Source organism: Cupriavidus phytohabitans, assembly GCF_000426345.1.
In the GTDB taxonomy this organism is placed as follows: domain Bacteria; phylum Pseudomonadota; class Gammaproteobacteria; order Burkholderiales; family Burkholderiaceae; genus Cupriavidus.
Genome location: NZ_AUFE01000002.1, coordinates 1 through 115,343, shown reverse-complemented (window position 1 = coordinate 115,343; position 115,343 = coordinate 1). Strand labels below are relative to the sequence as shown.

Annotated in this window: 89 protein-coding genes and 4 pseudogenes (1 of these 93 running past the window's edge); 51 read left to right on the top strand and 42 right to left on the bottom strand. The window is 66.9% G+C overall.

The features are described from left to right. From K309_RS0102205 to K309_RS0102195, 3 genes are all read left to right on the top strand, one after another. A protein-coding gene (locus K309_RS0102205) for a 3,4-dehydroadipyl-CoA semialdehyde dehydrogenase (protein ID WP_029044887.1) crosses the window boundary here: on the top strand, nt 1-500 show its 3' end. It extends 1,048 nt beyond the left edge of the window; the window shows 500 of its 1,548 coding nt (coding positions 1,049-1,548); its start codon lies beyond the left edge, outside the window; it ends in the stop codon at nt 498-500. Nucleotides 501-625: 125 nt separating this feature from the next. Further along, a complete protein-coding gene (locus tag K309_RS0102200) occupies nt 626-2,230 on the top strand; it encodes a benzoate-CoA ligase family protein (RefSeq protein WP_029044886.1) in 1,605 nt (534 codons plus the stop codon). Nucleotides 2,231-2,262: 32 nt separating this feature from the next. Continuing rightward, nucleotides 2,263-3,633, top strand: a complete 1,371-nt coding sequence (locus K309_RS0102195) for an MFS transporter (protein WP_029044885.1) — start codon at nt 2,263-2,265, stop codon at nt 3,631-3,633. A gap of 121 nt (nt 3,634-3,754) precedes the next feature. Here K309_RS0102195 and ycaC read toward each other — a convergent pair whose 3' ends face one another. Together ycaC and K309_RS0102185 are read right to left on the bottom strand one after the other, a co-directional pair. After that, nucleotides 3,755-4,381 carry an isochorismate family cysteine hydrolase YcaC gene (gene ycaC, locus K309_RS0102190; protein ID WP_029044884.1) on the bottom strand — a complete coding sequence of 209 codons (627 nt, stop codon included), beginning with the start codon at nt 4,379-4,381 and terminating at the stop codon, nt 3,755-3,757. A gap of 85 nt (nt 4,382-4,466) precedes the next feature. Further along, nucleotides 4,467-5,144 carry an isochorismatase family protein gene (locus K309_RS0102185; protein ID WP_029044883.1) on the bottom strand — a complete coding sequence of 226 codons (678 nt, stop codon included), beginning with the start codon at nt 5,142-5,144 and terminating at the stop codon, nt 4,467-4,469. A gap of 157 nt (nt 5,145-5,301) precedes the next feature. Here K309_RS0102185 and K309_RS0102180 point away from each other — a divergent pair, with 157 nt between their 5' ends. From K309_RS0102180 to K309_RS0102165, 4 genes are all read left to right on the top strand, one after another. Beyond that, nucleotides 5,302-6,210, top strand: coding sequence for a LysR family transcriptional regulator (locus K309_RS0102180; protein WP_029044882.1), 909 nt, complete (start codon nt 5,302-5,304; stop codon nt 6,208-6,210). Between the two features lie 418 nt (nt 6,211-6,628). Then, nucleotides 6,629-6,889, top strand: coding sequence for an isochorismatase (locus K309_RS0102175; protein WP_232232299.1), 261 nt, complete (start codon nt 6,629-6,631; stop codon nt 6,887-6,889). A 72-nt stretch (nt 6,890-6,961) separates the two neighbouring features. Then, complete coding sequence (gene infA, locus K309_RS0102170) at nt 6,962-7,183, top strand: translation initiation factor IF-1 (protein WP_008646230.1); 222 nt, start codon at nt 6,962-6,964, stop codon at nt 7,181-7,183. 82 nt (nt 7,184-7,265) lie between these two features. Then, nucleotides 7,266-7,520: a hypothetical protein gene (locus K309_RS0102165; RefSeq protein ID WP_029044880.1), complete on the top strand. Its 255-nt coding sequence runs from the start codon at nt 7,266-7,268 to the stop codon at nt 7,518-7,520. A 47-nt stretch (nt 7,521-7,567) separates the two neighbouring features. Here the strand turns inward: K309_RS0102165 and K309_RS0102160 are convergent, their stop codons facing one another. The 3 genes from K309_RS0102160 to K309_RS0102150 form a co-directional block, all read right to left on the bottom strand. Next, nucleotides 7,568-7,942 (bottom strand): hypothetical protein, encoded by a 375-nt coding sequence (locus K309_RS0102160; RefSeq protein ID WP_029044879.1) that lies wholly within the window; start codon nt 7,940-7,942, stop codon nt 7,568-7,570. An 85-nt stretch (nt 7,943-8,027) separates the two neighbouring features. Next, nucleotides 8,028-8,315 (bottom strand): hypothetical protein, encoded by a 288-nt coding sequence (locus tag K309_RS0102155; protein ID WP_029044878.1) that lies wholly within the window; start codon nt 8,313-8,315, stop codon nt 8,028-8,030. 371 nt (nt 8,316-8,686) lie between these two features. Further along, on the bottom strand, nt 8,687-9,682 hold the full coding sequence (locus K309_RS0102150; RefSeq protein ID WP_029044877.1) for a tripartite tricarboxylate transporter substrate binding protein: 996 nt from the start codon (nt 9,680-9,682) through the stop codon (nt 8,687-8,689). A 245-nt stretch (nt 9,683-9,927) separates the two neighbouring features. Here K309_RS0102150 and K309_RS35790 point away from each other — a divergent pair, with 245 nt between their 5' ends. After that, complete coding sequence (locus K309_RS35790) at nt 9,928-10,890, top strand: LysR family transcriptional regulator (RefSeq protein ID WP_084402333.1); 963 nt, start codon at nt 9,928-9,930, stop codon at nt 10,888-10,890. Between the two features lie 80 nt (nt 10,891-10,970). On the opposite strand, the gene K309_RS0102140 is transcribed toward K309_RS35790, so the two are convergent. The 10 genes from K309_RS0102140 to K309_RS0102095 form a co-directional block, all read right to left on the bottom strand. Next, nucleotides 10,971-11,834, bottom strand: a complete 864-nt coding sequence (locus K309_RS0102140; RefSeq protein ID WP_029044876.1) for an alpha/beta fold hydrolase — start codon at nt 11,832-11,834, stop codon at nt 10,971-10,973. Between the two features lie 180 nt (nt 11,835-12,014). After that, nucleotides 12,015-12,947 carry a malonate decarboxylase subunit epsilon gene (mdcH, locus tag K309_RS0102135; RefSeq protein ID WP_029044875.1) on the bottom strand — a complete coding sequence of 311 codons (933 nt, stop codon included), beginning with the start codon at nt 12,945-12,947 and terminating at the stop codon, nt 12,015-12,017. After that, the gene (locus tag K309_RS0102130; protein ID WP_035876581.1) at nt 12,935-13,591 is read right to left on the bottom strand and encodes a malonate decarboxylase holo-ACP synthase; all 657 of its coding nucleotides are present in this window, start codon (nt 13,589-13,591) and stop codon (nt 12,935-12,937) included. The genes mdcH and K309_RS0102130 overlap by 13 nt, the downstream gene beginning before the upstream one ends. Next, on the bottom strand, nt 13,579-14,415 hold the full coding sequence (gene mdcE, locus K309_RS0102125; RefSeq protein WP_029044873.1) for a biotin-independent malonate decarboxylase subunit gamma: 837 nt from the start codon (nt 14,413-14,415) through the stop codon (nt 13,579-13,581). Before mdcE ends, K309_RS0102130 begins: the two co-directional genes overlap by 13 nt. Beyond that, nucleotides 14,412-15,263, bottom strand: coding sequence for a biotin-independent malonate decarboxylase subunit beta (locus K309_RS0102120; RefSeq protein WP_029044872.1), 852 nt, complete (start codon nt 15,261-15,263; stop codon nt 14,412-14,414). The genes mdcE and K309_RS0102120 overlap by 4 nt, the downstream gene beginning before the upstream one ends. Then, on the bottom strand, nt 15,260-15,577 hold the full coding sequence (locus tag K309_RS0102115) for a malonate decarboxylase subunit delta (protein WP_029044871.1): 318 nt from the start codon (nt 15,575-15,577) through the stop codon (nt 15,260-15,262). The genes K309_RS0102120 and K309_RS0102115 overlap by 4 nt, the downstream gene beginning before the upstream one ends. Beyond that, nucleotides 15,577-16,515 (bottom strand): triphosphoribosyl-dephospho-CoA synthase, encoded by a 939-nt coding sequence (locus tag K309_RS35785; protein WP_084402332.1) that lies wholly within the window; start codon nt 16,513-16,515, stop codon nt 15,577-15,579. The genes K309_RS0102115 and K309_RS35785 overlap by 1 nt, the downstream gene beginning before the upstream one ends. Next, nucleotides 16,515-18,173 carry a malonate decarboxylase subunit alpha gene (gene mdcA, locus K309_RS0102105; protein ID WP_029044870.1) on the bottom strand — a complete coding sequence of 553 codons (1,659 nt, stop codon included), beginning with the start codon at nt 18,171-18,173 and terminating at the stop codon, nt 16,515-16,517. Before mdcA ends, K309_RS35785 begins: the two co-directional genes overlap by 1 nt. Before the next feature lie 136 nt (nt 18,174-18,309). Continuing rightward, nucleotides 18,310-19,227: a LysR family transcriptional regulator gene (locus tag K309_RS0102100; protein ID WP_029044869.1), complete on the bottom strand. Its 918-nt coding sequence runs from the start codon at nt 19,225-19,227 to the stop codon at nt 18,310-18,312. Nucleotides 19,228-19,407: 180 nt separating this feature from the next. After that, complete coding sequence (locus K309_RS0102095) at nt 19,408-20,838, bottom strand: SLC13 family permease (protein ID WP_029044868.1); 1,431 nt, start codon at nt 20,836-20,838, stop codon at nt 19,408-19,410. A gap of 519 nt (nt 20,839-21,357) precedes the next feature. Between K309_RS0102095 and K309_RS0102090 the strand changes: the two genes are divergently transcribed. Continuing rightward, nucleotides 21,358-21,576, top strand: coding sequence for a hypothetical protein (locus K309_RS0102090; RefSeq protein ID WP_029044867.1), 219 nt, complete (start codon nt 21,358-21,360; stop codon nt 21,574-21,576). Nucleotides 21,577-21,653: 77 nt separating this feature from the next. Here the strand turns inward: K309_RS0102090 and K309_RS0102085 are convergent, their stop codons facing one another. Then, nucleotides 21,654-23,891, bottom strand: a complete 2,238-nt coding sequence (locus K309_RS0102085; protein WP_029044866.1) for an NADP-dependent isocitrate dehydrogenase — start codon at nt 23,889-23,891, stop codon at nt 21,654-21,656. 347 nt (nt 23,892-24,238) lie between these two features. On the opposite strand from K309_RS0102085, the gene K309_RS0102080 reads away from it, so the two are divergent. After that, nucleotides 24,239-25,609 (top strand): esterase-like activity of phytase family protein, encoded by a 1,371-nt coding sequence (locus tag K309_RS0102080; RefSeq protein WP_029044865.1) that lies wholly within the window; start codon nt 24,239-24,241, stop codon nt 25,607-25,609. Nucleotides 25,610-25,674: 65 nt separating this feature from the next. Here the strand turns inward: K309_RS0102080 and K309_RS0102075 are convergent, their stop codons facing one another. Then, a complete protein-coding gene (locus K309_RS0102075; protein WP_029044864.1) occupies nt 25,675-27,216 on the bottom strand; it encodes a methyl-accepting chemotaxis protein in 1,542 nt (513 codons plus the stop codon). A gap of 271 nt (nt 27,217-27,487) precedes the next feature. On the opposite strand from K309_RS0102075, the gene K309_RS0102070 reads away from it, so the two are divergent. Continuing rightward, on the top strand, nt 27,488-27,919 hold the full coding sequence (locus K309_RS0102070; protein ID WP_029044863.1) for a phasin family protein: 432 nt from the start codon (nt 27,488-27,490) through the stop codon (nt 27,917-27,919). A gap of 9 nt (nt 27,920-27,928) precedes the next feature. Continuing rightward, nucleotides 27,929-28,426, top strand: a complete 498-nt coding sequence (locus tag K309_RS0102065) for a SulP family inorganic anion transporter (RefSeq protein ID WP_029044862.1) — start codon at nt 27,929-27,931, stop codon at nt 28,424-28,426. Here K309_RS0102065 and gdhA read toward each other — a convergent pair. The 3 genes and pseudogenes from gdhA to phnY all read right to left on the bottom strand — a co-directional run. Continuing rightward, nucleotides 28,354-29,697: an NADP-specific glutamate dehydrogenase gene (gene gdhA, locus K309_RS0102060; protein WP_029044861.1), complete on the bottom strand. Its 1,344-nt coding sequence runs from the start codon at nt 29,695-29,697 to the stop codon at nt 28,354-28,356. The genes K309_RS0102065 and gdhA overlap by 73 nt on opposite strands. Nucleotides 29,698-29,988: 291 nt before the next feature. Beyond that, nucleotides 29,989-30,744 carry a DeoR/GlpR family DNA-binding transcription regulator gene (locus tag K309_RS0102055; RefSeq protein WP_029044860.1) on the bottom strand — a complete coding sequence of 252 codons (756 nt, stop codon included), beginning with the start codon at nt 30,742-30,744 and terminating at the stop codon, nt 29,989-29,991. 223 nt (nt 30,745-30,967) lie between these two features. Further along, nucleotides 30,968-32,395 (bottom strand): annotated as a pseudogene (gene phnY, locus K309_RS35780) (phosphonoacetaldehyde dehydrogenase); the annotation flags it as partial. A 26-nt stretch (nt 32,396-32,421) separates the two neighbouring features. Between phnY and K309_RS35775 the strand changes: the two are divergent. The 25 genes and pseudogenes from K309_RS35775 to K309_RS0101925 all read left to right on the top strand — a co-directional run. Next, a pseudogene (locus K309_RS35775) lies at nt 32,422-32,934 on the top strand (EamA family transporter); the annotation flags it as partial. Nucleotides 32,935-33,162: 228 nt separating this feature from the next. Beyond that, entirely contained in the window at nt 33,163-33,444 is a 282-nt protein-coding gene (locus tag K309_RS39105; protein WP_051320295.1) for a hypothetical protein, read from the top strand. 3 nt (nt 33,445-33,447) lie between these two features. Continuing rightward, entirely contained in the window at nt 33,448-34,086 is a 639-nt protein-coding gene (locus K309_RS39100; protein ID WP_051320294.1) for a Pvc16 family protein, read from the top strand. After that, nucleotides 34,086-35,264, top strand: coding sequence for a hypothetical protein (locus tag K309_RS0102030; RefSeq protein WP_029044859.1), 1,179 nt, complete (start codon nt 34,086-34,088; stop codon nt 35,262-35,264). The genes K309_RS39100 and K309_RS0102030 overlap by 1 nt, the downstream gene beginning before the upstream one ends. A 54-nt stretch (nt 35,265-35,318) precedes the next feature. Continuing rightward, nucleotides 35,319-39,119: a phage tail sheath C-terminal domain-containing protein gene (locus K309_RS39095; RefSeq protein WP_051320293.1), complete on the top strand. Its 3,801-nt coding sequence runs from the start codon at nt 35,319-35,321 to the stop codon at nt 39,117-39,119. 22 nt (nt 39,120-39,141) lie between these two features. Continuing rightward, entirely contained in the window at nt 39,142-39,600 is a 459-nt protein-coding gene (locus tag K309_RS0102020; RefSeq protein WP_029044858.1) for a phage tail protein, read from the top strand. A 27-nt stretch (nt 39,601-39,627) separates the two neighbouring features. Next, the gene (locus K309_RS0102015) at nt 39,628-41,700 is read left to right on the top strand and encodes a phage tail sheath C-terminal domain-containing protein (protein WP_029044857.1); all 2,073 of its coding nucleotides are present in this window, start codon (nt 39,628-39,630) and stop codon (nt 41,698-41,700) included. Then, a complete protein-coding gene (locus K309_RS0102010) occupies nt 41,697-42,224 on the top strand; it encodes a phage tail protein (RefSeq protein WP_051320292.1) in 528 nt (175 codons plus the stop codon). Before K309_RS0102015 ends, K309_RS0102010 begins: the two co-directional genes overlap by 4 nt. Next, on the top strand, nt 42,221-42,454 hold the full coding sequence (locus K309_RS0102005) for a hypothetical protein (RefSeq protein ID WP_029044855.1): 234 nt from the start codon (nt 42,221-42,223) through the stop codon (nt 42,452-42,454). Before K309_RS0102010 ends, K309_RS0102005 begins: the two co-directional genes overlap by 4 nt. A 12-nt stretch (nt 42,455-42,466) precedes the next feature. Continuing rightward, entirely contained in the window at nt 42,467-43,171 is a 705-nt protein-coding gene (locus tag K309_RS0102000; RefSeq protein WP_029044854.1) for a CIS tube protein, read from the top strand. Between the two features lie 25 nt (nt 43,172-43,196). Further along, entirely contained in the window at nt 43,197-44,441 is a 1,245-nt protein-coding gene (locus tag K309_RS0101995) for a phage late control D family protein (RefSeq protein ID WP_029044853.1), read from the top strand. Further along, the gene (locus K309_RS35755) at nt 44,438-44,950 is read left to right on the top strand and encodes a phage baseplate assembly protein V (protein WP_051320291.1); all 513 of its coding nucleotides are present in this window, start codon (nt 44,438-44,440) and stop codon (nt 44,948-44,950) included. Before K309_RS0101995 ends, K309_RS35755 begins: the two co-directional genes overlap by 4 nt. Nucleotides 44,951-45,014: 64 nt before the next feature. After that, entirely contained in the window at nt 45,015-45,779 is a 765-nt protein-coding gene (locus tag K309_RS0101985) for a hypothetical protein (RefSeq protein WP_029044852.1), read from the top strand. Nucleotide 45,780: 1 nt separating this feature from the next. Then, nucleotides 45,781-46,179: a GPW/gp25 family protein gene (locus tag K309_RS0101980; RefSeq protein WP_029044851.1), complete on the top strand. Its 399-nt coding sequence runs from the start codon at nt 45,781-45,783 to the stop codon at nt 46,177-46,179. Between the two features lie 10 nt (nt 46,180-46,189). After that, complete coding sequence (locus tag K309_RS0101975; RefSeq protein WP_029044850.1) at nt 46,190-48,184, top strand: putative baseplate assembly protein; 1,995 nt, start codon at nt 46,190-46,192, stop codon at nt 48,182-48,184. Then, a complete protein-coding gene (locus K309_RS0101970; protein ID WP_029044849.1) occupies nt 48,181-50,589 on the top strand; it encodes a hypothetical protein in 2,409 nt (802 codons plus the stop codon). Before K309_RS0101975 ends, K309_RS0101970 begins: the two co-directional genes overlap by 4 nt. A gap of 62 nt (nt 50,590-50,651) precedes the next feature. Further along, nucleotides 50,652-53,174, top strand: coding sequence for a hypothetical protein (locus tag K309_RS39090; RefSeq protein WP_156914284.1), 2,523 nt, complete (start codon nt 50,652-50,654; stop codon nt 53,172-53,174). A gap of 13 nt (nt 53,175-53,187) precedes the next feature. Further along, nucleotides 53,188-55,188, top strand: a complete 2,001-nt coding sequence (locus K309_RS0101960; protein WP_029044848.1) for a hypothetical protein — start codon at nt 53,188-53,190, stop codon at nt 55,186-55,188. Nucleotides 55,189-55,200: 12 nt separating this feature from the next. Beyond that, nucleotides 55,201-57,465, top strand: coding sequence for a hypothetical protein (locus tag K309_RS0101955; RefSeq protein WP_029044847.1), 2,265 nt, complete (start codon nt 55,201-55,203; stop codon nt 57,463-57,465). 11 nt (nt 57,466-57,476) lie between these two features. After that, nucleotides 57,477-57,734: a hypothetical protein gene (locus K309_RS0101950; protein ID WP_051320289.1), complete on the top strand. Its 258-nt coding sequence runs from the start codon at nt 57,477-57,479 to the stop codon at nt 57,732-57,734. A gap of 2 nt (nt 57,735-57,736) precedes the next feature. After that, nucleotides 57,737-59,530, top strand: coding sequence for a hypothetical protein (locus K309_RS0101945; RefSeq protein ID WP_029044845.1), 1,794 nt, complete (start codon nt 57,737-57,739; stop codon nt 59,528-59,530). A gap of 4 nt (nt 59,531-59,534) precedes the next feature. After that, nucleotides 59,535-61,682, top strand: coding sequence for an ATP-binding protein (locus tag K309_RS35745; RefSeq protein ID WP_051320288.1), 2,148 nt, complete (start codon nt 59,535-59,537; stop codon nt 61,680-61,682). 15 nt (nt 61,683-61,697) lie between these two features. Further along, complete coding sequence (locus tag K309_RS0101935; protein WP_029044844.1) at nt 61,698-63,809, top strand: eCIS core domain-containing protein; 2,112 nt, start codon at nt 61,698-61,700, stop codon at nt 63,807-63,809. Nucleotides 63,810-63,825: 16 nt separating this feature from the next. After that, entirely contained in the window at nt 63,826-66,834 is a 3,009-nt protein-coding gene (locus K309_RS0101930) for an eCIS core domain-containing protein (protein ID WP_029044843.1), read from the top strand. A gap of 14 nt (nt 66,835-66,848) precedes the next feature. Continuing rightward, on the top strand, nt 66,849-67,334 hold the full coding sequence (locus tag K309_RS0101925; protein WP_156914283.1) for a hypothetical protein: 486 nt from the start codon (nt 66,849-66,851) through the stop codon (nt 67,332-67,334). Nucleotides 67,335-67,377: 43 nt separating this feature from the next. On the opposite strand, the gene K309_RS0101920 is transcribed toward K309_RS0101925, so the two are convergent. After that, nucleotides 67,378-68,421 (bottom strand): sigma-54 interaction domain-containing protein, encoded by a 1,044-nt coding sequence (locus K309_RS0101920; protein ID WP_232232297.1) that lies wholly within the window; start codon nt 68,419-68,421, stop codon nt 67,378-67,380. A 307-nt stretch (nt 68,422-68,728) separates the two neighbouring features. On the opposite strand from K309_RS0101920, the pseudogene K309_RS35740 reads away from it, so the two are divergent. From K309_RS35740 to K309_RS0101900, 4 genes and pseudogenes are all read left to right on the top strand, one after another. Then, a pseudogene (locus K309_RS35740) lies at nt 68,729-71,214 on the top strand (GcvT family protein). A gap of 229 nt (nt 71,215-71,443) precedes the next feature. Continuing rightward, nucleotides 71,444-72,964, top strand: coding sequence for an aldehyde dehydrogenase (gene adh, locus K309_RS0101910; RefSeq protein WP_029044840.1), 1,521 nt, complete (start codon nt 71,444-71,446; stop codon nt 72,962-72,964). Nucleotides 72,965-73,081: 117 nt separating this feature from the next. After that, nucleotides 73,082-74,110, top strand: a complete 1,029-nt coding sequence (gene adhP / locus K309_RS0101905; RefSeq protein ID WP_029044839.1) for an alcohol dehydrogenase AdhP — start codon at nt 73,082-73,084, stop codon at nt 74,108-74,110. Between the two features lie 14 nt (nt 74,111-74,124). Beyond that, on the top strand, nt 74,125-74,520 hold the full coding sequence (locus K309_RS0101900; RefSeq protein WP_029044838.1) for a DUF779 domain-containing protein: 396 nt from the start codon (nt 74,125-74,127) through the stop codon (nt 74,518-74,520). Nucleotides 74,521-74,603: 83 nt separating this feature from the next. Here K309_RS0101900 and K309_RS0101895 read toward each other — a convergent pair whose 3' ends face one another. Together K309_RS0101895 and K309_RS0101890 are read right to left on the bottom strand one after the other, a co-directional pair. Continuing rightward, a complete protein-coding gene (locus K309_RS0101895; protein WP_029044837.1) occupies nt 74,604-76,556 on the bottom strand; it encodes a sigma-54-dependent Fis family transcriptional regulator in 1,953 nt (650 codons plus the stop codon). 194 nt (nt 76,557-76,750) lie between these two features. Next, nucleotides 76,751-76,993, bottom strand: a complete 243-nt coding sequence (locus K309_RS0101890) for a hypothetical protein (protein WP_029044836.1) — start codon at nt 76,991-76,993, stop codon at nt 76,751-76,753. Between the two features lie 198 nt (nt 76,994-77,191). Here K309_RS0101890 and K309_RS0101885 point away from each other — a divergent pair, with 198 nt between their 5' ends. From K309_RS0101885 to K309_RS0101865, 5 genes are all read left to right on the top strand, one after another. Next, the gene (locus K309_RS0101885) at nt 77,192-78,154 is read left to right on the top strand and encodes an alpha/beta hydrolase (protein WP_029044835.1); all 963 of its coding nucleotides are present in this window, start codon (nt 77,192-77,194) and stop codon (nt 78,152-78,154) included. A gap of 43 nt (nt 78,155-78,197) precedes the next feature. Next, complete coding sequence (locus K309_RS0101880; RefSeq protein WP_029044834.1) at nt 78,198-80,348, top strand: penicillin-binding protein 1A; 2,151 nt, start codon at nt 78,198-78,200, stop codon at nt 80,346-80,348. A 46-nt stretch (nt 80,349-80,394) separates the two neighbouring features. Beyond that, nucleotides 80,395-81,648: an arsenic transporter gene (locus K309_RS0101875; protein ID WP_029044833.1), complete on the top strand. Its 1,254-nt coding sequence runs from the start codon at nt 80,395-80,397 to the stop codon at nt 81,646-81,648. Nucleotides 81,649-82,263: 615 nt separating this feature from the next. Further along, nucleotides 82,264-83,013, top strand: coding sequence for a GTP cyclohydrolase I (gene folE / locus K309_RS0101870; RefSeq protein WP_029044832.1), 750 nt, complete (start codon nt 82,264-82,266; stop codon nt 83,011-83,013). A 56-nt stretch (nt 83,014-83,069) separates the two neighbouring features. After that, nucleotides 83,070-83,513, top strand: a complete 444-nt coding sequence (locus tag K309_RS0101865) for a BLUF domain-containing protein (protein WP_029044831.1) — start codon at nt 83,070-83,072, stop codon at nt 83,511-83,513. A gap of 26 nt (nt 83,514-83,539) precedes the next feature. Here K309_RS0101865 and K309_RS0101860 read toward each other — a convergent pair whose 3' ends face one another. Together K309_RS0101860 and K309_RS39690 are read right to left on the bottom strand one after the other, a co-directional pair. Next, nucleotides 83,540-83,791, bottom strand: a complete 252-nt coding sequence (locus K309_RS0101860) for a hypothetical protein (RefSeq protein ID WP_029044830.1) — start codon at nt 83,789-83,791, stop codon at nt 83,540-83,542. Nucleotides 83,792-83,969: 178 nt separating this feature from the next. After that, nucleotides 83,970-84,134: an FmdB family zinc ribbon protein gene (locus tag K309_RS39690; RefSeq protein ID WP_029044829.1), complete on the bottom strand. Its 165-nt coding sequence runs from the start codon at nt 84,132-84,134 to the stop codon at nt 83,970-83,972. 490 nt (nt 84,135-84,624) lie between these two features. Here K309_RS39690 and K309_RS0101850 point away from each other — a divergent pair, with 490 nt between their 5' ends. From K309_RS0101850 to K309_RS35735, 3 genes are all read left to right on the top strand, one after another. Further along, nucleotides 84,625-85,272 (top strand): response regulator, encoded by a 648-nt coding sequence (locus K309_RS0101850; RefSeq protein WP_029044828.1) that lies wholly within the window; start codon nt 84,625-84,627, stop codon nt 85,270-85,272. 26 nt (nt 85,273-85,298) lie between these two features. Then, nucleotides 85,299-88,847 (top strand): ATP-binding protein, encoded by a 3,549-nt coding sequence (locus K309_RS0101845; RefSeq protein WP_029044827.1) that lies wholly within the window; start codon nt 85,299-85,301, stop codon nt 88,845-88,847. Between the two features lie 165 nt (nt 88,848-89,012). Then, entirely contained in the window at nt 89,013-90,404 is a 1,392-nt protein-coding gene (locus K309_RS35735; protein WP_051320307.1) for an MFS transporter, read from the top strand. Nucleotides 90,405-90,444: 40 nt separating this feature from the next. Here K309_RS35735 and K309_RS0101835 read toward each other — a convergent pair whose 3' ends face one another. Then, complete coding sequence (locus K309_RS0101835; RefSeq protein WP_029044826.1) at nt 90,445-91,257, bottom strand: SDR family oxidoreductase; 813 nt, start codon at nt 91,255-91,257, stop codon at nt 90,445-90,447. A 45-nt stretch (nt 91,258-91,302) separates the two neighbouring features. Further along, complete coding sequence (locus K309_RS0101830) at nt 91,303-92,238, bottom strand: IclR family transcriptional regulator (protein ID WP_029044825.1); 936 nt, start codon at nt 92,236-92,238, stop codon at nt 91,303-91,305. A 478-nt stretch (nt 92,239-92,716) separates the two neighbouring features. Here K309_RS0101830 and K309_RS0101820 point away from each other — a divergent pair, with 478 nt between their 5' ends. Then, entirely contained in the window at nt 92,717-93,142 is a 426-nt protein-coding gene (locus K309_RS0101820) for a PRC-barrel domain-containing protein (RefSeq protein ID WP_029044823.1), read from the top strand. A gap of 234 nt (nt 93,143-93,376) precedes the next feature. On the opposite strand, the gene K309_RS0101815 is transcribed toward K309_RS0101820, so the two are convergent. The 4 genes from K309_RS0101815 to K309_RS0101800 form a co-directional block, all read right to left on the bottom strand. Beyond that, a complete protein-coding gene (locus tag K309_RS0101815) occupies nt 93,377-94,321 on the bottom strand; it encodes a hypothetical protein (protein ID WP_029044822.1) in 945 nt (314 codons plus the stop codon). 702 nt (nt 94,322-95,023) lie between these two features. Beyond that, on the bottom strand, nt 95,024-96,145 hold the full coding sequence (locus tag K309_RS0101810) for a hypothetical protein (RefSeq protein WP_029044821.1): 1,122 nt from the start codon (nt 96,143-96,145) through the stop codon (nt 95,024-95,026). 167 nt (nt 96,146-96,312) lie between these two features. Next, nucleotides 96,313-98,016 (bottom strand): hypothetical protein, encoded by a 1,704-nt coding sequence (locus K309_RS0101805; RefSeq protein WP_029044820.1) that lies wholly within the window; start codon nt 98,014-98,016, stop codon nt 96,313-96,315. 280 nt (nt 98,017-98,296) lie between these two features. Then, on the bottom strand, nt 98,297-99,118 hold the full coding sequence (locus K309_RS0101800) for a hypothetical protein (protein ID WP_029044819.1): 822 nt from the start codon (nt 99,116-99,118) through the stop codon (nt 98,297-98,299). Between the two features lie 636 nt (nt 99,119-99,754). Here K309_RS0101800 and K309_RS0101795 point away from each other — a divergent pair. After that, entirely contained in the window at nt 99,755-101,134 is a 1,380-nt protein-coding gene (locus tag K309_RS0101795; RefSeq protein WP_029044818.1) for an undecaprenyl-phosphate glucose phosphotransferase, read from the top strand. A 659-nt stretch (nt 101,135-101,793) separates the two neighbouring features. On the opposite strand, the gene K309_RS35730 is transcribed toward K309_RS0101795, so the two are convergent. The 11 genes and pseudogenes from K309_RS35730 to K309_RS42785 form a co-directional block, all read right to left on the bottom strand. Next, nucleotides 101,794-103,215: an O-antigen polymerase gene (locus tag K309_RS35730; protein WP_232232295.1), complete on the bottom strand. Its 1,422-nt coding sequence runs from the start codon at nt 103,213-103,215 to the stop codon at nt 101,794-101,796. Nucleotides 103,216-103,259: 44 nt separating this feature from the next. Then, entirely contained in the window at nt 103,260-104,300 is a 1,041-nt protein-coding gene (locus tag K309_RS35725; protein WP_051320286.1) for an acyltransferase family protein, read from the bottom strand. 29 nt (nt 104,301-104,329) lie between these two features. Beyond that, entirely contained in the window at nt 104,330-105,583 is a 1,254-nt protein-coding gene (locus K309_RS0101780; protein WP_156914281.1) for a glycoside hydrolase family 71 protein, read from the bottom strand. A 169-nt stretch (nt 105,584-105,752) separates the two neighbouring features. Then, nucleotides 105,753-106,982, bottom strand: coding sequence for a hypothetical protein (locus K309_RS0101775; RefSeq protein WP_029044816.1), 1,230 nt, complete (start codon nt 106,980-106,982; stop codon nt 105,753-105,755). 1 nt (nt 106,983) lies between these two features. After that, nucleotides 106,984-108,183: a glycosyltransferase family 4 protein gene (locus K309_RS0101770; RefSeq protein WP_198030776.1), complete on the bottom strand. Its 1,200-nt coding sequence runs from the start codon at nt 108,181-108,183 to the stop codon at nt 106,984-106,986. 94 nt (nt 108,184-108,277) lie between these two features. Further along, on the bottom strand, nt 108,278-110,512 hold the full coding sequence (locus K309_RS0101765; RefSeq protein ID WP_029044814.1) for a polysaccharide biosynthesis tyrosine autokinase: 2,235 nt from the start codon (nt 110,510-110,512) through the stop codon (nt 108,278-108,280). Nucleotides 110,513-110,589: 77 nt separating this feature from the next. After that, nucleotides 110,590-111,765: a polysaccharide pyruvyl transferase family protein gene (locus K309_RS35720; RefSeq protein ID WP_035876573.1), complete on the bottom strand. Its 1,176-nt coding sequence runs from the start codon at nt 111,763-111,765 to the stop codon at nt 110,590-110,592. After that, nucleotides 111,762-112,961, bottom strand: coding sequence for a glycosyltransferase (locus tag K309_RS35715; RefSeq protein WP_084402330.1), 1,200 nt, complete (start codon nt 112,959-112,961; stop codon nt 111,762-111,764). The genes K309_RS35720 and K309_RS35715 overlap by 4 nt, the downstream gene beginning before the upstream one ends. A gap of 80 nt (nt 112,962-113,041) precedes the next feature. Then, entirely contained in the window at nt 113,042-113,479 is a 438-nt protein-coding gene (locus K309_RS0101750; RefSeq protein WP_029044813.1) for a low molecular weight protein-tyrosine-phosphatase, read from the bottom strand. Beyond that, entirely contained in the window at nt 113,476-114,615 is a 1,140-nt protein-coding gene (locus tag K309_RS0101745; protein ID WP_029044812.1) for a polysaccharide biosynthesis/export family protein, read from the bottom strand. Before K309_RS0101745 ends, K309_RS0101750 begins: the two co-directional genes overlap by 4 nt. Before the next feature lie 481 nt (nt 114,616-115,096). Next, nucleotides 115,097-115,343 (bottom strand): annotated as a pseudogene (locus K309_RS42785) (group II intron reverse transcriptase/maturase); the annotation flags it as partial.

Below are 115,343 nucleotides of genomic sequence, written 5' to 3'. Positions count from 1 at the left end.
GGCTTGCGACATTGCGCCAGCATGCGCAGGTGCTGCACGACGGCACGCGGCAGCCGCTGATCGACGCCGATCCGGCCGTGGCCTGCTGCATCGGGCCGACGCTGCTCGGCGCCAGCGATGCCGATGCGGCCGCGGCGGTGCACGACACCGAGGTGTTCGGCCCGGTCGCCACGCTGCTGCCCTATCGCGATACCACGCATGCACTCGCGCTGGTGCGCCGCGGCCAAGGTTCGCTGGTGGCCTCGCTCTATGGCAGCGATGCCGCGGCGCTCGCCGCCGCGGCGGTCGAACTGGCCGGCAGTCACGGCCGCGTGCATGTGATCTCGCCCGACGTCGCACAGCTGCACACCGGCCACGGCAACGTGATGCCGCAATCGCTGCATGGCGGCCCCGGCCGCGCCGGCGGCGGCGAGGAACTGGGCGGCCTGCGCGCGCTGCATTTCTACCATCGCCGCAGCGCGATCCAGGCCAGCACCGGGGTACTCGGCACGCTGGCCTGACCACCGGTTCACACGCCTTCACCGCGCCTTCACCGCTCCTTCACCGCTCCTTCACCGCTCCTTCACCGCGCCGCCCTCGCATGGCGGCGCGCAGCACACCGTACACCAGTAACGGGGAGACAAGCATGACCGCCACCACCGCAGACGTCCCGGTGCAGCCGCCGGGCGCGTCCTTCAACTTTGCCGCGCACCTGCTGGCGTGCAATGCCGGGCGCCCGGACAAGACCGCTTATATCGATGACGATGGCCGGCTCACCTACGGGGAGCTGGCGCAGCAGGTGCGGCGCATGGCCGCGGCACTGCTCGGCGCCGGCGTGCGCCGCGAGGAACGCGTGCTGCTGCTGATGCACGACTGCACCGACTGGCCGGTGAGCTTCCTGGGCGCGATGTACGCCGGCATCGTGCCGGTGGCGGTCAACACGCTGCTGACCGCCGATGACTACGTCTACATGCTGCAGCACAGCCGCGCGCAGGCGGTGCTGGTCTCGGCGGCGCTGCTGCCGGTGCTGCAGGATGCGCTCGCGCGGCCCGGGCACGAGGTGGACAAGGTATTTGTCTCGCGCGCGCAAGGCCCGTTGCCTGAAGGCATGGCGTCGCTCGACACCGTGCTCGCCGCGCAAACCCCGCTGGCGGTGCCGGCCGCGACCCGTTGCGACGATCCGGGCTTCTGGCTGTACTCCTCAGGCTCCACCGGACGGCCCAAGGGCGTGGTGCACAGCCACGGCAACCCATACTGGACCGCCGCGATCTACGCCGGTCCGGTGCTGGGCCTGCGCGAGAACGACACCTGCTTCTCCGCGGCCAAGCTGTATTTCGCCTACGGGCTCGGCAATGGCCTGAGCTTTCCGTTGAGCGTCGGCGCAACCGTGGTGCTGATGGCCGAGCGGCCCACGCCCGAGGCCACCTTCCGCCGCTGGCTGGAACACAAGCCCACGGTGTTCTTCGGCGCGCCCACGGGATACGCCGGCATGCTCGCCAATCCCGCACTGCCCGCGCGCGCGGACGTGGCGCTGCGGCTGTGCTCATCGGCAGGCGAAGCGCTGCCCGCCGACATCGGCCAGCGCTTCACCGCGCATTTCGGCTGCGAAATCATCGACGGCATCGGCTCCACCGAGATGTTGCATATCTTCCTGTCCAACCGCCCGGGGCAGGTGCGTTACGGCACCACCGGGTGGCCGGTGCCGGGCTACGCCATCGAGCTGCGCGACGAATCCGGCCAGCCGGTGCCAGACGGCGAGATCGGCGACCTCTATATCCAGGGCCCCAGCGCCGCGATGATGTACTGGGCCGACCGCGAGAAATCGCGCGAGACCTTCCGCGGCGGCTGGACCAAGAGCGGCGACAAGTACGTCCGCAACGCCGACGGCACCTACAGCTACGCCGGACGCAGCGACGACATGCTCAAGGTCAGCGGCATCTACGTCTCGCCATTCGAGGTCGAGGCCACGCTGGTGCAGCACCCCGCCGTGCTGGAGGCGGCAGTGGTCGGCGTGCCGGATCAGGACGGGCTGGTCAAGACCAAGGCCTTCGTGGTGCTGAAGTCCGGCGCGCAGCTGGGCGACGCCGAGCTGAAGGCCTTCGTCAAGGAGCGGCTGGCCGCATACAAGTATCCGCGTGCGATCGAATTCGTCGACACGCTGCCCAAGACCGCCACGGGCAAGATCCAGCGCTTCGTGCTGCGCGAGCGCGAACTGAAGGCCGCCGCAGAGCGCGCCGTAGCAATGGCGTAAGCACGCGCCATCCCACCATACCGGAGACAACCATGCGTCAGATCGATGTCCACCAGCTGGCCGACGAGGCCCGCTTCAACCGCTTCCATGCGCAGATCCTGTTCTGGTGCGCGCTGATCATCATCTTCGACGGCTATGACCTCGCGGTCGCCGGCATCGCACTGCCGTCGATCATGAAGCAGATGGGCGTTACCGCCACCAGCGCCGGCTTCATGGTCAGCTCGGCCCTGTTCGGCATGATGTTCGGCGCGATCTTCCTCGGCACCGTGGCCGACCGCATCGGTCGCCGGCGCGCCATCGCCATCTGCATCGGGCTGTTCAGCGTGTTCACCGCGGCCGCGGGCTTTGCCAGCGATCCGGTCACGTTCAGCGTCACGCGCTTCCTGGCAGGGCTGGGCATCGGCGGCGTGATGCCCAACGTGGTGGCGCAGATGACAGAGTACTCGCCGCGCAAGCTGCGCGGCACGCTGGTGACGCTGATGTTCAGCGGCTACTCGGTCGGCGGCATGCTGGCCGCGCTGCTGGGCAAGGGCCTGATCGAGAGCTACGGCTGGCAGTCGGTGTTCCTGGCCGCCGGGCTGCCGGTGCTGCTGGTCCCGCTGGTGCTGCGCGCGCTGCCGGAATCGATGCCCTACCTGATCCGCACCGGGCAGACCGCCACGCTGCAGGCCGTGGTATCGCGGCTGGTGCCGTCGCACCGACCGCAGCCGGGCGACGCCTTCGTCCTGCCCGCCGACGAGAGGGACGGCAAGACGGCCGGCGGCGCCCCGATCCGCCGCCTGTTCCAGGACGGCCGTGGCTTCAGCACGGCAATGTTCTGGGTCGCGTTCTTCATGTGCCTGTTCATGGTGTATGCGCTCAGCTCGTGGCTGACCAAGCTCATGGCCGCCGCCGGCTACAGCCTGGGTTCCGCGCTGACCTTCGTGCTGGTGCTGAACTTCGGCGCGATGATCGGCGCCGTCGGCGGCGGCTGGCTGGCCGACCGCCTGCCGATCAAGCATGTGCTGATCGGCATGTATGCGCTGGCCGCGATCTCGATCACGCTGCTGGGCTACCCGATGCCGACCGCCGCGCTGTTCGTGGTGGTGGGGCTGGCCGGTGCCTCGACCATCGGCACGCAGATCGTCACTTATGCCTACGCCGGCCAGTTCTACCCGATGGCGGTGCGCGGCACCGGCATCGGCTGGGCCTCGGGCGTAGGCCGCAGCGGCGCGATCCTGGCGCCAATCGTGATCGGCGTGCTGGTGGGGATGTCGCTGCCGCTGCAGCAGAACTTCATGGCGATGGCGATCCCGGCGGTGATCGCGGTGCTGGCGGTGTCGCTGATCAACCACCGCCGGTCGGCCTCGGCGCATGACGAGGTTGAGCGAGCGGCTGTGGGCGCCGCGGTGAAGCAGGCTTGAGCTTGACCTCGCTCGTCGGCATGGCCGCGGCCCGCCCTCTCCCCCTGCCCCTCTCCCGCAAGCGGGGGAGGGGCGCAACCCGAGGAGTGCAAACCGCCGGCACGCCTGCCGGCATTGCCGATTATTTCCCGCCCTTCACCGTCGTATATGCGGTGATCAGGTTGCGGTAATCCGGGATATGGTTCGAGAACAGCGTTCCCAGCCCTTCGATATCGTTGCGCCAGTCGCGGTGCAGCTCGCATGCCACGCCGAACCACGTCATCAGCTGCGCGCCGGCCTCTGACATGCGGCGCCACGCGGAATCGCGCGTGATCTCATTGAAGGTGCCGGAAGCATCGGTCACGACAAAGACCTCGAAGCCTTCCTCGATCGCCGACAGCGCAGGGAATGCCACGCAGACTTCGGTGACCACGCCCGCGATCAGCAACTGCTTCTTGCCGGTGGCGCGCACCGCCGCAACAAAGTCTTCGTTATCCCAGGCATTGATCTGGCCCGGCCGCGGGATAAACGGCGCGTCGGGGAACATCTGCTTCAGCTCGGGGACGAGCGGACCGTTGGGGCCGTCTTCGAAGCTGGTGGTCAGGATGGTCGGCAGCTTGAAATACTTGGCCAGGTCGGCCAATGCCAGCACGTTGTTCTTGAACTTGTCGGGTTCGATATCCCGGACCAGCGACAGCAGGCCGGCCTGGTGATCGACCATCAGGACGGCTGCCTGGCTCTTGTCCAGGCGCTTGTAGGCCTTGCTCATGGCGTGCTCCTGTGAAAACGGGCACGGCCGGAGGATTACTCACCGGTCGTTCCCGTGGATAAAAACCTTTCCTGTGCAGATAACGTCAGCGTTGGGAGTCCAGCACCTCGTGCTTCTTCTCGACGTCCTGCGCCTTCATGTAGCTCTCGATCAGCAACTGGTAGGCGGGGAAAATCCTGGTATAGACCTCGGCCCATTGCTGCGCGTCCGGGCGGTTCCAGCTCTGCTGCAGCTCGGAGGCGACCGCGGCCGTGTCCATCGGCACCACGCCGGCCTGGACGATGCGCGCGAGCGTGATTTCCTGCGCCATCTTTGAGTAGGTGCCGGAGGCATCGACCACCGCGAACACCTTGTAGCCATCGGCGACCGCGCTGATCGAAGGGAACGCCATGCAGACGCTGGTGATGGTGCCGGCGATGATCAGCGTCTTCTTGCCGGTTTCCTTCACCGCGGCAACGAAGTCGGGGTTGTCCCACGCGTTGATCTCACCCTTGCGCGCGACATATCTGGCATGCGGGGCGTTCTCGTGGATCTCGGGGATCAGCGGGCCGTTGGGACCCTGCGGCACCGAGGCCGTGGTGATCACGGGCAGCTTGCACAGCGTTGCCATCCTGGCCAGCGCGGCGGCGCGCAGGCGCAGTTCGGGCATCGGCATGTCGCCCACGGTCTGGAACAGGCCGCTCTGGTGGTCGATCAGCAGCATGGCCGTATCGGCGGGATCGATTGCGGGGCGCTTGCCGTTGAAATTGGCGGGGGTGGTCATCTCCCTTTCTCCTTGCACAGTGGACTGGAATACGGTGGCCGTAGCGCCGACGCCGTGGAACCAACCGTGTGGCAAAAGCATAGGTCTTGGCAGATGGCCCCGGTAGGCTCGAAAATCTGCCCTCAGCGTCCTACTGGCAGGACGACAGGAGCCGCCGTTGCATCCAGACCTCAACGACCTGTATTACTTCGCGCAGGTAGTCGACCACCAGGGCTTCGCGCCGGCGGGGCGCGTGCTCGGCATCCCCAAGTCCAAGCTGAGCCGGCGCGTGGCCATGCTGGAAGAACGGCTGGGCGTGCGCCTTATCCAGCGCTCGACGCGGCGCTTTTCCGTCACTGAACTCGGCCAGACCTACTACGCGCACTGCAAGGCGATGCTGGTCGAAGCGGAGGCCGCCGAGAGCGTGATCGAGCGCACCCGCGCCGAACCCAGCGGCCTGGTGCGCATGACTTGCCCCGTGGCGCTGCTGCATACCCGCGTGGGCGAAATGATTTCGGATTTCATGGCCGCCAACCCGAAGGTCACGGTGCACCTGGAAGCCACCAACCGCCGCGTGGACGTGGTCGCCGAAGGCATGGACCTGGCTATCCGCGTGCGCGTGCCGCCGCTGGAAGACAGCGACCTGGTGATGCGCGTGCTGGCCGAGCGTGCGTGGTGCATCGTGGCCAGCCCCAGGCTGGTGGAGGGCCTGCCCCGGCTGTCGACGCCGGCCGACCTGAACCCGCTGCCGACGCTGGACCTGGGCCCGCCGCGTCCCACGCATGTGTGGGCGCTGCACGGCCCCGAAGGCGCCAGCGCCGAACTGCACCACAAGCCCCGGCTGGTCACCGACGACATGATCATGCTGCGCGCCGCCGCGGTGGCCGGCGCCGGCCTGGTGCAACTGCCGGTGATGATGGTCAGCGACGAACTGCGCGACGGCCGCCTGGTGAGGGTGCTGGCCGGCTGGTCGATCAAGGGCGGCGTGATCCACGCGGTGTTCCCGTCGCGGCGGGGACTGCTTCCGTCAGTGCGGGAGCTGATCAATTTCCTGTCGCAGCGCTTCGCGCAGATCAGCGAAACCTGAGCGCCTGATGCGGCCTCCACGGGGTGGCCTTGCCCGCACGCAGGCAGGCCCGGCGCAGAAGTGGTATCATTCGCTTTCTTACGCATGGATCGGGCCACGCCCGACGCCAGTGCGCCCGCCGCAAGACAATCCCACAAGAAGCATATCGGCGGCGGCCCGGGCTTGATCCCGGAGTTCCCTGGGCGGCATCGCCCATCACCCTACCCGACCGGCGGCACGTCCGCTCCGCAACCACTGCGCCCCTTGTAGCGCACCGGTTTGCGCAGGCATGGTCCACTTCCCGCCAGATTCCCCGCTTGCGCCGAACGCGAGCCCCGACGCTGGCCTACAGCAACGGCGAACGGTCGCCATCCCGCGCTACCTGCATCGCACCGATGCATCGCGCCGCCCGCGGCCGCGCCTCATGAACAGGCACACATTGAAGCAAAGCAACCACAACCATCATCAACGCCAGGGCAGCAGCCACATCCACAACCCTTATACCGTTTCGGTCTACCCGATCCAGCAGGAACCCGGCCTCTGGTTCGCGACCTACATGATCGCCGAATACCGCAACGGGGCGGAGCGCATCGTCGCCAACGTGGCCATGCGCCACGACACGCACCATTCGGAAGCCAGCGCGCGCCGGTCAGCCCGCTGTGCCGGCGAGCGCGCCGCGGCGCGGCTGTGCCTGCAGTAACGCCTATTCCCCGGCCGCAGGGCCGTCACAACAGCGTGCGCCGTGCCGGCGCCGCTTACGCAAGGAGCCTCCTTGGCTAAAGAAGAACTGGTGGAATTTGGCGGCAAGGTATCGGAAGTGCTGCCGGACAACCGTTTCCGCGTGATTTTGGAAAACGGGTTCGAGGTCTGGGCTTATTCGTCCGGCCGCCTGAAGAAAAACCGCATCCGCGTGCTGGCGGGCGACCGCGTCACGCTGGAAATGTCGCCATACGACCTGACCAAGGGACGTATCAACTATCGACACAAGTCGTAGCCGGGATGCTTCGCCACGACATGCGCCACAGCGGCCCATGTCGTTCCCCAATGATCCATCTCACCGCAAAGGAGAACCGACCATGTCGACCATCGAAGAATGGGAATCGCTGCACCTGACGCCGGACGGCTGGCAGGCAGGCACCTACCGGCATACCCCGTGGCAGGAGGTACGGATCGAGCCGCCGGCAGCCGGCGTGCTGACCGTAAGGCGCCACGTCACGGCCACCTATTGCGGCCCGTCGCGCGCCGTTGAAGACCGTACCCCGGAAATCACCGATATGGCACTGATCGAAGCACTGCTGGAGCGCCACGGCGCCCCGGTGTTCAAGATCTGACCGAAACAGTCCTGCCGCGTGCCGGCACCAGCGGCCTGGGCGCCGCCTCAGCCCACCACGCGCACATGCGGCCGTCCCGTCCGGACGCCGCTGCCGACCGGCCTCAGTTCGCCGTCCCACGGCGCTGCGCCGAGGTCCAGCACATAGTCGCCCTCGCGCGCCTTGTCATGCAGATGATCGCGCACCACCTGGCCGATGGCCAGGCGGCACAGCGCTTCGCCGCTGGCGGCAAGCTGGCCCTCCAACGTATCGGCTTCGGCCAGCACGGCGAATGCGCGCCGCCCGGCCCCGACAAAGCTGGTGAAGAGCACGCCGGTGGGCCGCTGCGCATCGACGAAGCAGACCGCGACGTGGTAGGTGATGCCCTTGCCCTCGCCGGGCAACGTGCACAGAAAACCGGATGATCCCGAACGCATGTCCATGAACGAGTTTCCTGGCGGCTGACGGATGCTGCAGCGCCCGCTGGCGCCAGGCGGCATCGTGCCGCGTTGATGGGGAGGAGTATTCCTATTGCGCCATGACCAGCGACACCCCCGGCACCGTGCCGTTGATGATGTCCTCGGCATAGCGCAGTGCGCCGCGGCGCGCGCCGCCAACGTTGTCCCAGGGCGTGGCATCCAGGCGGAACGTGCGTGCCTGCGCGCTTTCAGGCGATTCCCCGGCCAGGCAGATCACCACGGCGGCATCGAACGAGCGGTCGGGCCGGGGCTCCGGCCACACCCGCGCAACCGCATGCTTGTACACCAGGGGATAGAGGTCATATCCCTTGTAGGTTGCAGCTGGATAAACATCCATGACGGCCTCCGCGGTTGGTGGTGTTGCCCTCACTCTACGCCAGTTGCGGCGCCAGCAGTGGCTTTATTTCTGTCCTGTCGGACTTCTCCACCGACGACACTCCGGGCGAAAGGCCAGTCGTAGCGCGACCCAGCGCTGGCGCGGCGCGGCGCGGCGCGGCCTGAGCCTGCCGGAAGGCGCTACGGTCGACCATGTCGGGCAGATCCGGCGAGGGACGCCGTAAAGGTCGACTGCCACGCGCTGCTCGACCCGCTGCAAGAATGCAGCGGCGGGTTGGAAGGACTGGAACGGGCGCTGCCGCACGAAGCGGTCGAGCGCTCGAATGGCAACCTCTGCGCTGCCGCCCGGCTGCTGGGCCTGACGCGCGCAGATCAGTCGGCGCGGATCCCGCGCTGGCGGATCAGCGCACCCCACTTCTCCGTTTCCTTGGCCAGATGGTCGCGCAATACAGCCGGCGAGCTTCCGATCGGCTCGGCGCCAATCTGCGTCAGGCGCTTTTGCACCGCAGGCTTTCGCAGGGCCTCGAGCATTGCTCCGTTCAGCTTGTCAATCACTGGCTGCGGCGTCTTCGCCGGCACGAAGGCGGCGAACCAGGGCGACAGTTCGTAGCCCGGCAGCCCGGCCTCGGCCACAGTGGGAACATTGGGGAGCGCGCTGGAGCGCCTGGCAGTGGTGACGGCTATCGGTGTCAGCTTGCCGGATTCAATCTGGGGCTTGGCCGACGTGATGCTGTCGAACATATAGTCCACCTGTCCGCCCAGAAGGTCGGACATGGCCGGTCCGCTGCCCTTGTAGGGAATGTGCAGCATGTCGACGTGGGCCATCGACGTGAACAGCTCGGCCGCGAGGTGAATCGAGGTGCCGTTGCCGGCGGACGCGTAGGTATACTTTCCCGGTGCCGCCCTGGCATGGGCAATCACGTCCTTGACCGTGGCCTCCTGCCGGCGCGACTTGTTGGCGACCAGCACATTGGGCACCACGGCCAGCAGCGACACCGGCGCGAAATCCTTGACCGGGTCATACGACAGCTTGCCGTACAGCGCCGGGTTCACCGCCATGCCGTTGGCTACGATGATCAGCGTATAGCCGTCGGCCGGCGCGCGCGCCACCAGCTCGGTGCCGATATTGCCGCCCGCCCCGGGGCGGTTCTCGACTACGATCGACTGGCCGAGCGTGCGCGACATGTCTTCTCCGAGCGTGCGCGCGATATTGTCCATTGCCCCGCCCGCGGGGAACGGCACGATCCAGCGGATCGGGTGGTCGGGGTATGCTGCCTGCGCGGCGGGCGCCGCAATCGAAAGGCTTGCCGCCAGGGCAAGCGTGCCTGCGCGGCCGGTACGGGCCAGCCGCTGAAACAACTTATTCATGGTCTCCTCACTGGGTTCCCGCGCCTGGTCGGCTTGTACTTGCCGCGCGCTCCGCGGATCGATGACGGAGCTTCGCAAGGCGCGGTCTCGGCGGTAGTCGGCCGGCTTGTCCTCCTCCGGCGACAGCCCTTGGGGCCCGGGCCTTGCGGCAGGTGCAGGCTGAAGATGGCCAGGCAAGTATGGCGCTTGACTAAGTCCGCGTCCAAGACCGATGATGTCGCAATTGATACCTTAAAGGTATTGGAATGGAACTTCGACACCTACGCTACTTCCAGGTCGTGGCCGAGGAACTCAACGTCACGCGCGCGGCTGAGCGGCTGCATATGGCGCAGCCACCGCTTTCCCGTCAGATCCGCCAGCTCGAAGACGAAGTCGGCGTGGCATTGTTCGACCGCGTAGGCCGCGGCATTCGCCTGACCGAGGCCGGGCGTTTCCTGCTGGAACAGAGCAAACAGCTGACGCTGAGACTGGAAGAGGTCATTGGGACGACGCGGCGCATCGGACAGCAGGACAAGCGCTGGTTCGGCATCGGCTTTGTACCTTCGGTGCTGTACGGCGTTCTACCCGAACTGATCCGCGAGCTGCGTGAGTCCGAGCAGCAGGTGGAAGTCGGTCTGGCCGAGATGATTACCATCGAGCAGGTCGAGGCGCTCAAGTCAGGCCGTATCGACCTGGGCTTCGGCCGCATCGCGCTCAACGATCCGGCCATCCGGCAGCAGCAGGTCATGTCGGAGCCGCTGGTGGCGGCGGTGCCCGCGTGTGACCCGATACCCGATATCGCCCAGCTGACGCCCCAAGAGTTGGCCACGCGATCCTTCATCCTCTATCCGGCTCGGCCGCGGCCGAGCTACGCTGACCACCTGCTGTCGCTATTCAGTGCGCACGGGATACAGTTGCGCGTGGCCCAGGAGGCCAACGAACTGCAGACCGCGCTGGGCCTGGTGGCCGCCGGGGTGGGCATCACCCTGGTGCCCGCCTCAATCCAGCGGCTGCATCGCGATGATGTTCGCTATTGCCCGATCGATGCACCCGGTTTCGTCTCACCAGTCATCATGAGCTACCGAGTCGGTGACCAGTCCCCGTTCTTGGCCTGGGCTGTGGAACAAGTGATGAGGCGCGCAGCGGAAGCGCGCGAAAGCAGGAATTCAGGTCACCCCGGGCACTCGCTGCGTCAGGAAGCGCGAAGGCGAAGCAAACGCGGTACCTGATTGAGCAAGCCGGACGGTTTGCCCCGCAAGAGGCCCCCGTGGGCGAAAGAAACCCACGCGCGCCGTGGGCACAAGGCCCCTCAGCCAGCCAACTCGGCAACCGCCCGATTGAACGCGCCTGGATTGGCAATATTCATGCCGTGAGAGGCTCCGGCAATTGTCTGACGCTCAGCGCGCCCGATCCATTCCTGAAGCTTCTCGACCGTGCTACGGAACATGCGCGGGCTCTTTTGCCCATCGATCAGCAACGTTCGACACTGGATTTCACGGGCGGCTTCGCGTGTGTAGGCGGGCAGCGGGTCACGCAGCTGCTTCGGCAGTGTGAGCGCATTATCGAGCGCCATCCTGCGGAAGCCCTGGGAACTCTTGCCCCAGAAACCAGGCATGGTTACCGAGTCTACAAACAGATTCAGCCCGGCATCGAATTCGCCTTGTTCAATCAGTTCTGCGGCCTTCGCTCTCAGCGCATGGACGGCCGGCGGCAATTTGCCGGCCTCTGCTTGCGGCGTTGCCTGCAGTGGGCCGCCTGGATCAGCGAGCGTGAGCGTCTTCACCAGATGAGGGTATTCACGCGCCAGATGAAACGCAATGCAACCGCCACGCGAGTGGCCGACCAGATGGACCGGCGCCAGGGCCAGCGCCTCGATGAACTCCGCAATCTCGGCGACGTGCGCCGCCCAGCTGAAGTCGCCGCGTCCGGACGCATTGGTTGCCGGCCAATAGTGGCCCAGGCTCGGAGCGAAGCAGTGGAAATCCTTCGATAGGGAAGCGAGCTGCGCGTCCCAATAGCGGTAGTCGCACAGCGACCCGTGCACGAATACCATTGGCTCCCCGCTCCCGGCTTCCACATATGGAACGGAGGTGCCGGAGGCAGTGGAAACAAAAGAGGGTTGTGGCCAGGCACCGGCAAGAGCCAGCGTAGTCAGGGGCGCTCGTGCATTCATGTTTAACTCCTTCCCCAGACTTTGCTGCACCGCAATCAAAAAGAAAATCGCATAATATTGATGGAATCGTTCAGATTTTCTGATAGCTCCACGCGTGAGAATGCGCGAGGGCACAGAGATGAAAGCCGTCGACGTCTAGCCATGATCTTTGCCGTGAGCCAGACGGCTGTTCGGCTTGTTTCAGCGGCACGCCTGTCTGCGCCGCAACGCCGCCACGATCGAGTCCAGCCGTGTCCGGTCACATGCCATCGGCATCCCGTCGACGAAGATTGGCTGGGCCAGGCGCGTCAGCACATCGCCAGGCGGCGCTTCCACCACCAGGCTGGCGCCATGGGCGTGAGCCAGCAGCATGGTTTCGTGCCAGCGCACCGGCGTGGCCATGTTCAGCGCCAGGTCGTCGGCGATCTGGCGGGGGTCGCGCAGCTCGCGCGCCTTGCTGGCGCTGAAATAGCGCTGGGAGGGTGCGGACAGCGTCACGCTCTGCATCGCTTCTTGCAGCGCATGCGCCGCCTCATCGAGCAGCGGGCAATGCGATGGCACATGGATGGCGACCGGCTTCGCCGCCTGCGCGCCGGCGGCCATTGCCAGCGCTGACACTTCCGCCATCGCGGCTTCGCTGCCGGCGATGACGATCTGTGTGGGGGCATTGAAGTTGGCCAGATATACCGGCCGTTGCGGCGAACAGACCTGCGCCACCAGCGGTGCGAGCCGGCCCCGGTCAAGCCCCAGGACGGCGGTCATGCCGTAGCCGCTGGGATAGGCCTGCGCCATCAGCTGCCCGCGCAAGCGCACCAGGCGCAAGGCATCGGCAAAGGTGAGCACGCCGGCGCTCACCGCAGCGGCATACGCGCCGATGGAGAGCCCGGCCACGGCGTCGGCGCGGGCGTCGTGCGCGGCCAGGCACCGCGCCATTGCCACGCCTGATGTCAGCAGGCACAGCTGCGTCCATACCGTGGATTGCAGGCGCCCGGGCGTATCCATCTCTGCCACCGGCAGCTGCAGGATCGCCTCCGCCTCGGCCAGCACCGCCGCCACTGCCGGGTCGGCTGGCAGGTCCTTCAGCATGCCGGGACGCTGCGTACCCTGGCCGGGAAACGTGATCAGGACCTGCATGGCGCCGCTTGCCAGGGATCGTCGCACAGGCGTGGGCCGTGGTCGGTCTTCAGCAGCACTCTGCCCCCGCCGCGCAGCCGCTCCAGCAGCGAGAAGCCGCCGTACGGGGTCGCAACCTGGATGTCGACGCGGGCCGGCGCGGTGCGCTGCAACTCGCCAAGCAGGTACAGATGGCCGGGCGGCAGCGGCCGGTCTGCCCTCACGATCAGGTCGAGGTCGCTGCCGGCGTGCAGCACGTTGCGCGCGCAGGCCAGCGTAAAGCCAGCGCTGCCGGTCACGCCCCAGCGGATGCCGCCGGCATCGAGCGGGTCGGCGATGGCCGCAAGCGCGCGGATGGCGGGCAATGCCGCCAGCTCCGGGCGCACGCGCCAGGCGCGTTGGGCGGCCAGGTCCATCGGCGTGACGAGCCTGCGGATCGCCGCCGGCGCGATCCACGTGCCGAAGCGCTCGGCGCGCGTGAGGCCCCGCAGGCCGACCGGGATCTCCCCCTGCCGGCGGCCGTCGCGCCGCACCACGAGCGGCGTGTCGCGCAAGGCCGGCAGCGAGACCCACGCCGGCAGTGCATCCCGCTCCAGGGCACTGGCCGGGTCGTCCAGCCAGACCAGGTCGTGCGGCGCGGGCGAGTAGAGGTTCAGGCTTGCCATTGCCGCGACAGGCACGCGCGAACCGCGGCCGACGCCTTCCGGTTGGTTCCGCCGCGGCGGCCTTGCAGGCCCTGCGTCGGGTCGCGCCGGATGTCGTCCAGCGCGGACAGGATGGTGTCGCGCGCCAGTTGCACATCGGCCGCCACCGGTGCGCTGGCCGAATTGACATCGATGAGCCGCCACAGGATACCCAGCGTGGCAAAGTTCCCGATGTCGTAGGCCATCGGCGGCACCGTCGACGCCAGCGCTTCCAGGTCCTCCACCGTGCGCATGGTGATGCGGGCGGCCGCTTCCTTGCCCATCGCATGCACCAGCACGCCCTGGTCATTGAGCGCGATGATGCGATTGGCCTGGTAGCCGTGCGCGAGGAAGGCGCCCGACATGGCGCGCCCGACGATCAGCGCGATCACCGGGTGCCCGGCCAGGCGTGCCTCGGCATACGCCGCCACCGCACCCGCCAGCGACTGGTGGATGCCCAATGCCTCTTCGCGCCGGCCATACGCCTGGCTGGGCGTGTCGACGATCGCCACGATGGCGCGCTTGACCGGTGCGGTGCGATCCGCCTCGATCGCCTCGCGCACCGCGCGTGCCAGCGACCAGCCCTCGAGCAGCCCGGCTTCGCCATGGCGCGCCCGCGGGAAGCGGCTGCCCGCATCGGGCACGAGCGCGATCCAGCGCACCGCGGTGCCGGCCAGTTCGCCGTCGGCCACCTGCACGGAATCCGGATAGCCCGGCTGGTGCGACGCCGTCGGCGCCAGCGCCTGCAGCCAGCGCGCGCCGCGGCTGGCTTCGCGCGCGGCGGCGGGATGAAGTGGTGCGTTCATGCGTCGGTCCCCCGTTGAAACAGCGCCTGCACCTGCGCGGGCGTGGGTTGGGCGCTGGCGTCGTACGCCTGCAGCGCGGCCAGGTATTGCGCATACTGCTCGCTGCGATGGCTGGCGGCCACCGGCTCGCGCAACAGCGCGGCGACCTGCGCGCGCATCGCGTCGCAGTCGTCATCGACGTACGCATCGGCGAACCCGGTGGCGACGCGCTGCGCGCCGCCGGTGAAGCTCCAGATCAAGGGCCGGTCGCGCGAGTCGTACTCGGCGATGCCCGCCTCCTGCTCGATCACGGCCGGGCCGTTCAGTCCCAACCGCGCTTCCTGCGTCATCACCAGCGCGCTGCACAGGCCGGCTGCGATCGACATGCCGCCAAAGCAGCCGACCTGCCCCGCGATCACGCCGACCACCGGCTGATACCGGCGCAAATCGACGATCGCGGCATGGATCTCGGCAATCGCGGCCAGGCCAAGGTTGGCCTCCTGCAGGCGCACGCCGCCGGTCTCCAGCAACAGCACCGCGCGCGTCGGTTCTCCCCGGCGGTTGTCTTCGGCGGCCAGTTCCAGCGCCCCCGCGATCTTGGCGCCGCCCACCTCGCCCATGCTGCCGCCCTGGAAGGCGCCTTCGATCGCCAGCACCACCACCGGCATCTGGCCGATGCGCCCCTTGGCCACCACCACGCCATCATCGCTCTGCGGCACCACGCCTTGCGGCGGCAGCCACGGCGACTGCAGGCCATCGAACGGGCCCGCCAGCTCGCGGAAGGTGCCCGGATCCAGCAATGCACGCGCGCGCTCGCGTGCGCCGAGTTCGATGAAGCTGTTGCGCGCCAGCAGTTCCGCCGTGTTCATGCGCCGTCTCCTTGTTGCGGATCTCCCAGCGCTTCAAAGGCTTCCGCCAGGCGCATGCCGACCACGCCCGGCGTCGCGCCGAAATCGTGGATGCGGATCTGCATCGATGCGCGCGGCTCGGCAGCGAAGACGCGCGAGAGCTGCGCATCCCAGACGCGGCCGTAGCCATTGACCGAGGTGGTGACCTCCACCGTGGTCTTGCCGCCCTGGCCCGGCTCGACCACTACCTCGAGGTCGCCCGACCCCACCACGCCGACCAGTACGCGTCCGGTGGCCGGCTGCCCCGCCGGGAATTCAAATCGCAGCTGTTCCATCAAAGTCCCCTGAAGTCGTTATCCGCGGCTGTCACGTCGGCCCGTGACAACCGGTCGAGGAAAATCGTCGCGGCCAGCAGGTCCGCCGCGCCGCCCGGCGAGGCCCGCCTGGCCAGCATGCCGGCGTCGAGGCTGCGCAGGTGGCGCCGCCCGGTCACCGTGCCCGCGCCGCCGGCCGACAGCACCGCCCTGGCGCCCGCCTGCATGTAGTCCAGTCCGTGCCGTCCCGCCCTGGCCAGCACGCAGGTATCGTCCAGCCCGCTCATCAGCGCGAGCAGCGCGTTCAGGCGGGCCGTCGATTCGGGTTCACCGCGCGCTCGGCTGCGCTGCAGCGCCGGCAGCGCCAGCCGCGTCACGTGCGGGAAGCCCGCTCGTGCCTGTGCCCGCGCGCCGCCGACACCGTAGGCGAGGCAGGCGAGTTCGCCCTTGTGGCCGGTAAGAACTGGCCGATGCCGGTCCGACAGTGAAGCGATGGCCCCGGCCATGGCGCTGATCGCCCCGGCACTGGCGCCCAGTCCCGCCGCGCTGGCGTGCGCGGCGGCTCCCACCAGCAGGCCGATGCACCAGATTGCACCGCGATGCGTGTTGACGCCGCCGGTGGCGGCCAGCATCACGGCCTCGGCCTCGCGGCCGAGCGCGCCCAGCCGTTCGCGCAGGCCATAGCCGAGGCGCGGCGCGTGCAGGCCGGCATCGGCCATGGCCGCGAACGACGGCCCCAGCGCATGCGCCGAGCGCAGCATCAGCGGCAAGGTCAGGTCGGCATGCGCCCCGCTGCCGCGGCTGTCGACCAGGCCGGGCTTGGGCGAGAGCCGCGCTTCTTCGGCGATGGCGCTGACGGCCAGTCCCGCCAGCGCCCGGGCATGGGCGGAGGCCGCAGGACGTTGCGGCAGCCCATACGGGGCCCGTGCTTGCAGGATCCTTGCGGTGGCGCCTGCCATTACCAGCTCCGGAAGCGCGCCGGCGGCTCGTACAGCCCGCCGGACCAGTCGACCAGGTCGGCCATGCTCTTGGCCGCCAGCAGGCTGCGCGTGGCCTGGCTGCGCTGCACGCCCAGGTCTTCCGGCAGCGCGATCAGGCCGTCGCTGCGCATCCGGCGCGTGGTGGCGGGATCGTGCTTCATGCCGATGGGCGTGACGCCAGCCACCGCGGCAATCATGCGGCGCCGCTCCTCCAGCGATTGCGCCTTGTACAGGTAGGCGATGCCCTCCTCGGTCAGCACGTGCGTGACGTCGTCGCCGTAGATCATCACCGGCGCCAGCGGCATGCCGCTTTCGCGCGCGACCTCGACCGCATCCATCGATTCGACGAAGGTCGGCTTGCCGCCGGCCTGGAAGGTCTCGACCATCTGCACCACCAGCTTGCGGCCACGCGCGAGCGGGTCGTCGGTCTCGATCAGGTCGAGCCAGGCCGGTGTCGGGTGGCGGCGCCCGCCCGGCTGGTGGCCCATATTGGGCGCGCCGCCAAACCCGGACAGCCGCCCGCGCGTCACCGTGGACGAATTGCCGTCGCCGTCGATCTGCAGCGTCGAGCCGATGAACAGATCCACCGCGTACTGGCCGGCAAGCTGGCAGAAGGCCCGGTTGGAACGCATCGAGCCGTCCGCGCCGGTAAAGAAGACGTCCGGCCGCGCGGCGACGTAGGCTTCCATGCCCAGTTCGCTGCCGAAGCTGTGCACGCTCTCGACCCAGCCGGTCTCGATCGCCGGGATCAGCGTCGGGTGCGGGTTGAGCGTCCAGTACTTGCAGATCTTGCCCTTCAGCCCGAGCGACTCGCCGTAGGTCGGCAGGATCAGCTCGATCGCCGCGGTGTTGAAGCCGATGCCATGGTTGAGCGACTGCACCTGGTGGCGCTCGTAGATGCCGCGGATCGCCATCATCGCCATCAGCACGTGGACCGGCTTGATCAGCCGCGGGTCGCGCGTGAACAGCGGTTCGCAGAAGAAGGGCTTGTCCGCCTGCACCACGTAGTCGATCCAGGAGCCCGGCACGTCGACGCGCGGCAGGCCCGCGGGATCGTCGACGATCTCGTTGACCTGTGCGATCACCAGCCCGTCGCGGAATGCCGCGGCCTCGACCAGCGCCGGGGTGTCTTCAGTGCTCGGGCCGGTGTAGAGGTTGCCCTGGCGATCGGCCTTGTAGCCGGCGATCAGCACCACATTGGGCACCAGGTCCACGTACAGCCGCGAATACAGCTCGATATAGGTATGGATCGCGCCCACTTCGAGCTGCCCGTCCTCCAGGAACTGCGAGATGCGGATGCTCTGCGCCCCCGCGTACGAAAAGTCCAGCTTGCGCGCGATGCCGCGCTCGAACAGGTCGAGGTGCTCGACCCGGCTGACGCTGGGAATGATCATGTGCAGCGCATTCACGCGCGCGGGATCGACCTGCGCCAGCGAGCGCGACAGGAAGTCAGCCTGCTTCTGGTTGTTGCCTTCCAGCACCACGCGGTCGCCGGACGCCAGCACGGCCTCCAGGAAGGCGACGATGTCGCTGGTCGGCACCACCTTGCCGTCGGCAATGGCTGCGGCGTTCTGCTTGCGGCGCGCCTTGGCTTCCCTGCGGGTGTCCCATTGGCGGCCCGTGCTGGTGTTGGTCATCGCGTCTCCGGCTGGCGTCTGTCTGATGGCTCCACCTTAAACAGGCGGCGTCCGGCAAACAATCACGCCGGGAAATGAACCGTTACGCTGGCCGGAAGCGTGACCAGGATGTGGGCAAAGGGGCGCGCGTAGCCCCTTACTGGTCAGCGTCGCGCATCGCCATGCGGCACGCCGCGGCCAGCGCCAGCAAGTTGGGATCGCGCTCGCGGCGGCGCAGGAAGTTCAGCGCGATGGTCTGCTTGATGTCGTATTCGCCGGCCAGCGGCACGAACGCCACATTGCGCGAATACACGCCTTTCACCCGGCCCGGCAGCAGCGTATAGCCGATGCCGCCGCCCACCAGGTTCATCAGCGAAAAGATATCGCCGACCTTCATCACCACATTCGGCGTGAATTCGGCAATGCGGAATGCCTCGACAAAGCCGCTGTAGGTGACGAAGCCCTCGCTCAGGCTGACGAACGGCTCGTCGCGGCAGGCGCGCAGGTCCACCGCGGGCATCGACGCATAGGGCGAATCGGCCGGCGCCGCAAAGAAGATATCGTCTTCAAACAGCGGGATCGACTCGATCTCCGGATCAGGCTCGGGCACCGCCATCAACGCGGCGTCGATCGAGCCCTGCTTGAGCTTGTGCAGCAGGTCCGCGTTCGATCCCAGCACCAGTTCGGTCTGCAGCTCGGGGCGCCGCAGCTTCAGGCCGATCACGATCCTGGGCACGGTCTGGACCGTCAGCGAGTAGAGCGACCCGATCTTGAGGTGGTCGGCCGAATAGCCGGCGGCCTCGCGCGTGGCGCGGATGCCGTCGGCCATGGCCTTTAGCACTTCCCTTGCCGTATCCGCCAGCACATGGGCGGCGTCGGTCGGGATCAGGTTGCGGCCCTCGTGGCGGAACAGCGCGCAACTGGTGCCCTCTTCCAGCGAATGCAGCGCACGGTGCACGCTGACCGTGCTGGTCTCCAGGATCTCGGCCGCCTTGGCCAGGTTGCCCGATTCCATGAACGCCAGCAGGGCTTCGAGCTTGCGGAAGGTGATCTCTTCGCCGATGCGGATTCTCATGGGCCGGGGGCAATGGTTGGGGACAGGCTCCTATCTTAGCCGCGGGACGGCCTGTGCGCACCGCTAACTGGACTGGCCAGGTTTTGCGGCGGCCCGCGCCGGCCGGGTGGCCTCCTGGGAGCGCATGACGGCTTCGAGCAGTTTCATGGCCAGGAGTCAGGTGACGGCAACAGGAAGCACTCAAAGCACGACGAAGACAAGCCAAACGACGACCGGTGCGATCACGGTGACCAGCGCGCCATAGATCATCAGCTTGCGGAAGAAGGCCTGCCGGTCCACGCCCTGCGCGTTCGCGAGCACCAGCGCGCCATTGGTCGAGAACGGACTGACGTCGACGATGGTCGAGGACACGGCCATCGCGGCGATAAAGCCGATTGCGCTGACATCCGGGCCTTGCTGCAGGAACGGCACGGCCAGCGGGATCAGTGAACCCAGCACGGCGGTCGACGAGGCGAACGCCGACACCACCGCGCCGACCAGGCACAGCAGCAGCGCGGCCATCAGTGGCGACGTCAGGCTGGCCACGCTGTGGCCGACAAAGTCAATGGTGCCCATCTTGTCCATCACGCCGACAAAGGTGCTGACGCCGACGATCAGCATGATTTCCGGCCACGACACCTGGCTCAGCGCACGTTTTTGCAGCTCCGGCGCCATCAGCGTGAGCAGCAGCGCGATGGTCAGCGAGACAAAGCCGATATCGAGCTTGAAATAGAGCGTCAGCACCGCCAGCGCGACCAGGCCCGCCACGGTCAGGTACTGGTAGAGGCCGGCCGGGGCCTCGCCGGCGCCCTCCGCTTCGCCGCCAAGCATCGAGGCGCGGTCGCGCGCCATCGTCTTCTGCTCCTCGATGCCGGCCTCGGCCTCCGCATCGCCATAGATCTGCGCCCCCTGTGCCGGCACCGACCGCGCACCGAACGGCGCACCGAACGGCGCGCCGAACGGCGCACCCATGGCCAGCACCTCACCGGCCACCGGTTGCGGCGCGGCCGCCGCCGGCGCCGATTGCCGCACCAGGCGCAGCCCGCCCAGTGCAACGAAGAGGCCGGCGGCCACGGCCAGGTTCACGCCCAGGCTCGCGAATGCCGTTGCCATCTCATTGAGCGGCAGCCCGGCCTTCTGCACGATCTTGTTGGTGATGCCGCCATAGATGCTGATCGGCGAAAAGCCGCCACCCTGCGCGCCGTGGATGACCATCAGGCCCATCAGCAACGGGTTGATGCCGTAGCGTGCGGCAAAACCCAGCGCGATCGGCGCGATGATGGCCACCGCCGCCGGACTGACCGCGCCAACTGACGTCAGCAGTGCCGCGATCATGAACATGATCCACGGAATGGCGGCGATCCTGCCGCCCACGGCACGCACTGCGAGCCGCACCAGCCAGTCGATGGTGCCGTTGTTCTGCGCCACGGCGAACAGGTAGGTAATGCCGACCAGCGTGAGGAACAGGTCGGCAGGAAAGCCGGCAAGAATCGCTTTGGCCGGCATGGCCGCAGCCAGGGTGCCGACCAGGAATGCACCGACAAAGGCGAGTGCGCCCATGTTGATCGGCAGGACCGTGGCGATGACAAACATCAGCCCGAGCGCTGAGATGGAAATGACGTGTGGCGACATAACGGCTCCGTCGCGGGTTGCGCGTCTGCGCACACCGCTTGGCAAGGAAGTCAGGGGAATCCGGCAGCGTGGTGCCCGGCCGGAGATTCGAATCTGCCGCTACGGCAACGTATGGAAGGGGTAGGCCATGAGTGTCTGTCTCCTTATTGGTGAGGCCGCGTGGGAGTCGGCACGGACCGGGTCCGAGGCGGCGCCTGTATCGACTTGTTGGTTTGGCTGAACGATATGGCGCCGAGGCGCAGCCATCAATTAAGCGGCCGAGCCGATCCTTACGGAAAGCGGAAGACAGGTAATCACGAAGCCACGAAGCGGTGGCGCCGGCAGAAGGGCGGGTGATCGGCCACGAACTGGCTTTTGACCTTACGGCAGGCGCAAGGCGAAGTGGTCCCCAGGCAACTTCCCGATCGCGGAAGCCTGCCAACCCGTTTCGCCACCAGGCGTCGTAGCGTACCCATAGCGCTGGTTGCGGTCCGCGTTGCCCACCCGTGCTACAGTGCCCCATCGAACGGACAAGACCGGATGACACTCTGCACTGCCTGCCAGGCCATCGAACGCCACCGGCGCGGCGCCCCCGGGCACGCCGCATTGCGCATTACCGATACGCGCCGCATCAAGCCGCCCGGTTCGGCGGCGGTGACCATCAGCACCTTTGTGTGCCAGGACTGCGGTGCGCAATGGACCTATCGCGACCAGAAAAGCGGCCCCGAGCAGGGTTGGGAAGTGCAGCAAGGCACTTAGCCGGACGCCAAAAATAAAAAACCCCGGGGACTCCCCGGGGTCTTGACAGCACCAGCCCGCATGCGGGCCGGCCCCTGTCAGGCTGCGACCGACGCCAGCGCGGCGTTCAGCGTCTGGCTCGGGCGCATTGCTGCGCTGAGCTTGGCCGCGTCCGGCTGGTAGTAGCCGCCGATGTCGACCGGCTTGCCTTGCACCGCAGCCAGCTCGGCCACGATGTTGTGCTCGTTGTCGGTCAGCGTCTTGGCCAGCGGCGCGAACTTGACGGCCAGTTCCGCGTCGTCCGACTGCGCGGCCAGTTCCTGGGCCCAGTACATCGCCAGGTAGAACTGGCTGCCACGGTTGTCCAGCTGGCCGGTCTTGGGCGACGGGCTCTTGTTGTTGTCGAGCAGCTTGCCGGTGGCGGCATCCAGCGTCTTCGCCAGGATCTTGGCGCGGGCATTGCCGGTCTTGATGCCGACGTCTTCCAGCGACACCGCCAGCGCCAGGAACTCGCCCAGCGAATCCCAGCGCAGGTGGTTCTCTTCCACCAGTTGCTTGACGTGCTTCGGAGCCGAACCGCCGGCGCCGGTTTCATACATGCCGCCGCCGGCCATCAGCGGAACGATCGACAGCATCTTGGCGCTGGTGCCCAGCTCCATGATCGGGAACAGGTCGGTCAGGTAGTCGCGCAGGATGTTGCCGGTCACCGAGATGGTGTCCAGGCCGCGGATCACGCGTTCCAGCGTGTAGCGCATGGCGCGCACCTGCGACATGATCTGGATGTCCAGGCCGGTGGTGTCGTAGTCCTTCAGGTACGTTTCCACCTTCTTGATCAGCTCGGCCTCGTGCGGACGGTACGGGTCCAGCCAGAACACGGCCGGCATGCCCGAGTTGCGGGCGCGCGTGACGGCCAGCTTGACCCAGTCACGGATCGGGGCGTCCTTGACCTGGCACATGCGCCAGATGTCGCCCTGCTCGACATTCTGCGTCAGCAGCACTTCATTGGTGGCCAGGTCGACGATGTTGGCCACGCCGTCTTCGGAGATCTCGAAGGTCTTGTCGTGCGAGCCGTATTCCTCGGCCTTCTGTGCCATCAGGCCGACGTTCGGCACCGTGCCCATGGTGGTCGGGTCGAAGTTGCCGTTGGTCTTGCAGAAGTTGATGATTTCCTGGTAGATCCGGGCAAAGGTGCTTTCCGGGATCACGGCCTTGGTGTCCTTCGGACGGCCGTCTGCGCCCCACATCTTGCCGCCGATGCGGATCATGGCCGGCATCGAGGCATCGACGATCACGTCGTTGGGAGCGTGCAGGTTCGAGATGCCCTTGGCCGAATCGACCATCGCCAGTTCCGGGCGGTGCTCGTGGCAGGCGTGCAGGTCGCGGATGATCTCTTCGCGCTTGGAGCTGGGCAGCGACTCGATCTTCTCGTACAGGTTGACCAGGCCGTTGTTGACGTTGACGCCCAGTTCGTCGAACAGTGCGCCGTGCTTGGCAAAGGCTTCCTTGTAGAAGATCTTGACGGCGTGGCCGAACACGATCGGGTGCGACACCTTCATCATGGTCGCCTTGACGTGCAGCGACAGCATCACGCCGGTCTTGCGCGCGTCCTCGAACTGCTCTTCATAGAAGTCGCACAGCGCCTTCTTGCTCATGAACATGCTGTCGATGATCTCGCCGTCCAGCAGCGAAACCTTGGGCTTGAGCACGATGGTCTTGCCGCTCTTGGTGACCAGCTCCATCTTGACGTCGCGGGCCTTGTCCAGCGTCAGCGACTTTTCACCGTGGTAGAAGTCGCCGTGCTTCATGTGGGCCACGTGCGTGCGCGAGGCCATGCTCCACTCGCCCATGCTGTGCGGGTGCTTGCGCGCGAAGTTCTTGACCGCGGCCGGGGCGCGGCGGTCGGAGTTGCCTTCGCGCAGGACCGGGTTCACGGCCGAGCCCAGGCACTTGGAATAGCGCTTCTGGATGGCCTTCTCTTCGTCGGTTTTGGGGTCTTCCGGATAGTCCGGCACCTTGTAGCCCTTGCCCTGCAGCTCGCGGATGGCGCTGACCAGCTGGTGCACCGAGGCGCTGATGTTGGGCAGCTTGATGATGTTGGTGTCCGGCAGTTGCGTCAGCTTGCCCAGCTCGGCCAGGTTGTCCGGCACGCGCTGCTCTTCGGTCAGGAATTCGGGGAACTCGCCCAGGATACGGCCGGCGACGGAGATGTCGCTGGTGGTGACGTTGATGCCGGCCGGCTTGGTGAAGGTCTGGATAATCGGGAGGAACGCACTGGTCGCCAGCAGCGGAGCTTCGTCGGTCAGCGTGTAGATGATGGTGGGTTGCTGGGTACTCATTGCTTCTCTCAGATCCTCTATCGGTGGGTGGGACTTCTGCCTGCCGGGTCACGGTCAGGGCAACAAACTAGGCGAAAGTTAGAATTTTGCCTCAGTTTGCTTTCAGTAGTCTGAAAACCAGCGCATTTTGCGCGGCAATCGGGCAGAAAATCTGGCCGGCGCCGGACCTGTGGCGCCTGCTTTCGCCCGTTGCACCCGAACGGTGCCGGACTGGCGCCTGATTTGGCATTTCGGGACAAGCCGCTGACCGCCAACGGGGCCTTTTGGTGCGGCAGACGGATCACAGAGTTGTCAAACTTGGCGCCGACAATGTCGGCTTTTGTCCTCACGACGCCAAGGAACCGACCATGTCCCGACCTTTTCCTGCCCTGCCGCTGGCCCGGCTCGCCGTGGCCACAGCGCTGCTGGGCGCCCTGCCAGCGTGGGCCGATGCGCCCGAAGCCTTCCCCGCCACGCTCGCCGGCCATGCGGTGCTGCCCGCGCAAACCCTGCTGGCCGCGCCCAAGGATGCTCCGGCGGATTTGCAGGTCAGCGGCAAGTTCACCAGCGCGCAGCGCACCGAGACGCCGGGCACGATCGAAGGCAAGTCCAACGGCCGGCCGACCGGCGTCTCGCTGCCGTTCCGCGGCCAGCCGGCCCAGGGGCACTCCGGCATCAAGCGCATGGCCGACGGCAGCTTCTGGCTGCTGACCGACAACGGCGCGGGCGCCAAGGCCAACTCGCCCGATTTCATGCTGTACCTGAACCAGTACAAGGTGGATTTCAGCACCGGCCAGTTCCGTCGGCTGAAGACGATCTTCCTGCACGATCCGGACAAGAAGGTGCCATTCCGCATCGTCCATGAGGGCACCAGGCAGCGCTACCTGACCGGCTCGGACTTCGACACCGAAAGCTTCCAGTTCGCGGGCGGCGCGATCTGGATCGGCGACGAGTTCGGTCCGTTCCTGATCAAGGCCGACATGAACGGCAAGGTGCTGGCGGTGTTCGAAACCATGGTCGACGGCAAGGTGGTGCGCTCGCCCGACCATCCGGGGGTGACCACCCCAGGCGCGCCGGACGCCGGCATCAAGTTCCAGGTAAAGCGCTCGAAGGGCTTCGAGGGCATGGCCGCGTCGCCCGACGGCAACAAGCTCTATGCCTTGCTGGAAGGTGCGCTGTGGAACGAGGCCACCAGGGGCTATGAGAGCGAAGGCGGCAAGCCCTACCTGCGCGTGCTGGAATTCGACGTGAAGCAGCAGGCCTGGACCGGCCGCCACTGGAAGTACGTGCTGGAAGGCGCGAGCCACGCCATCGGCGACTTCAACATGATCGATGCCAGCCATGGCCTGATCATCGAGCGCGACAACGGCGAGGGCACGCCGGACCAGGCCTGCCCGGCCGGGCAGAAGCGGCCGGACTGCTTCGATGATGTGGCGAAGTTCAAGCGTGTCTATAAGGTCGAACTGACCGACGCCAATGCCGGCGGGCCGGTGCGCAAGATCGGCTATGTCGACCTGCTGCGCATTGCCGACCCGCGCAAGCTGGCGCGCAAGCCGCTGACCGATGGGGCGCTGGCGTTCCCGTTCTTTACCATCGAGAACGTCGAAGTGGTCGACGCCACGCATATCGTGGTCGGCAACGACAACAACCTGCCATTCAGCAGCAGCCGCGAACCGAATCGCGCGGATGACAATGAGCTGGTGTTGCTGGAGGTGGGGGAGTTTTTGCGGGCGCGGTAGCTTCCGCGCAGGTTGGTGTGCGCCCCTCTCCCGGAGGGAGAGGGGAGAAAACCAGCGGCTCGCGATCAGGCCGCCAGCCTGAACGTCGCCACCGCCTCCTTCAACCGCTGCGCCTGCTCCTCCAGCGAACCCGCCGCCGCGGCCGCCTCTTCCACCAGCGCGGCGTTCTGCTGTGTGACCGTATCCATCTGCGTCACCGCCCGGTTCACCTGCTCGATCCCCGAGCTCTGCTCGGCCGACGCCGCGCTGATCTCGCCCATGATGTCGGTCACGCGCTTGACCGCCGCGACGATCTCTTCCATGGTCTGGCCCGACTGCGTCACCAGCATGGAGCCCTTCTCGACGCGATCGACCGAATCCCCGATCAGCGCCTTGATCTCCTTGGCCGCGGTCGCGCTGCGCTGCGCCAGGCTGCGCACTTCGCCCGCCACCACGGCAAAGCCCCGACCCTGCTCGCCGGCGCGCGCCGCTTCCACCGCCGCGTTCAGCGCCAGGATATTGGTCTGGAAGGCAATGCCCTCGATCACGGCAATGATGTCGACCACCTTCTTCGACGCGCCGTTGATCTCTTCCATGGTCTCGGCCACCTTGCCCGCGACTTCGCCGCCCTTCTCGGCGATATCCGAGGCATTGACCGCCAGCGTGCTGGCCTGGCGCGCATTGTCCGCGTTCTGGCGCACGATGCTGGTCAGTTCTTCCATGCTGGCCGCGGTCTGCTGCAGCGACGAGGCCTGTTCCTCGGTACGCTGCGACAGGTCTGTGTTGCCGGCCGCGATCTGGCTGGTGCCCGACACGATCGACTCGGTGCCCGCGCGCACCTGGCGCACGATGCGCAGGATATTGGCGTTCATGTCGGCCAATGCCTGCAGCAACTGGCCGGTCTCGTCGCGGCTGTCGACATCGATGCGGCTGGTGAGGTCGCCGGAAGCCACGGTGCGGGCCACCGCCACGGCGCGATGCAGCGGGCGCGTGATGCCGCTGGTCAGCCAGACCGAGAACGCAATGCCGATCCCCAGCACCACCACGCCCAGCCCGATCAGGCTGTTGCGCGCATTGACATAGATGCTGTTGATCTCGCGCGCGGTGGCATCGATGCTGGTGCGCTGGATGTCGAGCAGCTTCTGGATCTCGGCCAGGTAGGCGTCGCCGGCGGGGACGAACTCCTGCTCCAGTACCTGGTTGGCTTCTTCGGTCAGGCCTTCCTGCTTGAGCCTGGTGATCTTGTCGCGGCCGTTGTTGTAAGGGTCGCGCACGCTCAGTATTTTCTGGAACGCGGCCTTTTCCTGCTCGGAACTGAGCATCGGCTGCAGCTTGTCGCGCAGCTGCGCAATGCCTTCGATCGATGCCTTGGTCTCGGCGGCAAAGAACTGGCCCAGCGACGGGTCGGCGCTGCGCGCCACCGCGGTGGTGCGGCGCACGCTGGTGTGCATGAGCCGGTACCAGTCGCTGACCAGCCGTTCCTTGGTCAGCGGCTGCTGCATCATCGCATGGGTGCGCTCGGCCACCTGCTGCAGGCGCAGCATGCCGAATACCGTCATGAGCGCCGACAGCAGCAATACCACCCCAAAACCGATGCCGAGGCGTACCCCGATACCTAGATTCTTCATGTCTTCTACCTGATTAGGACTGGTCATGGCGAAGTGCCGGCGCTGGTGGGCGCAAGCGTTCTCCGCTCTCGTCGTCCGCGGGCGGGCCCGATGGGCCGGCGCACGTGCGGGCTATGGATGGCAACGGCATGGGGGGCCGAAACTTTAGGGTCTTCCTCGATTGACGGCTAGAAGCGTGCGGATTCCGGCTATAGTGGAGTGGAATCCGGCGCAGGGCCGTCCCGCGGCCCGCTCCACCCCTGCTCACCCTTCCCCCACCAGGAGATCCAGCATGGCTACGCCTCCCAATCCTTTCGCCGATTTCACCAAGCTGATGGAACAGTTCCGCGTGCCGGGCCTCGACATGAACGCCGTGATCGAGGCACGCCGCAAGGATATCGAGGCCCTGACCGAGGCCAACAAGCTGGCCTACGAGGGCATGCAGGCCGTGATGCAGAAGCAGCAGGAAATCTTCATGCAGACCATGCAGCAACTGCAGGCCGCGGCGCAGCAGTACGGCACCCCTGGCAACCCGGCCGAGGCCATGGCCAAGCATGGCGAGCTGGTGCAGCAGGCGCTGCAGCGGGCGTTCGAAAACATGCGCGAGCTGGCCGAGACCGCGCAGAAGGCACAGGCCGAGGCGCTGACAGTGATCGGCAAGCGCGCCGAGCAGAACGTCAAGGAGGCCGGCGAACTGTTCCAGCAGCCGGGGAAAAAGGGCTAGCGGCCGGCCGTGGTATCGGACGGCCTGCCGGAGCGACCCCGAAACCTGCTGCGCGCCACGCTGGCGCGCCTGATGCCCGGCGCCGCCGAGCTGCTGCATGACCGCCGCGCCGATTTCGGCGTGGACCTGCAGGCCGGCGTGCCGGTGGCCGCGGTCAGCCTGCCGATCAGCGTGGCCTATGCCCAGCTTGCCGGCTTCAGCCCGGTGGTGGGCCTGTACAGCGTGGTATTGCCGATGCTGGCTTATGCGCTGTTCGGTTCGTCCCGCCAGATGATCGTCGGGCCCGACGCTGCCACCTGCGCCATGACCGCGGCGACGCTGTCGCCGACTGGCGCTGCCCGACAGCGAGGCCTACCGCGCGCTGTCGGTTTCGCTGACCTCCTGAGGGTCGCGCCGGCGGCCGGCATTGCACCGGCCGCGTCCGGGCCAGATCGTCAGATCACCCCTTGCGCCAGCATGGCATCCGCCACCTTGACGAAGCCGGCGATATTCGCGCCTTCCACGTAGTTGATATACCCGCCCGCCTTCTGCCCGTGGTGGATGCAGTTCTGGTGGATGTCCTTCATGATCGCGTGCAGCTTCTCGTCGACCTCGGCGTGGTGCCACGACAGGCGCATCGCATTCTGCGACATCTCCAGGCCGGAGGTCGCCACGCCGCCGGCGTTGCTGGCCTTGCCCGGCGCATAAAGGATCCTGGCGTCGACGAAGCGGTCGACGGCTTCCAGCGTCGACGGCATGTTGGCGCCTTCGGCCACGCAGATCACCCCGTTGCCGAGCAGGGTTTCGGCATCGTTGCCGTCGAGCTCGTTCTGCGTTGCGCACGGCAGCGCGACGTCGGCGGGCACGTGCCAGGGGGTGCGGCCAGCTTCGAAGGCCATGTCGTGGCGGGCGGCGAAGTCGGCCAGGCGGCCGCGCTCTTCGTTCTTGAAGGCCATGACTTCAGCCAGCTGCCCGGTGGTCATGCCTTGCGGGTAGTGCAGCACGCCGCCGGAGTCCGACAGGGTCAGCACCTTGGCGCCCAGTTCGATGGCCTTCTCGGCCGCGTACTGCGCCACGTTGCCCGAGCCGGAGATCAGCACGCGCAGGCCGTCGAACTCGCGGCCGCGGCGGTGCAGCATTTCCTGTGCGAAGTAGACGGTGCCGTAGCCGGTGGCTTCCGGCCGCATCAGGCTGCCACCGTAGGCCAGGCCCTTGCCGGTAAAGACGCAGGCGGACTGGTTCGACAGCTTCTTCATCATGCCGGCCATGAAGCCCACTTCGCGCGCGCCCACGCCGATGTCGCCGGCCGGGATATCGGTGTCCGGGCCCAGGTGACGGTACAGCTCGGTCACCAGCGCCTGGCAGAAGCGCATCACTTCGGCGTCGGACTTGCCCTTGGGGTCGAAGTCCGAGCCGCCCTTGCCGCCGCCCATGGGCAGCGTGGTCAGCGCGTTCTTGAAGGTCTGCTCGAAGCCCAGGAACTTCAGCACCGACAGGTTCACGGTCGGGTGGAAGCGCATGCCGCCCTTGTACGGGCCGATCGCCGAGCTGTGCTGCACGCGGAAGGCGCGGTTGACCTGCACCTGGTTGCGGTCATCGGTCCAGGCCACGCGGAACTGGATCACGCGCTCGGGCTCGACCAGCCGCTCGAGCAGGGCCTGGTCGGCATAGCGCGGATTGCGCTCGACGAACGGCCAGAGCGTCATCATCACTTCCTTCACGGCCTGGAGGAATTCAGGTTGATTGGGGTCGCGGCGGGCGACCCCCGCCAGGAATGCGTCGAGGGAAGGAGCGTTCACGATGTCTCTGCTGTGCTGGTGCTGTGTCTGGATCTGACGGCCCTGCCGGCTGGTGCCGGTCTCTGGAGCCGCCTGGCGTTGCGCCGAGGGGAAGGTGGGTGGCCTCCGGTTGTCCAGACAGGCACGGCATGCCGCGCCTGTCTGGCAACCCGAAACTTTAGCACCAGCATGGGGCATGTGGCAGTCAAAACACCTGTGACTGCCATGTAAAGGCTACATTTTGGTGCGAACACCGGGGACTTTCGTGCGATCAGCGCACAAATGCGCCGCAAATCCGACTTGTCGTCGCGGCTAGGCGATCAGCAGCTTGGCCCCGCGTTCCTTGAGCGCCGCGCCCAGTTCCGGCTCGGGCGCCATGTCCGTGATCAGCCAGGCGGCCAGGTCGAAATGCTTGATGGTCACCCCGGTGTTGCGGCCGAACTTGGTGTGGTCCGCCACGACGCAGGCGGTGTCGGCGGCCATCAGCATGCGGCTGCGCAGCTCGGCCGCCGAGCGCGAGAAGTCGCAGATCTCGCCGCGCGGGGTGACGCCACCGATGCCGATAAAGGCAAAGTCGGTGTGGTAGCGCGACAGCTGCTCGATGGTGTCCCAGCCGTGGGTCGCGTCCTCGTTGTCCTGCAGTTCGCCCCCGAGCACGATCACGCGGTTGCCGTTGCGCCGGCCCAGCAGCTGGGCAATGGCGAGGTCGTTGGTGTAGACCAGCAGGTTGTGGTGGCCGTGCAGCGCCTGCGCCACCGCGTGGGTGGTGGTGCCGTAATCCAGGATCAGCGATGCCCCGTCGCGCACCAGTTCCGCGGCGCGCACGCCGATGGCGCGCTTGCCTTCGGCATTGACCGCGGCGCGGGTCTGGGTGTCGGGTTCGGTGCGGTCGGAGGCCAGCGCCCCGCCGTGCGTCAGCACCAGCAGGCCGCGGCCCGCGAGCGTGTTCAGGTCGCGCCGGATGGTCTCGCGCGAGACGTCGAGCTCGGCCACCAGTTCGCTGATGGCCAGCGCGCCGGTGGCGGAGAGCTGGTCGAGGATGTATTTCTGCCGTTGTTCGGCGAGCACGGGGACTCCGGGAGCGTGGGGGTTGGCCGATTCTAGCGCAGAGGTCCGTGAGCAACCGTTTGTGTGTTCCCTCTCACGCTTGCGGGAGAGGGTTGGGGTGAGGGCCGGCGCGTCAACAAAGTGACGCCCGCCGCCGTTGCCAGGGCCCGCCCTCACCCCCGGCCCCTCTCCCCCTTGCGGGAGAGGGGAGCAAACCAGCGGTCAAATCAGCTCTCCTGGTACCTCACGCCCACGGCAACGTCACCGTCTTCAGATTGGTAAAGCTCTTGGCCGCCTCCTGCACGCCTTCCTTGTAGCCCAGCCCCGAATCCTTGATGCCGCCGAACGGCGTCAGCTCGATGCGGTAGCCCGGCACTTCCCACAGGTTCACCGTGCCCACATGCAGCGAGTTGGCGATCTTCGTGAACGCCTCGATATCGTTGGTGCAGACCCCCGACGACAAGCCGAACGCCGTGCCGTTGGAAATCCGGATCGCATCATCGACATCACGGAACGTGATGATGGGCGATACCGGCCCGAAGGTCTCCTCGCGCACCACCGTCATCGCCGGGTCGACGCGGTCGATCACCGTAGGCGCATAGCTGGCGCCATTGCGCTGGTTGCCGGCCAGCAGCCGCGCGCCCTGTGCCACCGCTTCGTTGACGCGCGCCTCGAACAGCATGGCGGCCTCTTCGTCGATTACCGTGCCCATGTCGACGCCACGGTCCATCGGGTCGCCGTACTTCCACGCGCGGGTCTTTTCCACCACCAGTTCGGTGAAGCGCGCCGCCACCGCCTGGTGCACCAGCATGCGCTTGACCGCGGTGCAGCGCTGGCCCGAGTTCTTGTACGAGCCCTGCACCGCGAGGTCGGAGGCGCGGTCCAGGTCGGCGTCGGCCAGCACGATCAGCGGGTCGTTGCCGCCCAGCTCCAGCACCACGCGCTTGTAGCCGGCCTTGCTGGCGATGTACTTGCCGATGGCCACGCCGCCGGTGAAGGTGACGAGGTCGACCGCGGGATGGGTGATCAGCTCGTCAGCGATCTCGCGCGGGTCGCCCGTGACGACCTGCAGCATCTGCGGCGGCAGCCCGGCCTCGTACAGCAGGTCGGCAAGGAAGTACGCCGACAGCGGGACCTTCTCCGATGGCTTGAGCACCATGCGGTTGTTGGTAGCAATCGACGGCGCCACCTTGTGCGCCACCTGGTTCATCGGGTGGTTGAACGGGGTGATGGCGCAGATCACGCCCAGCAGCGGCTCGCGCTGCGTCAGCACGCGGCGCTTCTTGCCGTGCGGGGTCAGGTCGCAGGAGAACAGCTGGCCGTCGTCGCGCAGCGCCTCGGTGGCGGCGAAGCCGAGCACGTCGGCCACGCGGCCGATCTCGTACAGCGAGTCCTTCTTCGACAGGCCGGACTCCAGCGTGATCAGGTCCGACGCTTCCTCGGTACGCTCGCGCAGCAGCGCGGCGGCTCGGTTCAGGATGGCGGCGCGCTCGTAGCGCGTCAGCGTGGCACGGTACGCCCGCGCCACGTCGAAGGCGCGGCGCACGTCGTCGAGCGTGGCCTTGGGCACGGTGCCCACCAGCGTGCCGTCATACGGGTTGCGCACCTCGATCACGCGCTCGCGCACGATCTTCTGGCCATCGATGCGCAGGGCCTCGGCACGAAAGTGCGGGCTGACGGTGCCTGCAGGGAATTGGGGGCAGCGAGCGGCTCGGCCCCGGCGGCTATGCCGGCATCGCCCTGATCTGTTGCGGCCTGGTCAGCCTGGTGCGCTGGCGGCGGCAGTCGCCTGACCAGCTTGGCTTTGCGCTGCTGGCCGGCGCTTGCCTGGCGGCTGGCACGGTGATCGACGGCACGGCGGTCAAGCGCTACGGCGAAGTCTTCACCTACATCGTCTGGCTGCAAGCGATGTCGCACGTATTCATGCCCGGCTATGCCTTCAGCCGCCGCGGCACGGCGCTGCTGACACTGCTGCGCACCGAATGGAAGCGCGCGTGGATCGGCAGCATCAACCGCGTCGGGTCGTATGGGCTGATGCTGTGGGCGATGACGCTGGCGCCGGTGGCCAAGCTGGCGGCGCTGCGCGAGTCCAGCGTGATCTTCGCCGCGCTGCTCGGCCACTTCCTGCTGCGCGAGCCGTTCGACCGGCGCCGCCTGGCCGCCACCGCGCTGGTGCTGGCGGGCATCCTGACGCTGCAGCTCGCGCGCTAGGCGCCTCCCCGGGGCAACGCTGCCGCACCCGGGACCGGCACACCCCATCCCGCGCCAACGCGCAAGTCCCTGATTTTCCCCGCCTTCCGGTGCTGGCAGCGGGGCCATCGCGCCCCACCCCTTCCCCTGCTCCCGGGCGCGCTGCCGCCTGCCACAAGGCCCGGCCGCCCTGGCCCGGATGTTGCGCAACAGTGCGGGAACCCAGCCCTATCCGCGACGGCTCCCGATATGGTCGATACCTCGGTCTCAGGCCTTGACCCCCGCGCAGCCGCCGTGGCGATGCAGGTCACCGGGTATGTACGCCGCTACCCGAAGGCAGCCGACACCTGCATCGGCATCGCCCGCTGGTGGCTGCCGGCCGGGTCACAGGCCGATCCCGCGGTGGTATTGCGGGCCCTGGAGGCGCTGGTGCGGGACGGCGTGCTGCAGGCCAGGCGCCTGCCGTCAGGTGAATGCCTGTACAGCGCCGCCGGCCCGGACCATGACAGCGAGCAGCGGAACGAGAACTGAGCGATGAAGACAGCGATACGCGATGCCTGCCAGAGCCTGCGCCGCCATATCGAGCAGGCTCTGCGCGACGACCCGGACCTGTCGCCGTACTTCGACCCGGCCGACCCGATGCCGGATGCGATCGGCACCATGATCGTCTCGCTGGACACGCCCCAGGAACTGGAAGAGCGCGACCGCGAGGGCCTGTCGCTGTGGCTCTACCTGGTCCAGCGCGAGGAATTCACGCTCAACCGCCCGCCGCGCCGCAGCGCCGCCGACCGCATCGAACGCCGCCCGCTGCCGCTGCGCCTGCATTTCCTGGTCACGCCGCAGGTCGCCGACGAGCGCGAGGACGCGACCGACCTGGAGCACCTGATCCTCGGCAAGATCCTGCAGCTGTTCCACGACGACCCCAGCCTCAGCGGCGCGCGCCTGGCCGGCACGCTGGCGGGCTCCGGGCTGGAATTCTTCCTGCGGCTGGAGCCGCTCTCGCTGGAAGAGATCACGCGGGTCTGGGACGCGCTCGACAAGCCCTACCAGCTGTGCGTGTCGTTCGAGATGAGCATCGTGCCGATCGCGTCGGGCCACGATCCGGAGCAGGTCACGCCAGTGGACTCGGTGCTGTCCGAGCATGGCATCGCCAGCCTGCGGGAGCCGGCGTGATGGACTGCCGTCCGGAACACGCCGGCGCCGCCACCTGGCACCTGTGCCCGGACCCGCTGCAGGCCCCGGGCGTGCGCCTGCGCGCGCTGGTGCAGGCCCGGCTGGTGGACGAGATCACGTTGCGGCCCATCGTCGCTGACGTCGTCGAGACCCCCGACCTGCGTTTGGCCCTGCACGTAGCTCCGCGCATCGGGCGCGACGGGGTGGCCGGGCTGGCCGGCCGGCCCGCGAGCCTGTTCCCCGGGCTTGCGCTGGCCGCCGCTGCCGTGCCGATGCGTGTGGCCGCGCGCGGCTACCTGCCGCTCGACCTCGACGGCATGCTCGGCCCGTTTGCCGGCTTTCCCGCGGATTTCGCCGCGCTGGACCACGGCGACGTGTTCCTGCACCGCGCGGGCGTGGCGCTCAAGGGCCGCGTCGTGCAGCGCGGCACGCCGCAGAACCTGCCGCTGGCCGGTGCCACGGTCGAGATCGATGGCCTCTGGCCGGCCTTCCCGCCGCCCAACGTGATGCCGGCCGCGGTGATGGTGCCGGCCGACGTGGTAGCGCTGGAGCCCGGCTTCTATCGCGGCCATGCCACGGCCACGCTGTCGCGCTGCGACGTGGTCGACGACCTGCCGCAGGCCAAGCGCCTGCTGTTGCCGGCGGCGCCGGGCACGCGCCGGCTGCGGCTGGACAACCGCGACACACTGGCCGCCGGCATGCCGCTGCGGATCGACGCCGACGATGGCGCGCGCGCCGAAGTGATCGGCATCCAGTCCGTCGATACCAGCCTGTCCGCCGACCAGCCGGCGTGGATCGAGCTCGCCCACCCGCTCAGGCACCTGCACCGGCGGCAGGCGCTGGTGGTGCCGGCCAGCATCCCCGCCACGCATGACCCGCGCAACCTGTCGCGCGCGGCGCAAGCCGGCGACGCCTGCGCCTTCCTCGCCGCTGCCGCGCCGTGGGCCGCGCTGTCGCTGGTGCAGGTGGACGACGGCATCAACCCACCCGAATACCAGCGCATCGACCACTACGCCACGACCGCCGATGCCGACGGCTATTTCCGCCTGCCGCGGATCGCGCGGCTGGCCCTGTTCCGGCTGCGCGCCACCCACCCCGCGCCGCCGCAACCGCTGCTGCTGACCATCGAGCCCGACTACGGGCTGGCCGAACAGGTGCTGGCGGTGGCGTTCGAATGACGCGAATGAACGCCGCACTCACGCTCCGTCCCGCAACCGCATAGGGGAACCAATATGCCCGAATATCTCGCACCCGGTGTCTATGTCGAGGAAATCCAGGCGAGCAACAAGCCGATCGAGGGGGTCAGCACCAGCACCACCGGACTGGTCGGCGTGACCGAGCGCGGCCCGCTGGACGTGCCGCAGCTGGTCACCAGCTTTGGCGAGTTCCAGCGGCTATTCGGCGGCATGCTGCCGCCGGACGCGTTCACCGGGCCGGGCGGGCGGGTCCACAGCTACCTGCCGCATGCGGTCGAGGGCTTCTTCCTCAACGGCGGCAAGCGCGCCTGGGTCACGCGCGTGCTGCCCGAGCAGGCGGAGCGCGCGCGGCGCGACATGTTCCACTTCGACCTCGCCAATGCGGCCATGGGCGGCAGCGTGCTGCTGCGCCCGGCGCTGCAGGACACCGGCACGGCCATCAACCTGCCGCGGCTGTATGTGCTCGATCCCGGCAACTTCGGCGTCGGCGACTGGGTGCGCGTGGGCGACGGCAGCCGCGCCGACTACCGCCAGGTGCAGGCACTGGGCGCCGCGCCAAGCCATACCTCGCTGACGCTGCCGCTGTATTTCTCGCATGCGGCCGGCGCGCCGGCGCGCGATGTCGCCGTCACCGTGGCCGCCACGCTCAGCCCCTTCACGCTGCGCGACAACACAAGCGCCGGCGCCACCGGACTGGTGCTCAGCGGCACCGCGGCGCTGATCACCAACCTGCTGCCGCTGACGCACCAGCTGCTGCAGGTCGACGGCGCCGAGTATGTGTTTGCCGCCGCGGTGGTCGGGCTAAGCGCCACCGAGGCGCGCGTGCTGCTGGAAACGCCGCTGCGGCTGCCGCATGCGCGCGGCGCGCAGGTCGACGGCCTCGACATCCCGGCCGGCGCCAATGTGAACCTGGAGGTGGCGGCCAGCGCCGGCGACCTGCTGCTGTTCGGGCCAAGTTTCAGTACCGCGGGCAACCTGGTGGTGGTCGGCGTCGGCAGCGCGCAGGAAGAGGTGCAGCGCGTCGGCACGCTGGCGCAGCTGCCGCTGGACGTGCCCGCCTATGCCGCCTACCCCGCCGGCACCGTCGGCCAGCTGGTCACGCTGGCCGACGACGCGCGCACGGTCACGGACCTGCCGACAAATACGGTGGTGCCGCTCGATACCGTGGCGGGCATGAGCGCCGGCATGACCTTCACCTTCGGCGCCAACAACCAGGTGGTGGCGGCGGTCAACCCGGCCCTCGGCCTGGTGCGTCTGGCCGCGCCGCTGCCGGGCCCCGCGCTGGCTGCCGGCGACGCAGTACAGGTGGGCGCGGTGGCGGCCAACGTGGTGGCCTATCCAACCGGGCGCGTGGTGCCGCTCGACAGCGTCAACGGCGTCGAGACCGGCATGACCTTCGACAATGCCGGCGACACCGCGCTGGTTGCCACCGTGCTGCCCGACCTGCGCGCGGTAGTGCTGGCCACCGCGCTGGCGGCCGCCCCTGCCCCCGGCACCGCGGTCACGGTCGGCGGCAATGCCAATACGGCACAGGCCCTGCTGCGCGCCGACGTGATCCCGCTGGACGATGTCGACGGCCTGGCGCCCGGCATGTCCATCACCATCGGCGCCGACACCGCCACCATCAGCGCGGTCAACACCACGGTGGGCGCGGTCGCGCTGCAGGCGCCGCTGCCCGCGGCCCCGGCGGCGGGCAGCACCGCCAGCTTCGCGCTGCGCCACACCACCCAGGCCACTGGCGCGGGCGCCGCGACGCTGGCACTGGACAACCGACTCGGCCTCGATGCCGGCGACGTGCTGCGCGTCGGCGTGGCCCCGGACGAGGAATACGCGACCATCGCGCGCGTGCGGGGCGAGCGCGGCGTCTCGCCCGACGCCGGCGTGGTCCAGCTCGCGCATCCGCTGAGCGCGGGCCATGCCAGCGGCGTCGAGGTCGCGCGCCAGGACGTGGCGATCGACACCACGCGCCAGCCGGCCACGCTGGTGCTGTCGCCCGCGGCCGGCAGCGAGCAGCTGCTGGTCGGCGACGGCACCACCTATGGCGCGGTGCTGCCGGAAGTGGTCCGTTTCACCACCGCGGACGGCATTGCCTATTTCCACCGCCTCGACGGCGCCGCGGCCAATGCCAACCCGCTGGAGATCGAACTGGACAACCGCCTCGATTTCAGCCACGCCGCGGGCGCGGTGGTGGCCGAGCGCAACCGGCTGTTCGCGGTGCAGGCGCTGGATGCCGGCGGCTGGGGCGACCGCCTGATGATCGCCGCCGCCGACGAAGCCAGCAGCCTGGCGGCCAATGCCAATGTGCTGGCTGCCAACCCGCCACCGGGGCCGGGCATGTTCTCGTCGCTGCAGCTGGCCACGCTGACCGGCATCGAGCCCGGCACCATCCTGGAGCTGCTCGAGCCCGATGGCACGCCGGTGGCCGGCGCCCCGCTGCTGAAGGCACGCGCGGTCGACCGCGCCAGCCGGCTGGTGCTGCTGGACCCGCCGGGGCTGCAGGCGGTGCACATGAACGCGGTCAACAATGCGCTGATGGCCGGCCTCAATGCGCGCGTGCGCTCGCGCGAGTGGAGCCTGACGGTGTTGCTGCGCCAGCGCCCCGACCCCGCCGTGCCCACGCGCAACGACCACCTGCTGGACCAGGAGAGCTTCCGCCAGCTGTCGATGGACCCGCGCCACAGCCGCTATTTCGAGCGCGTGATCGGCGCCACCTTCACGCCGGGGTCGCCCGCCGACGACGCAGGCAACCCGTTGCGGCGCTGGGACCGGCGCTCGGAGGGTGCATCGCACTACATCCGCGTGCTCGACCTGGAGCCGGTGATGGCCAACCGCACCGCGATCCGGCTCGGGCCCGAGGCCTTGCTCGACGTGCTGCCTTCCGGCCTGGTGCGTCCGGCGCGCCTGCCGCTGTCCGGCGGCAGCGATGCCGTGTCGCTGATGGGCGACGCGATGTACGCCGGAACCGACAGCAACGAGCCCGACCAGCGCACCGGCCTGCACGCGCTGAAGAACCCGCAGAACATCTCGCTGGTGGCGATTCCCGGCCAGACCACGGCGGCGCTGCAGCAGGCTCTGATCGACCAGTGCGAGGCGATGCGCTACCGCTTCGCCGTGCTCGACGGCCCGCCGCCCGACAACGACACGCTGGCCGACGTGCAGGACCTGCGCAGCCGCTACGACTCGCGCTATGCGGCGGTCTACCATCCGTGGCTGACCATTCCCGACCCGTTCCCGCAAAGCCTGGCCAACCTGCGGCAGGTGCCGATCCCCCCGTCGGGCCACATGCTCGGCATCTATGCCCGCGTGGACAACGAGCGCGGGGTGCACAAGGCGCCGGCCAATGAAGTGGTGCGCGGCATCGCCGGGCTGACGCGCTACTTCAGCAAGGGCGAGCAGGACATCCTCAACCCGTACCCGACCAACATCAACGTGGTGCGCGATTTCCGGCCCAACAACCGCGGCCTGCGCGTGTGGGGCGCGCGCTGCATCACCTCCGAGAGCGAATTCAAGTACCTGAACGTGCGCCGCCTGCTGATCTTCCTGGAAGACTCGATCGACCGCGGCATGCAGTGGGTGGTGTTCGAGCCTAACGCCGAGGAACTGTGGGCGCGCGTGCGGCGCAGCATCACCAACTTCCTGACCACGGTGTGGCGCAACGGCGCGCTGGAAGGGACCACGCCCGAGCAGGGCTTCTTCGTCAAGTGCGACCGCACCACCATGACCCGCGACGACATCGACAACGGGCGCCTGATCGTGGTGATCGGAGTGGCGCCGGTCAAGCCGGCCGAGTACGTGATCATCCGCATCGGCCTGTGGACGGCCGACGCGGAACAATGAACGAACGCTGAGGAGCGAGGCCATGGCTGCCACCGACATCCGCATCGATCCCTTCCCGGTCTTCAACTTCCGCGTCGAGCTGGACGGGCTGGTCGTGGCCTCGTTCAGCGAGGTCAGCGGCCTGACCGCCGACGGCGACGCGATCGACTACCGCGAAGGCAAGGACCCCACCAACAACGTGCGCAAGCTGCAGGGCCTGCGCAAGTACACGCCGCTGATGTTCAAGCGCGGCTATGTGCAGGACGACACGCTGTGGCAGTGGTACCGCCGCATCGCCGACGGCGCCAACGAGCGCCGCAACGGCAGCGTGATCCTGATGAACGAGGCGCACCGCGATGTGCTGGGGTGGAACTTCGTCAACGCCTGGATCAACAAGATCGAAGGCCCGAGCCTGACCGCCACCGGCAACCAGGTGGCCGTGGAAAGCATGGAGCTGCACCACGAAGGCCTGACCATCGAGATCATCAGCACCGCGCCCTGAGCACGGACCCACGAGCCGGAGACCGCCATGCGCCATGGCATGCCCGCAGTCAGCATCGAACGGACCGACGCCGCCGGCGCCGCGCCGGTGGTGCTGCGCACCGACATCGCCGCGTTCATCGGGCTGGCCGAGCGCGGCCCGCTCGACACGCCGGTGGCGGTGGAGTCGTGGCGGCAGTTCCAGGCGCATTTCGGGCGGCCCTTCGGCAGCGGCTACCTGGCGTGGGCGGTGCGCGGCTTCTTCGACAACGGCGGCATGCGCTGCTGGGTGGTGCGCGTGGCGGCGCGCCAGTTTGGCGAGGGCGACAACGATGGCGACCAAGCGCCCGGTGGCGGCGCACGCAGCGCCGGCGTGCTGCTGCCGGACAGCGCGGGCGTGCCGCGCTGGCGCCTGTCCGCCACCTCGCCGGGCAGCTGGGGCAATGAACTGGCCGTCGCGTGGCGCCGCGAGCGGCCGCTGACACAGCGCGCCTTGTCGGCCGACGCCACCGGCGCCCGGCTGGCGGCCGTGGCCGGCTTTGCGGCGGGCGAGCTGGTGCGGCTGGCGCAGCCGGCGGCGAGCGCGCATCGCGTGCTGGCGCATGTCGACGCGGCGGCCGGCAGGCTTGACTGGGTCCATCCCGATCCGCGCCAGCGCGGCGCCGACCAACTCGCCTGGAGTGCGCTGGACCCCGCCCAGCCGCTCACGGTGGAACGCGTCGCCTACACGCTCGACCTCTGGCGGCGCGATGCCTTTGCCGCGCAATACCGCGACCTGCACCCGTCGCCGCAACACCCGCGTCACTTCGGCACCGTGCTGGCGCCCGCCTACCGCAGCGGGGCCGAGCGGCTGCGCCTGCCGCTGGCGAACCCCGGCGCCCTGTCCGCGCCGCCCGGACTGGTCGAGATCACTGACCTGGCCCCCGCGCTGCCGCCGCTGCCCCTGGCTGCAGCGTCCGGCCAGCGGCTGCCGCTCGTACATGGCGCCGACGGCCTGGCCGCGCTCAGCGCCAGCGACTTCCTCGGCGAGCCGTACGCAGCGCGCGAGAGCGACTTCGCCCGCCTGCGCAAGGCGCGCGGCCTGCAGGCGCTGGCGGAGATCGACGAGATCTCGCTGATTGCCGCGCCGGACATCCTGATCCGGCCGCAGCCGGACCCCGACTACGAGCCGCTGCCGCCTGACACCGGCGATCCTTGCCGACCCTGTCCGCCGCCAGCGCCGCCGCGCCGCGTCCACCAGCCGCGCGCCATCGCCGAGCTGCCGCCCGTCTTTGTCGAAGCCGACATCCTGCGCGTGCAGACCGCGCTGATCGCCGACTGCGAGGCGCGCGGCGACCGCTTTGCCGTGCTGTCCGCGCCGTTTGAGCGCGCCACCGGCCGCAGCCGCGGCATCCGCGCGCTGACGGAGTGGCGCCGCATGCTGGTCGGGCAGCAGCCGGCGCGCGCCGCCGCGCTGTATGCGCCATGGCTGGCGGTGGCCGAAAACGATGGTGCCGCGCCGCCGGTCGCCGGCAGCGTCGCCGGCGTCAGGGTCGTGCCCGCCTGCGGCCACGTTGCCGGCGCCATCGCCAATACCGACCTGACACTGGGCGTGATGCGCGCGCCGGCCAACGTGCCGGTGCAGGGCGTGGTCGACGTGCGCAGCGCGGTCAGCGATGCCCAGCACGGCGAGCTCAACGATGCCGGCATCGACGTGCTGCGCGCCGAGTTCGGCCGCGTGCCGATGCTGCTGGGCGCGCGCACCGTCAGCGACGAGCCCGAATGGCGCTACGTCAGCACCGTGCGCATGCTGATCGCGCTCAGGCGCGCGTGCGACATCGCGCTGCGCTGGGCCGTGTTCGAGCCCAACGACGCGCCCACGCGCGCCGCCGTGGCCACCACGCTGATCGCCATCCTGACGCTGTTCTGGCAGCGCGGCGCCTTTGCCGGCGCCACCGCGGCGGAATCGTTCTTCGTGCGCTGCGACGAGGACACGACCGGCGCCGACGCGCGCGAGCACGGCCAGCTGATCGCGCTGGTCGGCATCGCGCCGGTGGCGCCGGCCGAGTTCATCGTGCTGCGCGTCGGCAGGCAGGACAACCTGCCGGTGTTCTCGCTGTTCGAACGCAAGGAGTTCGCATGAGCCTAGCCACCCGCCGCGACCCGCTGCTCGGCTTCAACTTCCTGGTCACGCTGTACGACTCGACCGCCTCCACCGGCTCGGCCGTGACGCGCATCGCGCTGTCGCCGCTGATGCCGGCGCCGGTGGCCGGCTTCAGCGAATGCAGCGGGCTGGAGATGACGATGGAGACCGACGACTACATGGAAGGCGGCCTCAACGGTACCGTGCTCAAGTTCCCCAAGCGCATCCGCAATACCGAGATCGTGCTGCGCCACGGCGTGACCAGGAGCACCGAGCTGTTCGACTGGTTCTACGCCTTCACGGCGGGCGCCGGCAAGCGCAAGGACGGGCTGATCACGCTGTGCGACGCGCGCCACAAGCCGCACACCGTCTGGGGCTTCCGCCGTGGCCTGCCGACCAAGTACAGCGGGCCGCAGCTCAATGCCCAGCAAAGCGCGGTGGCGGTCGAAGCCGTCACCATCACCCACGAAGGCCTCTACCAGCTGGGCGGCGCGGCCGCCGAAGCCATCGGGAGCCTGTTTTGAGCGACGTCATCATCGAAAGCGTGGTCAGCCGCGTGCGCATCGTCGACGGCGCCGGCGGCTTGTCCGAGCAGACCGTGCGCAGCATCGTCGCGGCGATCCTGCCAGCGGTGCAGCAGATGCTGGCCCACCAGCGCCAGGTGGCCAGCGAGACCTCGACCCGCAACGGCTACCTGGACTGGATGGAAGGCGAAACTGGGTCTGGCGGGTCCGGCGCATCCACCGGTGACTGACGGAGCCACGCCATGACGATTCCGGCCAAGGGCAAGTTCAAGGTGCAGGTCGGGCCCAAGCCCGCCAACACCATCACCTACCCGGTGCAGTTCAACCCGACCGAGCTGCAATTTGACAAGCAGGTGCAGCTGGCCGAGATCGGCATTCCGGGGCTGGACGCGCCGCTGCAGCAGTTCGTGCGCGGCAATGCCGAAAAGCTGACGCTGGAGCTGTTCTGCGACAGCACCGACAAGGGCATGGGCATCGGCGCGGAGTCCGTGACCAGGGAGACCGACAAGTACTACCAGTTGGTCAAGCTGATTCCCGCGCTGCATGCGCCCCCCATCGTCACCTTTATCTGGAACGACCAGTTCCCGGGCAACGAGCTTGGCAAGGCCTGGGGCGGCAGCCAGCGGCGCACCAGCTTTACCGGCGTGGCCGAAAGCGTGCGCAGCCGCTTCACGCTGTTCAGCCCGGAAGGCATCCCGCTGCGTGCCACCGTCAACCTGGTGCTGCGCGAGTGGCGGCCGATCGAGCAGCAGCTCGGCAAGCAGAACCCGAGCTCGCCCGACCGCAGCCACGCCCACGTGCTGCAGCGGGGCGAAACGCTCAGCGCGGTGGCCGGCGACTACTACGAGCGCGCCGGCGAGTGGCGCGCCATTGCCGACGAGAACGGCATCGAGGACCCGCGCCGGCTGGCGGCGGGATTGCGGCTGACGGTGCCGTCGATCCGCTAGCGCCGCCCGTGGACACCGACAGATCATGGACGCCGACGAATACCTGACCCTCGCGCGCGAATCGGCCCGCACCGGCATCGCGGGCTTCCGCGTGCCGCGCTTCGAGCTGAGCATCGACGGCGTGCGGCCGGAGAACAGCGTGCTGCGCGACATCGTCGACATCACCTACCGCGACAACATCGACCAGATCGACGGCTTCGAGCTGACCGTGGGCAACTGGGATCCGGCGCGGCGCCGCTACAAGTACATCGGTTCGGACGACAGCAAGAGCGCGGCCGACGCCACCATGCATGAGCTGGAGACACTGTTCGAGCCCTGCTCCAAGGTGGTCCGCATCCGGATGGGCTATGCCAGCGAAATGGTGGAGATGCTGACCGGCAACTTCACCACCATGGAGCCGACCTTTTCCATCGGCGGGCCGCACACGCTGGCGGTGCGCGGCCTGAACCGGCTGCACCGGCTGCGCCGCAAGCGCTACGACGGCAACTGGCACGACACCACTGACAGCGCCATCGCGAGGAGCTTCGAGGGCCTGACCGATCCGGACTGGCGCAACAGCGGCCAGGACGCGCGGCGCATCCCGATGCCGATCCGCACCGATCCCGAGCAGGAGCCGCAGTTGGTCTTTGTCGGGCAGAAGAACGAGTACGACATCGACTTCCTGTGGCGGCGCGCGCGCATCCGCGGCTACGTGGTGACGGTCGAGCAGGATCCCGCCGACGGCAGCGACCGGCTCTACTTCGGCCCGTCCACCAAAGGCGGCCCGACCCCATACCGGCTCGACTGGGGCGCGGGGCTGATGGACCTGAAGGCCACGCTGACCACCGCGAACCAGGTCAAGAAGGTGACCGTGCGCGGCTGGGACCGCGCCGGCCAGCGCGCCATCGAGGAAACCGCGGACCTGGAAGACCCGCGCTTCCTGCGGCGCAACCCGCGCCTGCTGGAGATCGTCAGGCAGTGCGACCCGCGCGAGGAGCGCGTGGTGACGCGCCCGGTCTCGACCCGCAATGAAGCCCGGCAGCTGGCGCTGGACATCCTGACGGGCCACGCCCAGGAGCTGGTCAAGATCCAGGCCAGCGTGGTCGGCCTGCCGCGGCTGCGGGCGGGCTCGCACGTCAGCATCCAGGGCATCGGCGCGCGGCTGTCGGGCGAGTACTTCGTCACCGAGACCACGCACACGATCAACGCCAGCGGCTATGTCACCAAGTTCACGGCGCGCCGGGAAGACCCGGACACCGGCCAGCAACTCGCCCCCGGAGGCACCCCATGAACCGCAGCGAACGCAGTGCAGGCATCGTCATCGGCAAGGTGATCGCCGTGCGCGACCCGGAGCGCCTGGGCCGCATTCAGGTCAACTACCCGTGGCTGTCCGGCCCCGAACAGCGCTGGGTGCCGGTGGCCGCGCCGATGGCCGGCGGCGACCGGGGCGCGTTCTTCATGCCGGAGGTGGATGACGAAGTGATCCTCGCCTTCGACCAGGGCATGTGGGACCACCCGTACGTGATCGGCTTCCTGTGGAACCCGCGGCAGCGCCCGCCGTCGCGCGACGAGCGCCAGCGCATGATCCGCTCGCGCAACGGGCACGCGCTGCGCATGGTCGACTCGACCCCCGCCGCCGGCAACAAGGGCGCGCTGATCATCGAGGACGCGCATGGCAATACCGTGGTGATGACCAACACGCACATCAGCATCAACACGCGCGGCGCGCTGGCGCTCAACGCGGTCGGCAGCGTGACCATCAACGACCGGCTGGTGCGGCCCACCGGCGGGCCGATCTGAAGCGCGGCACATTCACATCCGGCACATCCGGCACATCCGGCACACACGACACCGCGAGGCAAGCATGGACGTCCCGATCGAGGTACCGCTGCCTGATTCCCTGCAGAAGGCACTGCAGAAGCCGATCTGCATCCCGCTGCCCAAGCCTGGCAGCGCGCAGATCCAGTTGCCCACCGGCGGCACGCTCAAGGGCATCGTCGACATCACCAAGGGCATTCCGGACGACTGCTCGCTGAACTTCTCGCTGGTGCTGCAGCTGGCGCCGGTGATGGCGAGCATCGAGTGCCTGGTGAAGGTGCTCAAGCTGATCAAGCCGCTGATCGACGTGGTCAAGGCGCTGGGTCCGCCCGACCCGCCCACGCTGATCAAGGTGGTGCCGGAATTCCTGCAGGCGGCCGAGGCCGTGCTGCCCTGCCTGGCGGTGCCGACCCCGGCGGTGATGATTCCCTTCGTGCGCGACATCCTGTTGCTGATCATCAAGCTGCTCAAGTGCATCGTCGGCCAGCTCAAGAGCATCCTGGCGGTGATGGGCGGGCTGGCGCTGCAGATCTCGTCGGCGCAGGCCGAGGGCAACAGCGAGCTGATGGCGGCGCTGGAATGCGCACAGGCCAACGCCAATGCCTCGGCCCAGCACATGATGTCGGCGATCGACCCGGTGCTGGTGCTGCTGGCGCTGGCCGAGCCCTTCATGGGCATTGCCGGCGTGGACCCGATCAAGACGCCCGCCATCGGCTCGGCCGAGGACATCGAGAGCCTACAGAACGTGGTCACCACCCTCGACGAACTGACCAAGGCGCTGCAGCTGGTCGCCGACGCGCTGGGAGGCTGACATGAAACCCGACTTCCTCGGCACCGGCCTGGCCTTCCCGCTCTCGGTCACGCCGCGCGGCAGGCTGGCGCTGGCGCGCGCCGGGCAGCGCATCGAAGAGTCGATCTACCTGATCCTCGGCACCCGGCTGGGCGAGCGCGTGATGCTGCCCGCGTTCGGCTGCGCCATCCACGACCTGCTGTTCGCGCCCAACGACCCCACCACGCGCACCGAGGCGGTCGACGCCGTGCGCGAGGCGCTGGCGCTGTGGGAAGCGCGCATCGACGTACTGGCCGTGACGGCCGACTTCGACCCCGCGCAGCCGAGCCTGCTGCTGATCCGCATCGACTACCGCATCCGCGCCAACAACGCGCTGGCCAACCTGGTGTACCCGTTCTACATCAACGAATCCTACGTCTAGGGCCAGCATCATGCCGCTCAGGAACGAATACCCGGTGATCGACGACAGGCGCTACGCCGACCTGGTGGCGGAGGCGCGCGCGCGCATCCCGCGCTACACCCCGGAGTGGGACGACGTCAACGACAACGAGCCCGGCATGGCGGTGGTGCAGCTGATGGCGTGGATGAGTGACCTGCTGATCGCGCGGCTTGGGCGCGTGCCCAAGCTGAACTACCTGAAGTTCCTGGAGCTGCTCGGCATCGAGCTGCTGCCGGCGCGGCCGGCCCGCGCGGAGCTGAGCTTCCCGGTGCAGGCGAGCTACGCCGAGCCAACGCTGATCGTGCCGCTGCACACGCAGGTTGCGGCCGAAGTGCCGGGTGAAGAGCGGCCCGTGGTGTTCGAGACCGAAAAGGCACTGATCGCGCTCAGCGCCCGGCTCGACGCGGTGCAGGTCGACCTTGGCCTGCAGACCACCGACGTCAGCGCCGCCAATGCGGAGGTGCAGGCCGGCTTCCTCGCCTTCGGGCCGGCGGTGCGGGTGGGCAACGCGCTGATGCTGGGCTTCGACTCCCCGCTGGACTTCCCCGGCGTGCCGATCGACCTGGCGGTATGGATCGCCCGCCGCGACGCGCGCGCGCCCTTCTATGTCGACAGCCCGCTGGCCACCGCGCCGCCCGCGACGCTGGCGTGGGAATACTGGAACGGCAAGGACTGGTACCCGCTCGACACGCTGCGCGACGACACCGCCGCCCTCACCCGCAGCGGCCATGTGCTGCTCGGCGCCGCACCCCGCAACGGCCCGCAGCGCGCGGTGCTGGGCAAGGTGGCCGCGCCGCGCTACTGGCTGCGCGCGCGGCTGGCCGGCGGTGCCTACCAGCGCCCGCCGCGGCTGCTGGCGGTGCGCACCAACACCGTCCCGGCGATCGCCGCGCAGTCGGTCGACGCCGAGATCGTCGGGCGCAGCACCGGCATGCCCGACCAGGTGTTCCAGCTCGCCCAGCATCCGGTGCTGGCCGGCAGCCTGGCGCTGGAGGTCGACGAAGGCGACGGGCTGCAACCGTGGCAGGAGGTAGCGGACTTCCTCGCCTCCGGGCCGGACGATGCGCACTACGTGCTCAACCGCACCACCGGAGAAATCCGCTTCCACGGCATCGGCGGCCGCATCCCGGTGGCCAACCCGAACCGGCCCGCCAATATCGTCGCGCGGCGCTACCGCGTGGGCGGCGGCGCGCACGGCAATGTCGGCGCCGGGCTGATCTCCACGCTGCGCGGCAGCCTGCCTGGCATCGACACCGAGGGCGTGGGCAACCTGTTCCCCGCCTTCGGCGGCGCCGATGAAGAGACGCTGGAAGCCGCACGCGATCGGGCCGCGGCCACGCTCAAGAGCCACGAGCGCGCCGTCACGCGCGACGACTTCGAGCTGCATGCGCGCCAGGTCGGCGGCGTGGCGCGCGCGCGGGCGCTGCCGCTGTTCCATCCGGCCTTCCCCAATGTCGAGGTGCCGGGCGTGGTCAGCGTGGTGGTCGTGCCCGAGGCCAGCGACCCGCAACGGCCGCTGGACGACCCCGCGCCGCAGCCCACCGAAGGCCTGCTGCGCGAGGTCTGCGCACAGCTCGACCAGCGCCGTCTCGCCACCACCGAACTCTACGTGCTGGCGCCGACCTATCGGCTGCTCAGGCTCTCCGCCACGCTCACCGTGGCCGGCGATGCCGACCTGGCCGCGGTCAAGCAGGCCGCGCTGCTGGCGCTGCGGCGCTACTTCCATGCGCTGGTCGGCGGCGAAGACAGCAAGCCGGACGCCGACGGCAGCGGCTGGCCGTTCGGCGGCGACATCAACTATTCGCGCGTGGTGCACCGGCTGCTGCTGCCCGGCGTGGTCAGCGTCGACGACCTGCTGTTCCGGCTCGACGACACCGACTACCCGGCCTGCGCCAACGTCCCGGTCGGCGGCGGCGCGCTGCTGCGGCTGGCCGACGACGCGCTGGCGCTGAGCGTCCGCTACGAGACCAGCGAGGTGGATGCATGAACCAGCCCTGCACCCTGCCCGCCAGTGCGCCCGAGGCCGGGCCCGCCTCGCATGCGGCCTACCTGCCGCCGGTGCCGCGCCCGCCGCACGATCCCTACACGCTCGTGCTCAACGGCCGGCTCGGCTGGCGCGCGCTGCCGGAAACGCTACCGGGAACGCCGCCGGCCGCCATCGGCCCGCTCGGCGAATGCGGCGCGCTGACGCTGCTGCCGCTGCCCGGCTCCGGCCGCACGCTGGCGGAAGCCAGCGGCAGCTTCGGCGGGCTGGTGCTGCCGCGGCACCTGGCACTGGCTACGCTCGGCCCTTGCCAGCAGGCGCTGCTGTTGTTCGATGCCAGGGGCCGCCGCCTGCTTCGCTTCGACCCCTGCGCCTGCGCGTTCACCGACGCCTTCTGCCTGCGCCCGCAGGATCCGCGGCTGCCCGCGGGCCCGGCCACGCTGGCCGCGAGCTGCGGGCGTCTCTACCTGGCCGATCCCGCGGCACGCCGCGTGGGGGTGCTCAACGCCGCCACCGGCGCCGCGCGCGGCGTGTGGCGCGCGCCGCTGGCAACGCCGCCGTGCAACGCCGGCAGCCGGCTTGACGACTGGCAGCCCGCGGCGCTGGCGGTGGCGCCCAATGGCGACCTCTGGGTCGGCGACCGCATGCACGGCGCGCTGCTGCGCTTCGCCGCGTCCGGCTGCGTGCTGGAGCGCCACGACGGCTTTGGCGCCATCGCCGCGCTGGCCGCCACCTGCGACGGCAGGCTGCTGGTCGCCACGGATGGCGCCGAAGCGGTGGTGTTCTACGAACCGGCCACGCGCAGGCGGCTCGATCCGCCGCTGCGCCCGGCCGACCTCGCCGGCGCCTTCGCGCCGCTGCCGCTGACGGTGCATGCCGATGGCTCGGTCGACTTGTCCGCGCTGTGCAGCCCGCCGTGCGCCGCGCCGTGCGTGTTCGACCTGTCCGGCACGCTGCTGGATGCGCCGCCCGACGATCCTTCCGATGCCTGGCCCGCAACCGGCACGTGGCACTCGCAGGCGCTCGACAGCGGCATCTCGGACTGCGTGTGGGACCGCATCATCCTCGGCGCCAGCCTGCCCGCGCATACCCGGCTCGCCATCGACGTGCTCACCGCCGAAACCGAACTGCAACCGGCCGACCTGCTGGAAGGCGGAGACTGGCAACCGGCGCTGGCGCTGCATTCCGAGCCGGACGGCAGCACCGCCTTCGATGGCATCGACTACATGCTGCGGGCCCGCCCGGGGCGCTTCCTGTGGCTGCGCCTGCGGCTGGACGGCAACGGCACGGCGACGCCGTCGCTCGCCTGCCTGGCGCTCGACTTCCCGCGCATCGGCTGGCGCCGCTACCTGCCGGCAATCTTCGGCGCCGAGCCGGTCAGCGCGGAGTTCACGGATCGCTGGCTGGCGCTGTTCGACCGCCAGTTCCGCGACATCGAAAGCCAGATCGACGGGCAGGCGCGCCTGTTCGACCCGCTCTCGGCCCCTGCCGGCGGGCGCCAGGACTTCCTTGGCTTCCTGGCCGGCTGGCTCGGGCTGGGCAGCGGCCTGTCGGCGCTGCCGCTGGCGCGGCAACGCGCGTTCATCCGGCACGCGGCGCGCGCGTTTGCCTGGCGCGGCACGCCGCGCGGGCTGACGCACACGCTCTACCTCTTTCTCGGCCTGCAGCGCTGGTGCGGCTGGTGTGGCTACAGCGGCGCCGGCGCGGCGCCCTGCGTGCCGTGCGCCACCGACATTCCCGAACGCTTCCGCTGGCGCCCGCCGCGCCTGCTGCTGGAGCACTACATCCTGCGGCGCTGGCTGTTCCTCGGTTTTGGCCGGCTGTCAGACAACGCCAGGCTCTGGGGCGAACGTATCGTCAACCGCAGCCGGCTGGGCGCGGGCGCGCCGCCCATCGCCACGCCGGGCTGCCCGCTGCCGGCCCTTGCCGGCAGCGAAGGCGGCGATGACTGCGAGCCCTGCGTCGGCCGCGCCCATGCCGGCCGCCACGGCGCCGCCAGGCCGGACAAAAGCGCGGACGAAAGCGCGCGCCTCGGCGTGACGCAGCTCAAGACCGCGCAGGACCCGTGGCGCGATCCCTTCCATGTCTATGCGCACAAGCTGTCGGTATTCGTACCCGCGGCCTGCGTGCGCGAACCGGCGCTGGCACGCGCGCTGGCGCAGCTGCTCAAGGCCGACGTGCCGGCGCACGTGCAGGCCACGCTGGTGCCGGTGGCGCCGCGCTTCCGTATCGGCGTGCAGGCCATGCTGGGGCTCGATGCCGTGATCGGCTACCGGGCCGCGCCGGTCACGCTGGATGCGATGAAGCTGGGGCGCGCCACCGTGCTGGGCGGTGCCGACCGCGACGGCGGCGCGCGCGCCTTGCGCGTCGGCACGCGGCGCGTGGGCATGGACACCACCATGCAGTAGCGGCCGCCGTAGTAGCCACGACAGCGGACCAACGACGAGAGGTCTCAACCATGGGCAACGCAATGCATACCCCGACTGGCTGCTGCGACGCACCCTGCCCGGGCTGCGAGGTGCAGACCCCGCTGCGCAACCATTACTTCTTCGGCAAGCTGATGGACGTGCCGGACTTCGATGTCGAGCAGGCCTACGTGGTGGAGAAGTTCCGGCGCCACCACGCGCGGCTGCACGGCACCGGCGTGATCTGCGGGCTGGAGGTGGTGGCACACCCGAACCCCGCCTGCCGGGACCGCTACGTGGTGGTCAGGCCAGGCGCGGCGCTCGACTGCTGCGGCAACGAAATCCTGGTAATCGACGAGGAAACGCTGGACATCACCTGCTTCCCGGCCGTGCGGGCGCTGATCGAGCAGCCCGACGGCGCGGACCACCTGTTGCTGCTGTGCCTGCGCTACCGCGAGTGCCCCACCGAGGAAGTCCCGGTGCTGTACGACGAATGCGGTTGCGATGACACCCGCTGCGCGCCCAACCGCATCCTGGAAAGCTATGAATTCGACGTGCTGGTCGATCCGGACCTGCCGGCGGTGCCCCCCGCGCAGCCCCAGCCGCCCACGCTGACGTGGCAGGCCAGCGTCACGCTGGACGGTGCGCGCGCGGTGGCGCTGCACGAGGCCAGCCAGCGCGCCTACCTGGCCGCGGACCTGGCTGGCGGGGGCGGCACGGTGCAACAGCTGTGGCTATCGAACCAGGCCTATATCGCCACGCACAACTTTGCCACCGCGGTCTTCGGCATCGCCGTGAACGGCGACGGCACGCGGCTGGTGGCACTGGTGGCCGGCGCCACCGCGGCCGACCCGGCGCGGCTGGCGCTGCTCGATACCACATCCGCCGGCGCCTTCGCCGGTGCCGAGGACGCGACGCTCGACCTGGCGGGCACGGCCGGCGCCACGCAGGCCTGGGTGATGGCGATCGGCGCGAACCGCGTTGCGGCGCTGGTGGTCAGCGGCGGCGACAGCCTGCTGTTTACCGTCGATGTTGCGCCGGGCACGCTGACGGCCGTGCTCGACGCCACGCTGAGCGGCTTTGCCGCGACCGCATGGGCGCTCGGCAGCGACGGCAAGACGCTGTATCTGGCGCAGGCCAACGGCGCCATGCAGTCGGTCGACCTGACGGCGGCAGCGCTAGCGCCGTCCGCGCTCGGCCTGTCCGGCACCAACGTCAATGCGCTGGCCACGGTCAAGACCGATGCCCTCGACCTGCTCGCCTGGACCGACCAGGCCGGCCAGCGCATCGCCCTGTCCAAGCCGGACGGCACGCTGCTGCACCAGGATCCGCTGCCCGCGCCGCCCGTGGCGCTGGCCGCCGAACCGGCCGGTCGCTTCGGCTACGTGCTGATGCAGCCCGCCACCGGCAACAGCCGCATCGTCGCGGTCGACCTGCGCCGCATGCAGCAGGGCCAGCCGGCGCTGCTGTCCAACGCGCTGGAGATCGGCCCGGGCGGCGACGCGCTGGCGCTCGCCGGCGAGCGGCTGTGGGCGGTCTATGACGACGGCGCCGCGATCGCCGCCATCGAGGCCACCCATTGCGAAGATTTTCTCGATCCGCATCCCTGCCCGGCCTGCCCCGCGCCGGACTGCGTAACGCTGGCCACGATCGCCCAATACCGTCCGTCGCGCAAGCTCGAAGACCCGGCCGTGCCGCCCAGCGACCCGCTCGCCGACGCGGCGGCCAACATCGCCCGGCTCGACATGCTGACCTGGCGCGCGACCGTGCCCAGCGTGGCCGATCTGGCACTGGCGGTGCGCTGCATGCTGGAGCACTGCTGCGGCGGCACCAGCGCCAAGGGCGAGCAGGGCGATCCCGGGCTGCCCGGACAACAGGGTGAGAAGGGTGAGAAGGGTGAGAAGGGTGAGAAAGGCGAGAAGGGAGACAAGGGAGACAAGGGAGATAAGGGTGACAAAGGCGACCAGGGCGAGCCAGGCAAGCCTGGCGAGGGCCTGGACTGGGCCCTGCCCCACATCTGCGACATCAACTGGAAGCATGCCGAGCACATCCCCTTCGACGCCATCGCCAGGGGACTGGTGGTGGCATTCGACACGCCGGTGATGGCCGCCGACCTGCATGCCGACGCCATCCACCTGCAGGTGCAGCACGATGAACGCCTGATCGAGCTGCCGCTGCGCTGCTGGTGCGACCTGCCGCTGTCGCGCGAAGACCTGGAGCCCGGCCGGCTGGAACGCGACTGCGATGCGCAGACCCAGTTCGACCCGGGCATCGACGCCAACGGCATGGCCACCGCGGTGCGCATCGGCCAGCAGATCCTGCCGAAGCTGGTCGAGACCATGCAGGGCAAGCCGGCCAGACTGCGGCTGCTGGTCAACGGCGACTTCATCCGCGGGTTGCACCACGACACCGGGCAGCTGCGCGCGCTCGATGCCGACCACATCCCCAAGCTGGTCCCGCCGTCGCCGCCCAATCCGCCGCAGCCCGGCAATGTGCCGGAGTGGCTGCAGCCGCAAGACGAGCGCGTCAGCGGCGATGGCATCGAGGGCGGCACCTTCGAAAGCTGGTTCACCGTAGAACGAGGATAGGGAGCACCAGGCGATGAACACCGTGAACGACCTCTATCGCAAGCGCCAGGGCCAGAGCCCCACCGCCTGCCCGCCCGAACCCTGCGTGTGCGGCACCTGCGGCATGCTGGAATGCCTGTGCCGGCCGCGCTTCTTCGCCGGCCAGGTGCTGACCGCCGACGACCTCAACCGGCTCGACGGCTATATCCGCGGCAAGCACCGGCTGCACAATCGGCAGTTGCACGGCTGGGGCGTGGTCAACGGGCTGGAGGTGACCTGCAACCCGTGCGGAGACGGTGTCGCGGTCGGCTGCGGCTATGCGCTCAGCCCCTGCGGCGACGACATCGTGGTGTGCGAGGCGGTCAGCGTCGATGTATGCGAGCTGATCCGGCGCTGCAAGGATGCGGAGCACCGCTGGCAGCAGTGCGAGCCGATGAAGCATCCGTCGCCGCAGCAGTGCGACGCCGGCGAAGAAGAGTGGATCCTGGCGATCCGCTACGCCGAAGCGCCCGCGCGCGGCGTCAGGCCGCTGCGCCCGGCGCCGGACTGCACCGCCAACAGCTGTGCCTGCGGCGGCAATGGTGGCAAGTGCGGCTGCGGCGGGGCCTGCGGCGGCATGAAATGCGGTTGCAACGGCGGCGGCTGCAACGGCGGCGGCGGCGCCACGCTGGCCAGGCCACGCGGCGCGCCGGTGCAGTGCGAGCCCACCGTGATCTGCGAGGGCTTTGCCTTCGAGGTCTACCGCAAGCCGCCCGACAAGGCTCCGGATCCTGTCGGGACCACCGACAGCACCGTCGGGGGCGCGGCAGGCAACAACCAGGCCTTCAACCCCGACTCCGAACTGATGCAGCGCTTCCGCTGCTGCATCGAGCTGCTGGCCACGCAGATGCCCAAGCTGCCCGGCACGCTCAAGGTCCCCGCCACCGCCGCCGAGGCACAGGCGTGGTACCAGTGGATCGGCGCGGCGCGCATGCAGTTGCGCCGCTATTTCGCCAGCCACGGCAGCTACAACTGCGACCTGATGGCGCAGTTCAATGCCATCTCCTATCCCGCTGCGGGCACGCTCGCCAATGCGGGCGCCATCTACCTGGCGATGGTGCTGCTGATGATCGTGTGGCTCGACGCAGTGCTCGCCTGCTTTTGCTCGGCGCTGCTGCCGCCGTGCCCGGCGCCGACGCGCGAGGTGCGCGTGCCGCTGGCGTCGCTGCATGTCGCCGGCGGCTGCGGCGCCCAGTCCTGCCGCGTGCTGCGCGTGTGCAACTGGACCGTGCACCGCAAGTTCGCCACCACCTTCCCGTCGCTGCAGTACTGGCTCGGCATCCTGCCGTTCGGCAAGCAGCTGCGGCAGCTGCTGGAAAACCTGTGCTGCTTCGATATCGGCGGCATCCTGCCCGACACGCCGCCGCAGGACACCGTGCCGGGCGCGCAGCCCGGACTCTTTGCGATGCGCAGGGAGATCGCACCCGGTGCGGCACCGGACGTTACACCTGATGCCGCGGCCGGGAACGGGAACGGGAACGGCAGCGGCAACGCCGACATCAAGCTGGCCGATGCGGCCTACCAGCGCGCCAACGACCTGCTGAACCCGGCCGTGGCCGAGCCCGACCGCATCGCCGGCGCCACCGGGCTGCTGCGCGCCGCGCTGGCGCGCACAGGCAAGACGCTGGAGTTCAGCACGCTGGCGGAAAGCATGATGGGGCCCGGCAGCCCCGGCAACGGCCGGGACCGGCTGTCCCCCGCGGAGACGGCCAACCTGCCCCAGTTCGTGATCGCCAACCAGCTGATGCGTCCGGCCGTCACGGCCGCGATCGCACCGCTGCTCGACGCCGCGCTGGGCCTGTCGCTGCGCGCCACCGCCTTTGCCGGGGCAACGCCGCAGACAGCTGCGCCCGACGCCATGGCCGCCCTGCGCACAGAGATGGACGCGCTGCGCGACAGCGTCAAGGCGCAGGCCGCGGAGATCGAACGGCTCAAGGCGGTGGCCAAACCCGCGCCCAAACCCGCCGCCAAGCGCAGCGGCCGCAAACCCGGCTAGGAGGAAGGCGCCATGACCACCGAATTCGCCGAGCGGCCGCGCTTCTTCGAGGGCCAGTATCTTGGCGCCGAGGACCTGCAGGCGCTGCTGCGCTACTTCAGCACGCTGCTGGCGCGCCATCACCTGGCCAGCCACAGCTGGGGCATCGCCTCCGGCATCGAGCTGGTCTACCAGGACTCGCCGCAGGGCACGGTCGAGGCCTACCTGACGCCGGGGTTGGCCACCGACGGCTATGGCCGCGCCATCGTGGTGGCCGAGCCCTTCCCGCTCGACGCCGGCCTGTTCGCCGGGCAGCCGGCCGGCCTGGTGAACGTCTGGCTCCGCTATGACGAGGCCGCCGGCCAGGGCGTGCGCCCGGGCTTCGAGGTGTGCGGAGCCACCGATGTCTATGCACGCGTGGTCGAGTCGTTCCTGGTCGAGGTCGGCGAGCGCAAGACCATCGAGACCCGCCAGAGCGGCGTGGCGCTGGGCGACGACAGCTACGGCGACGCGCGCGAGGCGCCGGGCGCGCTGCTGCCGCTGCAGCCGGTCGCGCCGGATGGGTCGGTGCCGGCGCAGCGCTTTCCCGGCGCTGACGATCCCAGCCTGTGGCTGATCCCGGTCGGGCGCGTGCTATGGCAGGGCGGCGCGCTGCAGAAGCCGACACCCGCCAGCGCCACCCAGTCACGCCTGTTCCGCCGGCATTCGGGCTGGATCGGCGAGGCGCTGCACGGCACCGGCGGCCTGCTGCGGCTGCGCGGGCGCTGGATACCGCGTGCGGGCGCCACGCCAATCGAGCAATTGTGCGAAGCCGACCAGCCCGCCGCCGCCGACCTGGTGTTCTGCGCCAGCGACCCCGACACGCCGCACTTCCGCGAACCGGTCTGGCTCGACGCCGATACGCGCGCGCGCGGCCACCTGCGCTACTACGGCACGCGCGCCGAGTGGGTCGATGCCGGCGGCACCGATTACCTGGCACAGGGCACCGTCACAGCGCTCCAGCGCGCCGCGCCCAGTGCCGTCGACGGGGTCGACCTGGAGGTGCTGCTGGGCCAGCCGCAAGGCACCGCCGGCCCGACCCGGCTCACCCTCGGCGCCGCCACGCCGACCGGCACCGATCCCTGCGCAATCGGCTTCAGCTATACCGCCGGCGTGTCGATCCAGCACGACGGCCGCGTCGGCATCGGCAGCACCGACAAGGCGCTGGCCCTGCCGCTGACGGTACGCGCGATCGCCGCCAACGGCGGCCTGGTCGCGCTGGAAGACACCGGCGGCGCGCTGGCGTGGCAGATCAACCTGGGGCCGGCCAAGAACGGCCTCAACGTGACCCAGGGCGATCCCACGCTGAGCAACCTGTTCATCGAGGCGGCCAGCGGCAATGTCGGCATCGGCACGCTGACGCCGGGCGCGCGGCTCGACATCCAGCAGGTGCCGTCGCCGCAGGGCAATGCGGTGGGCAACGGCAAGTGGCTGCAGATGGGCAACAGCGGCGCGCCCGATGCCGGCCAGGCCTGGTTCCAGTACGGCCCGCAGCTGGCACCGCTGCTGGTGCTGAGCGACCTCGACGAGCCGCCCCGGGTCCAGTTCCAGCAGGTCGGCAACGGCAACGAGGCAGCCGCCCAGTTTTCGAGCTGGATCGGCCAGGCGCGCAGCAACTCGCCCGACCTGGCGCTGTTCGGCGGCAGCGTCGGCATCGGCACGCTGACGCCGTCGCGCACGCTGCATGTGGTCGGCAGCGAGATCCACAGCGGCGGCGGCGGTGCCGGGTTTTCGTTCGAGAACCGCGAGACCGGCGCCTTTATCGGCAGCCCGGGCAACGGCGAGCGCTGGGTCTGGTACGCCAGCGGCGGCAATGCGCGGCTGTGGAGCAACGGCGACAAGCTGACCGTGACCCCGGCCGGGCGCATGGGCCTGGGCACCGCCGCGCCGGCCAGCACGCTGGAAGTGCGCGGCGCGATCCGGCTTGGCGACAACGGTGACTATTTCGCCGTGGGCGGCCTGGCCGAGATGCGCATCGTGGCCGGGCAGGCCAGCGCGGGCGGCGGCTCCGCCGGCACCGGGTGGAGCGTGACGCGCACCGGCACGGGCCAGTACACCGTGAGCTTCGCGCCGGCCTTTAACGCGACGCCGGTCATCGTCGCCAGCCTGGTCGACTCGGCCAACGACGACCAGGTTTGCACCGTGCGCAACGTAGGCCCCGGCGGTTTCACGCTGGTCGCCCGCGACGTCACGCCACCGTCGGAAGGCAGCTTCGTCGACAACGCCTTCCACTTCGTCGCCTACGGGCCCCGCACCTGAAAGGAGCCGCCATGGACCACGCCACCGCCAATGCGCCCGCGGCATCCGCCGCGCCCATCGAACGCAGCCTGCTGCAGGCGCGCCTGGCCACGCTGCGCAGCGAATACAGCGCGGGCCAGCGGCTGCTGGCCGAGGCCGAGGCGCGGGCCGCCACGCTGCGCGAGCAGTTGCTGCGCATCGGCGGTGCCGCGCAGGTGCTGGAGGAGCTGCTGGCCGTCGACGCGCAGCCCGCTGCCGCGGCCGCCACAGCTGTCACTACGCAGGCATAGCCATGGCCCACCTGCGCATCCGCCACTGGCACAACGCGTACACGGTGCCTGCCGCGCACCCCGCGCCGGCCGCGCTCGGCCATCAGCTGGACGGGCTGGCGCCGAAAGTGGCACAGGCGCTGGCGGACCAGCTCGACGCCCTCGGCCTGGATGACGATGCCGTGGTGCTGTTGCCGCGGCTGGAGATCGACTGCGAGATCGACACCGCGTGCCCCGGCGAGCAGATCGTGCGCCACTGGTCGCGCCAGCTGGCGCTGGCCGTTGCGCGCGCAGTGGCGGACCCCGCCGGCGACGCCATGCAGATGCCCTCGCGCGCGGCCTACCATGCGCGCTTCATCGAACGGCTGCTGCGCGGCGACGGCTGGGACAGCTGGCTCTTCCACCGCTTTGCCGGCCTGCGCATGCTGCCGGCAGCGGCGGCCATCCGCACGCTGCTGACCGAAGACGCCGCCACCGGGCGCGCCACGCTGGCGCTGCTGGACGGGGCAAGCTGGCCCACGCTGCTGGCGGCGCTGGGCGAGCGCGAGGCGGTGCGCATCCTGTGCCGCTGGCACGAGCAGGAGAGCCATGGCGCCGATGCAGGCCACCTGGACCCCGCTGCCGGCGCATGGCGAGCGGCCTCGCCCGGCCGCGTCCCCCCGCCGCTGCTGGCGCTGTGGCTGCTCGCACACGGCGGTGCGGCGCAACCGGCCGGCATTGGCGCGGTTTGCTGGCTGGCGGCCTTGCTGTCGATGCCTGACGACATGGCCGCCGGCGAACTGGCGCGGATGGCAACGCGCGGCGTGATCGGTGTGACCGACAAGGGGCCAGCCCTGTCCACAGATGCGGACTGGCTGCTGCTGCTCGCCACCACGCCGCAGGCCGTGCGTGCAGCGATGGCGCCGCTGGCGGCGCAGGCGAGGCAGCTCCGGCACGACCGCGTGCCAGCCACAACCGAGGCTGCGCCGGAGCAGCTTGACGCGCCATTCGGTGGCCTCGCGTGGCTGCTGCCTGCCCTGCACGACCTGTCCGACCTGTCCGACCTGCACAACCCGTGCGACCCGTGCGACGGCGGCTGGGCCAGCGCACTGCCCGCGCCGCCAGCCGGGGCCGGCAGCGCGCGTGACCTTGCCGTGCTGCTGGCGCTGGCGATCGCTGCCGGCCCTCGTGGCGAACAGGTGTGGCGGGATCCGTTCTGGCGCACCTTCCTGCGGGTGGCACCGGGCGTCGCGTTGCCGGCGCTGCACGACTGGCTGGCCGCCGCGGACCCCGGCGCGCCCGCCCTGGCGCTGGCCACCACGTTGCGCCGCTGCGCCTTCACCGGCGCCGCGCGACTCCGGCTGCCGGCCGGCGCGACCCGCATCGAGGTATGGGTCGAGCCCGGCAGCGCCTGCCGCCTGCATGCCGCGACGCCACCGGCCAACCTGGGCGACCTGGCCGAGTCCGCCCCGCTGCCCTTCGCCATGCGGCTGCGCCTGACGCGGCTGCTGCGCCAGGATCTTGCGCTGCTGCGCGCCAGCCCGGTGCTGGCGGCGCTGCCGCCGGCCTGGCAGGACACCTTCGCCACGCTGGCGCAGGCCGCGCTGCGGCGCACTGCCTTCCGCATTCCGGGCGCGGCCTGCTGCACCTTGCCCTACCTGTTCCACAACGTGCTCGACACGCGCGGCGAAGCCCGGCGCGAAGACTCCACCGCCGCGGCCTGGACCCTCCTGCTGCGCCGCCCGCCGCTGCATGTGCTGCTGAGCCTGAACGGCATGGCACGGCTGCGGCTCACCTGGCCAGGCCAGCGCCAACTGGCCTTGCACTGCACGGAGTGAGGCGATGCGCCGCGATCTCGACCCGCTCATCGCCGGCGGCCCACAGGCACCGATGCCGGCGCCATGGCCGCAGGCACACCCCTTCGGCAACGAACGGCTCTGGCTGGACTGCCTGGTCGAGCGCGAAATCCTGCGCCTGCGCGCGCGCTACGAACTGTCGCTCGACGAACTGCGCGGCCTCTATATCTCCGACCGCCAGGTCGATGCGCTGCTGCGCCAGCAGGCCGGGCAGGACGGACAGCCCGATGCCGATCCCGCCGGCGCGCTCACGCGCCAGGCCGCGCAGTGGCGCGAGCATTTCAACGCGGGCTCGCCGCTGGCGCTGCTGGGCGAGCGGCTGGCGCTGGCACCGGCGGATCTGGAGCTGCTGTTCATCGTGCTCGCGCCCGAACTCGACCTGCGCTACGAGACGCTCTACGCCTACCTGAACAACGACATCACGCGCAAATTCGCCACCGTCGACATGGTGTGCCGGCTCCTCGGCGCCGACGGGGTCCCGCATGACGCCGCCGCGCTGCGCGGCCGCATCGGCACGCTGGCCGCCGCCGGCATCCTGGTGCTGGCCGACGGCGCGGAGCAGCGCAGCGCGCTGGGACAGGGGCTGGCACTGGCCCCGCCGGCGGTGCGGTTCCTGCTCGGCATCCCGCCTCCCGCCCAGGAAATCCCCGGCACTGACGAACCCTGGCTGGAAACCGTGGCCGCCGGCGACCGTACCGCGCCGCACACGCGGCACACGTCGCATGCCTCGGCCGAGCTGATCGCCTGCCGCGGCGACGACGCCGGGCGCCAGGCCGGCTGGGCACGCCAGCTGCTGGCATGCCGCGGGCGCCACGCGCTGCACCTGGCGCCCGCCGCCCTGCTATCCGGCACGGCGGCGCTGCTGTGCGCGCGGCTTGCCGGCGCCGCGCTGGTGCTGCACGAGGCCGCCGGCCGCGACCCCGCCGCCGACGAGCGCCTGGCCGGCGCGCTGCGGCATGCGCTCGACACCGGCGTCGACGTGCTGTGGCTGGTGCCGCCCGGCTGGCACCCCACGCCCGCGCTGGCGCGCCTGCCACTGACCAGCTTCGCGCTGCGCGCCGCCAGCAGCGCCGAGCGCGCGCGGGACTGGGCGGATGCGCTGCACGACGCCGGGCCTGGCGATGGCGGGCCGGCCGCGCAGGCCATGGCGGGCATGCTTGCCGGCCGCTTCTCGCTGTCGGGCACGCGCATCCGGCAGGCCGCGCGCGCGGCGCGGGCGCTGCGTGCCGCCGATCCCGCCATCGGCCCCGACGAAGCCCTCGACCGGGCCGCGCGCCAGCTCGCCGCGCAGGGACTGGCGCAGGTGGCGGAGCTGGCTACGCGCCCGCACCGCTGGCCGCAGCTGGTGCTGCCCGCCACCACGCTGCAACTGCTGCACGAGATCGCCGCGGCCATCGCGTGCCGCGAACAGGTGTTCCGCGAGTGGAACATGCAGGGCCGTACCGGCCGCAGCGCGGGGCTGATGGTGCTGTTCGCCGGCGCGTCGGGCACCGGCAAGACCATGGCGGCGTCGGTGCTTGCCAACCACGCCGGCCTGGACCTGTTCCGCGTCGACCTGGCCAGCGTGGTGTCGAAATACATCGGCGAGACCGAGAAGAACCTGGAGCGCATCTTCAGCGCCGCGCGGGACGCCGACGCGATCCTGCTGTTCGACGAGGCCGATGCCCTGCTCGGCAAGCGCGCCGAGGTCAAGGACGCGCACGACCGCTACGCCAATATCGAGGTGGCATACCTGCTGCAGCGCATGGAAACGCACGACGGCGTGGTGATCCTGGCCAGCAACCTGCCCAAGAACCTTGACCCGGCCTTTGCGCGGCGCATGCACTACACGGTCGAGTTCGGGCGGCCCAATGCGGCGCTGCGCGAGCAGTTGTGGCGCGGCATGTTCCCGCCGGGCGTGCCGCTGACGGGCGACATCGACTATACGTTCGTCGCCGGGGAATTCGAGCTGACCGGCGGCGACATCCAGACCATTGCGCTGGAAGCGGCGCTGCTCGCCGCGGGCGAAGGCAGCGCGGTCGGCATGGCGCAACTGATGCGGGCACTGTCGCGGCGCCAGACCAAGCATGGCGATCCCGGCGCGGCGGCGCGCTTCCGCGCCTACCAGGACACCATCGAGCGGGGGCGCGCCTGAGGCGCGGCGACGGCCATGGCGCACTATGCCCGCCATGCCTGGCGGCAACGGCCCGCGGGCGAACCGCCGCAAGGACCCGGCCGGCAGCACCACCGGCCCGGTGCCGGCGGCGCGCCGGCGCGGCTCGACAACCAGGCCGCCCAACGCTACCGGCCCGGGCCCGGGACCGGCCGCCACGATGTCGCCGCCATGCTCGCCAGGCTCGCCGCCCTGCCCGCGCGCAGGCTGGATGCCCGCGAGCGCGAACGCCTGCCCGCCGCGGTGCGCGAGCCGGCCAGGCAGGCCCTGCTGCACACCGGCCCCGAGGCTGCCGCCATGGCGCTGGCCTTGCGCGCCCGCGCTTTCACGGCCGGTCGCCACGTTGCCTTCGGCGAGCTCCAGTTCGCGCCGGGCTCGACAGCTGGCAACCGGCTGCTCACGCACGAGCTGAGCCACGTCGGCCAGCACCGCGGCGGCGACCTCCCCAGCCATGGCGAAGTGGCCCCGGCCAGCAGCGCGCCGGAGCAGGAAGCCGCGCGGGTGGCGGAGGGCACCGCGCCTGCCCTCGCCGCCCCCGCGCACGGCGGCATCCTGCGCGACGAAGACCGGACCTCGAGCCGCGACGACCTGATCGCGCGCTTCCGCGCCGCCGTGCGCTATGGCCGCTGGGAAGAAGCGGCCGTGCTGCTCAACGGCTTCAGTGACAAAGACATCGACATGCTGCTGGGCGAGCTCTCGCGCAAGGACCGCGAGCTGCTGCGCAACGGCGCCGCCAGGGGCATGCCCGGGTGGTCGAAGCGGGTCACCGATCCGATCGAGGGCATGGCCTTTGCCGACATGGAGCAGGACCGCATCCGCCAGTTGCGGCAGGACTATGACAACGCCGTCGCCAAGGGCAACTGGGACGACGCGGCCCTGCTGCTCAACGGCTTCAACGACGCGGACATCGCGGCACGCACCGCGCAGCTGGGCCCCGAACAGCTCGACGCGCTGACCCAGGCCGCGGACCGCAAGATGCCGGGCTGGGGAGACCGCGTGATCTTTCCCGCCCAGGCCAGCCTGCTCAACCAGGTGCCGCTGCTGTTCCCCGGCGGCGGCGCGCCGCGCAACCCGCTGGTCAACTGGAACGCGGGCAACCTGCGCGGCCTGCCGGCGGAAGACATGGTGCTGGTCAACAACTATGCGGGCGCGGTCAAGCTGCCGCGCAACTTTCCCGGCGTGGATTTCATCGAGGGCGGCACCGCCACGCCGATCACCGGCCTCGGGCGGCAGGGCCTGCCCTTCTCCGGCCAGAGCGCCAGCATCGAGGGCGGCGGGCTGATCCAGCTCAAGACGATGAAGAACTCGCTGGACTTCTACCAGCAGCCCGACACGATGTACAAGGAACTGAGCAAGGGGCTGGAAAAGCTCGCCAACTTCGAGCCCGGCACCGGGCGCAGCGAGAAGATCGGCAACGAATGGTTCCGCATCGAACACCAGGGCACGCCGCAACGCCGCATCCTCCATATCGAGCTGGAGGTCGCGCCGACGCCGCAGCAGCAGGCGCAGCTGGCCCGGCTGGCGACCGACGCGCAGAGCTACGGCGCCTTCGGCGCGGGCAACAAGGTCGAGGTGGTGGTCAAGACGCCGCCGCCGCAGAGCAAGGCCGGCCCCTATGCCAGCTGGGGCGCGGGCACCTTCAACATCGCGCTGTTCGCCGCGCAGACCATTGGCCGGCAGAAGAAGATGGCGCGGGACCTGGAAACCAAGGGCTACGCGCCGGTGGGCCCGCTGGCCTACGCCGACCAGCCGTGGTACGTCAGACTTGGCAGCTTCCTGCGCGGCGACTTCATGGAGCGCTTCGGCGATGTCGGGCCGGTCAATATGCCCGTGTGGCGCGCCAACGTCCGCGGCAAGGCGAACGCCAAGCGTCCCGGTGAAACGCTGGTGGTGAGCTGGCAGTACAAGGACCCGCTGGATCCGCTGGGCTTTATCCAGGACGTCGACGTCACCTACCAGAAGAAGCAGGATGGCAGCTGGGAAGTGAAATCGGTCGAGGACAAGCCAGATGGCTTTACGCCGCCCAGCCTCGATACGATCCTGGATCCCAAGGTGACGGACCAGGGCGTGGAACTCCACCTGACCTGCTCCGCCACCCGGTGCGCCTGAGCCGCCGGAGAACGCCATGCAGACCCGAGCCCACGCTGACCGCACCGCCAACGCCGCCGGCACCGACCGGGGCGACCGGGCCGGAAAGCCCGCCAGTGCCGGACGCCAGCAGCGCGGCGGCGCCGACCCCGCCGGCACCCGCCTTGCCGGCGCCGCGCAGCCTGGCAATTTGGCCCTGCAGGACCTCTACGCGCGTGGCGAGATCCGCACCAGGCACACGGTGGGCGCACCCGGCGACCCCGAAGAAGCCGAAGCCGACCGCATGGCCGATGCCGCGCTGGCCGGCAAGCCCGCCGGCTGCACCTGCGCGGCCGGCCAGCCGCCGTGCCCCCATTGCCGGGCCGCGGCGCACGGCACCGTGCGCCGCAAGCCGCGCGGCCATGGCTTGCCTGCCGGTTCCTCCAACCTGTCGCTGGGCCATGCGAGGCATCTCGGCGACAGCGAGCGCAGCTTCTTCGAGGCGCGCTACCAGGCCGACCTGTCCGACGTCCGCATCCACGACAATGCCGACGCTGCCGCCAGCGCGGCGCAACTGGACGCCCGTGCCTTCGCCCTCGGTTCGCACATCGCCTTCGGCGCCGGCCAGTACCGGCCGCACACCAGCGATGGCAAGCGGCTGCTCGGGCACGAACTCGCGCACGTGCTGCAGGACGGCCGTCGCGCGCAATCCGCGCCGACGCTGCGCCGGGATCCGCTGCAGTCCTCCTCGGCGTCAACCTCATCCACCTCGTCCACCTCATCCACCAGCCAGGCCTCTTCCCCGCTGAGCCTGGCGCCATCCGCCGGCGAGCCCCAGGTCTGCCGCGCCGAAGCCCCGGCCGCGCCGCAGATGTGCGTGGCGCCACCCGACCCGGCCAACCCGACCGTGCTGAACCTGACCGGCTCGCTGGACGAGCGCGTGTCGTCCTTCAAGGAGCTGGTGAAGACCACGGCCATCCACCGATTGCTGGCGAACAAGCGCAATCTCGGCATGTGGTCGGAGCTGGTGGACGAAGTCATTCCCAGCGAAGACCTGGCGGCAATGGGGATGACGCAATCCGGCGCGTCGCGCCCCTACTTCGAGCTGCAGGAAATGCGCGACCCGCTGATGCGCGAGCTGCGCGCGAGGCAGGCGTTCGGCGAGTTCCGGGCCTGCACCGGCTGCCACCTGGAAACGCAGATCTCCGCCTCGCGGACCGAGCGCGAGGCGCTCAGCTTCGGCAGCTGGGCCACCCCGACCGAACTGCGCGCGGGCATCCGTCCGCCGTCGCGCTTCGACACGCCGGCCGGCCAGTCCCTCCTGCCTGACCTGGGCGCGCTCTACGGCCTCGCGCCGGCGCCCGCCACCGGCGCGGCGACCCCGACCATCGCCGGCGGCAGCGCGCGGCCCAGCCTGTACCGCCCGCCGGCGGGATCGGCCGAAGCCGAGCTGCACCAGATGTTTCCCGATCCCGCGGCGACCCGGCAAGCGCTGGCCCGGGTCGGGCCGATCATGCAGGCACTGGGACCGGAGGGCTACAAGGTGCTGCCGGAGGGCATGCTCGACACGCTGCGCACCGGCACCGCGCTGGAGATACGCGAACAGATTATCTCGGCCATCACCACGCGCCGCGGCAACTACGACGAACTGATCAGCAAGATCCGCGCAAACGAGGTCGGCTACGAGCATTTCGGCCCTGTCATCCGGAGCCTGCTGCCGCTCGCCGACCCGGAGGTCCGCACCGCCATCCAGGATGAGATGGACCGCAACGCGTTCTGGGAGAAGGTCGAGTCAGTCGTCGTGGCCGCCCTGTCGGCACTGGCGCTGCTGCTCGCCATCTTCCCGCCGACCTCGGCCGCCGGCATCGCATTCTTCGCCGCGCTGGAAATCTCGCTTGGCGTCTATGGCGTGCAGAAGGGCCAGGAATCGATGCGCATCGGCTCCGCCTACGCGCTGGCCACCGGCGCGCACGACGTCTTCACGCCCGAGCAGCAGCGGGCCGGCGACGCGATGGTGCTCGGCGGCTTCATCAGCGTGGCCACCGGCTACCTGGGCATTTTCAGCGGGGCCTTCCGCATGAGCGCCGCCCTGCCGCGCGCAGCGCCGCTGGCGGAAGGCACCACCGCGCTGGCCGGCCGCGGCACCACCGCGGCCCGCACCATCGAGCGTGGCGAGTACGTCATCACAATCGGCGAGGACGGCGCCATGTTCGTGACCGTCGCCTCTCGCCCCGACCTGGTGATCATGGTGCGCGGCGAAACCGCGACGCTGTACCAGCTGCTCGAAGGCGGCGGCATGCGGGTCGCCGCCACCGCGACCGTGCCGTCGCGGGCAGCGGGCCCGGCGCCGCTGCTGCTGGGCGCGGGCACCGAAACCGGCGCGGCCAGTACCGCGCTGGTACCAGCGGGCACGCAGTCGCTGGTCGCCCCGGCGTCGGGTGCCACGGGCCACGCCCCGCTGATGCTGGGCGCCGGCAGCGAAGCAGGTGCCGCCAGCACCGCCCTGGTGCCGGTCGGCCCGCAGGCGCTAGTGCCGTTTGCGCCGGCGTCGCCCCTGTCGACCACGGGCCCGCTGTCGCTCGGCACCGGCCAGGCCGGCCGCGTGCTGATCACGCCGCCGCCACGCGAGCCCTTGATGCTCGGGCCGGGCAATGCCACCACCTACACCTGGGACGAGATCAGCCGCATGCGCCAGCCCATGCTGTGGCAAGAGCGTGAGACGCACCTGCAGCAGCTGTACGGCGCGCCCGGGCAACAGCATTTCCCGGTGCCAAATACTGGCGGGCGCTACGTGGATGTGCCCGTGCCGCAGGCCGGCGGCGGCGTGCTGGCGGGCGAAGCCAAGTCATACACGCGCTGGATCGGCGTGCCCGGACAGCGCGGCGGGATTGCGAATCAGGTCGAACTCACCGACCGCATCCGCGAACAGATCCAGCGCGACGTCTGGCTGCGCAACAACGTCCCGGGCTATGATCCACGCTGGATGTTCACCGACGCCCCGCCTTCTGCGGCTTTGCGGCAGGCGCTGCGGGACGAGGGCATCGTCTTTATCGAGTACCGCTTCTGACCGACTTGACCGACTTGACCGACTTGACCGAGCCCGCCCAACCCCTCCCTTCGCTGGCCGCCCGCCGCGCCTGGCTGGACACGCTCAAGGCGCGCCAGCGCGACATGCTGGGCGAACTCGCGCAGGTCGCCGGCATCGTGCCCCACAGCGCCCTTTCGGACGATCCGCAGGGCCAGTTCGCGCGGCTCGCGGCCTTTGTCGATGGCACCGACCTGCGGCCGGCCACGGACGATGCGCGCACCTGGCTGCTGAACCGGCTCGGCCTTTACCTGGCGCACTACGTGATGGCCCGCCACGGCGGCCAGCTCACGGTGCAGGACAATCCGCAGCAGCGCTTCTATCTTGCCTTTGTCGTCAGCGGCATGGACGCGCCGGTGCCGGCCGGGGCCAGGCTCGACCCGTTCGCGCTCGCCTACGACGCGATCCACGCACTGCCGCGCATCCCGCTCGGCACGCTGCTTGCCACCGCCGAACACGCGCTCACCCGAGTCGACCCATGAATCGGCCCGCATCGGCCGCATCGCAAGCGCGCCTGCAAGCCGGCTAGGAGAACTCGGCCCGGTCGATGCCGTGCTTCTTCAGCAACCTTCCGAAGACCCGTCGCTCCTTGCCCGCTTCACGCGCCGCCGCGGACACGTTGCCGTGGCTGCGCGCCAGCGCCGAGCGCAGGTAGGCCGCCTCGAATACCGCCAGGGCCTGGCTGCGCGCCTCCTTGAATGGCTGCATGCGGGGCGCAGCCTCGCTGGCCAAGTCGACCGTGCAAGGCGCCGCCGGGCAGCCTTCGGCATGCACGACGCGCCCCTCGCACGACAGCAGGCAACGCTGCACGAAGTTTTCCAGCTCACGCACGTTGCCCCGCCAGGGCTGTGCCAGCATCCACGCCAGCGAGTCCTGGTCGAACCGGCAGCCGGGCCAGCCATAGCGCGCGCAGAAGCGGGACGCGAACAGCTCGACCAGCGGCGGGATGTCTTCGGGGCGTTCTCTGAGGCTCGGCATGCGGACGTTGGCGACGTTGAGCCGGTAGAGCAGATCCTCGCGGAACCAGCCTTCCAGCGCGCCCTGCTTCAGTTCGCGGTTGGTGGCGGCGACGATGCGCACGTCGGCGCTGCGGCTTTGCGCGGCGCCCAGCGGCCGGTAGCGGAAGTCCTGGAGAAAGCGCAGCAGCGCCGCCTGGCTGCGCAGGGACAATGCATGGATTTCGTCGAAGAACAGCGTGCCGCCTTCTGCCTGCGCGACCAGGCCGGCTGCATCGCGGCGCGCATCGGTATAGGCGCCGCGCACGTGGCCGAAGAGCTCGCCTTCGAACAGCGTTTCGGGCAGCGCGCCGCAATCCACCGGGACGAAAGGCCGGTCTCGGCGCCGGCCGCGGTAGTGCAGGCTGCGCGCCACCAGTTCCTTGCCGGTACCCGTCTCGCCCAGGATCAGCACGGGCACCTCGACGCGGGCCAGCCGGGCCACCATCGCCATCGCCTTGCGGAACACCTGGCTGGATCCCAGCAATCCGCCGGGGTCCTCGCCCTCCGGCATGGCGCCGTGCTCCCCCGCCTGCGCGATGCCGGCAGGCGCGATTTCTTGTTTCGGAGACATCTTTTTCTCCCCCGGCGCCGGCAGCGCAGCGACAAGCATCACGCGCCACAGGTCCAAATGCCTCACCCCGCGCCTTTGTGCAGGGCAGCAGCAAAGAGGCGGGATGGCTACACACTAGCCCATGGCGGCCGAAACGCAATTAAGTTCGCCGCAGATCAGCTTTCATGCGCATTTGCTTTTTGCTTTCAACGCCTTAGGCGTTTGGCGGGGCGATTCCTCAGCGCATGTGTGTTGCATTTTGTGTTGTTAATTGGCATTTTGTTGAATAACATCAAGGCTCGATCCGCGCCCCCCATTGAGACCCGCCATGCCTCTCACGCTTCCCACCCAAACCCGTGTCGTCATCATCGGTGGCGGCATCGTCGGCTGCAGCGTTGCCTACCACCTGACGAAGCTGGGCTGGAAGGATGTGGTGCTGCTTGAGCAGGGCCAGCTGTCGTGCGGCACGACCTGGCACGCAGCCGGCCTGGTCGGCCAGCTGCGCTCGCAGGAAAGCATGACCAGGCTGATCCGCTACTCCACGCAGCTCTACAGCGAACTGGAAGCGGAAACCGGCCTCGGCACCGGCTGGAAGCAGTGCGGCTCCCTGTCCGTGGCGCGCACCGCCGAGCGCATGACGCAGCTGCGCCGCACCGCCGCGGTGGCGCGCGCCTATGGCGTGGCATGCGAAGTCATCTCCCCCTCCCAGGCGGGGGAGCTGTGGCCGGCGATGCGTACCGACGACCTGCGCGGCGCGGTCTGGCTGCCTGGCGACGGCAAGGCCAACCCCACCGACCTGACGCAGGCGCTGGCGCGCGGCGCGCGCAGCCGCGGCGCCATCATCGCGCAGGACACGAAGATCACCGCCATCCATACCGCCGAGGGCCGTGCCACCGGCGTCAGCTGGCGCAACAAGAACGGAGACGAGGGCCGGCTGGAAGCGGAGATCGTGGTCAACTGCGCGGGCCAGTGGGCGCGGCAGGTGGGGCTGATGTGCGGCGTGACCGTGCCGCTGCATTCGGCCGAGCACTACTACATCGTCACCGAGCGCATTGCCGGCGTGCATCCCGACCTGCCGGTGATGCGCGACCCGGACGGCTTCATCTACTTCAAGGAGGAAGTCGGCGGGCTGGTGATGGGCGGCTTCGAGCCCGACGCCAAGCCCTGGGGCATGCAGGGCATACCGGAGCCGTTCGAGTTCCAGCTGCTGCCCGACGACTGGGACCAGTTCCAGGTCCTGATGGAAAATGCGCTGGTTCGCGTGCCCGCGCTGGAAACGGCGCAGGTCAGGCAGTTCTACAACGGCCCGGAATCCTTCACGCCGGACAACAACTTCATCCTCGGCGAAGCGCCGGAGCTGCGCAATTTCTACGTCGGCGCCGGCTTCAACTCGATGGGCATCGCCTCCGCCGGCGGCGCCGGCATGGCGCTGGCGGAATGGATCGTCGCGGGCGAGCCGACCATGGACCTGTGGCCCGTCGATATCCGCCGCTTCGCCGGCTTCAACGGCAACCAGAACTGGCTGCACGACCGCATCAAGGAAACGCTCGGCCTGCATTACGCGATGCCGTGGCCGAATCGCGAGCTGGAGACCGCACGCCCGTTCCGCCGCTCGCCGCTGTATGCGCACCTGCGCGAGGCCGGTGCCAGCTTCGGCAGCAAGATGGGCTGGGAGCGGCCCAACTTCTTCGCGCCGCCGGGGGCATCGCTGCGGATCGAATATGCCTTCGGCCAGCAGAACTGGCTGCCATGGAGCGGCGCCGAGCACCGCGCGTGCCGCGAAGGCGTGGCGCTGTTCGACATGAGCTCGTTCTCCAAGTATCTGGTCAAGGGTGCCGATGCCGAGGCGGTGCTGCAGTATGTGATGAGCAATGACGTGGCGGTGCCGCCGGGGCAGAGCGTCTATACCGCGATGCTCAACGAACGCGGCACCTATGAATCGGACCTGACCGTGACGCGGCTGGCGCACGACCAGTACCTGGTAGTGACCGGGTCGGCGCAGGCCACGCGCGACTTCAGCTATATCGAGCGCCTGATCCCGGGCGACAAGCGCTGCGTGATCGTCGACGTCACCGGCCAGTACGCGGTGCTGGCGGTGATGGGACCGCGCTCGCGCGAGCTGCTGCAGACGGTGTCGCGCGCGGATTTCTCCAATGATGGCTTTCCCTTCGGCAGCTCGCGCGAGATCGACCTCGGCTATGCCACCGTGCGCGCGACGCGCCTCACCTATGTGGGCGAGCTGGGCTGGGAACTGTACGTGCCGGTGGAATTCGCGGTGGGCGTCTACGAGACGCTGCACGAAGCCGGGCGCACGCTCGGGCTGGTCAATGCCGGCTACTACGCCATCGAATCGCTGAGACTGGAAAAGGGCTACCGCGCCTGGGGCCGCGAGCTGTCGCCGTCGGTCAACCCGTTCGAGGCGGGACTGTCGTTCGCCTGCAAGCTGGCGAACGGCATCGACTTCCGCGGCCGTGAAGCGCTGCTGCAACTGCGGCAGGCAGGCGGTCCCACACGGCGCATGGTGGTCGTGACGGTGGATGGCGCCAGCGATGCCATGCTGTGGGGCGCAGAGGCCATACTGCGCACCGGCCCCGACGGCAGCGCGCGCGCGGTGGGATCGCTCAGTTCCGCCGCGTTCGGCCATACGCTGGGCTGCCCGGTCGGCATGGCATTGCTCGCGCGCGAGGACGGGCCGGCCGATGCGGCGTGGCTTGAGGGCGGCACTTACCACGTCGACCTGGCCGGCGAACTGCTGCCCGCACGCGTACACCTGCGCGCGCCTACGATCCGGCATCCGCGCGCCCGAAGGCTTGAGCGGCGTCAGTTCAGTTCACCCGGTGTTCCAATCTGGAACAGCCGCTGTCACGCACTGGCACACACCGGCAGCGCGTGACACACCTCCGGCCTGATTTCGCGGTCAATTCTTCGATTCGCCCCCGCTTTTCCGTCTTCTTGCGCCCCGGCACACCTCTTGCGATCTGCTCCCTTGCGCACGGTCCCACGCCGTGACGACACGACACAAATCCTTCGAACGGAGCGAGACATGAACATGGCGGAAATCGCCCAGCTGGGCGTCAACAACCCCTACAAGCAGCAATACGAAAACTTCATCGGCGGCCAGTGGGTGCCGCCCGCCGGCGGCGAGTACTTCGAGTCGATCACGCCGATCACTGGCAAGCCGTTCACGCGCGTGCCGCGCTCCAACCAGCAGGACGTCGACGCCGCGCTCGACGCCGCGCACGCGGCCAAGGCCGCATGGGGACGCACTTCCACCACCGAGCGTGCCAACATCCTGAACCGCATCGCCGACCGCATCGAGGCCAACCTGATGCTGCTGGCGGTGGCCGAGACCATCGACAACGGCAAGCCCGTGCGCGAGACCACCGCCGCCGACCTGCCGCTGGCGGTCGACCACTTCCGCTACTTTGCCGGCTGCATCCGCTCGCAGGAAGGCGGCATCTCCGAGATCGACGGCGACACCGTCGCCTACCACTTCCATGAGCCGCTGGGCGTGGTCGGCCAGATCATCCCCTGGAACTTCCCGCTGCTGATGGCGACCTGGAAGCTGGCGCCCGCGCTGGCCGCCGGCAACTGCGTGGTGCTCAAGCCGGCCGAGCAGACGCCCGCGTCGATCCTGGTGCTGATGGAGGTGATCGGCGACCTGCTGCCGCCCGGGGTGGTCAACGTGATCAACGGCTTCGGGCTGGAGGCGGGCAAGCCGCTGGCATCGAGCCCGCGCATCAGCAAGGTGGCCTTTACCGGCGAGACCACCACCGGCCGGCTGATCATGCAATACGCGTCGCAGAACCTGATCCCGGTGACGCTGGAGCTGGGCGGCAAGTCGCCCAACATCTTCTTCGAAGACGTGCTGGCCGCCGACGATGCCTACTTCGACAAGGCACTCGAAGGCTTTGCCATGTTTGCGCTGAACCAGGGCGAAGTCTGCACCTGCCCGTCGCGCGCGCTGATCCAGGAATCGATCTACGACCGCTTCATGGAACGCGCGCTCAAGCGCGTGGCGGCGATCCGCCAGGGCCATCCGCTCGACAAGGGCACCATGATCGGCGCGCAGGCATCCGCGGAGCAACTCGAGAAGATCCTGTCGTACATCGACCTGGGCCGCAAGGAAGGCGCGCAGTGCCTGGCGGGCGGCGAGCGCAATGCGCTGGACGGCGACCTCGCGGGTGGCTACTACGTCAAGCCGACCGTATTTGCCGGCCACAACAAGATGCGCATCTTCCAGGAAGAGATCTTCGGGCCGGTGGTGTCGGTCACCACCTTCAAGGACGAGGAAGAAGCACTTGCGATCGCCAACGACACGCTCTACGGCCTCGGTGCCGGCGTGTGGACACGTGACGGCGCGCGCGCATTCCGCATGGGCCGCGGCATCCAGGCGGGCCGCGTGTGGACCAACTGCTACCACGCCTACCCCGCGCATGCCGCGTTCGGGGGATACAAGCAGTCCGGCATCGGCCGCGAGAACCATCGCATGATGCTCGACCACTACCAGCAGACCAAGAACCTGCTGGTCAGCTACAGCCCGAACGCACTCGGATTTTTCTGACGGTGCTCAAGGCATGGCGCAATGGCCGCCCGTAGCGGCGCCACGCGTGCCATGATCCGGGTTGTGCCCCGCGGGCGCGGGGCCAGCCCGGACAAGGAGTCATTCAAGGAGTTCGAGATGCCTGCAACGATGAAAGCCGCCGTGGTGCGCGAGTTCGGCGCGCCGCTCACGATCGACGAAGTTCCTGTTCCCCAACCCGGCCCCGGCCAGATCCAGGTAAAGATCGAGGCCTCGGGCGTCTGCCATACCGACCTGCACGCCGCCGACGGCGACTGGCCGGTCAAACCCACCCTGCCCTTTATCCCCGGCCATGAAGGCGTGGGCTTCGTCTCCGCCGTGGGCAGCGGCGTCACCCGCGTGAAGGAAGGCGACCGCGTCGGCGTGCCGTGGCTGTACAGCGCCTGCGGCTACTGCGAGCACTGCCTGCAAGGCTGGGAAACGCTGTGCGAGAAGCAGCAGAACACCGGCTATTCCGTCAACGGCGGCTATGGCGAATATGTCGTCGCCGATCCCAACTACGTGGGCCTGCTGCCCGACAAGGTCGGCTTTGTCGAGATCGCGCCGATCCTGTGCGCGGGCGTGACGGTCTACAAGGGACTGAAGGTGACCGATACGCGGCCCGGCCAGTGGGTGGTGATCTCAGGCATCGGTGGCCTCGGCCACGTGGCCGTGCAGTATGCGCGTGCCATGGGCCTGCGCGTGGCCGCGGTCGATATCGATGACGACAAGCTTGCCCTGGCGCGCAAGCTCGGCGCCGAGGCCACCGTCAACGCGCGCACCACCGATCCCGCCGCGTGGCTGCAGAAGGAAATCGGCGGCGCGCACGGCGTGCTGGTCACCGCGGTGTCGCCAATCGCCTTCTCGCAGGCAATCGGCATGGTGCGCCGCGGCGGCACCATCGCGCTCAACGGGCTGCCGCCGGGCGAGTTCGGCACGCCGATCTTCGACGTGGTGCTCAAGGGCATCACCATCCGCGGCTCCATCGTCGGCACGCGCAGCGACCTGCAGGAATCGCTGGACTTTGCCGCGCATGGCGACGTGAAGGCCACGGTGTCCACCGCCAGGCTCGATGACATCAACAATGTGTTGGGGCGCCTGCGCGACGGCAAGATCGAAGGCCGGGTCGTGCTGGACCTCAACGCCTGACGAGGAGAAGGGTCATGCCGGCTTCCGCATCTGCTGCACCGTCCGTCGCCCGCGTGGTGGCAACACCTGCCGCGCTGGCGCTGATCGCGCAGCTGAGTGCGCGGCATGGCCCGCTGATGTTCCACCAGTCCGGCGGCTGCTGCGACGGCAGCGCGCCGATGTGCTATCCCGACGGCGAGCTGCTGGTCGGCCCGGCCGATGTCCGGCTCGGCGAGATCGGCGGCGCGCCGTTCTACATGACGCGCGCGCAGTTCGAATACTGGCAGCACACGCGGCTGGTGATCGACGTGGTGCCGGGGGCGGGCGGGATGTTTTCGCTGGAGGGGCGGACGGGTCAGAGGTTCCTGACCCGGTCGGAGCTGTTCAGCGATGAAGAGGCGGCGTGGCTGGCTGCGCAGCCAGGGTTGTGAAATGCTCGCAGATTGTGTGCTCCCTCTCCCGCTTGCGGGAGAGGGGAGCAAACCAGCGGGAAGCGAAGCGCCTCGCCTGAGTGTCAGCCCTCCGCTGCCGGGTCGTCTTCCAACCCTTCTTTCAGCCTGCGATAGATTGTATTGCGCGACACCCCCAGCTCGCGCGCGGCATGACTCACGTTGCCGCCATGCCGTACCAGCGCCTGCCGGATGACGCCGGCCTCCCAGTCGCGCATGCGGCTGGCACCCGGGGCAGGCGCCGTCGTAGCGCAAGGCGCCTGTTCCACCGGTCCGCCGCACTCCTGCTCAAACCCTTCCGGCAAGTGCTCGCAGCCGATCTCCGCCTCGCCCTCGGCCAGTATCGCCGCCGTGCGCAACACATTGGCAAGCTGCCGGATATTCCCGGGCCACGGATGGCTGCGCAGCGACGCCAGCACCTGCGCGCTGACATGGAGCGGAGATTCAGGCCCCGCCTCCTCCCGCTGCCGCTGCAGGATCCGCTCCACCAGCACCGGCAGGTCGCTGCGCTCGCACAGCGCCGGCAGCGTCACCGCCAGCGCATTGATGCGGTAGTACAGGTCTTCGCGGAAGGTGCCTTCCGCGATCATGGCGCGCAAGTCGCGGTGGGTGGCGCAGACCACGCGCACATCGACCGGCACCGCGTGCGCCGCGCCCAGCGGCGTGACCGCGCGCTCCTGCAGCACGCGCATCAGCCGCACCTGCTGCGCCAGCGGCATGTCGCCGATCTCATCGAGGAACAGCGTGCCGCCATGTGCCTGCGCCAGCTTGCCGGCGCTGCCGCGCCGGCGCGCGCCGGTGAAGGCGCCTTCCTCATAGCCGAACAGCTCGGCTTCGATCAGCGTTTCCGGGATGGCTGCGCAATTGACTGCGACAAAGGGGCCATTGGCGCGCGGCGAGGCGGCGTGGATGGCGCGCGCCAGCCACTCCTTGCCGGCCCCGGTGCGGCCCTGTACCAGGATCGGGATATCGCGGCCGCTGACCTTGCGCACGCGGCGCAGCACGGCGGCCACGGCGGCATCGCCGGTGTCGAGCGCTGCCAGCGCTGGCGGCAGCGGCTCCTCCGCCAGGGGCTGGCGCACGCTGACCGGCGCGGCGCGGTATTCGATGCGCGCGAACACCTGCACGCGGCTCGGCAGCGTCAGCACGTGCAGCGTTCCGGCCGCGCGTGCCTGCATCGCCATGCGCACCGGCTGGCCGAACAGCCCGGCAAAGCCGGACAGTGCCAGCGCCTGCGGCGCCAGCCCCAACTGGAACAGCCCGCTGCGGTTGGCGGCCAGGAAAGCGCCGTCGGGCGTGAACGCCGCCATGCCCTCGAACAGCGTCCCGACGAATTCCGGCCGCGCATGGAAGCGCACCAGCACGGCTTCGGGGAAGTGGTTGGCGAACAGGTGGTTCTCGATCATCTGCGCCGACATCCGCACCAGCGCCATGGTGTGCCGATGGAAGCCGCGCTGGTCGCCGCTGACGTCGAGCGCGCCCAGGATCTCGCCGGTGGGGCCGGCAATCGGCGCGCACGAGCAGGTGAGCTGTTGGTTGGCCTGCAGGAAGTGCTCGCCCGCGTGGACGATGGTGGGCCGCGCCTCCGCCAGCGCGGTGCCGATGGCGTTGGTGCCCTTGCTTGGCTCGGACCATGACACGCCCGGCGCCAGCGCCACGCGGCGAGCGCGCGCGACGAAATCGCCGTCGCCCAGGCTGTGCAGGATCACGCCGCTGCTGTCGGTCAGCAGCACCATGCTGTCGGTGTTGGCGATCTGCGCGTGCAGGGTTTCCATCACCGGCAGCGCATGGCGGTACAGGTCGCGGCTGGCGTCGACCAGTTCGCCCAGTGCGCGTGCGGCAAGGGCCTCGTAACCTGGCGCGTGGCCGGCATCGAGCCCGAAGCCGGCCGAGCGCGCATGCGCGCGCGCGATCAGCGCGGCGCGGTCGATGTCATCTGGACCTGCGCCTGCTTCGGCGGCGTGGCGCTGGGCGCCGGAAAGCGCTGGATCTGTGGCGGGATGGGCGGCACGGTGCATGACGGCGGGTCTCCGCGAGGTCTCCGGAAATGGCTGGCGGCTCGCGTGGCGGCCGCTGCCTGGCCGTCCCTTGCTGCGTCCCTTGCTGCAGACCGCGCAGGCGGACGCTGCGGCAGGCCGGGCGGCTGTTGTCCGGCAACCTTATCACAGCGCACTGGCCGTGTACGGATCCGCGCCGCGCCCCGGCGCCGGAGTCAGCGTTTTTCGTCGAGCAGGTCGTTCAGGATCTCGTCGAATGTCGCCTGCGCGTCCTCCAGCGCCTGCAGCGCCGCATCGAAGGTCTGCAGCGCGAGCTTGGATGGCTTGCCGCTGCCTTGCGGCGGATAGTGGGCCTGCAGCGCCGTGAATGCCACCTGTACCTGGCGCGTGGCCGCGACCACCCGCTCCATGGCCTGTGCCTCTTCGGCGCGGAACTGCTCGTCTTTCTGTTCGCTCATGCTGGTTTGCTCCCTGGGCGCGCCATCGGCCAGGATGCCGGTGGGTTGGGCGCGCGTATGAGGCATATCGTACAAGAACTGCGCGGCCTGGCTTGCGCTGCACCGTCGCGCCTGACAAAAATGAGGTAGGCTGCGCAGCTTGGGCGGCATGGCCGGCGCCCCCCGGCGCCACGCCCGCCGCGCACCTGAAGACTTGCCATGCGATTCAAGACCCGCCACGCGCTGGCCGCCGCGCTGATGACCGCCAGCGGCTTCGCCTGCTACTGGAGCTACCTGACGCTGAACCAGGACCGCCTGCTGTTCGACGCGCGCCGGCGTCCGCCGCGCGACCTGCCGGAGGGCATCGTCGGCTATTCGCACAGGATTCCCGGCGGCGTGGTGCGTGGCTACATCTGCCATGTGCCTGGCGACAGCGTGGGCGACCTGCTGTTCTACCTGCCCGGCCGCGGCGAGGATGTGCTGGAAACGCTGCAATACGCACGCTGGCTCCCGGCCGGCATGGCCTTTGCCACCTATGACTACCGGGGGCTGGGCCATTCCGATGGCCGTCCGTCCGAAGCGGGGGCCGTCGCCGATGCCAGCCAGTTCCTGCTGCATGTCCGGCGTGTGTTTCCCGACACCCGCGTGCACGTGGTCGGGCGCAGCCTCGGCACCGGCGTGGCGATCCAGCTGGCCGACCTGCAGGAATTCGAGAGCCTGCAGCTGATCACGCCCTACGACTCGCTGCTGGAACTGGTGCGCAAGCGCTTCCCGCTGGTGCCGCTGCGGCAGCTGATGCGCCACCATTTCGATTCGATCTCGCACTGCAAGAAGGTCGTGCAGAGCACCAAGGTGCTGCTGGCGGAGACGGACGAGGTCGTGCCGCATGCCTGCTCGGAGCGGCTGATGGCGGCGTGGCCCGGCCCGGTCGCGCTGCAGACCATGCCCGGCACGGACCACTTCACCATCATCGAGCAGCAGCAGACCTGGCTGTCGCTGTGCGAGTTCGCGCGCCAGCACGGCGAGGCCAGGCTGCGCATGGCCTCGGCCACGGCGGCGCAGCCGGATCCGGACAGCGCCGCCGCTCCCGCGCCGGCGCTCCATGCCGTGCCGGACACTGTCGCCCCGCCCGCCGAGCGGGACGACGGCGGCAGACCGCTGCCGCTGGCAGCCACCCGATAACCGCCACGCCGGTTCGGCCAGCCGGAGCAGGTAGAATGCGCGCATGAAAAAAATCGCAGTCAAGGCAGGCGGCGCCGTACTGGCGCTGGCTGCGGCCGCCAGCCTGCTCGTCGGCTTTGCCGCGGTGCTGAGCCTGCGGCAGCTTCCGCCGGTCGACGCCCTGCGCGACTATCGACCCGACGTCCCGCTGCGGATCTACACCAGCGACAACGTGCAGATCGGCGAGTTCGGCAGCGAGCACCGCGAATTCATCCCCTTCGAACAGATTCCGCCGCGCATGGTCCAGGCCCTGCTGGCGGCCGAGGACGACCAGTTCTACGAGCACGAGGGTGTCGATATCTCCGGGCTGTTCCGTGCCGCGCTGGCCAATCTGGGCCAGGGCTACGCACAGGGCGCGTCGACCATCACCATGCAGGTCGCGCGCAATTTCTACCTGTCGCGCGAAAAGACGCTGGCGCGCAAGTGGTATGAAATGCTGCTGGCCTGGCGCATCGACCAGTCGCTGCCCAAGGACCGCATTCTCGAGCTGTACATGAACCAGGTCTACCTGGGCGAGCATGCCTATGGCTTCGGCAGCGCGGCGCATGCGTATTTCGGCAAGCCGCTGGCGGCCCTGTCGCTGGCCGAGAGCGCGATGCTGGCCGGGCTGCCCAAGGCGCCGTCGACCATGAACCCGGTGGTCAACCTGCCGCGCGCCAAGCGCCGCCAGGAATACGTGCTTGGCCGCATGCTGGCGCTCGGCATGGTCAGCCAGGAGGACTACCGCGCGGCCCGCGCCGAGCGCCTGGCCATCTCCGGCGAAACGCCCGGCAGCTTCGCCGGCCATGCCGAGTACGTGGCCGAACTGGCGCGCCAGCTGGCGCGCGAGCGCTTTGGCGACGAGGCCTACACGCGCGGCCTGAACGTCTACACCACGGTGTCGTCGGTGCGGCAGACGCTGGCCTACGATGCCGTGACCGGCGGACTGCAGCGCTATGCGCGCCGCCACCGCAAGGCGGTGCCGACGCTGGCGCAGGGCCCGCAGGCGGCGCTGGTGTCGCTAGACGCCAATACCGGCGCGATCGAGGCGATGGTGGGCGGCGCGGACTTTGCGGCCAGCCGCTTCAACCACGCCACGCAGGCGCTGCGCCAGCCGGGCTCGACCTTCAAGCCGTTCGTCTACGCCGCCGCGCTGGAGCGCGGCGTGTCGCCCGGCACGGTCATCAACGACGCGCCGCTGGCCAATTCGTCGCGCTGGCAGCCGTCCAACGACGACGGCCGCTTTATCGGCCCGGTCACCGTGCGCCAGGCGCTGGCCGAATCGCGCAACCTGCCGGCGATCCGCACGCTGCAGGCGATCGGCATTCCCTATGCGGTGGAGTTCGCCAGCCGCTTCGGCTTCTCGCCCAGGCGGCTGCCGCGCTACCTGCCGCTGGCGCTGGGTACCGGCACCACTTCGCCGCTGCGGCTGGCCGCGGCCTACGGCGTGTTCGCCAACGGCGGCCAGCGCGTGGAGCCCTACCTGATCGAGCGCATCACCGACAGCGAGGGCAACGTGCTGTTTGACGCTGCCCCGGCCGGCACCGATGGCGCCGCGGCGCCTACGCGCGTGATCAGCGCGCGCAATGCCTTCGTGATGGACAGCCTGCTGCGCAGCGTGGTCGACGAAGGCACCGGCGCGGGCGTGAGCCGCTACCTGCGCCGTGACGACGTGGCCGGCAAGACCGGCACCACCAACGAAGCCATGGACGGCTGGTTCGCCGGCTACGCTGGCGGCGTGGTCACGGTGGCGTGGATGGGCTACGACGACAACCGGAGCCTTGGCGAGCATGAGTTCGGCGCCACCACGGCGCTGCCGGTGTGGGCGGCGTACATGGAAGGACGGCTGGCCGGCGTTCCCGAGACGGAGCCCGACGCCCCGGCCGGCCTGGTGCGCGCGGGCAACGACTGGATATATGCCGAGTACGCGGATGGCGGCCGTGGCATCGCCTCGCTCGGCTTCCCGCCGCCGGCGGCTTCTCCGGTGGCGCCGGTGACGCCGGCCGCGGATCCTGTCGTGGCCCCGGTGGCAAGCAACGCTGCGAGCCCGGCCAGTCCCGCCACATCCTTGGCGCCGCCAGCCGCGGGCACACAGCTTCCCGGCACCCCCACCGGCATGCCGGCGCCTGCGGCCGTGGCCGGGCCCGCCGTGTCCGCCCGCGGGGACGGCCTGTAAACTCCACGCACTCCTGCCCCCTCACCCCACCTTCGTGCCCATCCTGATGTCCAGCCACAGCCCGCTGCTGATCTGGTCGGTCGCCGCGCTGACCACCGCCGGCGTCCTGTTCCGCCCCTTCCGCCTGCCCGAGGCCTTCTGGGCCGCCGCCGGCGCGCTGCTGCTATGCGCCACCGGACTGCTGGCGCTGCCCGACGCATTCGCCGCGGTCATGCGCGGCTATGACGTCTACCTGTTCCTGGCCGGCATGATGCTGATCTCCGAACTGGCCCGCAAGACCGGCCTGTTCGACCACGTCGCCGCGCTGGCGGTGCGCCAGGCGCGCGGCTCGGCGCTGCGGCTGTTCCTGCTGGTGTATGGCTTCGGCACGCTGGTCACGGCGTTCATGTCGAACGACGCCACCGCGGTGGTGCTGACGCCCGCGGTGCTGGCCGCCACGCGTGCGGCGCGCGTGCGCCATCCGCTGCCCTACCTGTACGCTTGCGCGTTCATCGCCAACGCGGCCAGCTTCGTGCTGCCGATCTCGAATCCGGCCAACCTGGTGATCTTCGGCGAGCGCATGCCGCCATTGGCGGGATGGCTGGCCGCCTTCGCGCTGCCATCGCTGGCCGCGGTGCTGGCGACGCTGGCAGCGCTGTGGTGGACCCAGCGCCATGCGCTGGCCGAGCCGATCGGCAGCGATGTCCCGGTGCCGCCGCTATCGCTGCAGGCCTGGCTGACCGCGCTGGGCATCGTGCTGACCGGCATCACGCTGCTGCTGGCGTCGCTGCGCGGCAGCGAACTGGGCTGGCCCACCTGCGCCGCCGGCGTGGCCACGCTGCTGCTGGTCTGCGCCACCCGGCGCGACCTGCTGTTGCCGGCGCTGCGCGAAGTTTCCTGGAGCGTGCTGCCAATGGTGGCCGGCCTGTTCGTGCTGGTGGCCGCGCTGGAGCAGACCGCGGTGATCGGTCACCTCGCCGACGCGGTCGCGGCCGCCTCGCGCGATGGCGGTGCGCTTGCGCTGCTGGCGGTGGGCGGACTGGTGACACTGGCGGGCAATATCGCCAACAACCTGCCGGCCGGGCTGATCGCGGCGTCGGCGCTGTCCGCTGGCGATGCGTCGCACGCGGTCACCGGCGCGGTGCTGATCGGCATCGACCTGGGCCCGAACCTGTCGGTGACCGGCTCGCTGGCCACGCTGCTGTGGCTCACCGCGCTGCGCCGCGAGGGGCATATGGTCAGCGCCGGCCAGTTCCTGCGCCTGGGGGCGATCGTCATGCCGGCCGCGATGCTGCCGGCGCTGGCGCTGCTGCTCTGGTAGGTGTTGCGGGGCGCCCGGGCAGGGTGCCGCACGCTGCGCGTGCCTGACCAGGTCCGGCTCGGCGCCGCGCGCCTCAGCCGGTGGGGGCACTCCCGCCTGTCGGCACGCGCGCGCCCACGGCGAGCGGCCGCCGCAAGCCTGGCTTGCGCGCACGGGCAGCGCTCGCATGATGCTCCGCCACGCCCGTTTCCACCGGCGTTGCCGGCAGCGGTATCGTCACGACATGGAGCAGCATCAGGCTGCTGCATGGGAAGGCGATCGGCAAGGTCACGTTGTTCCCGACAAAAGTAAGGCCGCAACTTGCGGTACCGCCATTCAGGCGGCGGGCGGCTGATGTTTGCGGACATTATGTGCGCTTGTCGGCGTCGCGCGAGGCGAGGTTGAGCGTTGTCACGAACAATTCACGGAGGCAAGCCGGGGTGTGCGGTATGCGGCGCGTCCGGCGCAGTGGGAATGGGGGCCTCAAAGAGGACCCAAGAGGGCCTCAAAGGGGCCTCAAAGGGGCCTCAGGGCGTCGGGCGGGCAGGTTGTCGGGCCACCGCATCTGCCATATAGTGAATCCGGCACACCCGCCGGCGCCCGTGCCGGACCACTCCGCAACCCACCACGCTTTCCATGAACAGCAAGGACGCGGCACACCGCCCGCAAGACCTCCAACCGGCCGACGCGGCCGCCGGCGACCCGGCCTCTTCCGTCTCGGAGCGGATCCGCGCGCGCCTGCGGGCTGCGCAGGAACGCTTCCATGCCAACGACAATATCGCCCGCTATATCGAGCCGGGCGAGCTGGAGCAGCTGCAAGCCGAGGTCCAGACCCGCATCGAAGGCGTGCTGCGCGCGCTGGTGATCGACGTCGACAACGACCACAACACGCAGGAAACCGCGCGGCGCGTAGCCAAGATGTACCTGAAGGAGATCTTCGCCGGCCGCTACGCGAAGTCGCCGGCGGTGACCGAGTTCCCCAACGTCGGCCAGCTCAATGAGCTGATGATCGTGGGCCCGCTGCGCGTGCGCAGCGCCTGCTCGCACCATCTGTGCCCGATCATCGGCAAGCTGTGGGTGGGAGTGATGCCCAACCAGCATTCCAACCTGATCGGCCTGTCCAAGTACGCGCGGCTGGCGGAATGGATCATGTGCCGGCCGCAGATCCAGGAAGAAGCCGTCGCGCAGGTCGCCGACCTGCTGCAGGAAAAGATGAACCCCGACGGCCTCGCCATCGTGATGGAGGCCGAGCATTTCTGCATGCACTGGCGCGGCGTGCGCGACACCGACGCCAAGATGACCAACAGCGTGATGCGCGGCTCCTTCCTGAAGGACGACAGCCTGCGGCGTGAATTCCTCACGCTGCTGAACAATAACCGCGGCTAGGAGCCCTGCCCCGGAATCAGCATCCGCTCCTTCCCCATCACGGAACCGCCACGACCATGCTAGTCCGCCTGATCTATGCCAGCCGTGCCCGCCAGGCCATCGACACGGCCCTGCTCGACGCGATCCTGGCCACCAGCCTCGAGCGCAACCCGCGCCACGGCATCACCGGCGTGCTGTGCCACGGCAACGGCATCTTCCTGCAGGCGCTCGAAGGCGACCGGCAGGAGGTCTCGCAACTGTTCCAGTCGATCGCGCGCGATCCGCGCCACCAGGATGTGACGCTGCTGCATTTCGAGGAAACCTGCACGCGCGACTTCGCCGGCTGGGCCATGGGCCAGGTCAACGCGGCGCGCATCAACACCGCGACGCTGCTGAAGTTCTCGGCGCGCGCCGAACTCGATCCCTTCCGAACCAGCGGCGCGGCCTCGCTGGCGCTGCTCAAGGAACTGATTGCGGGCGCCTCGGTGGTGTCGCGCCTGGGCGAGCGCGGCCGGCACTGAGCCGCGCTTTCCGCGCTTTCCGCACGCTACGCCGTCACGCGGCCGAACAGGCCGCATTCGAGATCGCTCTCGAACTCTTCGACCCAGACCGAACCCGGCCCGGCCTCATAGACGCTGACCGCGTCCGTGCCCAGCCGCTTCACACTGACGCGACGGCCCCCGCCATCGCCTTCGTCCGTGATCTGGAACGCCTCCTGTGGGATCCCGACATGCATGCAAGCCTGCGTTACCTGTTGCTGCTCGTCGGCGGGAAACTGGGAAAACGGTCTCGTGGCCATGGCATCCTCCGTCAAGGTTGAGATCGCCGCTTGCGCGCAGCGCGAACGCGCGTGGCGGTGCATGCGCCACGCATGAAACCACTCCGGCATCCCGCCGGCAATCGCCCGGCGGCATGCACGCCAACGCCCCGCTGCGGCCTCGCGGCGGAGCGCAAATCTCCTGGAACGTTGTTACGGCTCAGCTCTTGCGCTGGGTCACTGCCACGAACGGGGCCGGTGCGTGCTGGACGGACTGGCTGCCGCAGTTCGGGCAATTCGGATGGGCAGAGGCATGTTCTGCGAGATGTTCGGTTTTCTCGAACACGTGGCCGCACTTCTCGCAGCGGTATTGATAGACGGGCATGGCAATTCCCCCACGCGGCACGCGCCGCAAGCGCCACCCGGCGCAAGCCGGGCCTTGCGCGGCATGATGGCCGCGGGCGCGTGTCAGGTTCATTCTAGGACAGCGTTCGCGGGCGCCAAGCGTGAAAGTTTGATGGCTGCCGGCTGCGCCCCGGCATATGTCGTCGGCAGTCCACTTACATGGGAAAGCACAGCTGCGCCGTGCATTGATGTCACACAAATGCCATTGCGCGCGATCCGCGGAAAAATCGCGCTGCTCGCGCGCAGTTCGCCGTCAAGCCGAGCGGGGTTGAGGCCGTACCCTTATACCCAGCTTGCACCGCCTGCCCGTCCGGCACGATGGCAGTGACCGGGAACTAGCCGAATTGCGATTCAGGGGCGCCGGGAACATAGCCAGAATGCGGATTTGTGGTGACGCCGTGGCGCCTGCGGGTGCCCCGCCCAAGCAAGCGCCAAGAACCCGAGGACCGAGGACCGAGGACCCGAAAACGATGTACGACCCAATCATCCGTGTCGCCCTGGCGGACGACCATCCACTGGTCATGGTCGCGCTGCGCGACTGCCTGCAGCGCACGCCCAACTTCCAGGTCACCAGTACCTGCGGCAACGGCACGGAACTGCTGGCCGCGCTCGACCGCGAGCCCGCCGACATTGCCGTCACCGACTTCTGCATGGGCCGCGGCGATGCCTCGTCGGATGGTTTCAACCTGCTGAACCGGCTCACGCGCCGCCATCCGCTGACCCGCATCGTGGTGGTCAGTGCCCAGGCCAATGCCGCCATCATCCGCCGCGCCATGAAGCTGGGCGTGCGCGCCTACGTCAGCAAGGAAGACCCGACCGATGAAGTGGTGCGGGCCTGTCTCCAGGTTATCGCCTGCGACGGTTGCTACCACTCGCCTTCGGCGCAGGCCATCCTTGACAGCGCCGCGCTCGCCGCGGCCCCGGCGACCGAACTGACCCTGCGCGAACTGGAGGTGGTAAGGCTTTATGCGCAGGGGATCCAGCTTGCCGACATCGCCGGCAAGCTCGGGCGCTCGGTCAGCACCATTTCCAGCCAGAAGACGGTCGCCATGCGCAAGCTCGGCGTGCAGACAAACACCGGCCTGATCCGTTACGCGTACGAAAATGGCCTTATCTGACGTGGCGACGGCCTGAACACGCGTCGATGGAATCAACCCTGAAGCGCACGCGCGAATCGCTCACGAGCGCGTTCGATGCGCTGGCCGGGCAATCCCGGCGCCAGCAGCAACGCTACGCCGCCACCATCGCCGTGCTGATCGCCGTGGTGGTGTTCTCCGGCCTGCTGCTGGCCGGGCTTGCCGCGGGCCGGCACATCGACTACCGGCGCGGGCACGTGGCGCAGTACATGGCGGCGCTGTCGCAGCTGCTGCAGAACGAGGCGTCGTTCGTGCGGCGCAGCGTACTGACGATCCGCTACCAGCGTGAAACCCCTGCTGTCGACCCGGCGCGCGATGCCGCCTTCGAATCGTTCCGGCGCACCGGCGCGGCCAGCATCCATGCCGACGGCGTTGGTAAGGACTATCACCTGCTCGCCACCCCTGACACGCGCCTCGCCTGGGGCGCCAGGCTGCCAAAGCAGTTCGCGGGGCTGCGCGGCATCGCGCTGGCCACCATGGCAACGCAGCAGGCGTTCGGCCTCGATCACGACGCCTTTGCCGTTGCGCTGGACGAAGACAGCGCCGTGGTCATCCGCCAGCCAGAATACGGCGCACGTGCGCCGATGGCGCTCGACCCGACGCTGATCCCGCTGCTGCGCACGCGCCTGACCGAAGCGCTGCGCGACCGCACCGGCCATGCCGTGCCGGCGCGCGACCAGCCGGTGTGGATCGGCCCGCTGCGGCATCCGGTGGACGACTCCCCGGTCATGATGCTGGTCAGTGCGGCCTATGCCGGCGACAGGCCGACCACGCTGGTCGCCGCCTGCATCCCGGTGCAGGGTTTCCTGGCGACCCTGCATCGGCCGAGCCAGCCGGCGCTGTTGCTGCTGGTCAATGAAGCCGACGAGATCATCGACGTGTCGCCGCGCGAAGGCGTGGCATCGGCGGCACAGATATACAACCTGGCGGCGCGGGCGCGCCACATCGACCACGATACGCTGCTGTACACCAGCAATGGCGTGCTGCTGGTCGAGCCGCTGCAGGCGGGCGTTGGACTGCTGGTGTACTTCCTGCCATACCGGATGCTGGCTGCGGCGCTCGCCGCCGTCGCAGGCATCGCGGCGGCCATGCTGGTGCTGGTCAGCGGCATCGTGCTGACCGCGCGCTACTGGAGCCGGCACCTGCTGCGGCGCACGCATGCCGATGCCTCGCGCGCGCTGGAAAGCGAGCTGATGACGCATATCCTGGTCAGCGCCACGCCGGTGGGGCTGTGCATCGTGCGCCAGCGCGACTACGGCGTGCTGATGTGCAACCAGCGAGCCGACACGCTGCTGCAGCTGCATGGCTCCCGGCAGATGCCCGACGCGCTGGTACAAGCGTTCGGCGCGCAGCCGCGCCGCTGCGGCGACGGTCCGGCCGCGATTGCCAGCCTGACAATCGCCGCACCGGCAGCGGCCCGGGAGAGCGACGCCGCAACGGACGCGGCGCAGGTCGATGACGGTACCGCCCCGGCTGCCGACGCCACCGCCATCACCAATGCCGCCGATGCCGCCGATGCCACCGATGCCGCCGGGCGGTTCCTGCAGATTACCTATGCGCCGGCGCGCTACCGCGACGACGATGTGCTGTTCTGCGCGGTGCTGGACTGCACCGCGCAACAGGCGCTGGAGGACCAGCTGCGCTCGGCGCAGCAGGCCACGGAGGCCATGATGCGCGCACGCTCGACTTTCTTTGCCGCCATGAGCCACGAGATCCGCACGCCGCTCAATGCGCTGCTCGGCAACCTCGAGCTGCTCGCGCGCAGCCCGGGGCTGGAGACGCATGCGCCGCGGCTGCAGGCGCTCGACGCGGCCGCCGGGGCATTGCGGCGCATCGTCAACGATGTGCTGGATTTCTCGAAAATCGATGCCGGCAAGCTCGAACTGGTCGACGAACCCTTTCGCCCGATCGACGCATTCGAAAGCCTGGCGCTGACCTACGCGCCGATGACGGCGGGCCGGCCGCTGCGCTTTCACCTGCTGCTGTCACCATCGCTTGACGTGGAAATCACGGGCGACCGCACGCGGCTGGTACAAGTAATCAACAATCTGCTGAATAACGCGTTCAAGTTCACCGCCAGCGGACGTATCAGCTTCAGCGCAGAGGTGTGCACCGAGGGCCAGGGCATACCACAGCTGGTCTGCCGCGTCGGCGATTCCGGCATCGGCATGCCGCCGTTGCTGGCGGCGCGGGTGTTCCGGCCGTTCGTGCAGGGCGATGCCGCCGGCGCCGGGCGCCTTGGCGGCACCGGGCTCGGACTCTCGATCTGCGCGCGGCTGTGCGAGCTGATGGGTGGCAGCATCACGGTGGCGAGCGTGCCCGATATCGGCAGCGCCTTCACGGTGCGCTTGCCGGTGCGGACCGTGCCGGCGGCGCGGCAGGCCACCGGGCACGTGGACACCACTGCGCCGCACGGCCACGTTCTGGTGTTGTGCCAGGATGCGCGTATCGGGGAAAACCTTGAAGCATGGCTCAATGCCGCGTCCTGGCGCACGAGCGGTCTGGCTTCGCTGGCAGCTGCGCGGGAATACCTGGCGTACAAACCGGCCCGGGTCATCGTGGCCAGCGGCGACTTTCCGCTGGCCACGATGACCGCGCTGCGCGAAGCGGGCACCGCCACGGTGGTGTGGGTCACGCCGGACGGCCCGCATCGCCCGCACCAGCGCGCGCCCGGGATTCTCGAGGTCACGGCATACAGCCGCCATGCCTTGCTGGCATGCGTGGCTACGGCAGCCCGCAACGCCAGCCATGACTCCACCGGCGAGCAAGGGCCAGGCAACGGGCCAGACAATACCGACAGCAGAACCGAGAGCACTACGGGCACTACGGGCACCGCGCCCGCAGCGCCACAGCCAGTCCCGATCACGCCGCGGGCCTCCATCCTGGTGGCCGAGGACAATCCGCTGAACCAGGCCCTGATCACCGAACAGCTGCAAACGCTCGGCCACCAGCCGATCGTGGTCAGCAACGGCAAGCAGGCGCTGGCGGTGCTGGAGACCGCGCGGGTCGATGCCGTGCTGACCGACATCCAGATGCCCGGCATGGACGGCCACGAACTGCTCGAGGCGGTACGTGCGCGCCATCCCGGCGTGCCGGTGCTGGCCTTCAGCGCCTTCCCGCGCAGCGAGTGGTCGATGGACTGGCGCCAGCGCGGGTTCGCCGGCTATGTGGCCAAGCCGGCATCGTTGCAGGACCTGGAGGCCTGCCTGGACCATCTGCCCGCGCGCCAGGATGGCGCGGCACAGGGTCACGCCAGCATCGAGACAGGCAACGACCGCCAGCGCTACGAGGCCATGCTGCGCAGGCAGCTGCTGCAAGACCTGCCCGAGCTGGAGCGCAGCATCGCGCAATGCGACGTGGCGGCCCTCGGACGCTGGATCCATGCTGCGGCTGGGGCGTTCATGATCGTGCGCCGCAAGGGCATCGTGCGCGAGTGCCGGGCGCTGGAAGCGCTGTGCGGCGCGGCGCCGGGCTGGACCCCCGCAGTCGCCGCCGCTGCCGCGGCGCTGCGCGAGCGGCTGCGCAGCTATATGGAAGACATCGGCGCCGCGGCCTAGCGCGCCAGCGGTGCCTGCAAGTGCCCGCAAGTGCCTTACCGGCGCGCCATATCACAATTGTCGGATTTGCGAGCACCGCCACGCGGGACGATAATGGCCAGGCCGCACGATGGCCCGCCATCCTTCGCCTTTCCGCGGCGCGCCATTGTCTTCAATGTCTCTCCCATGCAGCCAGAACAAGGCCTTCCCCAGCCGCAACGCACCTGGGCGATTCTCACCGTTTTCTTCGGCCTGATCATGGCCGTGCTCGATGGCTCGATCGCCAACATCGCCCTGCCCTCCATCTCGCGTGAACTGCACACGGAGCCGTCGAGCACCATCTGGGTCGTCAACGCGTACCAGCTCACGGTGACCGTGTGCCTGCTGCCGCTGTCATCGCTGGGCGACATCCTCGGCTACAAGCGTGTGTACCGTGCCGGGCTTGCAACCTTCCTGGCCGGCTCGCTGCTGTGCGCGCTGTCGGTCAACCTGCCGATGCTGGTGGCGGCGCGCGTGCTGCAGGGCATCGGCGGCGCCGGCATCATGAGCGTCAATACCGCGCTGGTGCGCTTTATCTACCCGCCCACGAAGCTGGGCCGCGGCATCGGGCTGAACGCGCTGGTGGTGGGCGTGACCATCGCGGTGGCGCCTTCGCTGGGGGCGATCATTCTGGCGGTAGCCAGCTGGCAGTGGCTGTTCGCGGTGAACGTGCCGGTGGCCATCCTGGCACTGGTGCTGAGCCGGCGCGCGCTGCCGAAGACGCCGCCGCAGCCGCGCGGCTTCGACTATCCCAGCGCGCTGCTGTCGGCGCTGGTGTTCGGGCTGTTTATCCTGGGCGTGGACGGGCTTGGCCATGCCGCCTGGCGCGCGGCCGGCGTCGCGGGGATTGCCGCCGCGATCGTGCTGGGCTGGCTGCTGGTGCGGCGCCAGCGCGGCCGCGCCGCGCCGCTGGTGCCGGTGGACCTGTTTGCCAGCCGGGCCTTTGCGCTGGCGGTAGGCACCTCCTTCTGCTCGTTCATGACGCAGATGCTTTCCTTCGTGGCGCTGCCCTTCTACCTCGAATACCAGCTTGGGCGCTCGCTGCAGGAGACCGGGCTGCTGATCACGCCGTGGCCGATGATGGTAGCGGTGATGGCAGCACTGTCGGGGCGGCTCTCGGACCGCTACCCGGCCAGCATCCTCGCCGGCCTCGGGCTGGCCATGCTGGCCGGCGGGCTGGTCGGACTGGCAACGCTGGGAGCGGATGCCAGCAGCCTCGACATAGCGTGGCGCATGGCACTGTGCGGCACCGGCTTCGGCTTCTTCCAGTCGCCCAACAACCGCGCCATGATCGGCGCCACGCCGCCGGCCCGCAGCGGCGGCGCCAGCGGGGCGCAGGCGACCACGCGGCTGCTGGGCCAGACCACCGGCACGGCGCTGGTGGCACTGCTGTTCAGCCTGGCGCCGGACGGCGCCGCGCGGATCGCGCTGTATGTGGCGGCGGCGGTCGCGACCGCCGGCGCCCTCATCAGCCTGACCCGGCTGCACGATCCCAGCGGCGAAGGCAACGCGCAGGCGGCGGCGGAACCGGACGCCTGAGGCGGGCGCCTGGCCCGCGCGGGCCCTGCGCGCTTACTGCTTACACTGCGATGCCGCCGAACTCTTGCATCACCTTGTCATGCAGGCGCCGCATGCCGCGCAGCCAGCGGTCGTAGTCCTGGCCCTTGCGGCGGTAGTACTCCAGCACTTCCGGGTGCGGCAGGATCAGGAAGCGCTCGTCGGCCACGCCCTCGAGCGTCGCCGCGGCCACATGCTCCGCGGTGACGGAGCCCTCTTGCAGGAAGCCCTTGCGCTCCCCCTGCTCGCCGAACAGCATGTTGGTCTGCACGCCCTGCGGGCAGATGCAGCTGACCTTGATGCCGCGGTCGCCGTAGGTGATCGACAGCCATTCGGCAAACCCGATCGCCGCGTGCTTGGTCACCGCGTAAGGGGCGGAGCCGATCTGCGACAGCAGCCCCGCCGCCGATACCGTATTGACGAAATAGCCGTCGCCGCGCTCGAGCATCTGCGGCAGCACCGCGCGCGCCGCATGGATATGCGCCATCACGTTGATTTCCCAGATGCGCTGCCATTCGTCGGCACCCGCGTCGAGGCCCTTGCGCAGGATGATGCCGGCGTTGGAGCAAAACACATCGACCTGCCCGAAGCGGCGCGTGGCCTCGTCGGCCAGTGCCTGCACCGCGGCGGCATCGGCGACGTCGACCGCTTGCGCGAACACCTGGCACGATGGCACGGCCTCCTGGACTTCGGCGGCGACCCTGGCGGCGCCATCCGCGTTCAGATCGGCCACGGCCACGCCTCGTGCACCGGCCTGTGCAAACGCCAGCGCCAGCGCGCGGCCAATGCCAGTGGCCGCGCCAGTCACCACCACGGTCTTGTTGCGTACTTCCATGCGCTATCTCCTCATCGATCCTGGTTGATATGGGTCTGTTACGTGTCATTCATTGGCGGCTCGCCGGCTGGCGGGACATGCGCCCGTCTCGGGCCCGTCCGCCGGCAGCCGCATCGAAGCGCGCGCGCCGCCGGGCTGCCACAGGCGCGCCTGCAGGGTCTCGGCCAGGTCGCGGATGCGCGGGCCGAGATTGCCCTCCAGGATTTCCGGCGACAGCCGCGCCGCGGAGCCGCCGATATTCATCGCCAGCACTTCGCTGCTGCCCGCGAGCCGCAGCGGCGCCGCGGCACCGCTGACGGTGCGGTCCCATTCCGCGTGCGCCACGCAGAAGCCGCGGCGGGCGTAGTCCTGCAGCGCGCGCTCGATGCCGCTGCGCACGGCAGGCCAGCGCACGCCGTAGTGGCGCGCCAGTTCGGCCAGCGCCGCTTCGCGGTGCCCGGCGTCGAGCCCTGCCAGCCAGGCGCGCCCGATTGCCGAGGTCGCCATCGGCAAGCGCGCACCCGGCGCCAGCCGGATCACCAGCGCGCCACGCGGCTGGCAGCTTTCCAGGTAGACCATGGCGTGCCGGTCCGGCATCGCCAGCGCCACGGTGCAGTCGGTGGCAAAGGCCAGCGACTGCATCAGCGGCTGCGCGATCTCGCGGACGCCCGCGCCCCCAATGTAGCGATGGCCGAGCACCATCGCGCCCTGCCCGAGCCGGTATTTCTCCGTGCCTTCGATATAGGTCAGGTAGCCAAGCGTGGCCAGGGTGTAGGTCAGCCGCGACACGGTCGGCCGCGGGATGCCGGTGCGGCGCGACAGCTCGGCATTGCCGAGGTAATCGTCCTGCGGCCCGAAGGCCCGCAGCAGCTCCATGCCACGCGCCAGCGCCGTGACGAAATTGCGGTCCTCGGGGCAGCCCACGCCCGCCGGCGCGCCAGCCGGCGCAAGCGCGTGGGCGGCGTCAGGCGGCGGGGACGGAATGGTGGTGGTGCGCTTCATGGGCGGACGGCAGCAATGGCAAACGGCTCTTGATAGCAGCTTCCCACCCGGACCCGGCACCGCTATGTAGCGAAAGCATGTGCGCCAGAAACGGGGTTCATGGATGCGGATCAGAGAGGCAGCGCGACTTCTGCCATCAGCAACCGGAGCCAGAACCTGCAGACACGTCCCAATAAAATCAATAACTTACCGAGGTCTTGAACAGCAGGCGCCTGCCTTTCAATGCCCAATCCCGCCGCCACCTTGAAGAACGAATCGCCCCAGCACGTGAACTGCGCGTCATCGCGTGCCTGACGACCCGTCCATATCTCGAGAGCGCCCGGGCAACACTGCCAGCCGCTTCCTTCAACCGCCTGGGAAAAATTACGCAGGACGCTTCCTATCGGCAACCGCGCTGTCGACGTGGCGCGCGAGACCGGCCAGGCATACCCGTTGCTTATCTCCATTGTTCGTCAACCCGACACGATGGGAGCACACCATGCAATCGAAACCATCCGAAGGCGCGGCAATCATAGGATCCGGCATCGGCGCAGGGCCAGGTCCGCAAGTGATGGCTGCATCGAGCCTCGACGGCACCACCGCATACTCGTCGGACGGCCAAGACGTGGGCAAGATCTCCGAGATCATGCTTGACGTCCCGCGGGGGCGCATCGCCTATGCAGTATTGACTACGGGCGGTTTTCTTGGAATCGGCAACAGGTTGCACGCAATTCCGTGGAGTGCCCTGGTAATGGACACTGACGAAAAGTGCTTCCGGATTGCCATGACGGCAGAGAGGATCAAGACGGCGCCCGGCTTCGACAAGGACAACTGGCCGAGCATGGCCGACCCCGAGTGGGGTGCCTCGGTGCATGCATACTATGGCCGCGACCCCTACTGGGGCGAGCGGCAAGAAACAAGCTAAGCGGCATATTGCCAGGGCGCAATGCGTGGTCGGGCGCGGCAACGGACGAGTGCGTGCTGTTGCCCCTCGGCATTATTCGTCGGCGACAGCCGCTCTGCGCAAGAGTTAAAAAATAGGCACCGCGATAACGGTGCCCTCAATGGGAAATTTCAATGAATGAAGAACAATAATCGTGCCAAATATATGCACTTCGGAAAATTGAAAATTATTTACATCAGATTTTTTCTTGTCGCGCTACGCGAACAAGGCGCAATTTCCCGCCCGGGCGGGTTCCATTCCGGGAGACGCTGGCCGGACACGTTCCTCAGCATGGCCACCAGCCGCGGCGGCAGGCAACCTGCTCCGCTGGTGCGCCTGCGGCAAGCGCTCCGGCCGCGCCGGCGCTTCATGGTCGACGGCATCGAGATCGAGGCAATGCTTGAAGTCGCTCGCTGCCAGGCGCATGCCTAGAAACTTTCCAAACGCATCGAGCTGAACCTGCGACGTCATCCCTGCGCTGCCGCCGATAGCCGGGCAGATGATCCAGGTCGTTCCGTCCTTGGTGAAGAGCCGCAAGCGCCTGACCTGGTCTGCCGGCTGGAGTGCATGCTCTTCACTGGCGAGCCCGTTTAGCGAGAACGCGTCGACGTATTCGTCGGTATGGCGATGGCTCAGGCAAATGACGGCCTTCGGGCGCCAGCGGGCACGGGTCTTTTCGAGGAACCGGAAGCGTTCGCCATGTCGGCACAGCTCCAGGTAGCGCGCCTGCGGGATCAGTTCAGGCTGACCTCGGAACGCCCTGGACCAGGTCGTTCGTCCGTCGACCTGGGCAGGCAGGGGAAACAGGCTGAGCCGGAATTCAGCGCTCCTGGGCGAGTAGAGATGGCGCCAGTAGTATTGCTCCCAGTCGTTGTCCCCGAGGCGGACGCGCAGCGCCTCGGCGCGCGCGGCGGCCATGATGCGCGCAATGCACTGATGGCCGAACCACTTGCCCATGTCTTCCCGGTGCTGGCTGCGGAACACGGCGTCCCAGGCTGGCGGTGCCATACGCGGCTGCAGCGGTGCGACCAGCGGCTCCGACCACGCCGGGCTTCTGTCGCATATCCAGACGGGAGCCCGTGGATTGCCTCCCTCCATTCCAACGTAGGAGGAAAAATAGCGATCGAGTTCCTGACGCGCGAACACCTTTGAATGCTGCATGTTATCCCTTGCTGCTTGGTGGGACCCCCGATATTCAATGCCGCAGCATGCCGGCGCCTCGTGGGCGCACGTACTGCCGTGGTCTTTTGCAAATCCTTATCCGCAGACAGGAGGCGAAGGCGTCAGTGCGCCATCGCGGGCGACATTCCCGCGCCGATTGGGTCTTTTCCAAGGCCCTGAGCTGCCTGCTTGAATAATGGAGCCGGGCTCGCGCTCGCACACGGCGCCGCCTGCCAGAAATCCAGTTGTTGGGCACTGAAAGCGGTCTCGGCTCGAGCGGAAAAACTGTGAGCCTGTGTTATCCCGGAGCCAGGATAATTCTTGTTATCAGATATTTTTTTCCATGGAAGAAACTGCTTCCCTGACCTTGCACGCTTAGCGACGACTGCTGCTAACGATTAATGTATTTATCCTGACGTGCAACCTCGCGCATTTCACTCAACTGATTTATCTATATATCTTTTATCGATGGCTTGATTCTAACCAGACCTTCCTGATTTAGGAATTTCAATCTTCTAAGATCTGACATAAGTGCCTCTGCTGCATTGCAATATATTGGGGGTTCCTTGTTTTCGATCCCCTCACCGGAGGGGATCGGAATATGCAGACGATCTCTGGGAAATAGAGGGTGAATGCCACTCAGGAACCTTCATCCATGAAGCGGCATCGATCAACCCTGTGGCGTTCATCAGGAACTCAAACTCAGAACCCGGAGAAGCGAATGCCAATCGAGCCGTAGCCGTAGTACCGATCCAGCTTGCCCGCGGTGGTCGCGTTATAGAGGAATGGGATGGTCCCGACGAAGTTGTACAGCGACGCCTGGCCGCGCAGGAATACTTCCACGTTTTTCACGACCGCATACGACAACTCCAGGCCCAGCGTATGGTTGGAGCGGATCGGCGAATAGCCATAGGTCTCCGCGCGGCTATCGACATTGCTGCGCAGCAGGTACTGGAACTGGTATCCAAGGCGTGCCGCGAAGCGCTCGTACTTCCAGCGCCATGACCCGCCCAGGTTCAGATAGCCGGCCGTGTAGTTGAAGTCGTCGTTAAAATTCAGCCCGAACTGGCCGGCATCGACCGCGAACGACGCCGACTGCAGGGTAGCGTTGCCCACGTTGCACGGCGCGGCTAGCTGGCCATTGGCGATATTGTCGGAGCCAATCGCGACATTGAAGTTGCAGTTGCCTCGCTGCAGGCGGGTGTTGATACTGCCGATCGACACGCGGCTGACACCGAGGCCGATGAAGCCGGTAAGCTGGTTGCGCTCGGTCAGTTCGCCGGAGAAGATGACGTCGGCCTGGGCCTGGACATCATTCGCGTTGTTCACGGTTAGGCTGTTGAACGTCGTATTGCGGACCATCACCGGCGACGAGCGGTTCAGGCTGCCGGAGTGGTCTCCCCATAGCGAGAAGCGCAGCATGACGCGATCGCGCGCGCCGGCCTCGGCGAGCGGGTCGTAGTGCATCCCCAGCATCCAGGTATCGATCTGATTGTGATCCTGCCCGTACTCGATGCCGCGGCGCCAGTAGGTGGCCGATCCTGACCAGTGCGGCGAGAACTTGTAGCCCAGCATCAGCTTGCCGCCACGATAATCACCGGCGTTGTCCGACACCGGCCCCTGCTGCCCGCGCAGGTTGAAGACATCCACGGCGCGGTTCACCATATCGTAGCTGGCCTCCACCCGCACCGAGGTGAACTCTCCGGTGGCGGGCTCGGCTTGCATGAAGACATCGTCGGGGGCGGCACTGGCCGTGCCCGCGCACGACAGGCCCAGCATCAGGGCGCAGGCGGGGTTCAACCGGCGCTTGCGAATCAGCTGCATAGAAAACTCCGAGGCAACTGGGCGAGCCTCATGCGTCGGGCGCTCCGGGAAGTGCCCGACGCAGACAAAAAAGACCCGGTCACACTTGCGACTGGCTTGAGACAGGCGTTCGGATGACCGGGGGGCTGGCCTTCCCCATCCGGGCGGAAGGCACCACTACGCGCCGGTCACGGATTCAGCGTCACCGTAGTCTTGAGGCCGTCGCCGACCACCATCTCGGCGTCAGTCTTCACCAATGCCGTCTTGGCGAACTCCACCTCGCCGTTGACCAGCATGCCCACCTTCACATCCCGGCCGCTGACACCGGTGGTTGTGGCAAACGTCACCGGGAAGGTGCTGGTGGCCGTTGGCGTGAGCGCATCAACCTGCGCCTGGCTCAGCGCGCCGGCAGACCTGAGCTTGCCGAGGAACACCGTGAACGGCAGGTTCAGCGAGCCGCCGTTGGCCGTGGAGAACAGGCTGTCGGCGACGCTGTTGGTCAGGCTTGCCGCGGCAGACAAGTTGCCGCTGATCCGGAACGAATAGGCGGTATTGGCGGGCACCACCGCATCTACCAGTTGCGACCCGTTGAACGTCAGCGTCACATTTTCGATGATGACATCGACCTGGTTGCCACCGTAGGTATAGCTCAACCCGGCGCGCACTTGCGACGGCCCGCCGTCGAAGGCGTTACCATTCTGCGTCAGCGCGACCTGGATCGAGCCCAGCGTGCCGCCCGTGGCCGAGATCGTGTCGGTGATCGGGTAGTTGGCGCCGTTGATCGTCAGGTTTGACAGCAAGAGGTAGTTGTTCAGCCCGACAGCGTTTGCCACGTTGTTGATGGCACCAGCATCCACCGCGCTGCCCAGGTCCGCAGCGGCCTGCTGGATCTCGGCGGTGTTACCGGTCGACACCGCATCGCCGAGTTCAGCCAGCGTGTTCGTGATCGATGCATCCGTCAGCCCGTCAGTCGTCACCGCCTGGACCAGCGCAGTGGTCGTCGTGGACTGCGCGCTCTCGGTCACGATGTTCAGCGATCCGCTTTCCGTCAGCGCCGCCAACGTTTGGGTGGGGCTGCTACCCAGATCGACGGCTGCCAGCGCCGTGCTCACGCTTGCCACCTGGGTCGTGATTACCGGCGCGGCGAGTGCGGCCACATTGGCGGCAACGGCGCCGATGTCCGAGCGCAGTTCGGCGGGCAGGCCGGCCTGCGCGTTCTGCACAGCGCTGGACACCACGTTCGTGACCAGCGCAACGCTGGTCAGGTCTGCCGTGCCCGGCGCGCCGGCCACGGCGTTGGCGACGGCCTTGGAGGCCGCTGCGGCCGTATCCGCGGCAGTCAGCGTGCCGCCCTCGCCCAGGCCCGTCAGCGTCTTGGCGACGTGATCCACCAGTTGCTGCACCACGACTGCCGCCCGCAGCGCGGCTGCGTCCTGCATCGGGTCGAGCGTGGCCAGGTCTTTGCCCGGCAGGCCAAGCCCCGTCGCGAGCGGCGCAGCCTGGCCCGAGCCGAGCTGGGCCGCCAGTGTGGTCAGCGGCGAAGCCACCGGAATCACTCCCTCCTTGTAATCCAGCGCTGGTGCCTGCAGCACCCCGGTGAACGGCTGGTTGGTACCGATATCGGTACCGCCGGTCACTCTCAGCGCGCTCTTGGTGCAGCCCGCCGGGAAGGTAAAGTCTCCGGTTCCGTTCGTGACCGCGGTCTTGTTGTCGCAGTCAAGTAAGGTGACAGTCGAGCCGGACAGGTAGAAGTCCACCGCCTTGCCGCTCACGGTCGCGGAAGGCTGGGTGGGCGGGGGCGAATCGTCGCCGCCGCCACCGCAAGCCACCAGCGTTGCTGCGGCACTTGCCATGATGCCAAGGATGAAGATGTTCCGGGTTTTGGTTTGCACGCTGCTCTCCTGAGTTCGATACTTCGCTACAACGAAACATGGTGGGGAATACTGCGACGGAGTACTGCCGCGCACAGTCTCCGGCGCACTACGCTGCCGCTGATGCCACGCACGAAACTAGCGAGCGGGTGCTGTGTCAGCTGCTTGCAGATCGCAGCAGCCCGCAGATAAACGCATCCACCAATCCGTGTCACCCCTACTTGGCGGGGGAAAGACAATCCTTTGCTGCGCAAACCGCGCGGCCAGGCGAACGGTATCGGCGAACCGTGCGCGTCATGACTCATGACGCCCTCGCTATCGGCTCCTCCGCACCGGTCGAGAGCTCGGGGAAATCGTCCGGCTGCAGCCAGCGCGTGATGTACTGCCCCATCGCATCAAGCAACACATCAGACATCAATCCCGCTGCGCCGGCCAATGGCGGACAGATGAGCCACGTGGTGCCGTCTCGCTCGAGCACCCGTAAGGTCTTGGGCTGGTCGGCGGGCTGAAGGACGTGGTCGGTGGCACGCGCCTGCGCGAGGACGAACGCCTGCACGAAGTCTTCGGCGTGCCGCTCGCCCAGGCATATCACCACCTTGGGCTTCCAGCGCCGGCGAATCGCATCGATGAAGGCAAAGCGCCGGCCTTCGCGGCAGAGGTCGAGGTAACGCTGCCGGGGCAATAGCTCCGGCTGATCGCGAAACGCCTTCGACCACGGTGTCTGATTGATCAGGCGCGCCGGCAGCGGGAACAGGCTGAGCTTGAACTCGGCGCCGTGCGGCGCGTACAGGTGATGGTCAAAGTACTGCTTCCAGTCCTGCTCGCCGATGGCCGTGTTGAAGACTTGTGCACGCGCGGCCGCCATGATGCGGGCAATCCTCTGGTGCGACTGCCAGCGCTCCATGTGATGGCGATACTTGCAACGGTAGGCGGCATCCCATGCGCCGGGTTGGCGACGGGGGACCAACGGGGCCAATAGCGACGCGCCGCTCGGATGCGGGGAGCTATCGCAGAACCATACCGCAGCGCCTGGATTTCCACCTTCCATCCCTATGTACGAAGCGAAATACGCATCCAGCTGCTCCCGCGTGAATACCGTATGTGGCTCTGTCTTCTTTCTCATTTCATTGCCGCGGTTGAGTGAAGGATGTCCGGCTACCGGGCCGCATCTGCCTTTGATGGGCTCACACAAACTCGGCGGTCCCGAACCGCTCGCCAATGCCTTTTTATTTTCACCCCCGGTGCGAGGGGTGCGCTGGCCTCTCGCTTCCCTCCTTGAGCGGGGTAACGCTGAAGTCAGTTGCACGGCACCTTCGCGCGCGAAAAATCGACGAAGCCCTTCGCGAATAGTGGTCGAATGCATCATCGGCCAAGGCCAGACTTTCCCTTCTGATGAAGGGTACCGAGGCATTTCGCTGCATCGCACTATTCGCCCTGAAAACACGAAGCACGCCGGTGCCATCAGCGCGCCGGCAGCAAAAAGAGCGTTGCGGTTCCATGGACGACCCTCAAGGATGCGGCCGTGGCCGGTCATCAGCTGACCGCCGCCACACCATGGAACCGGCTGCCGCAATGCAGCCCCGCACGACTCTGCTTTGTCGACACCTTGAGCATGCGCAGCAACGATGCATGCCACGCAACGAGCCTGGACGCCACGCGCGCGGACCGGAGGTTCGGAGGAGACAACAAGGCATGGGCACTCGCTTGAACGCCCATTACTCAACGCTTCTGGGGGAAGCAATTGGGTATCTATCGCGATATGTTTGCCAGGCACCATGATCAGCTCGCGCTGATGGCTCGCCTGCTCGACGCCGGCGCCATCTGGCTTGCGGCAATCCTGGCCAGTGAAGTGCGGTTTGCCACTGCGCACGCGCCGATCCATCAGTTCATCCAGTACTTCGGCTGTGCGATCGCCTTCATCGTGCTGCCCGGGTTCGACGTCTACACCTCGTGGCGCGGGCGCAGCCTGTTCTCGCTCGCTGCGCGCCTGATGTCTGCCTGGAGCCTGGTGTGGCTGGTCAGCCTGCTGCTGACCTACCTGCTCCATCAGGCCGACTCCCTGTCCCGCCTGTGGATGGTGTACTGGTACGCCTTCTCGCTGGCCGGCCTGGTGGGCCTGCGCGTGGTCACCCGTGCCGTGCTCAACCTGCTGCGCGTTGCCGGCGCCAACAACAAGCGCGTGATCATCGTCGGCTTTGGCCGGACCGGCCAGGAAATGTACCGTCGCGCGACCGCCAGCCACACCACCGGGTTCAAGGTCAGCGGCATCTATGCCGCTGAAAGCGAATCCACGCCGGAGGGGCGCCGGCGCATCACCGACAGCGCCCACATAGCGGATTTCGCCCGCGAGCACGGGATCCATGAGATCTGGATCACCCTGCCAATGAGCGAGCACCGCCTGATGCAGGAGATCGCCTTTTCGCTGCGCAACGACTTCATCGACATCAAGTGGATGCCGAGCGTGCTCGACCTGGACCTGCTCAACCACAACGTCGGAAACTTCCTGGGCATGCCCGCGGTGGAAATGAACAAGCCACCATCGCTCGGCGTGCGCGGCACCATCAAGGCCATCTTCGACCGCAGCTTCTCGGCACTGGTGCTTGTCGCGCTGTCGCCACTGTTTCTGCTCATCGCCATCCTGATCAAGCGCGACTCGCCGGGCCCGGTCTTCTTCAAGCAGGAGCGTCTCGGCATGGATGGCCGCGTCATTCACGTCTACAAGTTCCGCAGCATGAAGGTGCATGCCGAGCACGGCGTCGTCACGCAAGCAACAAAGGGCGACAGCCGCGTGACGCCGATTGGTGCCTTCCTGCGCCGTACAAGCCTGGACGAACTGCCGCAGTTCATCAACGTTCTCAAGGGCGAGATGAGCGTGGTAGGCCCCCGGCCGCACGCCATGGCACATAACAACATCTACAAGGAGCAGCTGGACTTCTACATGCTGCGCCACCGCGTCAAACCGGGCATCACCGGCTGGGCCCAGATCAACGGCCATCGCGGCGAGACCGACACCCTGGACAAGATGGCAAAGCGGGTGGAGCACGACATCTTCTATATCCGGAACTGGTCGTTCTGGATGGACTTGAGGATTATTTTCTGGACGGCGTTCAAGGGGTGGAGTGGACAGAATGCGTATTGAAGCCTGCGCATCACGGATAGTGAGCTATCAATTCCACTGGCGTTCGGGACATTGAGTTCGTAGGTCAAACGCGCACTATCCCTCAAGACAGAGGCGACATCCGGGCTCGAAGTCGAATTTCGCGGTTCGGACACCGGGAGTCGCTCGGGCTAAGCTTGCCCTCCTCTCGCATTTGCATGCCTCGTAGCAACTTATTCCCTTTGCAAGGGTATTTTCGCAATAGCCCAGGTCGGCCTCTCCTTGCTTCTTCTTTTCTATCGAAGAATAGGCGCCCAGACTGCATACCCTTTGCGAAGGCAGAGAAGCAAGGCAGATAAAAGCCAAGGCACAATAGCAGGCGCACGACCTGGCACGCGGGATCGATCCCAAGCATGGGTCACGTCGGAACTGCAGATCCTTGTCAACCGTTGCTCAAGGTAGTTGTACTACGCTAACCCACTTTCGCGTGGGGTATCCGTACCGGTCCTGGGCGATCTCCACTCTCCAGCAACTGATGACTCCAAAGCGAAATGTCGCCCGGCAATGGCACCTTGCCCGCGCTCCAGTATCTCACCGCCGCCAGGCAGAGCATGCGGCATTATAAGGCGCGCCGGCGCGCGGCCGGGACAAAAAAGCCACCCCGAGAGGTGGCTGGTGTTTCGAATGGAGGCCTCGGGAAATCATGTAGCCATGGGCGCCGACGGACCCCGATTTTCAGCAAGCCAAAGGCTCGTATATCGCGGCCAGCTCAAGGCGTACCCCATCGGTATGCCAAATAATAAAACCCACCGAATCACGTAATACACCATCACGTTTGAATCGAACAGAAAGAACAGGAACGGCAGCGGCCAAAGGACGGCGCGGAGCGCTTTCCATCTGCTCGACTTCCCACTGACCCTGTTCAGCACTACGAGCAGCCACCCCGGAATTACAAACGACAGTACGTATCCCAGCAAACCGAAATTGACCAGGAACTCCCCCGGCATGCCGAACAGCAATGTCGTCTTCTTCAACGTACCACGCTCAACATCCTGAACGATCTCGGTCTTTTCTTGTGCGAAGGTGTCTGGCTTACCCTTCCAAAGTGCCGACGGAATGACGGAGGCGATCGCGCCTAGAAAACTCCGCCCCATTGAAAGTTCGTATCCAGGTTTCCCAATCTCTTCGATCGCGGTTGTCTGCACGTCGAATCTTGAAAGGTCGCGAAACAGAAACGAGCTGATCGGGCCCATGCTGACTTGCAACACCCGCTTTTCCGCGAAACGCTGGTTGATCTTGCCAAGGTCCTCGAACCCCAAGCCGAGCTTCAGCGGGATAAGAACGATACCTGTCAGCGCAACGACTGCACCCACAATCTTCGCCTTTCTTGCGCTGATAGGCTTGACGAAGCCGTGATAGATGAACAACGCGAAGACGAGCACGAATACGATGCCCTGTCGACTACCGGCAACCCCTGACGCCAACCACCCAAGCCCGAAAAGCTGGGCGAAAGCAATAAGTGTAAGGATTGTACTCGGTCGCTTTCGGACCATCAGGCAGACGAATACCCAAAGCGGCGAAGTATTAGCAAACGCCTGGATGACTCCCAATCCCTTGAATGGATCATAGTCGGTGCCAGTACCCTCAAGCCGGTCTTCGTAAGCACTGGCAACCGCTCCATAGCCGCCGAGCTTGATGTACATGAAGGCAAGTGCCGCCAATGACATTGCTGCGAACATGTATGCGATTCGGTTAGCCCTCGCCGTCCGATCGGAAACGTCCGGCCATGGTCTTAGATCTTTCGACTTGAGGTCGAGGTAGACTTTCGTCACAAGAACGCCGGCAATGCTGGCCAAGAACCAGGTGCCAACCGCAAGGCTATCCTGCGACAGAAGCCTCAGGTAGATCTCATCACCGGTAATCAGCTGCCCGAGAGGAAATATCCCCAAAGAGAACAGAAGGAAAAGGCGGAACCAGCGAACCGTCGCATTGCGCGGTCGAATCATCATGACCGCGACGACAAGCACAAGGGCCAGAATTACAGTCAGCGGATGCGCTCGGCCGTTCTCAATGATTACCGCAATGGAACACATGCCGGCACCAATCGCTAGGGTCGCCCACATTGCTTTCCCTCCGTTTGCTGGAGAGCCACTATAGCGGCGCGTATTCATCGTTGTGCCACCCGTTTGCCGTCGGCTCGCACGCCGAACATTGATTTCTCCGATGCCAACTTCACGAGTTTGATAAGGTTGACTTCGATTAATGCATAGCAAAGGTATCCACCCACCAGCGCCAACGCAGTCAAAACAGCAATCGATGTGATTGGATACTCCTGGAGCCCGAAGCGCTTGATTGCGAATGCAGTAGTAGCCAACGCAAACGGGTGAGAAAGATAGAGTGAGTACGATGCATCGCCGATGGTACCCGCCACTCGACCAAGCATTGTGTCGGACACCCGCCTAACGGTGTCCTCAGCACTTACAAGCCCAGCAAATACAAATGCCATTGGGACGCCGTAGCTGTAGACTCGATCATGCACTTCTCCACTTAGCGCGTAGGAAAAAAGACTCACTACGCCGATAAATACCAATAGCGCGCTGAGTTCCCGTGACCGAGGACCATACCTCACGAACAAGTACGCCCCTATGCCCATAACAAACTCAAGCACAATAGGAGCCGTAAGAAATTTGACTGTGGGGTTGGCTGGCTGCAGCACCGAACCTCCAACTGCAAGCGCGACCATGATGCCACTGACAATCGCCAACCTCCATCGGAGTGCGAAACCGAGGGTAGCGGCGAAGATAACGTAGAACCAAAACTCATAGGTCAGCGTCCACCCGTTCTGGATTAGAAACTTAGCCCCCGTCGGAATCAACGTGAACGAGTGCAGCACCGTCGTGGTGCCGCCACTACTGTTCACCAGACTCGGGCTTACGATGTAGACCATTAGCGCAACCAGAGTGAGCGCCCAGTACAGCGGGATGATTCGAAGCACGCGGGCGACCAGGAAGCCCCGCATAGTCACCTTCCGGTTGGCTGTCACGTGGCACATGATGAACCCGGAAATGATGAAGAAGAGATCGACGCCCGACCCGCCGATCTCCCAAACCGCGCCGGTTCCGGAAATCTGCCCTTGCTTGGTAACAGCATGGCAGACGACGACAAGGACGGCGGCTACGGCTCTCAAAAACTGGACGGAATAAAGCATACAACTCCTCGGTTTCGACCAACTTCGATCTACCCCTTCGCACTACCAGCAAAATAATTGTACTGCCCGGAAAAATCGTCCGAACTTATTTCCAGTTCACCGACTTTATCAATGATCACGCTCCCCCTTCTACGCAGAGTAAATCGAGGAATGCCTGCATGAAAAGCAACACTAAGATGGGTTACTCCGCGGCCAACTTTAAAAGTGCTTATACGCCCATCGATCTTCACCGTGAACTCCGCCTGATCCTTGAGCAGCAAGGTCACATGTATATCCGGCGAAAGCCGCTCTTTTGTTCTAGGCAAACTACGCACACTTCTCTTCCCGAAGCTCGACCATTCCCCGTACTCAGAAACGTCTACCGGATGAAGCCTGTAGAAATAAAAAATCTCGTCGCGGTTGATTTCCGGTCGCCTTCCCCTCTTGAACCAAGATATGTAATACCTGCTGGCCTCAAGATACCCCTTATGAGAAAGCATGTCATTGAAGCGTTCAGCGAATACTCGTCCTCTTTCCGCGGCTAAAATGGGGGCTACATATGTCGACTCTGCCCAATCGTTCCAGGTTACGATCTGTACCCAGTCTGCGTCGCCATGGATTGCCGCCTCCCATTCCATTGCCATTCCGACAAAGCCATAAGTCTCGAAAGCCCTATAATTAGTGCCGTTATACAACCCCCTATAGTACGGAGTGACTGATGACATAAACAGTTTGCGCACGGCCCTGATTCGGTCGCTCAACATTCGAATCGACGACGCCAGAACCCACGGAGAGCCGGCGGCACCAAAATAGAAGTATCCATCCGCCCCGCCCAATTTCGAGATGAGTTCCTGCGCCTGGCTGTCTTTTATTTCCTCCTCCCCTGTATCCGGGACAAAATGAGGAACAAAAAACACTCCAAGTTCGCGGGACAACTTAATGAGCGACGCACGCTTTGTTGAGCTTTTTCCCCCTGCGGAATACGTTGAAAGGACAGGCTTTCCGTTCACTTTCAGCTGATTCGGAAAATCCGCAGTACTTCGCACAATATCTTCGACTTCGTCCTGCGCCCTGCCATCAGCGGAAACAAACAGCCAGAAATCAGCCTTAAGCGCGCTTGCTGCCTCAAAAATCTGCATGACTCTGCGCTTGTAATGGGGCTCGCTCCTGCTCCAGCCACCACAGTTGAGGGCAAAGCCGTCTATCCCGTGGGCAATAGCCTCTCTGATCTCCGCTTGATAGTCCTCAATAGTGGCATTAGCTCCTGCCCTTGGCCACGCAACCATATAGTGTGCGAATACCATTTTGGGCGCCCTATCTTCATTCTCGGGAGATGGCTCGAAGCCCTGTGCCGGCTGAAACCTTAAAATCGGAAGAGATCCCAATAAAATGGATAGCCGTCTCCGGAGCACACTACGCGGGGGTGCTGATGTCATGCCTGGCCCTGTTTATACGGAATCCGCAACCGATCTACTACGTCTCAGCTATTCTTGGAAGACAGAAAATAGACAACGGTACCAACACGGCGTATACGACCGCCATCGAAACTACCGCACCGAAAACACCGAGCCACTTTGTGAAAACAAAAAGCGCGACTATTACCCCAATAACCTCGAACGTCGAAATAAACACAAAGCGCCGTGAATCATTCACGAAAACATAAAGCGATATCAATCTACAAGAAAATATCAATAACGCCCCACCAAACACTAAAAACATAAAGTAGAACTGTTGCCGGAAGGACCCCACCTCCCCGAGAGGAAAAAGATTCACAACACAGGAAAGATAAGCCATCAACCCGCAACAACCCAGTATAGACACCGCGGCAAACACAAACAGCACAACACTCTTTCGCCCTTTATTGCGCAACATAGAAGAATAGTCAAACCGCTTCTGAACGATGTACGCCAGCGATTGACCGAAGTTAAATGCTAAATTCTGAATACTTTTCACGCCGCGATAGAGACCGGCCGCCGCGGGCCCCGCAGCGGCAGCAACAATCATTACGTCAACGTGCTTTGCGCCCGAGAATAGCGCATTGGAATACCAACTACTCAGCAATTCGCGCCACGCAAATCTGACTATCTGTGAATAGTTTGCAAGCCGCAGACTCTGGCTCGTGGCCGTATTTCCTAAGCGCTTTGACACGACTATCCTATACGCGCCAAGCAACAGAAGGCCATAAATAGCCTCCACCGCCAATAACAGGTCAGGGAAATAAGGCTCCCACTGTTGCTCAAGCGAGATCTTCCAGACTGCCGCGACGCGCAAAGAAGCAGCGAATGCAGAAACCAGGCATATCAATCCGTTCCCACCATTCAGCCTCAGGTATCCCAGCGGGAAATGTGACATTGCATAGGCCATAGGTGCGAGCACGAGAATTAACCATATCTGCGGCATCGCGACGACTCCGACGCTGTGAAGCAGAAAGGCCCCACCCAAAAATATGACCGATGATCCGAGCGCGCTAAAAACATCCAAGAAAAGCAGGCTTGTAAATTTTTCCCGTATTTTGCTTACGCTATAGATTCTTGCTGCACCAAAATTAAATACATCGATAGCCACAAAAAACATCGCCATCAATGCATAACACTTGCCGGCCCACTCGACGTTTAAATTTTTCAACGCAATAACGACCGCGAGAAAATTGCCAATCGCCGGGATCGCGGATCCGGCAATCACATAAATTACATCCCTGCGCATCCTATCGCGCCTCGAAAAGCTTGTTGCAGTATGCAGCGTATTTCGGACGTAGCTTTTCCTCACTAAACTCCATGGCCACATGTTGCTGCTGACGAGATTGACGTGCCAGCAAGGTGCGGTCTCTCACCAGTCTCTCGATTGCCTTCACAAGCTCTGGTCGGTCACCAGCGCAGACCAGTTGCTGCGGGGGCAGAACATCGGGTATGCCGCCGACCTTCGTTGCCAGCACAGGCAGGCCAACAGCCATCGCCTCAAGCATTGCCCGGGGCATGCCCTCCTGAAAAGACGTCAATACAAAGAGATGATGTTTACGGAGCAACACATGCACTTCTTCCGCGGAAATTACGCCGACAAAGTCAACTACATCTTCAATCATGAGTCGGCGTGCATATGCCTCAAACTCCTTGCGCAACGCCCCGTCCCCCACCAGGGACAACCTTAACGCAACCCCTCTCTGTCGAAGCTCGGCCACGGCGTCTAACAAGACGATATGACCCTTGCTGTGGTTATGCATCATCCCTATGTTCACGAGGCTAAAATCTACGGCGTTCAGCTTCTCATGCAAGGCGGAGCTATCGGAAAAAAGACTGTCCGGCAAATACACATCACTGAATCCGAATGCTATGTCCGGCGTGGATGGATACTTATCCTGTAAATAACGGCTCGTCACGTATCTGACGCTTTGCGATTTTCGAGCCGCCAACTTTGTGAAATATACGTGAACGACTTTCGCCACCCTTCGAAGCGGATGCGTTGAGGCAGCCTCACTAAAGTAGTCTGCCGGATCAGCCACAATCTCCGCCGAGAATCTTCTTCCAGACAGAAGGCAAAGAAGCATGGTGAGAACAGCAATGCTCCCTGGAAACCTGATCAATATGACGCCAGGAGATCGCACCACGCGCCATAGCCGGCCAATCAACCTGGGAGTACTTAGCAGCAGGCTCACCGCGCCCCTATTCGAGCCCAAATCCAAAAATTTTACCTTCGGCCCGGTGACCGCCTCTCCAACCGAGCGCGTCCCATCGAACGCCCTGGCTGCTATAACCACGCGGTCGAAAAAATCGACGAATCTCGCACCGAACATTTTGTATCCCATATGAGGACTCATAATTTCACCGCCGAAGCGGTTGAAATTTCCGTCCATCACCATAGTGAGCGATCTTTCATCTTCGGCACATTTCATCACGTCGAGCAACCTCATCAATTCACTTCCTCTGAAGCAGATTTGCGAAGCGACCTGCAAAAAAAGCATCGCGATTTCTTAATCGTGGAGCGATTAACAGGCATGCCTGGCATCAGGCAGTCTCGCCTGCAGAATTCCCGTACTCGTATTTCACGTAACGATATCTTCCGTATTTCGAACCATACGTAAATGCGCTCTGATCAACGCCATTGAAAATCACGCCTTTTATACTTGCGTTCGAATGGCCCAAACTCTTTGCACTCTCCGTGATCTCACCGATCGTAGTTACGTTTGATCTCGCTATAACAAATACTGTGCCGCAGTGGCCTGCCGCCAACGAAGCATCGGACACAGCAAGAACCGGAGGCGAATCGACGAGAACGATATCATATTTGCTACTTTTTGCATCCAAGAATGCTTTTAATCGATCATTCGAAAGCAGATCGGCCGGATTAGGCGGAATAGCGCCTGTACTGATAAAATCCAGGTTATGGAAAACGCGGCAATGGGTAACTTTCTCGGGCGATGAATTTCCAGAGAGAACGTCCGACAGGCCAGGAGCACGTTCGAGTCCAAAATATTGATTCAAATAGCCTTTTCGCATATCCGCATCAACCAGAAGAACGCGCTTACCGCCAGCGGCCAATACAGCAGCCAGATTTGCGGACACGAATGACTTCCCCACCGATGGGGTGGCTCCCGTCAAAAGCACGCGGTTATTTTGAGCATCTAACATTGCGAATTGCAGCGCCGTGCGGAAACTCCGCAGTGCCTCGATCGAGGCTTCATCAGGTTCCAAGTTTGCCAAAAGATGCTGGCCGCTCTTCTTCGCGCCAATGGCCTTTGATATCTCGAGCTGCGCCTGGGATAGCGGTATCGTTGCGTAGACATTAAGTCCGGTGCGCTGCTCAATATCCTGCGCACTCGTCACCCCTCCGAAAATCGTCTCGCGCACAAATGCCGAAATTACACCGAGCATAAGGCCCAGAATTGCCGCAACGGCCATTACTAGGGCGCGTTTTGGTTTAACGGGCTCCTCGGGTATACGTGCCTCATCCAGTTGTCGAACAGTGCCCACTTTGCCCGCCTTAACCAGCTTGAGCTGTTGCATATTATTGAGGACACCGACATACAGATCATTGCTGACCTGTACATCGCGCATCAGGCGTACGGCATCCTGCTCCAGATTCGGCAGAGATCTCATTTGTCTTGCTTGCGACGTTACCTTTGCATTCAGCGCAGCAACCTGTTGCTCCACAGCTTTAACAGCCGGGTGATCGGGAGAGAATCTGCTGCGTAGCTCGGTAAGTTTTTGTTTTTGTTCGAAGAGCGCCGTCTGGGTTGTTACGCTTTGTTGGAGGTAGGCAGCTCCCTCTTCGCTCAAATTAAATGTACCGCGGGAATTTCGCAGTGCATTGAATCGGTTTTCGGATATCTCGAGTTGCGACTTAAGTTCTGGCATAAGCTTTTCCAGAAACGCAATTGACTTCTCGGCCTCCTCTCCTTTTCGCCTGATATTCTGCTGGACATATTCATGCCCTATCTCGTTAAGAATATTCGAAGTCAGCTTGGGATTTTTCCCCTGCAGAGAAGCGTCAATAATCCCGCTTTGCTTTCCCTTCTCTTCTATTCGCAGGTTCACCTGCAGCTCTTGCAGCGTTTTCAACTGCGAATTTCTAATCAGAATAAATCTAGCCAGTGGCTTCGCCTTGACCCCCGCCACCGAGATTTCTATGCGACCTACACTCTGCGTAACGGAGGTGACCTCACCCAACTTACCCTCGATCGGACTATCTAGATCGGGTTGCTCAAGTCGAAAGCGTCCGTTGGGCAAAACCGTGAGGACGAAGTCTTCTCCCTCGAGTTCCTCAGGAACATTAAACTCTTTGACATCTATCGACTCACTGCCCCATACGTACCCTCCCCAGCCGAGAATTCCGGGGTCGGAAATGCCCTTGTTTCTACTGGCGATCCAACGGCCGATGAACGGGAAGTAGCGTGGCTTAGCATCGATGTAGAGACGAAGATTGTCGACGGCCTTGCCCACGACCATTCGCGATCGGAGTATTTCGATCTCGGCTGCGGCCTGCGTCTTGGTGTCAAACAGCTGCGATACGTCACCTAGAAGGCTGCTGGCACTTGTGGGACTGTCCTCCACTTGGATGAGGACATCTGCCTCATATATAGGGGTCGCGAGGATCGCGTACACCCCTCCCAGAAAAATAGCTGCTGCCAGCACCGAAGCTATCAGCTTCCAGTTCCCCAGCAATACGTCTAAATAGCGGACAAGTTCACCGTCCTCCTCCGCGGAGGCGAGATTGTACTGAGCAGGAAGTCGATCGTTCATCAAAAATACCCTCCCTCCGCCTACTCCAGTTTGCTAACTAGTGGCAGTGAAGATTAAGATTGGTTAGATACAGTTTTCTAATTTTGCGAATCCCGCGTAATTCGGCGAATTTCACTCACGATCGAGTCGTAGCTATTGCGCGCTTCGGTCAGTTTTTTTTCCGCATTTAGCCAAAAATTGTCGATCGCACTGCTTTCGAAAATCTTATGTATGACTCGCCATGCAGAGAAATCCGCAGCGTTTTCGACCCACCCGTCGACACCGAGATCCTTGTACGCGCCGAATCCTTTTCTTTCATAGCTCAAATGGAACGCCGGGACACCAGCCAGTATCGATTCGAGTGCACCGTGAAGGCGAACAGAGATCACGACGTCGGGTTTATCTTCGCTCAGAATCGTCTTCAGGGAATTGAGCGGGTCCGAGATCCCAATTCGTTTGTAGTAAGCCACGTCGTCGTTTCCGCGACCCGAGCTCTGAATTGCGTACGTTACCTTACATCGTTTCTTTAACTCAGATATCAGCTCTCTCGTTGAATCGGCATAACGCTTTCGCTGCTCGCGGTCCCAGCTCGGCGCCTCGCGCAAAACCAATGCAACATGACAAATATTGCGAGTTATTTTGCGAGCCCGATGCGTTTGTTTACCATAGCTATTGCTAAACTCAAGCACCGCAAGATCCGGTGCGCGACGCGTGTTAGAGTTTTTTTCGAGGGCGGTGAATGACCGCTCGTCACGTACAAAGACACGCTCGAATCCCCCGAGCAATTGAGTCAATTTTGTGTGAAATACACTCGCAAATCCGTCGGGGTGAAGCAGGGTCGGTCCGATGCTCTGAGGTAGATATATTGCTGGCTTTCCCGAATTTCGGGCCGCTCTTAACTGCACGAGATGCCCGAGCGCAAGCTTGGCCGCTTCGGCGTTGTTGCGGGCTCGCAGATATCCCCCACCAACGCCCACGATGAGATCTACCTCTTTTAGGAGCTGGTGAAGCTTCCGGGTAGGCGCGATAGGAATATTAAGGGCCACCCCAAGTGCCGCCGCCACACGGCCAAATCCGTTCTGCGCAAGTACGGGTGCGTGGACCACGTCGTAATAGTTTGAAAAAGAGTGGGGGTCTGCCGCAACAATCGTAATTCTGATCCTATCTCCCAACGCCTCCCTAAGAATTTTCACGGACAAATCCACCAGCAGTCCATCGCCGGAGTTCTTTCGACTATATGCATGTAGCAACGCGACATGACAGTGCGAGTTCATTCTGTGCCCCCATCGCCCAGGCTGGCATAAACCTTCAGCGTCCGCTCCACCATTTCGGAGGCGGAATATCCTGCTACGGCCTCCTTGCACCTGACACGCATTTCTTCCCTCAATTCTGAATTTTCAAAAAGCTTTTGTATTGCGTCGGCGAAGTCAAGGGGTTCGTCCGTATTTTCAACAACAATGCCGATGCCTTCCTCGGAAACCAGCTCTTCAGCGCCGGGAACCCTTGTTGTAACTATCGGCAGATATGCGGCCATCGCCTCGAGATAGACGTAAGGAAACCCTTCATATCTACTGGCGAGGGCAAATATGTCGAACGCGGCAAAATACTGTCGTGCCTGAGGGATCGGTCCGATAAATCGAACGTTTGCCGGCAGATCTACTGCCCGCAAACCGGTCGCAACTTCGATATCTCCGGATCCAATTATCACAATACAGATACCTTCGCCGAACTTCGAATATAGGATCCTGGATATCGAAACGAGTCTATCGATGCCTTTCTGAAATTCCAGGCGGCCAACAAAGCCGACATAGAACTTCCCTTGTTCGAGCCGCAGCGCTTTCCTGGCGTCGCCCTGTGACATCAAAGAGAAGGATGGTATCCCGTTGTAAATGGTGGTGGTTATTCGACTGGGTATGGCCAAAACATTGCGCGCGTGTTCAGCCTCGTCCCTGGAAACCGCTATTAGCCGATCCGTGTAGATTCTGCCAAACAGACGCTCGATTGCACCGTAAAACCTGCGTTTCCCTCGCGCCAAATAGGGATTTAGTGTATAGAGGGCGTGCGGGGTGTAAACCTGTTTCCACGGGCCGAGGCAAAGCCGTGCGAGTACCCCCGCCTTCGAACTGTGGCTATGAACAATCGCTGGGCGGATTCTGATTATTTGTCGAAAGACATGAAAATATGCGATGAGATCCCGCCACGTGACGTTACGGTGCATAGGAACTCGCACAAAGGACGTGCATAGGCCAATAACTTGCTCCGTAAGAATGCTCGCATCGAAGCGAGCCCCTGATGGGACGATCAGGTGTACCTCGACACCTTTTGCAACCAACCCACGGATCATATCCACCAGGTGAACTGCGACGCCGCCGCCCGCAGCCTCAACGACGAACACCACGCGAAAAGATTGTGAAAATTTGCTGACACCGGTCTCTAGTAGGGCCGTACCATCGAGATGCCTTATTTCCATTTTCTTCACCCATTAATGTTCCGACAATACTGGCCGCTCAGTGCTTATATTTTTCGCTTTTTTGTTTTACAAAGATTCAGCTAATTAACAGCCGAAATTTTTGGAACCCAGGCTTTCAGTCCAAGGTCGATTAGCTTGAGCGCTGATTCGAAGTCGCTTCGCGGCTTTCGATACGGGTCGGGGATGTCAAATTTTCCAAACTCGCCCAACCTGAATATCTTCCCCGAGACATGCGGATACTTACTTGCGATGTCGTGCTTTTGCTTCTGGTCCATCACCAGGATCAAGTCGGCCATGGCAGCTTCAATCCCCGTCAGTTGCCTGGCGCGATGAGAGGAAATGTCTAATCCGCCCTTCGCCAGAAGATCCACGGATATCGGGTCAGCTGATCTGCCGACTAAAGCGGCGATTCCAGCCGACGACACGGTAAGCCTTGGCAACGCGTGCTTTAGCAACCCTTCAGCCATCGGGCTCCGGCAAATATTGCCAATGCACACCACGAGTACGGTTTTGATCATTTGACCGCGTTCGCCGTGGACGTGAAGAAGTTGCCGCTCGGCAGCAGCTGGTTGATCACGCGGCTCCAGCGGACCACACCTGCGGCATCCACATAGACGACGTCCTTTGGCTTCAGCTCGAAAGATTCGGCCAGTGCAAAGGAGACCGGGGACTTTCCGTCGAGATGGAACACCTGGGCTTCGCCATCAATGCTCTTGCGGATAACGTAGAGTTCCTTCGCGTTGGCCGAGAGGGGGTTCACGCCGCCGGCTTCGCCGATGGCCTCGCTGAGTGTCAGGCGGCCGTTGCGCGGCATGACGGCGACAGGACGCACGACTTCGCCGGTCACAAACACCTTGCTGTCCTCGCGTTGTTCCACGCGCACGATGTCGCCGTGGCGCAGCAGAATGTGGGCGGGGTCGATGCCTTGCTGCAAGAGCGCAGGTATATTGACGACGTAGGTCTTGCCCTCGCGGGAGATGCGGATGCGGCTATTGTCGCCGGTCAGGACGTTGACACCCCCGGCGCGGTTGAGCGCTTCGACCAGGGTCATGGGTACGTCGTCGATGTTTTGGGGACCCGGCGTCTTGACTTCGCCGTCGAGGTAGACACGCTTGCTGCGGAAGGCGAGCACGCGAACGGTAACCTGTGGCATGTTGACGACCGGCTTGAGCTGGGTGCTCAGCTGACCACGGATCTCGTCTGGCGTGCGGCCAAGAACCTTTAGCACGCCAGCGTAAGGAAATTGGATGGTGCCAGCGGGACTCACGACGTAGCCTGGGACGTTGGCCGCGCCGCTGTAGTTCGGAATCTCGTAAGCCGTGCCGATCGAGTAGGTCTGCGTGGGGAACACCAGTTCCGGGTGGTCCCACACGACGATCGACAGGATGTCACCGACGCCTACGGTATAGGGCTTTGGAACGTCGTACAGCTCCTCCACCCCGGCGTTCACCGATGGCGTGGCGGCCTTCAGCGTACGCACCAGCGCCGGTGTGATCTGCGTGATCTTGGGCACCGACTCCGGATCTTCCGGATCGAGCGGGCGCTGTGGGTCGAAGCGCATGCCCGGCGCGAGTGCGCAGGACGCCAGCAATGGAATGATCCCCAGGCACATTGCAGCCCTGCCAAACCTCAATCTGGTTGAAAGCTTTAGCACGTCTCGATGATTCCCTTGTTTGCAAGAAGATCCGCCTTGCCCGCCGTCTCCCTGGCGGGTTGAGCAGCGGCGATTCCGCCGATTCGACATGGCACCCGTGGGTGCTTTTCCGCTTTGTGCATTGCCTGCGGACTTGAACCTGGCGGTGTTGGCTTCGAATTGCACGGCGCGGAGGCGCGCTCTTTTTGCACTGCGTCATTTCGCAAATGACCGGCGAAGTTTATGGCGCGTCGGACTACATCTTCAAGGCGCGGCCGGCATCTTGAGCAAGTTTCCGATCCCCCCATCAGAGTGGAAAGGAAATATGGGAGGGACGGCATTGGAGCGGTTTGCGCCCTGTCGAGCAGGCCGCCTCGGTACTTGCGCCCTTCTTCCCGCAACTTGCAAAGGCTCAATCGGCATAGGGGGCAGCCGCACTGGCTGCGCCCCTGCCACACCACCCGGCATGCGGGTCCGCACCGGGCGGTTCGAGAGGTTGAGGTTAAGTGAGGCGGGGCATGCCCAACTGATCGAAGTAGGCGATGGTCAGGACTCGGTTCAGCGAGTCCCCGCTGTTGCGCCACCAGCACCGGCCACTCGCCGCTACTTGCCTGGCGGCGTCAGCTGTAGCACCCAGGGCACGCAACTCTCGGTAAATGACCCGACCACGGCGCCAGTGCTTGAGCTGGATGGCTCGCAGCCGGTGACGCATCCACTTGTCCAGCTCTCGCCAGATCTTGGGCGTTTGC

Bases quoted from the DNA above. Each gene is read 5' to 3' on its own strand.
- K309_RS0102200 (WP_029044886.1), top strand. From the start codon at position 626: ATGACCGCCACCACCGCAGACGTCCCGGTGCAGCCGCCGGGCGCGTCC.
- K309_RS0101875 (WP_029044833.1), top strand. From the start codon at position 80,395: ATGTCCAGCCACAGCCCGCTGCTGATCTGGTCGGTCGCCGCGCTGACC.
- K309_RS0102130 (WP_035876581.1), bottom strand. From the start codon at position 13,591: ATGGCAAGCCTGAACCTCTACTCGCCCGCGCCGCACGACCTGGTCTGG.
- mdcE (WP_029044873.1), bottom strand. From the start codon at position 14,415: ATGAACGCACCACTTCATCCCGCCGCCGCGCGCGAAGCCAGCCGCGGC.
- folE (WP_029044832.1), top strand. From the start codon at position 82,264: ATGAACAGCAAGGACGCGGCACACCGCCCGCAAGACCTCCAACCGGCC.
- K309_RS0102015 (WP_029044857.1), top strand. From the start codon at position 39,628: ATGCGCCATGGCATGCCCGCAGTCAGCATCGAACGGACCGACGCCGCC.
- K309_RS0101900 (WP_029044838.1), top strand. From the start codon at position 74,125: ATGCCGGCTTCCGCATCTGCTGCACCGTCCGTCGCCCGCGTGGTGGCA.
- mdcH (WP_029044875.1), bottom strand. From the start codon at position 12,947: ATGCAGGTCCTGATCACGTTTCCCGGCCAGGGTACGCAGCGTCCCGGC.
- K309_RS0102115 (WP_029044871.1), bottom strand. From the start codon at position 15,577: ATGGAACAGCTGCGATTTGAATTCCCGGCGGGGCAGCCGGCCACCGGA.
- adhP (WP_029044839.1), top strand. From the start codon at position 73,082: ATGCCTGCAACGATGAAAGCCGCCGTGGTGCGCGAGTTCGGCGCGCCG.
- K309_RS0101970 (WP_029044849.1), top strand. From the start codon at position 48,181: ATGAACCAGCCCTGCACCCTGCCCGCCAGTGCGCCCGAGGCCGGGCCC.
- K309_RS39090 (WP_156914284.1), top strand. From the start codon at position 50,652: ATGCATACCCCGACTGGCTGCTGCGACGCACCCTGCCCGGGCTGCGAG.
- K309_RS39105 (WP_051320295.1), top strand. From the start codon at position 33,163: ATGGTCGATACCTCGGTCTCAGGCCTTGACCCCCGCGCAGCCGCCGTG.
- K309_RS0102010 (WP_051320292.1), top strand. From the start codon at position 41,697: ATGAGCCTAGCCACCCGCCGCGACCCGCTGCTCGGCTTCAACTTCCTG.
- K309_RS0101850 (WP_029044828.1), top strand. From the start codon at position 84,625: ATGTACGACCCAATCATCCGTGTCGCCCTGGCGGACGACCATCCACTG.
- K309_RS0101880 (WP_029044834.1), top strand. From the start codon at position 78,198: ATGAAAAAAATCGCAGTCAAGGCAGGCGGCGCCGTACTGGCGCTGGCT.
- K309_RS35715 (WP_084402330.1), bottom strand. From the start codon at position 112,961: ATGGAAATAAGGCATCTCGATGGTACGGCCCTACTAGAGACCGGTGTC.
- K309_RS35720 (WP_035876573.1), bottom strand. From the start codon at position 111,765: ATGAACTCGCACTGTCATGTCGCGTTGCTACATGCATATAGTCGAAAG.
- K309_RS0101775 (WP_029044816.1), bottom strand. From the start codon at position 106,982: ATGCGCAGGGATGTAATTTATGTGATTGCCGGATCCGCGATCCCGGCG.
- K309_RS0101750 (WP_029044813.1), bottom strand. From the start codon at position 113,479: ATGATCAAAACCGTACTCGTGGTGTGCATTGGCAATATTTGCCGGAGC.
- K309_RS35725 (WP_051320286.1), bottom strand. From the start codon at position 104,300: ATGCTTTATTCCGTCCAGTTTTTGAGAGCCGTAGCCGCCGTCCTTGTC.
- K309_RS0102020 (WP_029044858.1), top strand. From the start codon at position 39,142: ATGGCTGCCACCGACATCCGCATCGATCCCTTCCCGGTCTTCAACTTC.
- K309_RS0101960 (WP_029044848.1), top strand. From the start codon at position 53,188: ATGAACACCGTGAACGACCTCTATCGCAAGCGCCAGGGCCAGAGCCCC.
- K309_RS0101980 (WP_029044851.1), top strand. From the start codon at position 45,781: ATGAAACCCGACTTCCTCGGCACCGGCCTGGCCTTCCCGCTCTCGGTC.
- K309_RS0101955 (WP_029044847.1), top strand. From the start codon at position 55,201: ATGACCACCGAATTCGCCGAGCGGCCGCGCTTCTTCGAGGGCCAGTAT.
- K309_RS0102095 (WP_029044868.1), bottom strand. From the start codon at position 20,838: ATGTCGCCACACGTCATTTCCATCTCAGCGCTCGGGCTGATGTTTGTC.
- K309_RS0102120 (WP_029044872.1), bottom strand. From the start codon at position 15,263: ATGAACACGGCGGAACTGCTGGCGCGCAACAGCTTCATCGAACTCGGC.
- K309_RS0101845 (WP_029044827.1), top strand. From the start codon at position 85,299: ATGGAATCAACCCTGAAGCGCACGCGCGAATCGCTCACGAGCGCGTTC.
- mdcA (WP_029044870.1), bottom strand. From the start codon at position 18,173: ATGACCAACACCAGCACGGGCCGCCAATGGGACACCCGCAGGGAAGCC.
- K309_RS0101765 (WP_029044814.1), bottom strand. From the start codon at position 110,512: ATGAACGATCGACTTCCTGCTCAGTACAATCTCGCCTCCGCGGAGGAG.
- K309_RS0101800 (WP_029044819.1), bottom strand. From the start codon at position 99,118: ATGAGAAAGAAGACAGAGCCACATACGGTATTCACGCGGGAGCAGCTG.
- K309_RS0102140 (WP_029044876.1), bottom strand. From the start codon at position 11,834: ATGAATGCACGAGCGCCCCTGACTACGCTGGCTCTTGCCGGTGCCTGG.
- K309_RS35790 (WP_084402333.1), top strand. From the start codon at position 9,928: ATGGAACTTCGACACCTACGCTACTTCCAGGTCGTGGCCGAGGAACTC.
- K309_RS0101820 (WP_029044823.1), top strand. From the start codon at position 92,717: ATGCAATCGAAACCATCCGAAGGCGCGGCAATCATAGGATCCGGCATC.
- K309_RS0101795 (WP_029044818.1), top strand. From the start codon at position 99,755: ATGTTTGCCAGGCACCATGATCAGCTCGCGCTGATGGCTCGCCTGCTC.
- K309_RS35730 (WP_232232295.1), bottom strand. From the start codon at position 103,215: ATGTGGGCGACCCTAGCGATTGGTGCCGGCATGTGTTCCATTGCGGTA.
- K309_RS0102150 (WP_029044877.1), bottom strand. From the start codon at position 9,682: ATGAATAAGTTGTTTCAGCGGCTGGCCCGTACCGGCCGCGCAGGCACG.
- K309_RS0101920 (WP_232232297.1), bottom strand. From the start codon at position 68,421: ATGTCTCCGAAACAAGAAATCGCGCCTGCCGGCATCGCGCAGGCGGGG.
- K309_RS0101930 (WP_029044843.1), top strand. From the start codon at position 63,826: ATGCAGACCCGAGCCCACGCTGACCGCACCGCCAACGCCGCCGGCACC.
- K309_RS0102090 (WP_029044867.1), top strand. From the start codon at position 21,358: ATGACACTCTGCACTGCCTGCCAGGCCATCGAACGCCACCGGCGCGGC.
- K309_RS39095 (WP_051320293.1), top strand. From the start codon at position 35,319: ATGCCCGAATATCTCGCACCCGGTGTCTATGTCGAGGAAATCCAGGCG.
- K309_RS0102070 (WP_029044863.1), top strand. From the start codon at position 27,488: ATGGCTACGCCTCCCAATCCTTTCGCCGATTTCACCAAGCTGATGGAA.
- K309_RS0101770 (WP_198030776.1), bottom strand. From the start codon at position 108,183: ATGAGGTTGCTCGACGTGATGAAATGTGCCGAAGATGAAAGATCGCTC.
- K309_RS0101860 (WP_029044830.1), bottom strand. From the start codon at position 83,791: ATGGCCACGAGACCGTTTTCCCAGTTTCCCGCCGACGAGCAGCAACAG.
- K309_RS0102085 (WP_029044866.1), bottom strand. From the start codon at position 23,891: ATGAGTACCCAGCAACCCACCATCATCTACACGCTGACCGACGAAGCT.
- adh (WP_029044840.1), top strand. From the start codon at position 71,444: ATGAACATGGCGGAAATCGCCCAGCTGGGCGTCAACAACCCCTACAAG.
- K309_RS0101995 (WP_029044853.1), top strand. From the start codon at position 43,197: ATGGACGCCGACGAATACCTGACCCTCGCGCGCGAATCGGCCCGCACC.
- K309_RS0101935 (WP_029044844.1), top strand. From the start codon at position 61,698: ATGGCGCACTATGCCCGCCATGCCTGGCGGCAACGGCCCGCGGGCGAA.
- K309_RS0102160 (WP_029044879.1), bottom strand. From the start codon at position 7,942: ATGGACATGCGTTCGGGATCATCCGGTTTTCTGTGCACGTTGCCCGGC.
- K309_RS0101815 (WP_029044822.1), bottom strand. From the start codon at position 94,321: ATGCAGCATTCAAAGGTGTTCGCGCGTCAGGAACTCGATCGCTATTTT.
- K309_RS0102080 (WP_029044865.1), top strand. From the start codon at position 24,239: ATGTCCCGACCTTTTCCTGCCCTGCCGCTGGCCCGGCTCGCCGTGGCC.
- K309_RS35735 (WP_051320307.1), top strand. From the start codon at position 89,013: ATGCAGCCAGAACAAGGCCTTCCCCAGCCGCAACGCACCTGGGCGATT.
- ycaC (WP_029044884.1), bottom strand. From the start codon at position 4,381: ATGAGCAAGGCCTACAAGCGCCTGGACAAGAGCCAGGCAGCCGTCCTG.
- K309_RS39690 (WP_029044829.1), bottom strand. From the start codon at position 84,134: ATGCCCGTCTATCAATACCGCTGCGAGAAGTGCGGCCACGTGTTCGAG.
- K309_RS0102165 (WP_029044880.1), top strand. From the start codon at position 7,266: ATGTCGACCATCGAAGAATGGGAATCGCTGCACCTGACGCCGGACGGC.
- K309_RS0101975 (WP_029044850.1), top strand. From the start codon at position 46,190: ATGCCGCTCAGGAACGAATACCCGGTGATCGACGACAGGCGCTACGCC.
- K309_RS39100 (WP_051320294.1), top strand. From the start codon at position 33,448: ATGAAGACAGCGATACGCGATGCCTGCCAGAGCCTGCGCCGCCATATC.
- K309_RS0102185 (WP_029044883.1), bottom strand. From the start codon at position 5,144: ATGACCACCCCCGCCAATTTCAACGGCAAGCGCCCCGCAATCGATCCC.
- K309_RS0101885 (WP_029044835.1), top strand. From the start codon at position 77,192: ATGCGATTCAAGACCCGCCACGCGCTGGCCGCCGCGCTGATGACCGCC.
- K309_RS0101890 (WP_029044836.1), bottom strand. From the start codon at position 76,993: ATGAGCGAACAGAAAGACGAGCAGTTCCGCGCCGAAGAGGCACAGGCC.
- K309_RS0101985 (WP_029044852.1), top strand. From the start codon at position 45,015: ATGGACGTCCCGATCGAGGTACCGCTGCCTGATTCCCTGCAGAAGGCA.
- K309_RS0102100 (WP_029044869.1), bottom strand. From the start codon at position 19,227: ATGAGAATCCGCATCGGCGAAGAGATCACCTTCCGCAAGCTCGAAGCC.
- K309_RS0102030 (WP_029044859.1), top strand. From the start codon at position 34,086: ATGGACTGCCGTCCGGAACACGCCGGCGCCGCCACCTGGCACCTGTGC.
- K309_RS35755 (WP_051320291.1), top strand. From the start codon at position 44,438: ATGAACCGCAGCGAACGCAGTGCAGGCATCGTCATCGGCAAGGTGATC.
- K309_RS0101810 (WP_029044821.1), bottom strand. From the start codon at position 96,145: ATGCAGCTGATTCGCAAGCGCCGGTTGAACCCCGCCTGCGCCCTGATG.
- K309_RS0102195 (WP_029044885.1), top strand. From the start codon at position 2,263: ATGCGTCAGATCGATGTCCACCAGCTGGCCGACGAGGCCCGCTTCAAC.
- K309_RS0101830 (WP_029044825.1), bottom strand. From the start codon at position 92,238: ATGAAGCGCACCACCACCATTCCGTCCCCGCCGCCTGACGCCGCCCAC.
- K309_RS0101950 (WP_051320289.1), top strand. From the start codon at position 57,477: ATGGACCACGCCACCGCCAATGCGCCCGCGGCATCCGCCGCGCCCATC.
- K309_RS0102155 (WP_029044878.1), bottom strand. From the start codon at position 8,315: ATGGATGTTTATCCAGCTGCAACCTACAAGGGATATGACCTCTATCCC.
- K309_RS0101945 (WP_029044845.1), top strand. From the start codon at position 57,737: ATGGCCCACCTGCGCATCCGCCACTGGCACAACGCGTACACGGTGCCT.
- K309_RS0101865 (WP_029044831.1), top strand. From the start codon at position 83,070: ATGCTAGTCCGCCTGATCTATGCCAGCCGTGCCCGCCAGGCCATCGAC.
- K309_RS0101780 (WP_156914281.1), bottom strand. From the start codon at position 105,583: ATGGTATTCGCACACTATATGGTTGCGTGGCCAAGGGCAGGAGCTAAT.
- K309_RS0101895 (WP_029044837.1), bottom strand. From the start codon at position 76,556: ATGCACCGTGCCGCCCATCCCGCCACAGATCCAGCGCTTTCCGGCGCC.
- K309_RS0102000 (WP_029044854.1), top strand. From the start codon at position 42,467: ATGACGATTCCGGCCAAGGGCAAGTTCAAGGTGCAGGTCGGGCCCAAG.
- K309_RS0102075 (WP_029044864.1), bottom strand. From the start codon at position 27,216: ATGAAGAATCTAGGTATCGGGGTACGCCTCGGCATCGGTTTTGGGGTG.
- K309_RS0101835 (WP_029044826.1), bottom strand. From the start codon at position 91,257: ATGGAAGTACGCAACAAGACCGTGGTGGTGACTGGCGCGGCCACTGGC.
- K309_RS35745 (WP_051320288.1), top strand. From the start codon at position 59,535: ATGCGCCGCGATCTCGACCCGCTCATCGCCGGCGGCCCACAGGCACCG.
- K309_RS35785 (WP_084402332.1), bottom strand. From the start codon at position 16,515: ATGGCAGGCGCCACCGCAAGGATCCTGCAAGCACGGGCCCCGTATGGG.